A 114,454-nucleotide genomic window follows, 5' to 3' on the forward strand; every position below is an offset into this window, starting at 1 on the left:
TTTTTGTTTGGGCTGTTTTTCCGGGCTCGTCCTCCCTCTTCTTTGGGGGTTTGGGGGGGGGGGGGGGCCCCCCCCACCCCCCCCCCCCCCCCGGCCCCGAGAGGATCAGACGCGGTCGACGAGATCCGCGATCGAGTCGACGACCGTGGTCGGCCGATACGGGTAGCGGTGGATGTCGCCACGGCCCGTAAGGCCCGTGAGGACGAGGAAGGTCTCCATGCCGGCTTCCAGCCCCGCGAGAACGTCCGTGTCCATGCGGTCACCGATCATCGCGCTGGTCTCCGAGTGCGCGCCGATGGCGTTCAGGCCGGTGCGCATCATCAGCGGGTTGGGCTTGCCGACGAAGTACGGGTCCTTGCCCGTCGCCTTCGTGATGAGCGCGGCCACCGCGCCGGTAGCCGGGAGCGCTCCCTCGGCGGACGGGCCGGTCTCATCGGGGTTCGTGGCGATGAATCGGGCGCCCGCGTTGATCAGGCGGACAGCCTTCGTCATCGCTTCGAAGGAGTAGGTGCGCGTTTCGCCCAAGATCACGAAGTCGGGCTCGTGGTCGGTCAGGATGTAGCCGATGTCGTGCAGGGCGGTGGTCAGCCCGGCCTCGCCTATGACGTACGCCGTGCCGCCCGGAGCCTGGTCATGGAGGAACTGAGCGGTTGCCAGGGCTGACGTCCAGATGTTCTCTTCCGGCACTTCCAGGCCGATGCGGGTCAGCCGGGCGTGCAGGTCCCGCGCGGTGTAGATGGAGTTGTTGGTCAGCACCAGGAAGGGCTTGCCCGACCCGCGGAGCTTCGTGATGAAGGCATCTGCGCCAGGAATGGGTACGCCCTCGTGCATGAGGACGCCGTCCATGTCCGTGAGCCAAGATTCGATCGGCTTGCGCTCTGCCACTGATGTCTCCGCTCTGCGGGGCCGCCCCCGGCCTGCGGGGCTCTGGTCTGTACCACCCTATCGGGGACGGCTCGTGAACGCGGTCGGCGTCCACAGCCCGGACAAGCCGTCGACCTCGTCTGAGGCGTACGGCCGACAGGGCGTACCGCGTTCGGGGTGTACGGCTGACACGTACGGCGCCGTTCCGGATGCGGAGCGGCGTGCCGCGCGTGAATCTCCTTGTCGAGGAGGTTCACCATGCGCAGTGTTCCGATCGCTGTCCGGGTCACCGGTGTGGCCGTCGCCCTGACGGCATTCTCCGCGCTGACCGCGCCCCCCGCACTAGCGGGCGAGGAGGACCGCGGCGGCCGCGGCGACCGCGGCAGCATCACGGTCGACCCGGATCCGGCCCACCCCGGAGCGCAGGTCAAGCTGCGCGTCCAGGGGTGCGACGGCACCCGGGGAGTGGCCAAGTCCTCCGTCTTCGTGGCGAACGCCGACCTCTACGGTCGCGACGGCGGCCGCGGCACGCTCTACGGCGACGCGGTGATCAATTCGCACGCCTCGCCCGGCTGGCACTCCGTCCGGGTGATGTGCGACGGCCACGAGAAGGTCAGCGGCTCCCTCCAGATCTCCCACTCCCACCACCGTCCCTCCCACCACGCCTCGCCGGTCCGGCCGGTCCACGCGGGCGGCGGCGGCATGGCCGCCGAGCTCGCGGAGGCGGGCAAGCCGGTCGCCGCGGCGAAGAAGGAGCACGGCGGTGACGGCCCGGGGCTGCCGCACACGCTGATCGGCGCCGTCCTCGCCGCCGTGGCCACGCTGGCCGTCGCGGGCCGGGCGCTGGCCCTGCGCCGCCGCCGCAGCGGTGAATGAAGGCCGGGGCGGGTGAACGAAGGCAGGGGCGGGTGAATGAAGGCCGGGGCGGATGAACGAAGGCAGGGGCGGATGAGTGAGGGCAAGTCCTCCGCCGGCGGCCGGCTGCTGACCTTCGCCGCCTGGGCGGTGCTGGTGCTCGGCCTGTGGCTGTGGGGCCGCCAGCTCACCACGGTGGCGACCCCGCTCACCGGCCACGCGGGCGGGGCGGTGGGCCCGGTACTGCCGGCCGCGCACGCCCCCCTCGCCGGAGCCCTGCCCCAGCGCGTCGACGTGCCCTCCATAGGCATCCAGGCCGCGGTGATCCCCCGGGGCCTGGACAAGGACGGCGCGATCGAGCCGCCCCCGTACGACAGGCCGGGTACGGTCGGCTGGTGGAGCAAGGGTGCCCAGCCGGGGACGGCCGGGACCGCGCTGATGGTGGGCCACGTGGACACCCGGTCCAAGCCGGCGGTGTTCTACGGCCTGAGCTCGGCGCAGCCGGGTGACAAGGTGCGGGTGGTACGGGCGGACGGTTCGGTCGCCGAGTTCACGATCGAGGACGTACGGGTCTACGAGCGCGCCGCCTTCGACGCGCACAAGGTGTACGGCCCGCGGGTCAGGGGTCGCGCGGAGCTGAGGCTGGTGACCTGCGGGGGTACCTACGACAAGGTGGCCAAGGAGTACACGGCGAACGTGGTGGTCTCCGCCTATCTGACGGGCGTGGGAGTCCGCCCGGGCACGGCGGTCTAGACACCCCCTGGCGCCGGCCGTACGGCCGTACGGCCGGGAACGAGGAAGCCCCTCGCAGCTTTCGCTGCGAGGGGCTTCCTCCGTCTGTGCGCCGCCAGGGACTCGAACCCCGGACCCGCTGATTAAGAGTCAGCTGCTCTAACCAACTGAGCTAGCGGCGCTTGCTGACAGGAAAACTCTACCCCACCTCTGAAGGTGCTCGTGACCAGCCACGCCCGCCTTGTCCGATTAGCTCACGTTTGAGCAGTTTATCGTGCACGATATGTCTGGCCGTGCCGAAGCTGATGCTTTATCAGATCCGGCTCCGGTCGACCAGTGGACGAGCAGTAGACGAGCAGTGGACGAGCAGGGACGAGCAGGGGAGTGGACGGAACCGCATGACGATGCAGCCTCCGGCGCACGTGCAGATGCCGATGCCCGCTTTCGAGGAGTACGAGCCCGCGGGCGACTGTGTCTGCCGGGGATGCGCCCAGCGCCGCCGGGACCTCGCCCGCGCGCGGGCCATACCGCTGCGTGACGGGGGTCACCCGGCCGCGTACGGGGCCCGCCGGGCCCTGGTCCTGGCCACCGCCGCGGGAGTGGTTCTGAGCGGTGGCGGCGCGGCCGCGGTGGCCGTCACCGTCCCGGTCCCCGGTCCGGTGGCCCTGGACGACCCCAGCTCCCCGCAGGGCGACCGGAGCCCCCTGCACGGCCCGAAGGGCGGGCCGGTCGGGCAGCCCGGCGCCCCGGGCAAGCCCGGCGCCGTGAAGCGGATCGACCGCACGACGATCATCAACAGGGCGAAGCTGTGGCTGGCGGCGAAGGTCCCGTACAGCATGTCCGAGTACTGGACGGACGGCTACCGGCAGGACTGCTCGGGCTACGTCTCTATGGCCTGGAACCTCGGCACGAACGAGTGGACCGGCAGTCTCGATAAATTCGCCACCAAGATCACCAAGGAGCAGCTGCTGCCGGGGGACATGCTGCTCTTCCACAACCCGGCGGACCCCAACAACGGCTCGCACGTGGTCATCTTCGGCGGCTGGGTCGACGAGACGCGGACGCACTACGTCGCCTACGAGCAGACGCGCCCGACGACGCGGAAGCTGGCCACGCCCTACGGCTACTGGAACAACGCGACGAAGTACGTCCCGTACAGGTTCAACGGGGTGACGAGCGGGGCCGCCGCCCCGGTGACCCCGCCCGCCACCCCGCCCGTTGCCCCGCCGGCTCCGGGCGTCGTACCCCCGGCCCCGCCTGCCACCCCGCCCGTAGCACCGCCTGCCCCGGGGGTCGAGCCGCCCGCGCCCGGTCCGAAGCCGGTGGACGCGAAGGCCTTCCCGGGCGCGGACAAGTTCGGCCCGGGCGCCTCGAACGACCACGTGGCCCAACTGGGCCGGATGCTGATCGAGCGCGGCGCGTACCGCTTCTACCCGAAGGGCCAGGCCAGCCGTACGTGGACCGACGCCGACCGGCTGGCCACCGAGGCCTTCCAGCGCGCACAGGGCTGGACGGGTGCGGACGCGGACGGCCTGCCGGGCGCGGAGACCTGGCGGCTGCTGGTCGAGCACCGGGGCAAGGACATCCCGCCGACGGAGGAGGCCGCGCCGGAACCGGGCGGCGTACGGGAGTACCCGGGCGCCTCGGTGTTCCGCCCGGGCCGGTCGCACGCGGCCATCGCCGACCTGGGCCGCCAACTGGTGAAGAAGGGCTTCGGCAAGTACTACACATCCGCTCCGGGATCCCGCTGGGGTGAGGCCGACCGCCGCAGCGTCGAGGCGTTCCAGCGCGCGCAGGGCTGGCGCGGCGCCTCGGCCAGCGGTTACCCGGGCCCGGAAACCTGGCGCCGGCTGTTCGCATGACGGAGGTAACGATGTTCCCCACGCACACCACCTGGACGACGGGCACCCTCCACGTGCCCCCACTACCGACCCCCCCGAAGGCGCCCCGCCCACCGGACGCGCCCCACCCGGCTGCCCGGACGGCGGAGCCCGCCCCCCACCCGGTTGCCCGGGTGGCGGAGCCCGCGTCCGCGCCCGCACCCCGCCCGGAGCGATGGAGGGCGGAGCCTGTGTCCGCACCCGCACCCCACCGGGCGCCGCAGGCGGCGGACCCCGCCCCCCACCCGGCTGCCCGGGTGGCGGAGGCCGTGCCCGCACCCCACCCGGCTACCCGTGTGCCGGAGGCCGTGTCCGGGCCCCACCCGGTTGCCCGGGTGGCGGAGGCCGTGCCCGCACCCCACCCGGCTACCCGTGTGCCGGAGGCCGTGTCCGGGCCCCACCCGGTTGCCCGGGTGGCGGAGCCCGCGTCCGCACCCCACCCGGTTGCCCGGGTGGCGGAGGCCGCGCCTGCGTCCCACCCGGTTGCCCGGGTGACCGAGGCCGTGCCCGCGCCCCATCCGGCTGCCCGTGTGCCGGAGCCCGCGCCCGCGCCTCACCCGGCTGCCCGGGTGCCGGAGGCCGCGCCCGCGCCCCACCTGGCTGCCCAGGTGGCGGAGGCCGCTCCCGCCGCCCACCCGTCGGTCCGGACGGCGGAGCCCGCGCTCGCGCCCGCACCCCACCCGGAGCGATGGAGGGCGGAGCGTGTTTCCGCACCCGCACTCGCACCCGCACTCACACCCCACCGGGCGCCGCAGGCGGCGGAACCCGCGGCGCACCCGGCTGCCCGGGGGGCGGGGTCCGCACCCGCGCCGCACCCGGTGGCCCGGACGGCGGAGCCCGGACACGGGCCCCACCCGGCGGCCCGGACGGCGGAGTCCGCTCCCGCCACCCACCCGGCGGCCCGGACGGCGGAGTCCGCTCCCGCCACCCACCCGGCGGAGTCCGCGCCCCACCCGTCGGCCCGGGTGCCGGAGGCCGTTTCCGGGCCCGACCCGGCGCCGCGGGCGGCGGGGTTCGCGCCTGGGCCCCACCCGGTTGACCGGACGGCGGAGGCGGCGCCCGCGCCCCACCCGGCGCGCCGGGTGGGCCAGGTGGATCCGCGCGAGCGCCCGGCGTGGGGGGCGGAGCCGGAGCCTGCGGTGCTTGCCGTTGCCGCGCCGCGCGAGGCGGACCCGCCGGCGCTCGTGGGCGCCCCCGCAGCGCCGGACCACGCGGTCGCCGCCGAGACCTCGTTCGGCTGGGCCGCCGCGCGCCCGGCCCAGGCTCCGCCCCGGGCCGAGGGGCGGCGGGAGGTACCGGCGGCCCGGGCCGAGGCCGAGCCCGAGCCGGTGCCCGCCTCGGCCGGTTCCGTCCCGCACCCGCAGGACGAGGCGGCCCACGCCGGGGTGGCGACCCTGCGCCTGCGGACCGCCGACGCCGAGGCCACCGCGAAGCCGGAGCCCGCCGAGCCCGAGCCCGCCGAGCCCGAGGCCGTCGTCGAAGCCGAGCCCGAGCCAGGGCCCGAGCCCGAAGAGGGACCCGAGCCCGTAGCCGCGCGCTCCGGGGTGCCCGGCCCCGGCGTGGCCGAGATCGTCGCCCAGGCCGTGTCCCGCGGTCTGGACAAGCTGATTGAAACGGAAGCCGTGCCCCACCGCAGCACCGCGGTCACCGAGGTGCCGGTGCACCTGCCCTTCCGCGGGAAGCCGAACCGAACGCCCGCCCCCGCCCCCGCCCAGCGGGCCGCAAGCCGCCCCGCAGACCGCCCCACCCCCGGCCGCCCCACCCCCGGCCGCCGGGTCCCCCGCGGTGACGACCGGCTCCGGGAGCACCGCGGCCCGGTGCTGCCCGGCTGGCTCGGCGTGACCGTCGGCGGGATCGCCCTCGCGGGCTGCATGGCCGTGCTCTGGCGGGCCGGGGCCGTCCCCGCCCCCTTCCTGGCCGCCTTCGGCGCGGCCCCCCGCGCCTACCGGGGCCTGCACGCCGTCCACTGGCCGCCGCTCGCCTTCCTCGGCATCGTCGCCCTCATCGCCCTCGGCGGCCTCGGCCGGGCCCGCTCCGGCCACGCCTGGGTGCTCACCCTCTTCGGCCGCTACCGCGGCACGGTCCGCCGTACCGGCCTGACCTGGGTCAGCCCCCTCCTGCTGCGCCGCCGGGTCGACGTACGCCTGCGCCACTGGCGCAGCGAGCCCATGCCCGCCGTCGACTCCGGCGGCCTCGCCCTCCAGGTCGTCGTCCAGGTCGTCTGGCAGGTCAGGGACACGGCCCGGGCCACCCTCGCCGTCGCGGACCACACGGCGTACCTCGCCGAGCAGGTCGAGTCGGCCATGGCCCGCGTACTGTCCCAGCTCCCCGCCGACGCCTTCCACGAGGACGCCCCGACCCTGCGCGACGCCGAGGCCGTCGGCGACGCGCTGACCCGGATGCTGGCGGACGAGACGGAGGCGGTCGGTATCGAGGTGTTCTCGGCCCAGCCGACCCGGATCGAGTACGCCCCCGAGGTCGCCGCGGCCATGCGCCGCCGCCGGGTCGCGGCGATCGACGCCAAGCACCGGGACACCGTGCTGACCTCGGTCGTGGACGCCGTGGACGACACGGTCCACCGGCTGACCTCGCGCGGACTCGTCGAGCTCGACGACTACGAACGCAAGGCGCTGGTGAAGGACCTCACGGTCGCCTTCTACACCGGCCGCTCCGAGTAGCGGCGGCGAGGACGACACGGGAACGGGTGGCCGGAAAGAACCGGACCACCCGTTCTCCATTGGTATGGACATGGCCAACTCCCGTCAATAATCTGGAACTTGGTCTAGACCTGAAATCCCCACACGCACACACCAGCGCGCGCGCTCTCGTCGAACTCCCCCCACGTTCAAGGAGCATCATGCGTAACGTCCGCATGCCCGGACGGGCCGGCGTCGCCGCGCTCGGCCTCGGCCTCGTCGCCGGAATCACCCTGCTCGGCGCCCCCACCGCCAGCAGCCACGGCTACACCGACACCCCCATCAGCCGCCAGAAGCTCTGCGCCAACAAGGCCGTCCCCGACTGTGGCGCGATCCAGTGGGAGCCGCAGAGCGTCGAGGGCTACAAGGGCTTCCCGGCCGCCGGCCCCGCCGACGGCAAGATATGTTCCGCCGGCCTCTCGCAGTTCGCCGAGCTCGACAATCCGCGCGGCGGCGCCTGGCCCACCACCAGGGTGACCAGCGGCCAGAGCTACGGCTTCCGGTGGCAGTTCACCGCCAACCACTCCACCACCGACTTCAAGTACTACGTCACCAAGAACGGCTGGACCGGCACCCGCGCCCTCACCCGCGCCGACCTCGATCCCCAGCCCTTCCTCACCGTCGCCTACAACGGCGCCCGCCCCGCCATGACCACCGTCCACCAGGGAGCCATGCCGAGCGGCAAGACGGGCCGGCACCTGATCCTGGCCGTCTGGACCGTCAACGACACCCCGATGGCCTTCTACGCCTGCTCCGACGTTCAATTCTGACGGAACGTCAGCTACCCTCCGGCGGCATGCGGACGACGACTCCACCCGGCACCGTCGCGGAGCTCATAGCGCGCCAATGGGGCGACCACCGGCCCGGGCTGAAGCACGAGGAAGGCATCCTCACCCACCACCGGACCGCCCAGGAGGCCGCCGCGCGCGCCGCGCTCCTCGTCGACCTCATGCCTCCGGGGGCCGAGCCACACCTCGGGATCCTGCTCGACAACACCCCCGAGTTCCCCTTCTGGCTCGGCGCGGCGGCCCTCGCCGGGGCCGCCGTAGCCGGGATCAACCCCACCCGGCGCGGCCCGGAGCTGGCGCGCGACATCCTGCACACCGACTGCCGGATCCTGATCACCGAGCGCGCCCACCTGCCCCTGCTGCGCGGCCTCGACCTGCCGGGCGTACGGATCCTGGTCACCGGCACCGAGGAGTACGAGGCCCTGCTCGCCCCCTACGCGGCCGCCAAGCCGGGCGAAGCGGTGCTCACCCTCCCCGGACCCGCCTCCCGGCTCCTCCTCTACTTCACCTCCGGCTCCACCGGCGCCCCCAAGGCCGCGATCTGCACCCAGGGCCGGCTCGCGGGCGCCGGTTCCGCGCTGGCCCGCCGCTTCCGCGTGACCCCGGACGACGTCCACTACGTCTGCATGCCGCTCTTCCACGGCAACGCCGTCATCGCCGACTGGCTCCCGGCGCTCGCCGGCGGGGCCGCGGTGGCGCTGCGCCGGCGCTTCTCGGCCTCCGCGTTCCTGGAGGACGTACGGGCGTACGGGGCCACGTACTTCACCTACGTCGGGCGGGCGATCCAGTACCTCCTGGCCACCGAGCCCCGGCCCGACGACCGCGCGCACACCCTGCGGCTCGGCTTCGGCACCGAGGCCGGGGCGGTGGACGCGGCGCGCTTCGCCGAGCGGTTCGGGGTCCGGCTGGTGGAGGGCTACGGGGCCACCGAGGGCGGCGCCTCGGTCCAGCGGACGGCGGACACCCCGCCGGGGGCCCTGGGCCGGGCGGGCGCGGGGGACGACCTGGCCGTGATCGACCCCGAGACGGGCAGGGAATGCCCGGCAGCGGTGCTCGACGGGGACGGCCGGCTGCTCAACGGCTCCGCCGCGATCGGCGAACTGGTCAACCGAGGCCGAAGCCTCTTCGAGGGCTACTGGCGCAACCCCGAGGCGGAGGCCGAGCGGACCCGGGACGGCTGGTACTGGACGGGAGACCTCTTCTTCCGCGACGCGGAGGGCTTCCTCTACTTCGCGGGCCGTACGGACGACCGGCTCCGGGTCGACAGCGAGAACCTCGCCGCGGCGGTGATCGAGAACATCCTGGCCCGGTGGGCGGACGCGGCGGCGGTGGCGGTGTACGCGGTGCCGGACGAGGTGGCGGGGGACCAGGTCATGGCCGCGCTGGCCCTCCGGGAGGGCGTGGACTTCTCCCCTCCCTCATTCGAGGCGTTCCTGGCCGCGCAGCCGGACCTGGGCACGAAGATGGCCCCGCGGTACGTCCGGATCGTCCCGGCGATGCCGGTCACCGCGACGAACAAGGTCCACCGCGCCTCCCTCCGCCGCGCCGCCTTCCGCTGCCCGGACCCGGTCTGGCACCGCTCCCCGACCGGGCACTACCACCGCCTGGACCCACCCGCACTATCCGCCCTGCTCGCCCAGTACGAGACCCACGGCCGCCGCCCCCTCCTGGACCGCTAACGATCACGCGGCGCCGGGCACTATCCAGCCGTGCCGGGCACACTTCAGCCGTGCCGGGCACACTTCAGCCCCGCCGGCGTTTGAGGCGCGGGGTCTGGGGCGGAGCCCCAGGTCTTTGAGCCGCAGGCGGCACATTCGGCCCCGCCCGGGCCATCCAGCTGTGCCGGGCACACTTCAGCCCCGCCGGCGTTTGAGGCGCGGGGTCTGGGGCGGAGCCCCAGGGGGTTGAGCCGCGCCGGCGCGGGTTCGGGCAGGCCCGGGGGTGGGGGCAGGCATACCCGTCGACGCCCCCTGGGGGCATGGTCCAGGCGGGCCGCCCCCGGCTAGCTTGGCCGGATGGACGACCCCGCCCGCACCCTCTGGCAGGCCCTGGCCCGCGGCCACTACCTCCGCTCCGCCTGGCCCTGGCGCGCCGCCGGCTACCTCGCCGGCAGCGCCCTCACCGGGCTCCCGCTCCTGCTCGCCCTCACGCTCCTCGCCGGCGTCGGCGCCACCCTCAGCCTCGCCCTCGTCGGCCTGCCCCTCCTCGCCCTGCTCGGCCTCGCCGGACTCCCCACCGGCGCCATCGAGCGCCGCCGCCTGCGCCTCGTCGACCTCGACCCCGCCCCCGGACCCACCGCCACCCCCCACCGCACGCCCGCCGAGCCCGGCCTCCTCGCCTGGGCCCGCCTGCGCTACCGCGAGCAGGCCACCTGGCGGGAGCTCGCCTACGCCGTCCTGCACGGCTTCCTCCTCTGGTGGATCGACCTCACCGTCCTCGCCACCCTCCTCGGCGTCCCCCTCCTCCTGCTCACCACCCCCCTCCAACTCGCGCTCGCCGGTGACGGCGAGGTCAAGGTGGTCAAGCTCTGGCTGGTCACCTCCTATCCGGTCGCCTTCGCCGTCTCCGCCGCCGGGGCGGTTCTCCTGCCCGTCCTCCTCTACCCGCTCGGCGCCCTCGCCGGGGCCCGCGCCGCCCTCACCCGCGCCCTCCTCGCCCCCCGCGAGCGCGAGCTCCAGGGCCTGCTCGCCGAGGTCACCCGCTCCCGCGCCCGTCTCGTCGACGCCTTCGAGGCCGAGCGCCGCCGGATCGAGCGCGACCTCCACGACGGCGCCCAGCAGCGGCTCGTCGCCCTCACCATGACCCTCGGCCTCGCCCGCCTCGACGCACCCCCCGGCCCGCTCGCCGACCAGCTCGCCACCGCCCACGACGAAGCCGCCAAGGTGCTCACGGAACTGCGCGAGCTGATCCACGGCATCCACCCCCAGGTACTCACCGACTACGGCCTCACCGGCGCCCTCGCCGACATCGCCGAGCGCTCCGCCGTCCCCGTCGACATCGACCTCGGCACCGACCTCGGCACCGGCCTGCCCCGCCTCCCGGAGTCCGTCGAGGCCGCCGCCTACTTCGGCGTCTGCGAGGCCCTCGCCAACATCGGCAAGCACAGCGACGCCACCCGCGCCTCCGTCACCGCCCGGCACGCCGGCGCCGCGCTGCTGATCGACGTACGGGACGACGGACGCGGCGGCGCCGACCCGGCGGCCGGATCCGGGCTGACCGGACTGACCGACCGGATCGCGGTCCTCGATGGCACACTGACGATCACCAGCCCGCCCGGCGGGCCGACCGTCCTGAGCCTGGAGATCCCGTGCCCGGTGAGCCGTCCCGTGAGCCGTCCCGCGAGCAGCCCCTGAAGATCGTCCTGGCCGAGGACGGAGTCCTGCTCCGCGAAGGACTGGTCGGTCTGCTGACGCGTTTCGGCCACCGGGTGGAGGCCGCCGTCGCCGACGCGGACGAGCTCCGCACCGCCGTCGCCGCCCACGACCCGGACATCGTCGTCACCGACGTACGGATGCCGCCCGGCTTCACCGACGAGGGGCTGCGGGCCGCCGTCGAGCTCCGGGCCGCCCGTCCGAGCCTGCCGGTGCTGGTGCTCAGCCAGTACGTGCAGCGCTCGTACGCCGCCGACCTGCTGGACTCCGGCGACGGCAGCGGCGTCGGCTACCTCCTGAAGGACCGGGTCGGGCAGGTGCAGCAGTTCCTCGACGCGGTGGTCACGGTGGCCGGCGGGGGCACGGTGGTGGACCCGGAGGTCGTACGCCAGCTCCTGCGCCGGCGGCGCGATCCCCTCGCCGCGCTGACCCCGCGCGAGCGGGAGGTGCTGGGCCTGGTGGCGGAGGGGAGGTCCAACGGGGCCATCGCCCGGGAGCTGGTGGTGTCCGAGGCGGCCGTCGGCAAACACATCGGGAACATCCTGGGAAAGCTGGACCTGCCGCCCGCCGAGGAGACCCACCGCCGGGTGCTGGCGGTCCTCGCGTACCTCCGCGGGTAATGGTTTTGAGCACCCCGGAGGACCAGGTAGTATTTTCTCTGTCAGCAGGCGCCGCTAGCTCAGTTGGTTAGAGCAGCTGACTCTTAATCAGCGGGTCCGGGGTTCGAGTCCCTGGCGGCGCACCTGTCCTTCGGGCGGTTTCCGGTTCACCGGGAACCGCCCGAAGTGTTTTCCGGCCCGCATCAGGCCCTCGTCCGGTCCGCATCAGGCCCGCAGCCGGCCTGCAACCGGATCAGAGCGTGAGCGACAGCAGCAGCGGCGCCGCCTTCCGGTTCAAGGTGTCCGCCGCGGCCCGCAGCCGGTGCGCGTGCTCGACCGGCATCGACAGGGCCAGGCAGCCCACCGAGGCCCCCGCCGTGATCGGAACCGCCGCGCACACCGTGCCCACGGCGTACTCCTGGAGGTCGAGCACCGGCACGGTGGCGGGCTGGGCGTCCAGCTTCGAGAACAGGATCCGCTCGTTCACGATCGTCTTCGACGTGAGCCGCGCGATCTTGTGCCGGGACAGGTGGTCGCGCCGCCCGTTCAGGTCGAGCTGCGTCAGCAGGCACTTGCCGACCGCGCTGGCGTGCGCGGCGGAGCGGAAATCGACCCACTCGTGCACCTTCGGGGTGCGGGGGCTGTCCGCGAACTGTGTGATCCTGACCTCGCCGTCCACGTACCGGCTGATGTAGACGGCCGCGCCGACCGAGTCGCGCAGCCGGTCCAGCGTCTCCTGGAGCTTGTCCGTCAGGGCCTGCTGGCGGTCGATGCCGGACCCGAGCAGGACGAGGGAATCCCCTATGGCGTAGGCGCCGTCGGACACCTGCAGGACATAGCCCTCCCGGCGCAGCATGAGCAGCATCGGGGCGAGATGGACTGCGGGCAGGCCGGTCTCACGCGCGATCTGCACGTCGGTCACACCGCCGGTGTGCCGCGCGATCGTTTCGAGTACGCGCAGTGCGTACTGCACCGAGTGGAACGGCGCGGTCGGCTCGGGCTTCAGCGCCACGGTTTCCCCCTACCAGGTTGTTACCGCTTGCCCTACCACGATAGCCATCAAGCGGCCCATGTGGAGCGCCTGTTGAGGAGATTGATGGCTCAATCATGTCTCCCCGCCTGGATCTACTCCGTTGGCATATGCCATGGTCACGCGCACCGCCCCCGCGGTGCCGGGAATGCCCGACGTCCGCCCACGGTTCGAGTTCTTCGTACGGATGAACGAACGAAACGAACGAGACGGGAGCGACGATGAGTGACACCGGGGACGCACATCGACCGGGAGGCGGGGCAGCCCCGGGAGGCGGGAACGGGATCCGCGGCGCCGCGCGGGGCCGGGCGCCCGTGCCGCTCTCGGTCCTGGACCTCGTCACCGTCGGCGCCGGCAGCACCGCCCACGACTCCCTGCGCACCAGCGTGTCCCTCGCCCGGCTGGCCGAATCCCGCGGTTACCACCGCCACTGGGTCGCCGAGCACCACTCCATGCCCGGCGTCGCCAGCTCCTCGCCGGCCGTGATCCTGGCCCACCTCGCCGCGCACACCTCCCGCATCCGGCTCGGTTCGGGCGGGGTCATGCTGCCCAACCACGCCCCGCTCGCCGTCGCCGAGCAGTTCGGCACCCTGGAGGCGCTCGCCCCGGGGCGGATCGACCTCGGGCTCGGCCGGGCCCCGGGCACCGATGGCCGCACGGCCGCCGCGCTGCGCGGGCCCGGACGGCTCGACGAGGCCGCGGACGAGTTCCCCAAGCGGCTCGTGGAGCTCACCCGCTTCCTCGACGACGACTTCCCCGACGGGCACCCGTACGCCCGCGTGCACGCCGTACCGGGTCCGGTGCAAGGTCCCGCCGGACGGCCGCCGCTGTGGCTGCTCGGCTCCTCCGGCTTCAGCGCCCGGCTCGCCGGTGAACTCGGCCTGCCCTTCGCCTACGCCCACCACTTCTCGGCGGCCGGCACCCTGCCCGCGCTCGACCTCTACCGGCAGAGCTTCCGCCCCTCGGCCGTCCTGGACGCCCCCTACGCCGCCATCGGGGTCTCGGCGCTCGCCGCCGACACCGACGAGGAGGCTCGCGCCCAAGTGCTCACGGGCGCACTGTCGATGCTGCGGCTGCGCAGCGGGCGGCCCGGGCTGGTCCCGACGCCCCGGGAGGCGGCGGCGTACCCCTTCTCCCCGCCGGAGCGGGAGTTCGTGGACGGCTGGCTCGCGAACATCGTCCACGGCACCCCCGACGAGGTCCGCACCGGACTCGACGACCTCGCGAAGCGGACCGGCGCGGACGAGCTGATGCTGACCGCCAACGCCCACAGCGGGGCGGCCCGGTTGCGTTCGTACGGGCTCGTCGCAGATGCGTACGGCATGCCGGTGGAGGCACCCGCCGCTGATTGACCGCACGTGAACCGGGTTCGGCTGGTTCGTTGCGGAAACCGTGCGAGGGGCTGCCTGAAGGCAGCCTTAAACCGCTCGTCACCCGGGGTGGCGAGCGGTTTCTGATGTGCGCTCAGGTCTCTGACGAGGGCATTTGTGTCGAGAGTGGTCTAGTCCTTCTTTGGTCCGAACCATTGACGCGGAGCTGCGGTGATCGCTATCACTGCTCTCACCCGAACTCTTGCTCTCTCCTCCCACCCCACCGGAGGCAGTTCATGCACATCCGTAAACCCCTCATCGCTGCCGCCGCCACGGCCGCGCTGGCAGCCGGAGCGCTTGCCTCCTTCGCGGGACTCGGCACGGCCCAGGCCGCGCCCGCCGCGCCCGCCGCCGCGGCGGGCGGCGTCCGCATCGCCTACTACGACCAGTGGAGCGTGTACGGGAACGCCTTCTACCCCAAGCACCTCGACACCCGCGGCATAGCGGGCAAGCTGGACGTCATCAACTACTCGTTCGGCAACATCCACCCGACCGACCTCACCTGTTTCGAGGCGAACAAGGCGGCGGGCGACGACAACAACCCCAACGCCGGTGACGGCGCGGGGGACTCGTACGCCGACTACCAGAAGTCCTTCAGCGCGGCCGACAGCGTGGACGGCGTCGCCGACACGTGGAACCAGCCGATCGTGGGCGTCTTCAACCAGTTCAAGGAACTGAAGGCCAAGTACCCGCACCTCAAGATCAACATCTCGCTGGGCGGCTGGACCTACTCGAAGTACTTCCACGACGCCGCCAAGACCGACGCCTCCCGCAAGAAGTTCGTCGCCTCCTGCATCAAGCAGTACATCAAGGGCGACCTCCCGGTGGAGGGCGGCTTCGGCGGCCCCGGCACCGCGGCCGGCATCTTCGACGGCATCGACATCGACTGGGAGTACCCCGGCTCCTCCGGCGGCCACCTGGGCAACCACTACGGCCCCGAGGACAAGCAGAACTTCACCCTGCTGCTCCAGGAGTTCCGCAAGCAGCTCGACGCCGAGGGCGCGGCCAACGGCGGCAAGAAGTACCTGCTGACGGCGGCGCTCCCGGCCGGCCAGGACAAGATCAAGTACATCGAGACGGACAAGATCGGCGCGTACCTCGACTACGCGAACATCATGACGTACGACATGCACGGCGCCTGGGACGGCGACGGGCCCACCTACCACCAGTCCCCGCTCCAGCCCTCGGCGGCCGACCCGACCGACCCGATCGCCCCGGGCACCGAGAAGTACAGCATCGACAACGCCATCGACTCCTGGATCGACGGCAACGCGGCCTACGGCATCGCGGGCGGCTTCCCCGCCGACAAGCTGACCCTGGGCTACGAGTTCTACTACCGCGGCTGGAAGGGCGTCCCGGCGGGCACCACGGGCGGCCTCGCCCAGAGCGCCACCGGCGCCTCCGCCGCCCGGCCCACCAGCCAGCAGGCCGGCATCGCGCTCTACAAGGAGCTCGGCGGGATCGTCGACAACCCGGCGACCACCTTCTGGGACGACCGGGCCAAGGCCTCGTACTTCTACAAGGACGGCGAGTTCTTCACCGGCCTGAACCAGCGGTCCATCCAGGCCCGCGTCGACTACGGCAAGCAGCGCGGCCTCGCCGGCGCGATGATGTACTCCCTGCTCGGCCTGGACGCCAACACCACGCTGCTGAACCAGATCTCGGACGCCCTCGGCTCCACCACGCAGCCGCCGGTCACCACGCCGCCGACGACGACCCCGCCCACCACGACCCCGCCGACCACGACGCCGCCCACGGGCTGCGGTTCGACCCCGGCGTACGTCGCGGGGACGATCTACACCGCGGGCAACGAGGTCTCCCACAACGGCCGCAAGTGGAAGGCCCAGTGGTGGACGCAGAACGAGACACCGGGCACCACCGGTGAATGGGGTGTCTGGAAGGACCTCGGCGCCTGCTGATCGCCCCCCACCCCGCGCCGAGCGCACCCCGCCCCGCACCCCGGCATCCCCGGTGCGGGGCGGAGGTGTGTCACATGGTTGTGGGATTCCGGACACCGGTGCGTGTCGGGCCCGTTACGCTCGGCTACACGGCCGAATCCGGCTCCGACTCTGCCTCTGCTTGGGGGTGACCGTCCCATGGTCCAGGCCCGCGATCTCGATCCCAGCGCCTCACCGCTGGACTACTACGGCTACGAACTGCGTCGCCTGAGAGAGGCGGCGGGGCTGAAGCAGCAGCAGTTGGGCGACATCATCTACTGCACGGGCTCGCTGATCGGCCAGGTGGAGAACACGAAGCGGGTGCCGACCCGCGACTTCTCGGAGCGGGTGGACGCGGCGCTGGGCACGGACGGCACGTTCTCCCGTCTGGTGGGGCTGGTCCTGCGGAGCGTGCTGCCGAGCTGGTTCCAGGCGTACGCCGAGATGGAGGCCAGGGCCACATACATCTCCACGTTCCAGGCGCAGCTCGTGTATGGCCTGCTCCAAACCGAACCGTATGCCCGGGCGGTGCTCGGCGCATGGAATGAGAAAGATCTCGACGCGAGGGTGGCTGCCCGCATGGAGCGGCAGCGGATCCTAGACGGCGAGAACCCGCCACTGATGTGGGTGGTGCTGAGCGAGGCCGTGTTGCATCAGGAGATCGGCGGCCAGGAGGTCATGCGGAACCAACTCGCCCACTTGCTGGCCCTGCGGAGGCGGGAGTGGGTGAAGGTGCAGATCCTTCCCTTCGAGGCGGGCGCGCATGCGGGGCTGCCAGGCTCATTCACCATGCTGCGTTTCGATGGCGACCCGGACCTTGTCTATACCGAGGACTTTGTCCAGGGTCATATGACGGCCAATCCACAGGCTCTCAGGGAAGGTTCGCTCCGTTACGATCACATGCAGGCCGCCGCGCTCTCCGTGGAGGACTCGGCGGCACTCATCGCCCGCGTAATGGAGGAGCGCTATGGACACCAACCAGTACCTGACGGGCGCAAAGTGGCGTAAGTCCTCGTACAGCTCGGACACTGGCGGCGAATGTGTCGAGTGCGCCCCGCTCGGCACCGCCGCCTGGCGCAAGGCTTCGTACAGTGGCGACACCGGCGGCGATTGCGTCGAGGTCGCCTCCCAGCCCTGCCTGGTGGGCATCCGGGATTCCAAGAACCCGGAAGGTCCCGCCTTCACCGTGGCCCCGGAGGCGTTCACCACCTTCGTCCGCAGCCTCTGAGGCAGCAAAGGTGGGGGCGGGGAGCAGCTCCGCGCAGCGGCTCCCCGCCCCCACCACGCGGGCCGTCAGCGCGCCTTCGGGTCCCTGTGGCAGTAGGCCCACATCCCTGCCACGGCGATGACCGCCGTGTACAGGCAGAACACCACGGTCGCTGCCGAGGGCGACAGGTGAGAGCCGACGAGTGCCCGCACGAAGGACTGGTCGTCGCCGGAGTAGGCGGAGGCATCGGTGAGCATCGCCCGGCCGGCAGCGAAGGGCAGCCAGTTCCCCACACCGTCGAGGCCCGGCAGATGTCCGAGCAGTCCGCCGACGATTCGCTCGCCGATCAGCGGCCACAGGACCAGGACGAGGACGGGAACGACCCGGCTGCGCAGCAAGGCGATCAGAGCCATGCACAGCAGCGCCCAGCACCCCATCCAGAGGACGAACCGGCCGGCCGGCGCCAGGACCTGGGTCCAGGCCGGCTGTGAAATACCGGAGACGGCCAGAGTCGCCGCGTAGGACAGCGCTCCCAGCAGGGTGCTGGCGGCTGCCGCGGCGGACCCGACGGTGAAGCCGACCGCGCATTTCGCCGCGTAGGCGGTGCGGCGCCCGTTCACGGCCAGCCAGGTCGTCCGCGCGGCGCCGGTGACCAGGTCGGTGGAGACCGGACCCGTACCGAGGACGAGCATGAAGAAGCCCAGGGCCGGGATCTGGGTGGCGAGTGGTGCCCAGGTGATCGAGTCCGCCGCTGTCGCCGGGCTGGCAGCGCTCTGTGCGTCGAGGTCCAGGATGACGGTGAGGCCCGTCAGCAGACTGAGCAGGGTGACGACGCCGAGCAGGATCCAGGTCGAGCGCAGAGCGGCCAGGTGCCGCCATTCGTACCGGCAGGCCCTGGAGAACGCGAGGGCGGGTGCGACGGGCGCAGGGGTCTTCGTCGTGGCGGGTGTCACGAGATCTTGAACTCCTCTTCCGCGACTTCGAGGTAGAAGTCCTCCAAGGAGGGTTTCTCCTCGTGAAGCCAGTACAGGGGTACCCCCGCCTTCAGCGCGAGCTCGCCGATCCGTACGCGGTCCAGGCCGGTGATGGTGGCGTTCTGTCCGCCAGTGGGTTCGAGGTGCCCGCCGTGTGCCGCGATCACCGCGGACCACTCATATTCAGCCAAGAAGGGGATGCGGGGCGGGCCGGTCGGGCTGTGCGGCGGCCGAGGCCGTGGCCGCCACCTGGCGGCCGATCATGCCGGCGATCACGTCGGGGGCCACCGCGCGCGAGTAGAGCCAGCCCTGGCCGGTGTCACAGCCGACGCGCCGCAGCCGGGCCGCCTGCCCGGCCGTCTCCACGCACTCCGCGGTCACCGTCAGGCCGAGCCGGTGCGCGAGCTGGACCAGGGCCTCGACGATGGTCTCGTCGGCCGGATTCGGGTGCGTGCCCTCCTCGTAGCGGAAGCCCCGTACGAAGGAGCCGTCCAGCTTCAGTACTGAGACCGGCAGCCGGCTGAGGTAGGCGAGGTTCGAGTAGCCGGTGCCGAAGTCGTCGATGGCGATCCGCACCCCCATGTCGCTCAGCGCCTGGAGGGCCTGCAGCGGCCGGCCGGCCGAGCCCATCACCGCCGACTCGGTCAGCTCCAGCTGCAACAGCTGCGGCGCCAGGCCCGTCTCGGCCAGGATCTCCGCGACATCGCCCACCAGGTCCGAGTCCCACACCTGCCGCACGGCGACGTTGACCGACACGAAGACCGGCGCGTCGCTGGGCTGTTCGATCTGCCAGCGGCGGGCCTGCCGGCAGGCGGTCCGCAGCACCCACTGCCCCAACTGGACGATGGATCCGTCCTCTTCCGCAATTCCGATGAACCGATTCGGCGTCAGCGTGCCGAACTGCGGGTGGTTCCAGCGCACCAGGGCCTCGACCCCGCGCAGCGCACCGCTCTCCAGGTCCACCAGCGGCTGGTACTCCAGCGCGAACTCCCCCCGCTCCACGGCCGGCCGGAGCGTGGAGCTGAGCGCCTGCCTCGTCATGCGGTGCGCGTTGCGCTCCGGGTCGAAGAGGGTCCAGCGGGCCTTGCCGTCCGCCTTGGCCCAGTACAGGGTCGTGTCGGCGGCCTGCATCAGCCCGGTCGCCGAGGTGCCCTCGGCCGCCCGCTCCACCACCCCGATCGACGCGGAGACCGACAGCCGCTGCCCGGCCAGGTCGAAGGGCTCCTGAACGGCGGTCAGTACGCTGCGCGCCAGGTCCGCGAGCTGCTCGGTGCCGGTGGAGTCCTCGACCAGCAGGGCGAACTCGTCGCCGCCGAGCCGCGCGACCAGGTGCCCGCCGGTGCGCCCGTATCCGGACTGGTCGGCGCACTGGGTCAGGCGGGCGGCGACGGCGGTCAGCAGCCGGTCGCCGACCCGGTGGCCGAGGGTGTCGTTGACGGCCTTGAACCCGTCGAGGTCCAGGTAGCACAGCCCGATCCGGCCGGTGCCGCCGCCGTGGTCGTACGAGGAGGCCTCCAGGGCGGCGGAGAGCCGCTCGAAGAACAGCGCCCGGTTGGGCAGCCGGGTGACCGGGTCGTGCATCTGGAGGTGCCGCAGCCGGGCCTGGAGGTCGCGCCGGTCGCTGATGTCCGAGACGGACAACAGGACGTCCCCCGTCCCCGGTACGGGCCCGAGCGTGACCTCGGTCCACAGCGAGTGCCCGTCGGGGTGCTTGAGGCGGCGGGTGCAGCGCAGCCGGGCCTGCCGGCCCCGCAGCACCTCCTGGTACGCGGCCCAGGTGCGGGCCTCCGCGGCCAGGTCCACCAGGTCGGCGGCGCACCGGTGGACGAGCGCGTGCGGCTCGCTGCCCAGCAGCCCGGCGAAGGCCTGGTTGGCGGCGACCACGTAGCCGTCGCGGTCCACGACCGCCATGGCGAGGTGGGCCGCGTTGAAGGCGGCCCGGTAGTCGCGCAGCTCGGACTCGGTGGCGCGATAGGACGCCCCCGAATTGGCTGAAATGCCGGAGGTCGACGGCACTGCCGGCACTGCCGTGTGACGCTCCGTAATGGCCGATCGGATGCTGTCGGCCGCCGAACCGGTTCCTTCTGAGGTTCCGCTCACCGTTGGCTCCCGCAGTGTTCGTGAGTGTCCGTGCAGGAAAGTCTGCCGATCATAGAGGCTGCCGGGAGGCCCTATCCAGCGGCGTCGCCGCGCGGGACGCGGGAGTTCGGTGCGATGACGGATCGTCGGACCAAGATCGCTTGATCGTTTCTGCGCGGCTGTGAGCATGCGAAGGCCCCTGCTGATCTCGGGTGATCGGTCGTGACGTTCTGTAGGCAGGTGCGTGAAGTCCAGGGGTCACCGGCTTGCCGTATTGCTCACTCGTGTGGGGCAGCGGAACAGGGCATGAGTAAGACAAGCGCCTCAAGGTGGCTAAACAGGTACGAATCCACCACCGGAGGTCGATGTGGCGCGACAGCAGACACCCGGGGGAGTGGACCGCTCCCGCATCCGAAGTACCGCTGCGGCGCTCACCTCCCTCTCGGCGCTCGCCGCCATGTCGCTCGTCGCGGGGCCCGCGGTGGCCGATTCCGGAGCCGGACCCTGCGCGCTGACCCGTACGGCGGCGCACCACTCCCTGGGCCTGGACAGCTGGAACGGCGCCTACCCCAAGCCCGAGCGCACACTCAACGCGGTCATGGTCTTCCTCTCGTTCCCCGACCACCGCAGCGCCCTCACCCCCGAGGACATCGCCGGCGACTACTTCCCCGCCACCAGCGACTTCTTCGAGCAGGCCTCGTACGGGCGGTTCCGCCTGGCCCCGCACCCGCAGAAGCGGTGGATCCGGATGCCCAAGCCGTCCACCGCGTACGGGATAAGGCGTGACTGGGCCCCCGAGAACCGGGCGGCCTACCTGCGGGACGCGGTCGCCGTCGCCGACGCCGAAGTGGACTTCGGCGCGTACGACGTCGTCTACTTCGTCGCCGACCCGGACGCGCCCGGAGTGGACTCCGATGCCACGAAAGTCGTGAACTTCGACCGTCCGATCGTCGCGGACGGCGCGGAACTGCGCCGGATCGTCACCGTTTTCGAGCGCCACCCGCCGGACCACAACGTGCTGGCCCACGAGACCGGCCACGTCTTCGACCTCCCCGACCTCTACCACCGGCCCACGGACGGCAAGGGCGACTGGGACACGTACGTCGGGGACTGGGACGTCATGGGCAGCCAGTTCGGGATGGCCCCCGACCTCTTCGCCTGGCACAAGTGGAAGCTGGGCTGGCTGGACGCCTCCCAGGTGGACTGCGTGCAGTCGGGCTCCTCGCTGCACACCCTCCAGCCGCTGGCGCAGGCCCCGCCGAGCGGCGGCACGGGCGGGACCCGGCTCGCGGTGATCCGTACGGGCCCCGGCAGCGCGATCGCCGTCGAGGCGCGGGGCTCCGCCGGCAACGACGGGGACACCTGCACAGAAGGGGTCCTGGTGTACCGGGTGCGCAACGAGGCGGCGTCGGGCGGCGGCCCCATCGAGGTGCTGGACGGGCATCCGTCGACGGAGGCGTGCTGGGACCGCTCGGTGTACCCGCCGCTGGCGGACGCGCCGCTGGAGGTGGGCCAGACGTACACGGTGCCGGGGGAGCGGATCACCATCGAGGTGGCGGACCGGACCCGGTCCGGCGCGTACACGGTGAAGATCACGACATGAGCGCGGCATGCCCCGGCATGCCCCGGCATGCCCCGGCATGCCCCGGCATGCCCCGGCATGCCCCGGCATGACGAAGAAGGCCCCCACTCGCGTGGGGGCCTTCTTCCGTCTGTGCGCCGCCAGGGACTCGAACCCCGGACCCGCTGATTAAGAGTCAGCTGCTCTAACCAACTGAGCTAGCGGCGCCTGCTGACGTTGTAGACATTAGCAGGAGGATCCGCGGAACGAAAAATCGATATCCCCAGGTCCGGTCGGTGCGGGGCTGCGGGATGCCCGTACGAAGGCCCAGAGCAGGGCCTCCGGCCCGGGAAGCCACGGCTCGCGCGCGTCGGGGGCCACGAGCCACCGGGAGGGGCCGGGGGCGGCGGCCAGCGGCGGCACGGTGACGGCGTCGCCGCGGCCGTGGCACAGGGGTGCCGGGGCGGTACGGGAACCTCCCCACTCCTCCCACGCCAGCAGGGCGGGCAGCCGGTGGGCGCTGCCGGGGGCGGCGAAGATCAGCATCCGGCCGCGGTGCACGGCGACCGGGCCGGAGCCGGGGCCCTGCGCCCAGAGCAGGTCCAGGACGCGGCGCCCGAGGACGAGCGGGACGTTGACGACGTCGAAGGCGTTCCCGCAGGGCAGCGTGGCGGGCGCGGTGGGCCGTGCCTGCCATCGCGCGAGGGTGTTCTGCGGGTGGGCCGAGGCCGAGGCGAGCCAGGCGGCGCCCTGCGGGGTGACGTGGGTGGCGGGCGCGGTGCGCGGGGTGCGGGGGCAGCAGCCGGTCGTCGTCATATGCCAAGGTCTACCGCCCGTAGTGGTCCGCTCTCGACGAGTTACCGAAAACCGGGACGGGGCGGGGTGGGTTGCGTTATGTTGCCCCCCGCGCAAGGTGCGGCGCCGCTGCTGGGGCGCTGCCCCGGACCCCGCGCCTGAGGCGCGGGGCCCGGCCCGCCGTTACGGCGTGCCGATCTGGCGTTGGAGGGACTCGCCGAATTCGATCATCTTGCGGGCGTAGTCCTCGGTCCAGTCCGCCTGCTCGGCGATCACCGCGGGCGACAGCCGGTCGAAGCGCGACGGATCCGCCAGCTGGGCCGCCGCCAGGGCCTGGAACTCCACCGCCCGATCCTGCGCGGCCCGGAACGCCAGCGTCAGCTCGGTCGCACGGGCCAGCAGCTCCCGCGGGTCCTCGATCGACTCCAGGTCGAAGAAGTGCTCCGGATCCGCCGCGGCCTCCGAGGGCTCGAAGAGCAGCGGCGCCGGCCGTAGCCGCCGCTCGGTCCGCTCGGGCTCTGCCATCCGTGTCCTCCTGCTGCGCGTGCGAAATCCTCCCCGGCCACCGTCCATTGTCCAACGCCGCGCAAGACCGCACCGCCCTGGGTGCGAACATCCGTACGGCCGATGAGGCGCGAGAGCGGACCGGCGGGCCCCGTGGCGGAGGAGTCGCTCAGGCGATCGACCGGCGCGCTCCGCTCACGCCGTGACGGGCTCTGCGGCGCGCTGCTCGGCCAGCTCGGCCACGTCGTCCAGTACGCCGGCCAGCTCGGCCGCGAGCGCCTCCGGAGCCTGGAACCCCTCGGGGCCGACCAGCTTGGGGATGCCCGGGATCGCCACGGACCGCTCGGCGGGCAGCATGCCGAGCCGGGTGAGCACCGGCAGCAGCATCTCGGCGGCCGGGGCCCCGCCGGTGGGGCCGGCGCTGTAGCTGACGATGCCGACCGGCTTGCCCCGCCACTCGTTGTAGAGGAAGTCGATGGCGTTCTTGAAGGGGGCGGTGAAGCCGCCGTTGTACATCGGCAGGACGAAGAGGAAGGCGTCGGCGGAGTCGACCAGGGCGCTCCAGTCGCGGGTGTGCTGGTGGGCGTAGTTCCCGGTGGAGGCGTATTCGGGCTCGTCCAGGAACGGCAGCGCGATCTCGGCGAGGTCGACGGGGGTGACCTCGAAGCCGCCGCGCTCGCGGGCCCGCTCGGTGACCCAGCGGGCGAGGGGCCGGCCGGAGGAGGTGGGGCGGGTCGCGGCGGAGATGACGTGGAGACGGGTCATGCTGTGGACTCCCGGTCGGTGCGGTTGTTGATGTGTCACCTATCAAAGCCGAAATGTGGGTGACGTGTCAACCAGGTAGATGATGTGTCACCGATCTGGCTAGAGTGCAGATATGACCCCCGTCCCCGCACCCGAACCCCGCTGGCTCACGGAGCCCGAGCAGGACACCTGGTACGCGTGGCGGCGGATGTTCCCGCTGGTCAACGCGGAGATCGCGCGGGACCTCAGCCAGGACAGCGGGCTCTCGGAGGCCGATTACGACGTCCTGTCGGTGCTCGGCTCCACGGAGGGCCACCGGATGCGGATCAGCGCGCTGGCCGAGCTGATGCAGTGGTCGCGCAGCCGGCTGTCCCACCAGCTCACCCGCATGGAGCAGCGCGGCCTCGTCCGCCGCGAGGAGGTGGCCAGCGACGGCCGGGGCGCGGAGGTGGTCCTCACCCAGACCGGCGTGACGACGATCACCGAGGCGGCCCCGCTCCACGTCGAGTCGGTCCGCCGGCACCTGATCGACGTCCTGACGCCGGAGCAGCTGCGCACCCTGGCCGAGGTGGGCGAGGTGCTCCGCGCCCGGATGGGCGTCCAGCGGAAGGCGTGAGCCCGACGCGGCCTACGGACGCCAGCGCACCCGGTGTTCCGCCAGGTGGGCCAGGACCGAGTGGTTCGCCTCCCAGCCGTCCGGGCTGTATTCATCGGCCGCCTCCGGCGGCGTGCCGGACTCCGTCCGGCGATCGGGCGGGCGCGGGCCTCACGGACGCCAGCGCACCCGGTGTTCCGCCAGGTGGGCCAGGACCGAGTGGTTCGCCTCCCAGCCGTCCGGGAACTTCACCGTCACCCCCAGCTGCACCGGCTCCGTCGAGGGATGGTCGTCCAGCAGTTCGGCTATGCCCGCCCGGGCCACCACCACGCACGCGTGCCGGTGCCGGGAGGCCAGGACGCACAGCCGGCCCGTCTCCAGATGGAAGGCCGTCGCGTCCGGGCGCCCCGACAGCGGGTGGAGGACCACCGTGAGGTCGTACTCGCGGCCCTGGAGCCGGTTCGCGGTGTCCACCGTGACCCCCGCGACCCCGAGCGAGGCCAGCGCCGCGCGGACCGAGGCCGCCTGGTCGCGGTGGGCGGTGCCGACGGCGATCCGGTCGGCCGTCAGCGGGGACGGCCCCGAAGACTGCTCGTCGGAGGTCACCGCCCCGCGGTCCAGCGCGCGGCGGACCACCAGGGCCACCGCCCGAACCGCCTCCGGATCGGTGCGCGGGGTGTGCCGCGCCGGCAGCTCCAGCAGGCCCCAGCCCGCCTCGGCCGCCTCGTCGAGCACCCGGTCCGGACCCGATCCGTCCGAGGGGACCCCATACGACAGCCGCCGCTCGCCCGGTCCCGTACCGCTGCGGAACTGCGTGTACGGGTAGAACGCGCGGGACACCAGCGGCGCCGCCGTCGCCGGGAGCCGCCAGGACACCGGCAGCCGGTGCTGCGGCAGCCGCGGGTTGTGCGCGAGCAGGGTGCTCACCGCCGACGCGGACGGGTCGTAGGACAGGCCCGCCCACTGCTCCGCGCCGACCACGCTGAAGGGGTCCAGCTGCCCCGGGTCGCCCACGAACAGCGCCCGCTCGAACAGCCCGGCCACGGCCAGCAGCGCGTCCGAGCGCATCTGGTACGCCTCGTCGACGATGGCGTGCTGCCAGGGCTCGACGTCCTTGACGTAGGCCCACTTCGCCGCGGTGGAGAGGGTGATCGGCAGCTCCGCGAGGTCCCCCGGCTTGGCCGAGAGGGTGACCGAGGGCAGCTCCCGCAGCGCCGGATCGTACGCGTCCCCCTCACTGCTGTGCAGCCGGCCGACCCTCAGCTCCGGGTCCTTGTCGGCCAGGCGCAGCACCAGGTCGTCGACCTGCGCGTTGGTCTGCGCCACCACCATCAGCCGGCGCCCGGCCGCGGCCAGTTCCCGGGCCGCGCGGACCACGAGCGTGGACTTGCCGGCTCCGGGCGGGGAGTCGACGACCACGCCCCGCTCGGCCCCGTGCAGGGTGTCGTGCAGGATCGCGGCGGTCGCCCGCGCGGCCTCCGCGGCCGGGTCGAAGGAGGAGGCGGCGGAAGCGGCGGAGGCGGCGGCGGTCGCGTTCACAGCAAGTCCTCGTCGGTCACGGCGTCGGGCAGGGGGACGGCGCTCAGGTGCCCGGGCGGGCCGCCGTGGGTCCACGGGGTCTGCTCGGGATCGGGGAGCTTCGGGCCGCCGCGCGCGTCGTGCTCGAAGAGCGTCCAGCACACCCGGTCGCCCTTCTCCGGCACCGAGCCGGGCTCCGGGTCCCGGCCGCGGCCCATCTTGTCGAGGAGCCGCAGCACCAGCTGCCCGTCCTCCTCCCAGCGTACGAACCGGGCGCTCTGCGGCCGCCCGTCCAGCGAGCGGAACACCTTGCCGCCGCCCCCGTCCGCGAGCTGCGGCCGGTCCTCCGTCGCCACCGTCACCAGCGGGCGCGGGCTCGGCCGCTTCGACTCCGTCCACTCCATCACCACCTCGGTGACCTCCCCGGCGAAGGCCTCGCCCGCGAGGCGCCGGCCCGCCATCACCAGGGGGTCGTCCAGCGCCTCCTGGGCGTCGAGCCGCACCTGCTCGGTCTCCCGCGTGGCCAGCTTCTGGGCCGCCGTCACCGCGTCGTCGCGGCGCGGTTGCGGCGGCTCGCCCGCCCGTACGCGGTCCCGGTGGCCGGTGTACGACCAGCGGTCGCGCGTCCAGCGCTCCTCCGCGCGCTCGCCCGGCGGCAGGGCGCGCAGCAGGTCCAGCGACTGCCACACCGCCCGCCAGGTCGGCCGCATCTGGTCCAGGACGAGCTCGCGCACCACCCGCTCGGCGCGCTCCACGGCGCCCGGGTCGCCCGCCGAGCGCGCGGCGTCGTACCGGGACACGGCGGGGGCCAGCAGCTTGTTGTCGAAGGCCGGGTCGGTGGCCGGTCCGGCGGGCGGGACCAGCAGCCGGCCGTCGCGGTCCCGGCCCAGCTCGGCGCGCAGGGCGGCCTCCGCGCCCGACGCTCCGTCGGGCGGGCTGATCCAGGCGAGCAGCGCGCCCAGGTGCTGGTCCTCCAGGTTGCTCTGGCCGGTGGCCCAGTGCCGCGACAGCAGGTCCGTCGCCGACAGCAGCATCGAAGAACCCGGCACCCGCGAGCGCTCGGCGAGGTGCGTGAACCAGCGCCCCAGCATCGGCACGCGCGCGGGCGCCGGATACGGATTCTCCGGATCCTCCTCGGCCGTCCGCCGGAACCGCATCGAACGCCCCAGCAGCCGTACGTACTCGATGCCCGCCCGGCTCGGCACGATGAGCTGCGGTGCGTCCACGCACAGCTCGGTCTCGACCTTGACCCGCTTGCCGGTCTCCGGATCGGTCTCGCTGCGCTCGGCCGGCTCCACCTCGTCCGCGTACGCGTCGATGTGGGCCAGAACGTGGACCGCCAGGTCCGCGAGGAACGCCCAGCGCTGGTCCCGGTCGCGCGGCTGGGGTATCACGAAGACCCGCGGTTCGTGGCGGTCGGTCCCGACCAGGGCGCCCAGCGGAGCGCCGGTCTCGCCGGCCGTGGTGAGCGGCACGAAGACCATCGGGTTCTCGCTCAGGTGGCGGTGACGTACGGTCGCGAGCGGCTGGGCGCGGCCCGCGCGGACGGCCTCCAGCCGGGCCAGGGTGCTCAGCAGGGGCATTCGGGGGTCTCCAGGACGTGGTGCGGGGGACGGGCGGCGGCCAGCTCCAGGGCCTCGGCGCGCAGCCGGGCCGCGCGCCGCAGCGCGGCCGCGGTCGGGTCCTCGTCGCAGCCGGCCCCGGTGGCCGCCGCGAGGGCCTCCTCGACGGTGGTCAGCGCGCCCAGCTCACCCCGTACGGAACGGCCCAGCGCGGTCACCTCGTCGGCGGCGCGGGCCCGGTCCCGGCAGTGGAAGGCCAGCTCGCAGGCGGCCAGGCACTCGGGGGCGTAGGCGGCGTCCACCGCGGACACCGCCTCGGACAGTTCCTCGGGGGTGCGCGCCGGGTCGAAGCTGAGCCCCTCGGGCAGCGCCGCGGCCAGCTCCTCGACCCGGGTCAGCCGCTCCAGCTGGCGCCGGGTCACCGAGCGCTCGCGGCGGATGTCGACGGGCGAGGCGGTGGGCAGGTTGGAGAAGTCCTTGGGGCAGACCAGCAGCACGGTGTGCCCGACCTCGGCGCCGTCCAGCTTCTCGGCGGTCTTCTCCAGGGCCAGGACGTAGACGGCGGCCTGACGGGCGGCGGCGCCGACCTTCGCGGCGTCGGCCGCCCCGTCGATCATCGGGAACGACTTGATCTCCACCACGGTCCAGCGGCCGTCGGGATGTACGACGACGGCGTCCGGCTCCAGGTAGGCCGGGGAGCCCGCCACCTCCAGGGCCAGCATCGGGTGGTCCAGCAGGGTCCAGGCGCCGGTGTCGTGCCCGGCGGCGGTCGCCTCGCGCAGGGCGAGCGCCGTCCGGGCGGCGCGGCCCTCGGGCCCGGCGGCGGTGAGGTCGGGGACGCGGGCGCCCGGCCCGGGGGCCTCGGCGGCGGCGTCGAGGTGCCCGTGGACCAGCCGCAGGAGCTCGGCTCCGCCGTCGCCCTTGACCTTGGCCTCGAAGGAGTTCCCGCGGACTATGGCGAACTGCGACTGCCCGAAGGAGGCGGGGGAGCCGAGGGCCGCGGCGAGCGCGGTCTTGTCCACTCCGGCCCCGTCGAGCAGGGCGCGTCTGCCGCAGCCGGGATTGGCGGCGAGGGCCGCCAGCGCCCGGGCGTCGAGCGGACGGGGCGGCACGGCGGGGCCGCGCAGGCCGGCGAGCCGCTGGCGCAGTGTGGTCGGCTGCGCGGGGCTGCTGCTGGGCGGGTAGGAGCTCACCCGCGGAAGTGTCCCATCCGCCACTGACAACCGTGGACTTAGCGCGAAACGGTCCGGCAACCACGTCATGGATGATGGGGGCGAACGCCGGAACGCCGCAACGCCGGAACGACGGAACGACGAACATCGCACGGGAGAATCCCCATGGCCCCCCGCATCCTGCTGGCCCGCCACGGCCAGACGGCGTGGTCCGAGCTCGGCAAGCACACCGGACGCACGGACGTGCCCCTGCTGGAGGAGGGCAAGCGGGGTGCGAAGCTGCTCGGCGAGCGGCTGGCCCGCGACCCGTGGAAGGGCCTGCCCGGCATGGAGGTCCGCACCAGCCCGCTGGTCCGCGCGAGCGAGAGCTGCGACCTGGCGGGCTTCGGTGCCCAGGCGGATCCGTGGGACGCCCTGCTGGAGTGGGACTACGGCGACTACGAGGGCATGACCCCGGCCGAGATCCAGGCGGTCCGGCCCGGCTGGCTGATCTGGCGCGACGGCGTCCCGGGCGGCGAATCCGTCGCCGACGTCGCGGCGCGCGCGGACAAGGTGGTCGCCTGGGCCCGCTCGGCGGAGCGCGACGTCCTGGTCTTCGCCCACGGCCACATCCTGCGCACCCTGGCCGCCCGCTGGCTCGGCTTCGAAGCCTCCTTCGGCGCCCGCATCCGCCTGGAGCCCACCTCCCTCTCGGTCCTCGGCTGGGCCTACGGCGCCCCCGCCCTGGAACGCTGGAACGACACGGGCCACCTGGACGCGTAGCGCTGGCTTCGGCGGGTGGGCTCGCTTCGGCGGAGCCCGCCGGTGGGGGTCGGTCCGTGGGGCCGCGCCGGGGTGTCTCCTCGGCTCGCGCCTGCGGGCATGTCCCGGCTGTGCGGGGTGGTTGCGCGCTCGTCCTGCGGGGACACCCCGCCACGTCCCCACTCCCCTCCGCCCGGGACCCGCGAAGGGGCTCCCCCGCACGGTCGAAGTCGCCTGTGGGGCGGGGACACGCAGGAGGGTCCCCGCAGGACGAGCGCGCAACCCAGGCCGCACGACTGGACCACGGCCGCAGGCGCGAGCCGAGGAGACCCTCGTGCGGGGCCCCGCCCCACACCTGCGCACCGCCAAGTCCCGCAGGGGTCCGGCCCGAGCCGCACACCGCCGGGCAGCCCGCAGGGACACCGCGCGAGCCGAGGAGATCCTCGTGCGGGGCCCCGCCCCACACCCCGCACCGCCAAGTCCCGCAGGGGGCCGGCCCGAGCCGCACACCGCCGGGCAGCCCGCAGGGACACCGCGCGAGCCGGGGAGATCCTCGTGCGGGGCCCCGCCCCACACCTGCGCACCGCCAAGTCCCGCAGGGGTCCGGCCCGAGCCGTGTACCGCCGGGCAGCCCGCAGGGAAGCCGCGCGAGCCGAGGAGATCCTCGTGCGGGGCCCCGCCCCACCCGCACCGCCCGGCCCCGCGCGGGTTCGGCCCGTGGGGGGCGCCGTCAGACGGTCGCGTGTCGGGTCAGGAAGGCGCCCACGCGGGGAGAGCGCTGGTGCGGAACAAGCGCCTCGGCCGTCTGCGCGAGTTTGGACCGGATCCGGGTGGACTGGACCTCGGTCAGCAGGTCCAGCACCCGGCCCCCCGCCCAGGCGGCCTCGTCAGGGGCCCCCGCACGCGCCAGGTCACCGGCCAGTTCGGCGGTGTAGAGCGCCACGTTCCGGGCGAAGTGCGGATCCTGCAGGTCGGCCGCCCGCCGAGCGTGCCGGGCCGCGCGGGCGTGCTCCCCGAGCGCCGCCCAGCACCGCGCCTCCAGGGATTCCAGTTCCGCCTCGCCGAAGAAGGACATCCACTCGGGGTCGGCGTCCGCCCCGCCCCGGGAGAACTCCGTGTGGGCCCGCGCCAGCGACTCCTCGCAGGCCTTGCGGTCGGCCAGCCCCGCCCAGCCGCCGGCCTCCCGCAGCGCGAGCAGCGACAGCAGCCGCGGGGAACCGAGGGAGCGCGCGGCGCGGCGGCCCGCCTGTGCCGCCCGTACCGCCTCGCGGGAGCGCCCGCAGTCCCGGGCCAGGAAGGCCATGTTGCTGAAGGCGTGCGCCTCCAGGCCCGCGTCCCCCGAGACCCGGGCCGTCGCCAGGGCCTCCGCGTAGTGGGAGCGGGCGTCCTCGAAGCGGCCGGAGTCGTGGGCCAGCCAGCCGACCGAGACGGCCAGTTCGCCGGCGCCCGCGTGCAGCCGGTCCTCGGTGGACTGGCGGGTGGCCCCCGCGTCCAGCAGCGCGTAGGCCGTACGCAGGGGCTCCGCCGCCCTGCGGTAGAGGGAGTCGGCCCCGTGCCGGTCGTCCAGCAGCCGGATCTGGCGTACCGCGTCCTCGACGGCGGCGGCCTCGGCCTCGCCGGCGCGGGAGGGGAGCCGGCGGCTTTCGCCGAGCCGGGTGAGGCTGAGCGTCGCGGCCGCCACGGTCGCGGAGCCGCCCGCCATGAACGCGCGACGCAGCACGTCGCTCTCCTTGGCACTGGAAGGGGAACGGGGGGTGAGGACGGAGAAGGGCTCGCGCTGCGCCGCGCGGCCGCGGACGCTCTCGCGCGGGGAGAAGCCGAGGTCGGCCAGGGCCCGGCCGGGGAACATGTGGAGGAAGACCCGCTCGTACGCGTAGTTGGGGCAGCGGATCTCGCCGGACTCGACCCGGCCGATGTAGCGCGCGTCGCAGGAAACCGTTTCTCCGATCTCCTTCGCCGCCCGGCGCACCAGGGCCGCGAACTCGGCCGGGGAGTGCTGCCCGCGCAGCCGCCGGAAGGTGGAGTTGGGTGAGTGGGGGGACGCCGCCATGGACGTGACCTCTCTGGCAAGAAACCCAGCGCCGGCTGTGACAGATGAAGGTGGGATCCGGCGCGCTGAAGGTACCGCCAGCGAGGGGGTGTTCACGCGATGTTTGCCTACAAAAGGGATATCTCACCCGCGATCCGCCATGAACTGCCATCCTTTGCGGCGTCTTGCCGCCGCACCCGTTGACGTTCCCGTGCGTTGAACCCATGCGGATACGGATCGAGGAGGGGTTCCCTTGGTGGAGGGCGGCATGGAGAGCACTGGAACGAACACCGCGTCCGAGCCCGGCACGGCCCCGGATCTCGATCTGGTGACGGTGCCCACGCGGCAGGGTCTGGAGGCGGTGGACATCATCCGCCGCGCCGCCGGCCAGGCCAGCCCGGCCAGCCAGGCGGGCGGGGTCGGGCCCGTCCTGCACGACGGATCCGGCGACACCCTCGGCTTCCTCGTCCCGCCCGGCACCGCCGACGCCTGGGACCTCCCGGGCAGCGCGTGTACGCAGACCAACGGGCGCGGGATGCGCTTCGGCGACGCCGCCTCGCCCACCGCGGGCCCCACCGGGTGGCTCCTCCCGCCGGAAGCCGTCGGCCCGGTCACCGATCCCGAGGTGCTGCGCGCGGCGCTCGGCGAGGCGGCCCGGCTGATCGAGGCCGCCGACAACTGCCGCTGATCCGTCCGGGCCCCCGCCGCCCGTCACAATGGGGTGGTGGCAGGCAAGGACAGGAACAAAGGCAGCGACAAGGGCGGCAACAAGGCCAAGCAGCGCGGCCGCGGCAGCGCCGAGGCGATCGTCGGGCAGGTGGACGGCGGCCGGGCGGAGCTGGAGCCGGACCGCGAGCGCGCCGACGCCTGGACCCTGCTGATCGACGGGGCCCCGCAATCGCACGTGGACCTGGGCGATCCCGGATACCTGGACTTCGCCTACCAGCGGCGGATCGGCCACCTCATCGACCTCGTCGCGCCCGCCCGGCAGCCCCTGAACGTCGTACACCTGGGCGGCGGCGCCTTCACCCTCGCCCGCTACACCGCCGCCTCACGCCCCCGCTCCACCCAGCAGATCGTGGAGATCGACGCCGCCCTGGTGGCCTTCGTACGGGAACACCTGCCGCTGGACCCGCAGGCGCGGGTCCGGGTGCGTGCGGTGGACGCCCGGGCGGGCCTGGCCAAGGTGCCGGACGGCTGGGCGGACCTGGTGATCGCGGACGTGTTCAGCGGCGCGCGTACCCCGGCGCACCTGACGAGCGCCGAGTTCCTGGACGACGTACGCCGCGCCCTGGCGCCCACCGGGTGGTACGTGGCGAATCTCGCGGACGGTCCGCCGCTGACCCACCTGCGGAGCCAGATCGCGACGGCCGCGTCCCGGTTCACGCAGCTGGCGCTGGCCGCTGATCCGGTGGTGTGGCGGGGGAAACGTTTCGGCAATGCCGTCCTGGTGGCGGCCGACCGTGAGCTGCCCGTCGCGGAGTTCACCCGCCGGGTCGCGAGCGACCCGCACCCGGGCCGGGTCGAGCACGGCCGGGCGCTGGCGGACTTCGCGGGCGGCGCGGCCCCGGTCGCCGACGCCTCGGCGGTGGCCTCGCCGCAGCCGCCGCCCTCGGTCTTCCGGTAGCCGCGCCGGTTTCCCGGCAGGGTCCCGGCAGGGCCCCGGCAGGGTCCCGGTCCTCGCGGATGCAGATAAAGATCGGCCGGGTACTCCCGGTGGACGGCCGCCCTGCGTAGCCTGTGTATCCCTGGGAGGGCCGCCCCTTCTACGACGCGTTCAGGAGACGGCAAAAACGATGTCTGATTCCCCCGCAACGCCCGGTGCGCCGACGCCGGGCGCGCCCAGCACCGCCACCTCGGACTACACCCAGCGGCTCGCCCGCCTGGAGCAGTCCGGAATCAAGCGGCTGCTGCCCACGCAGGCGCCGTACCGGTGGAACCTGCAGCGGCTCCAGCTGGGCCGGGTCCTCGACGTCGGCTGCGGGCTGGGGCGCAACCTGCTCAACTGCGGCCCGGACAGCGTGGGAGTCGACCACAACCCGCACTCGGTGCAGACCTGCCGGGACCGCGGACTGAACGCCTACACCCCCGACGAGCTGGCTGCCGCCCCGGACTGCGGGCCCGGTTCCTTCGACAGCCTGCTGATCGCGCACGTGCTGGAGCACGTCGACGAGGAGCTCGCGGCCTCGCTGCTGGAGCAGTACCTGCCGCTGGTCAAGCCGGGCGGTTCGGTCGTCATGATCACCCCGCAGGAGCTCGGCTACCGCACCGACGCGACGCACGTCCGCTGGGTCGGCTTCGAGGAGCTGCGCGGCCACGCCGCCAAGGCCGGGATCGCGGTCCGGCGTACGTACTCCTTCCCCTTCCCCCGCACGATGGGCAAGGTCTTCCCGTACAACGAGTTCGTACTGGTGGGCACGGTCCCGGCCTAGCTAGGCCCTGTCCGGGCGTCCGGCGGATCATGGCCGGGCCATGATCCGCCGGTCCCGCGGTCCGCCGGACACCCCGGGCTACTGCTTGCGGGGCTGGTTGAAGCGCAGCATGTTGCCGGAGGGATCGCGGAAGGAGCAGTCGCGGACGCCGTACGGCTGGTCGACCGGCTCCTGCAGCACCTCGGCGCCCGCGGCGCGGATGCGCTCGAAGGTGGCGTCGCAGTCATCGGTGGAGAAGATGACACCGCGCAGCAGGCCCTTCGCGAGCAGTTCCGCCATGGCCTTCTTGTCGGCGGGCGAGGCGTTCGGGTCGGCGAGGGGCGGTTCGAGCACGATGTTCACATCGGGCTGCGACGGTGAGCCGACGGTCACCCAGCGCATCCCCTCGAAGCCGACGTCGTTGCGTACCTCCAGGCCGAGGACGTCCCGGTAGAAGGCGATCGCCTTGTCGTGGTCGTCGACGGCGATGAAGCACTGAGAGAGGTTGATGTCCATGCGCTCCACGCTATGAGCCGGGGGCCGCTTTCGCTTCTCCATTCCTGACCGGTCGCGTGTGGACCTTGGCGATGCAGGCCGGGATGGCCGCGCCCTCGTCGTGGCGGCGGGCCCGGTAGGCGCTCGGACTCTCGCCGACCAGCTCGGTGAACCGCGAGCTGAACGACCCCAGCGAGGTACAGCCGACCGCGAAGCAGACTTCCGTCACCGATAGGTCACCGCGCCGCAGCAGCGCCTTGGCCCGCTCGATCCGGCGCGTCATCAGGTAGCTGTACGGGGTCTCCCCGAAGGCGGCTCGGAAGCTGCGGGAGAAGTGGCCCGGGGACATGAGGGCGCCGCGCGCCAGAGCCGGAACGTCCAGCGGCTCCGCGTACTCGCGGTCCATTCGGTCACGGGCCCGGCGCAGCCGGACGAGGTCCTCCAACGTCACGCGACCACCATCCCACAGCCGTCCGACAGCGCCGGGCGGGATCCCGGGTCACGGGTCGACGATCTCGACCCGCGGCGGGTGGTCGTGCCACGTGCAGAACACCGACACCTCGCGGCCGTCCATGGTGAAGGTGACCCGGATCCAGAAGTCCTGCTTCCACACCTGCATCCGCCAGCCGGCCTCCGGGGTGGCCGAGACCAGCTCGGCCGAGGACGCCCCGAGGGAGAAGACGACCCGGCCGCCGGAGACCGGATAGGCCTGCACCTTCCCCGCATCCTGGCCCTCCGCCCGCTGGGAGGGGCGCGGGGTGGCCGAAGGCTTCTGGGACGACTTGCCGGGGGCGGCCCCGGTGGCCTGCGGCGCGGCCGGGGTGGAGGACCCGGAGGCCGACGACGACGGGGACGGGGACGCGGACTGCGGCGGCTGCGTGCGCTGCGTCGAGGAGGACAGCGGCTGAGTGGCCAGCGGCACCGCCAGCGGCGGATCGTAGGCCGTACCCGACATGACGGAGTGCACGCCCCACCACGACAGCGTCACCGCCGCCCCGGTCGCCAGCGTCCAAGCCATGGCATGAAGAAGTCCTCGTCGCATCAGGGCACATACTGCACCACCCGCCACAAGCGTGGCCCGACACCCCGCTGGGTCCTTCGGATGGACTACGGTGCGGGCCATGGCAAGTGTGCTCGTGGTCGAGGACGACCAGTTCGTACGTTCCGCCCTCATCCGGCACCTGACCGAGGCCTCGCACACCGTGCGGAGCGTCGGCACGGCCCTGGAGGCCCTGCGCGAGGTCGCGCACCACCGCTTCGACGTGGTCATCCTCGACCTCGGCCTGCCGGACCTGGACGGGTCGGAGGCGCTCAAGATGCTGCGCGGCATCACCGACGTGCCCGTGATCATCGCCACCGCGCGCGACGACGAGGCGGAGATCGTCCGGCTCCTCAACGACGGCGCCGACGACTACCTGACCAAACCCTTCTCCGTGGAGCACCTCTCCGCCCGCATGGCCGCCGTCCTGCGCCGCTCCCGGGCCGCGGCCGGGGCCGAACCTCCCTCGCGCGTCCTGCGCGTCGGCGGGCTCGCCATCGACCCGCTGCGCCGCCAGGCCGAGCTGGACGGGGCGGTACTGGACCTCACGCGGCGGGAGTTCGACCTGCTGGCCTTCCTCGCCGGGCGGCCCGGGGTGGTCGTGGCCCGGCGCGAGCTGCTCGCCGAGGTCTGGCAGCAGTCGTACGGGGACGACCAGACCATCGACGTCCACCTGTCCTGGCTGCGCCGCAAACTGGGCGAAACGGCCGCCCGGCCGCGCTACCTGCACACGCTGCGGGGGGTCGGGGTCAAGCTGGAGCCGCCGGCGTGAGGTGGGCGCTGGTCAAGGTGTGCCTCGCGGTCACGGCCATGGTGGTCGTGGCCTTCGCCGTACCGCTCGGGCTCGTCGTCCAGGAGATGGCCAGCGACCGGGCCTTCTCCAACGCCGAGCGGCAGGCCGCCACCATCGGTCCGACGCTGTCCATCACCACCGACCCGGTGCAGCTGCGCAAGGCGGTGGAGTCCACGCAGATGGGCGCGGCCCGGCGGATGGCCGTTCACGTGCCGGCGATGGGCGCCGACGCGCCCGTGCAGATCGGCGAGGGCTGGGCCGGCGAGCACGCCGTCGCGCAGACCCGGCGGATCGGGCGGGCCACGACGGCCTCGGTGGCGGGCGGCGGCTCGGCCCTGCTCCAGCCGACCGCGCTCGGGTCCGGGGACATCGCGGTGGTGGAGATCTTCGTACCGGAGAGCGAGGTCAGCAACGGCGTCGCGACCGCCTGGGTGGTGCTCGCGGGCGTCGGGCTGGCGCTGATCGTGGGCTCGGTGGGGGTCGCCGACCGGCTCGGCGCCCGGCTGGTCCGGCCGGCCGAGCGGCTCGCGGACGCCGCGCACCAGCTCGGGGAGGGAAAGCTCGGGGCGCGGGTGCCGGAGGACGGGCCGAAGGAACTGCGCTCGGCGGCCGTCGCGTTCAACGCGATGGCGGACCAGGTGGTGGAACTCCTCGCCAACGAGCGGGAGCTGGCCGCCGACCTGTCGCACCGGCTGCGGACGCCGCTGACGGTGCTGCGGCTCAACACGGCCTCGCTCGGGGACGGTCCCGCCGCCGAGCAGACCCGGGCGGCGGTGGAGCAGCTGGAGCGCGAGGTCGACACGATCATCCGTACGGCCCGGGAGCAGCGTCCGGCCACCGGCCTGGTCGGGGCGGGCGCGGGGTGCGACGCCTCCGAGGTGATCCGCGACCGGATGGCCTTCTGGTCGGCGCTGGCGGAGGACGAGGGCCGCGAGGTGCGGCTCGCGGGAGTGGACCGTACGGTACGGATCCCCGTGGCCCGGCCCGAACTCGCCGCCGCCGTCGACGCGATGCTCGGCAACGTCTTCCGGCACACCCCCGAGGGCACCCCCTTCGCGGTGGACGTCCACGACGCGTCCGACGCGGTCATCGTGCTCGTCTCGGACGCGGGCCCCGGCATCGCCGACCCGGCCGCCGCCCTGCGCCGGGGCAATGACGGCGGCCGCGACGGGTCGACGGGCCTCGGCCTGGACATCGTGCGCCGGGTCGCGGAATCGACCGGCGGCGACGTACGGCTGGGGCGCTCGGTGCTCGGCGGGACCGAGGTCCGGGTCTGGATCGGCCTGGACGGCCGAACCCTCGGCGGCCCCGACGGCGGCCGGACCCGCCGAGGCCGCCGCGGCAACCGGCGCAACCGCGGGCGCGCCTAGGGGGTGTCCGGCGGAGCATCGGCCGCGGCCGGCTCCGCCCGGCCGGTCCCGTCATGAACGCAGAGGATCCGGCGAAGGGCCTGGCAGCGATGGAGTCCTCGCCCCAGCGGGGCGGCGGCCCGCACCGATCCTTCCGCCGGCCCTCAGGGCCAGTACCGCGGAGGCGGTCACCGCGGCGCACGAGACGGCGAAGGCGGCCCGATGACCGTAGGCGCTCGCCAGTGGCCCCGAGACCGCCGCGGCGAACGCCTGGCCGAGGATCAGGCCGCTGCCGACCACCGTCATGGCCTCGCCCATCCGCTCCGCCGGGCCGGCCCGTTCCACCAGTGCGAACAGCGCGATCAGGTGCGGGGCCACGGCCAGCCCGATGCCCGCGACGGCGAAGGCGGCACCCCACAGCCCGGACACCGCCAGCAGCGGCAGGGTGAGAACCGCCTGGACGGCGATCGTCCACCGCAGCCGCACGGTCAGGTCCGCCGAACCGGGCCGGGCGACCGTGACGAAGCCGGCGATCGAGCTGGTCACGGCCATGGCGGCCCACACCAGCCCGGCCGCGCCCGGCTCGCCCCGTGACTCGGCGAGCGCGTTGACCCCGGTGTTGGCCCCGCTCCAGGCGGCTCCTTGCAACACGGCCATCGCGAACAGCAGGACCAGCGCGGGTGACCACAGCCGTACGCCGGCCCGCGCGCCCAGGATCGGAGAGCCCGGGGTCGGAGCGGTGGGGCCCGGTGCGGTCGGATGCACCGCGAAGAGGGTGCCGAACACCAGGATCAGCGCGGCGGCGAGGACGAGTGCCGAGGCGGGATGCACGGTGACGGCGAGGATGCCGGCCAGTGCGGGGCCGACCATGAATCCGACCTCGTCCAGGGTCGTGTCGAAGGACAGGGCGGATCCGAGCAGCTTCTCGTCCCCTTTGGCCAGCCGCGCCCAGCGGGCCCTGGCCAGCGGGCCGACCTGCGGGACGGTCAGACCGGCCGCGACGGCGAGCGCGAGGCGGGCGGCCAGCGGCAGCCCGCCGAGGACGGCCGCGACGAGGGCGAGGAGGACGGCGGCGTTGGCGCCGCAGGCGACGAGCAGGACGGGGCGGTGGCCGCGCCGGTCGGCGAACCGGCCGATGACGGGTCCGCCGATGGCCTGGCCGAGCCAGAGGGCCGCGGCGACGGCGCCGGCGTCGCCGATGCCGTCGCGTTCGTTGATGAGCAGGAGCGTGCCGATGGGGCACAGCGCGGCGGGGAGCCGCGCGAGGAACGCGTAGAGGGGGAGAGCGGTACCGCCGAGTGCGAACACCTCGCGGAAGCCCCCGGACGCGGGACGGGACACGGACAACCTCCATCCGCACGCCGACCCTCCCGTTTCTCCGGCGCGCGCCGTTGCCCGTTGAGCGGGACCGTACTCCCGGAACCTCTCGCTCGGAAGCCTCTGGTCAGCCGCCGGTCAGCCGCTTGGCCTGGGCCCGTCCTACCTCGGCGGCGCGGTGCAGGTAGTCGGCGATGACGGCGAGTTCGGTGTCGGAGTAGCTCGCGAGTACGGCGCCGAAGGCGCGGCCCGGGGTGTCCCACGCCTCGCTGATCCGCTTGCGGGCCTCGGGCGCGAGGGAGACGAGGGAGCGGCGGCGGTCGTTCGGGTCGGCGTGCCGCTCGACGATGCCCGCCTTGACCATCCGGTCGACGAGGCGGGTGGCGGAACCGGAGGTCAGGCCGGTGAGTCGGGCGATGTCGCCGGTGCTGACGGGGCCGGGCTCCATGTCGAGCAGGGCGACGCACTGCATGTCGGTGGGGTGCAGGCCGACGTGGTCGGCCATGGCCTGGTTGAGGAGGGAGTAGTCGGCATAGTGCCGCTGGCTCTCGGTGACGATGCGCGCGAGCAACTCGGCGCGGCTCCACTCCTCACCCGAACGGGGGGAATCGGTCGACATCGGATTCTCCATCTCCAAATTTACCTGTGTGACGCAGAGGGTGTGTCACACGGAATCTGTGTCACGTATGGATCCTACTGTCAGCCCGCCCACTCCAGAAGAGGAACCAGTGATGTTCGATCCTCCCCGATCACGCAGAAGGCCCCGGTCCGCTTTCGCGTACCGAGGCCTTCTCGCAGGGTGAGTGACGGGACTTGAACCCGCGGCCACCTGGACCACAACCAGGTGCTCTACCAACTGAGCTACACCCACCATGTCCGGTCGGAAAACCGACCGGCCGAAGAAAAGGGTACAGGGTCCGGGAGGGTGCTCGCTCCACCCTTTCCCCGCGCCCGTCTCCGGGAGGTGCTAGGCGCCCTGAGCGGTGTGCTTGGCGGCGATGCTCCGGGCCGTGTCCGAGTCGGGGCCGGGCTGCGGTACGAAGACCGCCTCCCGGTAGTAGCGCAGCTCGGTGATGGAGTCCTTGATGTCCGCCAGCGCCCGGTGGTTGCCGTTCTTCGGCGGGCTGTTGAAGTACGCCCGCGGGTACCAGCGGCGTGCGAGCTCCTTGACCGAGGACACGTCCACGATCCGGTAGTGCAGGTAGCTCTCCAGGGCGGCCATGTCGCGCAGCAGGAAGCCGCGGTCGGTGCCGACCGAGTTCCCGCAGAGGGGCGCCTTGCCCGGCTCCTTCACGTGCTCCCGTACGTAGGCCAGGACCTGCGCCTCGGCATCCGCGAGGGTGGTTCCGCCGGCCAGCTCGTCGAGCAGTCCGGAGGCGGTGTGCATCTCGCGCACTACCTCGGGCATGGTCTCCAGGGCCGCGTCCGGCGGGCGGATCACGATGTCCACGCCTTCGCCGAGCACGTTGAGCTCCGAGTCGGTGACCAGTGCGGCCACCTCGATAAGTGCGTCGTCCGTCAACGAGAGCCCGGTCATCTCGCAGTCGATCCACACCATGCGATCGTTCATGTGTCCCACCTTATGCGGTCCCCTGCTGGGCGGAACGCATATGCAGAAGGTCCCCCTCGGCGGTAACCGATGGGGGACCTTCTCCTGCCGTACCCGTGGTGGGGGTCAGGCGTGTTCTCGCAGGACCCGGCCCGGGGCGTACAGCTCCGTCACCGTGGGGCCCGCCGCGGCCAGGGCCGCCGCCGCCCGGTGGGGCTGCGGGGTGCGCTGGTGCGGCACTGGACCCGCCGTGATCTCGGCCACCTGCGCGACGTCGGCCTGCGGCCGCCGTGCCCGGTAGGCGGAGCGGTAGGCGGCCGGGGAGGACCCGAGCTGGCGCCGGAAGTGACCCCGCAGGGCCACCGGTGAACGGAACCCGCAGCGTCCGGCGACCTCGTCGACCGAGTAGTCGGAGGTCTCCAGCAGCCGCTGTGCCTGGAGCACCCGCTGGGTGATCAGCCACTGGAGCGGCGCGCTGCCGGTGAGCGAGCGGAACCGCCGGTCGAAGGTGCGCCTGCTCATGTAGGCGCGGGCGGCGAGGGTCTCCACGTCGAACTGCTCGTGGAGGTGCTCCAGTGCCCAGGCGACGACCTCGGCCAGCGGGTCGGCGCCGATCTCCTCCGGCAGCGACCGGTCGAGATAGCGCTCCTGGCCGCCCGTGCGGCGCGGCGGTACGACGAGCCTGCGGGCCAGGGCCCCGGCCGCCTCGCTGCCGTGATCCGTGCGCACGATGTGCAGGCACAGGTCGATTCCGGCCGCTGTGCCCGCGGACGTGAGCACATCGCCGTCGTCGACGAACAGTTCCCGCGGATCGACATGGACGGACGGGTACCGCTTGGCCAGCGTCGGCGCGTACATCCAGTGCGTCGTCGCGGGCCGGCCGTCCAGCAGACCTGCGGCGGCGAGCACGAAGGCTCCCGTGCACAGTCCGACGATCCGGGCCCCCTCCTCGTGCGCCAGACGCAGTGCGTCGAGCGCCTCCGGAGGCGGCGGTGATGTGATGGAGCGCCAGGCGGGAACGACGACCGTGCCTGCCCGGGCGATCGCCTCCAACCCGTATGGCGCGGTCAGTTCGAGTCCGCCGGTGGTCCTGAGCGGACCGTCCTCACCGGCGCACACGAGCAATCGATAGCGTGGAACTCCCGCGTCCTGCCGGTCAATGCCGAACACGGAAAGTGGAATGGAGCTCTCGAAGATCGGTCCGCCGCTGAAGAGCAGCACCGCGACGATCTCCCTGCGGCGACGCCCCGCGAGCTTCCGGCCGGCGTCTGTGACGACGGCGATGGAATCCTGGCTCATGGCGCTAAGCCCCCCTTGGGTGTCGCGACTCCTTGGTCTGGTCGCACCTGCACGTTTCCCCTCGGCCTTGCACGTGGATCCCCCGCCGTAAATACATGATCGAATCTACTGCGTCCCGTGGTGTCGGCGTGACAAGTTCAGCACGCAGCGCTATGTCGACTTCTCAACTTGGCGAAAAGCATTCGATCAGGAAGCGTTCCACTCCGCTACCCGAGTGGGAAGCCTGTCGCCCGTCCGTGGCCAGTACCCGTACGGCCAGGACGCCCCATGAACTCTGTCGTCGCTGGTGGTGGGGGGGTTGGGGGGACATTCCGGCAAGGAGGCCACCCTGCCGGGAAGTTGGCTGAAAACATGCGTGTGTGGGTGTGCGAACGAGTCAGTCGTGCGGGGACATCGAGCCGGAGCCGTGACAGCCACGGCGGTTACCGGCCCCGCCGCGCGAGTGCCGGCCGCGGTGGGCGTGCGGAAGCCGCTCCTCCGTCAGGCCGCGGCCCGCGGCCCGCTCCGTCTTCTCCGAGTAGCGCAGCAGGGCCCGGCACGCGGCCGTGACGGCGAGCAGGCCGAGGGTCGCGACGGCCGCCCCGCCGAAGGAGGTTCCGTAGACGACGAGGACCACGGGAACGAGCAGGCAGCTGAAGGCGGCCCAGCGCACGACGTCACCCGCGGGGTCGTCCTGGGAGTGCCCGGCGGGGTGCACGGACGAGTGAAGGGGAGAGCGAGGGGACGTAAGGGGCTGTGCCGGCTGAGCTGGCTGAGCTGGCTGGACGGGGTGGACCGGATGACCGGGCACGGCGTGCTCCCTGCGGGCTCTTCCTGGACGGTCGGACTCATGTCCAACGTCGCGCGGCGGGGCTCGGTCACTGCGCGCACGGGTGGCGGCACCCCGTCTCGTCACTGGCTGTAGGGGACAGCGGACATTGCCAAGGAGCGCTCGCTCCGGCATGCTCCGTGGGACGCTCTCCAAGGGCGGCAAGCCCTGTGCAGCACAGGAGTGTCGCCGTACCCTGGTGGGTATGGGCTTGGGAAGATGCTTCCCGGACAGAGCTCCGTCACACTGCGTCGCTGATTTCGCCCCTGTTGCTTCCTCCAAGGACCTCTTCGCCGAGACACCCATGGCCGGTCACGAATCCTCCGAACCCGCGGACCGCAAGCGCAAACGCCTCGCCGACCCCGCGTCGGCCGCCGATCTGCGCGCGGTGGAAGAGGCACGCCTTCCCTGCGATCCGGCCTTCCGGCACGGGGTCGTTGTGGGATTCGACGGATCCACTTCCAGTGAGCGCGCACTCGCGTACGCGATCGGTATGGCCCGGCGCTCCGGCTCCGGTCTGATCATCGTCCATGTCGCCAATCGGCTGCCCACCACCGTGTGGGCCGGCTGCGAGCCGCCCGTCTTCGTGGACGTGCCGGACCATCGCACCGAGGTGCTCGGGCTGGAGCTCGCCTGCGCGGACTATCTGGCCGAAGTGCCGTGGATCCTGGTCGAGCGGGGCGGTGACATCTGCCACGAGCTGGAGGAGGTCGGCCGGGAGTACTCGGCCGACGCCATCGTGGTCGGCTCCACGCACGGGATCGTGGGCCGGATCTTCGGATCGGTGGCCGGCCGGCTGGCCAAGCGCGCACAGCGACCGGTCGTTGTCATTCCGTGACCGTCTGTCAGGCCGATTGTGCGGTTGTGCACCCGTGTAAAGGGTAGATAAATGCTGCTGGGACGCAGCAAACAACTGCAGATCGAAGGGAGCCCGCCGTGGACAATGGTGTCTCTGCGGGAAGCACGGCCTCGACTTCGACCCTCGGGAACATCGCCCTGGGTCTGACCCTTCTCGCATTCGGTATCGGCCACACCGGTGTCATCGACGGCGTGTCCGCTGCCAGCTCCGTGTCGCTCGCGATGTACGTCGGCGGCGCCGCCCTCTTCCTCCTCGGGCTCCTCGAGTACCGCGGCGGCAACGGGTCCAACGGCACCGCGTTCGCGGGCCTCGGCATCTTCTGGTTCACGTGGGCCAAGGGCGCGGGGGGTTCGGTCTCCGACGAAGCCGCCGGAACGTTTCTTGTCCTGTTCGCGATGCTCGCGCTGACCCTCACGGTCGCCGCCGCGAGCGGTGTGTTCAGCCAGGGCGTCTACGCCCTGCTGACCCTGTCCCTCGTCCTGCTGGCCATAGCCTCCTTCATGGACAGCGGCGGGCTCGCCAAGGCGGGCGGCTGGGTCGCCGCCGTGTCCGGACTGCTGGCCTGGTACGGGGCCACCGCGGCCCTGGCCCACTGGCCCATGGCCTTCGGCAAGGCCCGGGGCGGCGCGGTCGCCGCGAGCTGAGCGGCACCGCGGGACAACACGACAACACGACAGCGGCAGCAAGAACGCAGAACCCCCGGGCGCGGTGCGCACGGGGGTTCTCCGCTGTCTTCCGGTGCCTTCAGGGCCGTCCGGTGACGGCCCGATCGCCTATTCGACCGTGACCGACTTCGCCAGGTTGCGCGGCTTGTCGATGTCCCGGCCCATGGCCAGGGCCGTGTGGTACGCCAGCAGCTGGAGCGGGATGCCCATCAGGATCGGGTCCAGCTCGTCCTCGTTCTTCGGCACCACGATGGTGTGGTCCGCCTTCTCCTGCTCGCGGTGGGCGACTGCCAGGATCCGGCCGCTGCGGGCCTTGATCTCCTCCAGCGCCGCCCGGTTCTTCTCCAGCAGGTCGTCGTCCGGGACGATCGCGACCGTCGGCAGCGAGGGCTCGATCAGCGCCAGCGGACCGTGCTTGAGCTCCGAGGCCGGGTAGGCCTCGGCGTGGATGTAGGAGATCTCCTTCAGCTTGAGGGAGGCCTCCAGGGCCACCGGGTAGCCGCGCACCCGGCCGATGAACATCATCGACTTGGCCTCGGCGTACTCGGCCGCAAGCTTCTTGATGTCCTCTTCGCCGTCGAGGATCTCCTGGATCTGCGCGGGCAGCTTGCGCAGACCCTCGATGATCCGCTTCCCGTCGGTGACCGAGAGGTCCCGGATGCGGCCGAGGTGCACGGCCAGCAGCGCGAAGGCCACGACCGTGTTGGTGAAGCACTTGGTGGAGACGACGCAGACCTCGGGCCCGGCGTGCACGTACACACCGCCGTCGGCCTCGCGGGCGATCGCCGAGCCAACCACGTTGACCACGCCGAGGACGCGGGCGCCCTTGCGCTTGAGCTCCTGCACGGCCGCGAGCACGTCGTACGTCTCACCGGACTGCGAGACCGCGATGTAGAGGGTGTCGGGGTCCACGACCGGGTTGCGGTAGCGGAACTCGGAGGCCGGCTCGGCGTCCGCCGGAATCCGGGCCATGCCCTCGATGAGGCCGGCGCCGATGAGCCCCGCGTGGTACGAGGTGCCGCAGCCGAGGATCTTGACCCGGCGGATGCCGCGCGCCTCGCGCGGGTCCAGGTTCAGGCCGCCCAGGTGCACGGTGTTGAAGCGGTCGTCGATCCGGCCGCGCAGCACGCGGTCGACCGCGTCGGGCTGCTCGGAGATCTCCTTGTGCATGTAGGTGTCGTGGCCGCCCATGTCGTAGGAGGCGGCCTCCCACTCCACGGTCTCCGGCGTGGCGGTCGTCGTCGTACCGCTCGTCGTGTAGGTGCGGAAGTCGTCCGCCTTCAGAGTGGCCATCTCGCCGTCGCCGAGGGTGACGACCTGACGGGTGTGGGCGACCAGCGCGGCGACGTCCGAGGCGACGAACATCTCCTTCTCGCCGATGCCCAGGACGACCGGGGAGCCATTGCGGGCGACGACGATGCGGTCGGCGAAGTCGGCGTGCATGACGGCGATGCCGTAGGTGCCCTCGACGACCTTGAGCGCCTCGCGGACCTTCTCCTCCAGGGAGTCGGCCTCGGAGCGGGCGATCAGGTGGACGAGCACCTCGGTGTCGGTCTCCGACACGAAGACGACGCCGTCGGCCTCCAGCTTGGCGCGCAGCTCGGAGGCATTGTCGACGATGCCGTTGTGCACGACGGCGACCTTGTTCTCGGCGTCGAGGTGCGGGTGCGAGTTGATGTCGCTCGGGGCGCCGTGCGTGGCCCAGCGGGTGTGGGCGATGCCGGTGGTGCCGGCGAAGCGCTTGGGGACGCGGGACTCCAGCTCGCGGACCCGGCCCTTGGCCTTGACGACCTTCAGGGCCGAGGCCTTCGGGCTGTTGACGACGATGCCCGCGGAGTCGTATCCGCGGTACTCCAGCCGCTGCAGGCCTTCCAGCAGCAGCGGTGCCACGTCACGCTTGCCGATGTAACCGACGATTCCGCACATACGGTTGAGCCCCTCCTGAAGTTCGGTTCGTGCACTCGACGGCAGCCGCACCCGCGGCCGCCGGTTCAGCCGTAGACGATGCGGCGCAGCTGCCGGAGCGACAGCTCCGGAGGCGCCACGGCGCGGTGCGGCAGCTCGGCCGCGATCCGCTCGAAGATCTCCGCGTTGACCGCTCCACCGGACTGCAGTTCCCGGTGGCGGCGGCGGACGAACTCCTCGGTCGTCTCGTCGAAATAGGCGAGCACGTCGAGTACCACCCGGGCGGCCTCGCCGCGCGGCAGCGCGGTGCTGCGCACCAGGTGGTCAACGAGGTCGTCATGCGACGGACGGCGATCGAGCACGCGTAGATACTGGCGGCTCATGGCGTCGAACGCAAAAATCCTGCCCGATTCCGGGCAGGATCTCCCTGGTCTGGACCAGGGAAGTGCTCCGTATGACCTCCTTCGGATGATTTCCGCCCGTCAGGGATTCCTTCTCCGGCCAGGACGGTCGCCTTGGCCTATACCTGTGCGCATGAGAGTCCTGCGACGCGCGCTCGGCGCCCTCCTCGTCCTCGGCGCGGCCCCGGCCCTGACCACGGCCTGCACCGCCGCCCGCGGTGACGACGCCCGTCCCGGCGACGACCCGCCCGCGGCCCTCGCCCCCTTCGAACGGCTCCTGCCCGCCCCGGCCGCCGCGCGCGCCGCCGGCCCCGGGTACTCCTTCGGGCCGGGCACGGTCATCCGTACGGGCCGGGGCGCGGGCGAGGAGGTCCGCCGGGTGGGCGAGCTCCTCGCGGAGCAGCTGCGCGGCCCGAGCGGGCTGCCGCTGCCGGTGGTCGACGGGGCGCAGGGGGACGGGATCCGGCTCGGCATCGACGAGCGGGCCGAAGGGCTGGGGGACGAGGGCTACCGGCTGGAGTCCGGCCCGAGCGGGATCACCCTCACCGCGCGCACACCGGCCGGGCTGTTCCGCGCGGGGCAGACGCTGCGGCAGCTGGTGCCCGTGACCGGTCCCGGCACGGTACCGGGCGGGACGGTCACCGACCGGCCGCGCTTCGCCTACCGGGGGGCCATGGTCGACATCGCGCGGCACTTCTTCACGGTGGAGCAGGTGAAGAGGTACGTGGACCAGCTCGCCCAGTACAAGGTCAACGCGCTGCACCTGCACCTGACCGACGACCAGGGGTGGCGCCTCGCGATCGACTCCTGGCCGCGGCTGGCGCAGTACGGGGGCGCCAGCGAGGTCGGCGGCGGCCCCGGCGGCCACTGGACCAAGGCGGACTACCGGGAGCTGGTGGCGTACGCGGCGGAGCGGTACGTGGACGTGGTCCCGGAGATCGACATGCCGGGCCACACGAACGCGGCGCTCGCCTCCTACGCGGAGCTGAACTGCGACGGGAAGGCCCCGCCGCGGTACACCGGGACCAAGGTGGGCTTCAGCTCGCTGTGCGTCGGCAAGGAGCGGACGTACGAGTTCATCGACGAGGTGCTCGGCGAGCTGGCGGAGCTGACGCCGGGCCGCTACCTGCACATCGGCGGCGACGAGGCGCACGTGACGCCGGCGGCGGACTACGCGGCCTTCATGGACCGGGCGCAGGCGGTGGTGGCACGGCACGGCAAGACGGTGGTGGCCTGGCACCAGCTGGCGGCGGCGCGGCCGGCGCGGGGGGCGGTGCTCCAGTACTGGGGCCACGACAAGACCTCGGCCGCGGACAAGGCGACCGTGGCGGCGGCGGCGAAGGCGGGGCACCCGGTGATCCTGTCGCCGGCGGACCGGCTGTACCTGGACATGAAGTACGACGCGAAGACGAAGCCGGGGCTGGGGTGGGCCGGCTTCGTCCCGGTGTCGCGGGCGTACTCCTGGGACCCGGGGGCCTATCTGGCCGGGGCCGGGGTCCCAGAGTCCTCCGTCCTGGGCGTGGAGGCGCCGCTGTGGACGGAGAACGTCGCGACGCGGGGCGACTGGGAGCTGATGGCGTTCCCGCGGGTCCTGGGCCTGGCGGAGCTCGGCTGGTCGCCGGCGGGCTCGCTCGACTGGGCCTCGTACAGCCGCCGCCTGGCCGCACAGGCGCCTCGGCTGGACGCCCAGGGCATCGGCTTCTTCCGCTCACCGGAGGTGCCGTGGTCTTAGACCGTGTCCTATGTGGTGAGGCGGTCGCTGAGTCGTTCATGGGGCGGGGTACGTGGAGTTGGTTCGCGGCGATCGTCTACGTGCTGGTCAGCGGGTGTGCCTGGCGGGCTCTGCCGCCGTGTTTCGGGATATCGAAGTCGACAGTTCCTCGACTCCGCCCACGTGAGGGCCGAAAAGGGGCGAACTCACAGGTCCGAGCCCTGTGGACCGGGGCAAGCCGGGTTCCAAGATGCACGTCCTGTCGGACGCGAACGGGCTGCCCCTCGTTGTCGGCCTCTCGGCCGCCAACACCCACGACAGCCAAGCCCTGAAGCGAGACACGACCCCCATCGCGGCCGCCACTCCAAGCCTCAACGCCTGCACGCCGACGAGGCCCACGATGTTCCCCACCTGCGGAAATGGCTCCGCGGCAAGCGGATCGGCGTCCGCATAGCCCGCATGACGAGCTCCTCCACCTGCACGGACTGGCGCAGCACGGCCACGTCTTCTTCGGCGACATAGCGTGCGCTGCTACAAGCCGTGCAGGCCAAAGGCGAGCAACTGGCACAGGAGGCCGACACCCTGGGCTGGAACTCCGATCTGAGTCGACGGCGCGGAGGCCATCCGTCCGGAACCGACGGTTCTTCCCAGGCCAGGGACGCGTACGCATGTCCGATCTGTGCGACCCCTTGACGTACGGAGCTCGAGTCGACACGCTCCGTGCTCGGACAACGGCGGAGCCGGGCACATCGGCGTGCCCGTCTCGCTGCTTGGATTCCTAGGGGGGAATCAATGAACGCGTTATCGACGCGTGTGCGCATACCCATGCATGTACGGGCTCTCCTGGCCGGACTCGCGGTCCTGGCCCTCGCCCTGACCAGCATGGTCGCCCTGGCGCCCAGCGCCTCGGCCGCGCCCGTGCCCGACGCCTCGGCCAGCCCCACGGCCGTCGCCCGGTACGGCACCTCCACCGTGAAGCTGAAACTCGACGGCGAGTCCAGCACCCAGTCGACACCGACCGACCTGGTCCTCGTGCTCGACGAGTCCGGCAGCATCGACGCCACCGAGTGGGGCCAGCTGAAGGACTTCGCCAAGAGCGTGGTCAACGGCGTGGCGGCCCACGGCCTGTTCACCAACGGCGGCAGGGTCGGCGTCGTCGGATTCGCCGACGGCGTGACACCGCCGGTCAGCGCGCTCAGCGGCGACCAGAACGCCGTCCTGAACGCCATCGACACCAACCCCAAGCAGAACACCGGCACGTGCATCGCCTGTGGCCTGGCCGAGGCCAACGTCGTCATGGGGGCGGACAACCCCGCCCGCAACCAGCTGGTGATCGTCATCACCGACGGCGAGGCGACCAGCGGCAACACGGCCGCCGAGGCCGCCGCCCTGCAGGGCAAGGCCACCGTCTTCGCCGTGGGCGTCGGCGGAGGGATCCAGCAGGCCACTCTGGAGGTCATCGCCAGCGGCCCCGGCTCCGACAACACCTTCTCGGCCGGTGACTTCGGCAACCTCGACACCCTCCTGAAGGCGATCGTCGAGGCGGTAGTGGTGCCCGGCGCCACCCACCCGTCCATCGCGGTCACGCTCGACGCGCCCTGGGAACTCGTGGCCGGCACCGTGACCGCGAACCTCGCCGGATCGGCCGTGAACAACGTCACCGCCGACGGATTCACCTGGTCCCGGGCCGATCTCGGGGACGAGAACCTGGAGATCACCTACCAGGTGAAGCACCGCGGCGCCCCCTGCGGGCCGCTGGACGTGAACAAGTCCGTCGTCTACCACGACGACCAGAACGCCGCCGTGGCCTTCCCGAAGGTCGTCGTCACCGTCAACTGCCTGCCGCCCGTCGCCGTCGCCGGCCCCGACAAGACCGTGGACGAGGGCTCTGCGGTGACGCTCGACGGCTCCGCCAGCCACGACCCGGACGGCACCGTCGTCTCGTACGCCTGGAGCGGTGCCGATGCCGGCGTCGGATCCCTGGCGAACGCCGGTGCGGCGGTGGCCACGTACAACGGTCTGGACGACGGCGGCGACGCCGTGACGCTCACCGTGACGGACGACAACGGCCTCACGGACGACGACTCCACCACCGTGACGGTCAAGAACGTCGCCCCGGACCTCACCCTGACCACCTGTCCCATCGACCCCCACGCGGTGAACACCGACGTCTCCTTCGCCGGTACGTTCACCGATCCGGGCACGCTCGACACCCACACGATGTCGGTCGCCTGGGGCGACGGGACCACCACCGAGGCGCCCGGCGTGAGCTCCCCCGTGGGCAGCACGCATCAGTACGCGGCCGCGGGCATCTACGACATCGCCGTCACCGTCACGGACGACGACGGCGGGTCCGACACCCAGCACTGCGGCTTCGTCGTCGTGTACGACCCCAACGGCGGCTTCGTGACCGGCGGCGGCTGGATCACCTCGCCGGCCGGCGCCTACCCGGCCGACCCGGGGGCCACCGGGCGCGCGAACTTCGGCTTCGTGTCGAAGTACAAGAAGGGTGCGACCGTACCCACCGGCAGCACCGAGTTCCAGTTCAAGGCCGGGAATCTCAACTTCCACTCCGCCGACTACCAGTGGCTGGTCGTCGCCGGTGACAAGGCCATCTTCAAGGGCACGGGTACGGTCAACGGCGCCGCCGGGTACTCGTTCATGCTCACCGCAACCGATGGCACGCCGGACACGTTCCGGATGAGGGTGTGGAAGACCGCGGACGACACCCTCGTCTATGACAACCAGATCGGCTCGGCGCCCGACGCCGACCCGACGACCGCCCTCGGGGGCGGATCGATCGTCATCCACAAGGGCTGACGCCCGCACGCCCTGCTGACGGCCCGCCCGAATGGGCGGGCCGTCGGTGCGGTCATGCCGGGTCATGACCGCTGCGCAGGAATGAGCGGCGCCTCACCGAACTCCGTGCCTGAACCGAAGCGAGCCGCCGCCCTCGGCCGCGCGCCCGCGGCGGGGTAGTTCCTCCCTACGCCGACACCCATCGGACGTCGCCCCGAAGGTGCCGAGATTCCCGTTTCGGCGCACCGGCCGCCCATCTGTCCATCGAAGTACGGATGAACGTGCTGACTGGGCCGGACTCATCAGGCGTATCCGGTGTTCCGCCACCCTGTGCCCGCACCTTCGACGGTGGGATCAACGGCTCAGCGATCTCGCCGGGGTTGGAGGCGCGGGTTCGGGGCGGAGCCCCGAGAGGCGGGGGGGGGCGGCCGAGGGACCGTATCGGCCGCCCGCCCCCCTCGTCACCGCCGCGCGGCGAACCGTGCGACGGGGTTCTTGAGGGTGCCGATCAGCTGGAGTGCGGCGGACGGGTCGGCGAGGTCGACCATCTGCTTGTTGTTCCGCAGCTGGAGGCGGTTCAGGCAGGACAGCTGGAACTCCTCCGCGAAGAGGTCGTACCGCTCGAAGCGCTCCGCGAGCTGCGGCATCGAGTCCTGGTAGGCGTGGGCGCAGTCGGCGACCGCCCGCCAGAAGGTGTCCTCCTCGCAGATGCCCTCCGCCGCCAGGATCGGGCCCAGGAAGCGGAAGAAGCAGTCGAAGACGTCCGTGAAGACCGACAGCAGCTTCATGTCCTCCGGAATGTCCGCCCGGACCCGCTCGACCGCGGGCGGCAGCACCGCGTCCGGGTCCATGACGACGATCTCCTCGGCGATGTCCTTGAAGATCGCCCGCTTCACCACGCCGCCCTCGATGACGAGGATGGTGTTCTCGCCGTGCGGCATGTACGCGAGGTCGTACTGGTAGAAGCAGTGCAGGAGGGGGACCAGGTAGGCCCGGAGGTAGTGGCGCAGCCACTCGGCCGGGGTCAGGCCGGACTCCTCGATCAGGGCGCCGACGAAGGACCTGCCCTCGGCGTCTACGTGCAGGAGCGCGGCCATGGTGGCCAGGCGCTCCTCGCCCCGGAGGGAGTTGACCGGGGACTCGCGCCACAGCGCGGCCAGCATCTTGCGGTACGGGGAGTACCGGTCCGTGGCGCGCTCGTACTGCCGGTGGCGGTAGCCGATCGCCGCCCGCTCGCGGATGATCGAGAAGTCGACGGACTTGAGCACGGGGTCCGACTCGATCAGCTGGTGGAGCCAGTCGTTGATGGCCGGGGTGGCCTCCATGTACGCGGCCGACAGGCCCCGCATGAAGCCCATGTTCAGCACCGAGATGGCCGTTTTGACGTAGTGCTTCCCGGGGGCACTGGTGTTGAAGAAGGTGCGGATCGACTGCTGCGCCAGGTACGCGTCCGTGCCTTCGCCCAGCAGGACCAGGCGGCGGTTGGCGATCTCGGCGGCGAAGGTGACCGTGGTCTTGTTCCACCACTGCCAGGGGTGGACCGGGAAGAGGTGGTAGTCCGCCAGGTCCAGGCCGAGAGCGGTCATCCTGGCGGAGAAGGCCGAGATCGTCCCGTCGCCCAGTTCGGCGCGCATGAAGGTGTCGTGGTCCAGGCCCGCGCCGGCGGTGAAGGTGGAGACGTCCTTGCGGGCCGCCACCCACACCAGGTGGACCGGACTCGCCGTCTCCGGCGCGTACGAGAGGTACTCGTGCACGCCGAAACCGAGGCGGCCGTTGTTCGCCACGAAGCAGGGGTGGCCCTCGGTCATGCCCGTCTCGATGTCCTGGAAGGAGGACTTCGCGAGGACGGCGGCGGGGACCTGCGGCTTGGTGTACTTGAAGCCCGAGCCGGCCAGGGTGGAGGAGATCTCCTCCAAGTAGACCGGCAGGACTTCGGCGCTCAGGCCCAGGGCCTGCTGGAGCTCGATGTGGAAGTCGAGCGCGTCCAGCGGCAGCTCGGCGCCGTCCTGGTGGCGGGTGATCGAGGCCTCGTCCACCGCCCAGTGGTCGAGGGCGTGCAGGACGGCCTCGAACCGGTACTCCACCGCACCGTCGTCACTGAGGACGCGGTAGCGGCCGGAGCCCAGCGGCTCCGGGGTCAGCAGGCGTTCGTGGGAGAACTCCGCGAGGGCCTTGCGGACCAGCGCGCGGTTCGCGCGGGCCCACAGCTCCGGGGAGAGGTGGGAGACGGCGTCGGCGAGGCTCATATCGAGAGCTCCTTCGTGATGCCGGTGGCCGCCTCGAAGCGGGCGCGGGTGCAGAAGCTCAGCAGGGCTTCCTTCTCCGGCTTCCGGATGGGGCGCTCGGGCACGAAGCCGACGGCCTCGTTCAGGGCGTGCACGGCGGTGTTGCGGACGTCCGGCTCCACCACGACGCGCTCGGTCGCCGGGTCGGCGAAGACGGCCGTCATGACGGTGGTGATGACCGCGCGGGTGAACCCGTGCACCGGCCGGTCGCTGGGCGCGACGAGGAAGTGCATGCCGACGTCGCCGGGCCGGGCCTCGTACAGGCCGACCAGTTCCAGCCGGCTCGGGTCGTACGTCTCCATCAGGAAGGCCGGGCGGCCCTCGTGCAGGCCGATGAAGGCCTGGTGGTGCTCGGCCGCGGCGATCCTCATGTACTCGCGTTCGACGTCCGGCAGCGAGGCGTCCTGCATCATCCAGAACGCGGCCTTGGGGTGCGTGACCCAGCCGTGGAGCAGCTCCGCGTCGGCGAAGGGGTCCAGGGGGCGGATCGAGAAGGTCCCGAGGGCCGCGTCGGTGCGGCTGTGGACGATCTCGGTGGTGGTGGTGCTCATACGTGCGTGCCTTCCGGGACTGCGAACTGCTGGAACGCGATGGACTTCTCGACCTTGTAGTACTGGCGGCCGAGGAGCTCACCGATGATGTACGCGTTGCGGTACGCGGCCATGCCCAGGTCGGGCGAGGTGAGGGAGTGGTTGTGGGTCGTGCCGTTCTGCAGGAAGACCCCGCGGCCGGTGGTGTCGACGGTGTAGTTGCGGGCGGCGTCCAGCCGTCCGTGCCCGTCGAAGTTCAGCCGGTCGCGCACGGGGGCGAGGAACTCGGGGAAGCGGTACTTGTAGCCGGTGGCCAGGACCAGCCCCTCGGTGGTGAGGGAGAAGTCCCGCTCCTGCTCCTCCTGGCGCAGCCCCAGGGTGTAGATGCCCGTGGTGGTGTCGTACGCCGAGCTGTTGAGCGAGGTGTTGGTCAGCAGAGTGGTCGGGACGGAGCCCGGCATGGTGATCTTCTTCTGGTAGAGCAGGTCGAAGATGGCGTTGATCAGGTCGCCGTCGATGCCCTTGAAGAGGTTCTTCTGCTGGGTCTCCAGCCGGTAGCGGGTGTCCTCGGGGAGGGCGTGGAAGTAGTCCACGTACTCGGGGGAGGTCATCTCCAGCGTCAGCTTCGTGTACTCCAGCGGGAAGAACCGCGCTGAGCGCGTGACCCAGTTCAGCTGGTAGCCGTGCACGTCGATCTCGGCGAGGAGGTCGTAGTAGATCTCGGCCGCGCTCTGGCCGGAGCCGACCAGCGTGATCGACTTCTTCTTCTGCAGCTCCGGCTTGTGCCGCATGTAGGAGGAGTTGTGCAGGAAGTCGCCGCCGAGTCCGGCGCAGGCCTCCGGGACGAAGGGCGGGGTGCCGGTGCCCAGGACCAGGCGGCGGGCCAGGTGGGTCTCGCCCTTGTCGGTGTGGACCTCGTAGAGCCCGGCCCGCTCGTCGTAGGTGACCTCGGTGACGGAGGTGGAGTACAGGACGTTGTCGAGCCGGTCGGCGGCCCAGCGGCAGTAGTCGTTGTACTCGGCCCGCAGCGGGTAGAAGTTCTCCCGGATGTAGAAGGGGTACAGGCGGTCCTGGTCCTTCAGGTAGTTCAGGAAGGAGAAGGGCGAGGTCGGGTCGGCGAGGGTGACCAGGTCCGACATGAACGGCGTCTGCAGGTGTGCGCCGTCGAGGAACATTCCGGCGTGCCACTCGAAGTGCGGCTTCGACTCGATGAAGAGCCCGTCGAGCTCGTCGATCGGTGCGGTCAGGCAGGCGAGTCCCAGATTGAAGGGACCCAGGCCGATGCCGATGAAGTCGTGGGGCTTAACGGTGGACGGCAAGGGATTCTCCCAGGAACTGCTCGGCGTGTGCGGCGAGAAGGTCGAGGACGGCGGTGATGTCGGCCGTCGTGGTCTGCGGGTTGAGGAGGGTGAACTTCAGGTACTGCCGGCCGTCCACCTTGGTGCCGGCGACGACGGCCTCACCGGAGGCGAACAGGGCCTTGCGGGCGTGCAGATTGGCCTCGTCGACCAGGTCCCCGCGGACGTCGCCTTCCGGCAGGTAGCGGAAGACGAGGGTGGAGATCTGGGGCCGGACGACGACCTCGAAGCGCGGGTCGGCGTCGATGATGTCCCAGCCGGCGGCGGCCAGGTCGATGACCTCGTCGAAGAGCGAGCCGAGGCCGTCGGCGCCCATGACGCGCAGGGTCATCCAGAGCTTGAGCGCGTCGAAGCGGCGCGTCGTCTGGATGGACTTGTCGACCTGGTTGGGGATGCGCTCCTCGGCCATCCGGCGCGGGTTGAGGTAGTCCGCGTGGTACGTGGCGTGCTTCAGCGTGTCGCGGTCGCGCACCAGCATCGCGCTGGAACTGACCGGCTGGAAGAAGGACTTGTGGTAGTCGACCGTGACCGAGTCGGCGTGCTCGATCCCGTCGAGGAGGTGCCGGCGGGTGGGGGAGACCAGCAGTCCGCAGCCGTACGCGGCGTCCACGTGCATCCACGCGGAGTGCTCGGAGGCCAGGCGGGCGATCGCGGGGAGCGGGTCGATGGACCCGAAGTCGGTGGTGCCGGCGGTGGCGACGACGGCCATCGGGAAGAGGCCCTCGGCGGCGCACTGCTCCAGTTCCAGGGCGAGCACCGCGGTGTCCATCCGGCGGTTGCGGTCGACCGGGACGGCGATGACGGCCTCGTAGCCGAGTCCGAGCATGGCGGCCGACTTCTTCACGCTGAAGTGGCTGGCCTCGGAGGTGAAGATGCGCAGCTTCGGGAGCAGTTCGGCCTTGGTGAGCGCGCGGCCCCGGTCCAGCTCCTTCTTCATCACGAGGCGGCAGGCCTCGTCACGGGCGAGGAGCAGCGCGTGGAAGTTGGACTGGCTGCCGCCGGAGGTGAAGATGCCGTCCGCGCCGGGGCCGAGGCCGATGCGCTGGGCGGTCCAGTCGATGAGGCGGCGCTCGATCAGCGTGCCGCCGATGGACTGGTCCCAGGTGTCGAGGGAGGAGTTGACGGCCGAGAGGACCGCCTCGCCCAGCACCGCCGGGATGACGACCGGGCAGTTGAGGTGCCCGAGGTAGCGCGGGTGGTGGAAGTACACGGCGTCGCGCAGGTAGACGTCCTCCAGCTCGTCCAGGACGGCGGCCGCGTCTTCGAGCGGCTTGTCCAGGTCGATCCCGTTGATGACCGGGGCGAGTTCGTCCACGGATATACCGGTGTGGGGCCGCTGCGTGGTCGCGAGTTTGGCGGCGACACGCTCGACGCCCTCGGTGACGGCACGCCGGTAGAGGTCCGCGGTCGTCTCGTTCAGCAGATGCGAGCGCATCAACTTTCCTCCGGGCAAGGGGAGCGGGGGCGGGGGGATGTAGTTAGGTTAGCCTAACCTAACTTGAACGCAAAACAGAGATGGGCCCCGGCTTGCCCGCCGGGGCCCATCTCTCAAATCGCTTAAATCGCTTATCTGCTGCGTCAGTTGACTACAGCTCGGAAGTGCATTCCTCACTGGGTGCCTGGCCCGCGTACGCCTCGGCGAGGAGCTGCTCCTCGCTCGCTCCGAGCCTCCAGTAGCCCGTGAAACGCACCGCGCGACGGTCGACGCCCCGTTCCCGCACGAAGTGGCGGCGCACCGCGCGCACGGTGCCCGCCTCGCCCGCCAGCCAGGCGTACGGGGCTTCGGGCGTGGCCGGTTCGGTCGAGCGCAACGCGCTCAGCACCTGCTCGGTCCGCTCCCGGCCCGCGCCCTCGCGCACGATCCAGGTGATGTCCGCGTCGGCGAGGGTCGTCAGCGCGAGCCGGTCGTCCGCGTGCGGGACCTCGAACCAGGCCCGGACCCGGGTCCCGGCGGCCAGCCGGTCCAGGATCGCGGCCGCGGCCGGCAGGGCGGTCTCGTCCGCGTACATCCAGATCGCGTCGGTGGCGGCCGGGGGCTGGAACCGTACGGACTTGTTCTGCGCGACGGCCGGACCGATCGCCAGGATCCGGCGGCCGGTGACCGCCCGACCCGCCCAGCGGGATGCGGGGGACGAGTCCCCGTGCAGGACGAAGTCGATGTCGACCTCGTCCGCGCCACCGGGCGTACGGCGCTGCTCGCGCACGGTGTAGGAGCGCATCACCGGCCGCTCCTCGTCCGGCATCCCGCGCCAGGCGGCGAACCAGGTGTCCTCGTCCGTGGACGGGAGCACGGTGTGCTCCCGGTCGGACGGGGGCAGGAAGAGCGACAGGCTCTGGTCGAAGCCGCCCGAGCGGAAGTCCGCGAGGGACTCACCGCCGAAGGTGACCCGCAGGAAGGAGTGGCCGAGGCGGCGCGTGCGGACCACTTCGAGCTCGAAGAACCGGAAGTGCGTGACGGCCGGGGTGTCGTCGGACGCGGTGTCGCCGGACCCGGTGTCGTCGGACCCGGTGTCGTCGGACCCGGTGTCCTCGGACGCGGTGACGGTCATGATCAGCCGAGCTTCTTGGCGCTCTGGATGGCCTTCGCGAGGTCCTCCAGGATCTGGGCGCACTTGTCGTACGAGTAGATCGGCTCGGTGACGCGCGGGGCGACCTGGCCGGCCTTGACCGCGGGGAGCTCGGCCCAGGTGGGCTTCTCCTTCTTCAGGGTCTCGGGCTGCAGGGCAGTGCTCCGGTTGTCGAGCAGGATGACGTCCGCCTTGTACTTGCCGGCGTTCTCCCAGCTGAGGCTCTCGTAGAAGCCGCCCTCGTCCAGCTTGTCCGGGGTGACGAACTCGACGCCGAGCTGCTTGAAGTACTTGAGGTCGGCCGAGGTGTCGGGGGTGGAGGCGTAGAAGACGTCCGGGTAGCCGGATCCGGCGAGCACCTTGACGCCCGGGTTGGCCTTGGTGGCCTCGCGCACCTTCGCGGCGGCGGCCTCGAAGCGGGCCTTGGAGTCGACGGTGGCCTTGGCGTTCATGTCGGCGCCCAGGGCCTTGGCGAGTTCCGCGGTGCGCTCCAGCGCCTTGTCCATGGTGACGTTGCCGCCCACACCGATCGCGGCGGCCGGGGCCAGCTTCAGGATCTTGTCCTTGGAGGCCTCCGGCACGTACCAGTAGCTGCCGTCCCAGGTGTTGGTGACGAGCAGTTCGGGCTGGAGGGCCGCGTACTTCTCGACGTTGAACTCGTCGTAGACGTTGCCGAGGATCTCGACCTTGGAGATGTCCATCGAACCGGCCTGGACGTCGGCCTTGCCGTCGGCGGTCCTGGTCGGGCCGAACACGCCCTTGACCGGGACCCCGTAGTCGTACAGCGCGGCGGCGGTGCCGGTGAAGGCGACGATGTTCTTCGGCTTGGACGGGAGGGTGATCGGGTCCTTGCCGAGGTCGTCCTTGAAGGTCCAGGAGCCGGAGGACGCGGCGCCCTTGTCCTTGCCGTCACCCTTCGCCGAGTCGGTGCCGCCGCACGCGGCGAGCGCCGCGACGAGGCCGAGGGCGCCGCCCGCCGCGATGAATCCGCGACGGGTGAGGGAGGAGGTTCGGGACTTGGGCATGTCGGTTTCCGTTTTCGTGCGTGCCGGGCGGCCACTGAGCCGTTCGGAAGGAAGGTTAGCCTAACCTTGGCTGGAAAAGGTAAGGGGGCCCTAAGTTCTTGGGCCCCCTCTGTCCCGCCGGCGTCCGTACGAGCCCTGCGGCTAGGCGGAGAAGCCCAGCTCACGGGCGATCAGCATGCGCTGGACCTCGCTGGTGCCCTCGCCGATCTCCAGGATCTTCGAATCCCGCCACATGCGCGCCACCGGGTACTCGTTCATGAACCCGTAGCCGCCGTGGATCTGGGTCGCCTCACGGGCGTTGTCGACGGCGACCGTGGAGGAGTACAGCTTGGCGATCGCCGCCTCCTTCTTGAACGGCTCCCCGAGGACCAGCCGGGAGGCCGCGTCGCGCCAGCCGATACGGGCCATGTGGGCGCGCATCTCCATGTCGGCCAGCTTGAACTGGATGGCCTGGTTGTCGCCGATCGCCTTGCCGAAGGCGTGCCGCTCCTTGGCGTACTTGACCGACTCGTCCACACAGCCCTGCGCCAGACCGGTCGCGAGCGCGGAGATCGCGATCCGGCCCTCGTCGAGGATCCGCAGGAACTGCGCGTAGCCGCGGCCCTCCTCGCCCACCAGGTTGGCCAGCGGGACCCGTACGCCGTCGAAGGACAGCTCACGGGTGTCCGAGGCGTTCCAGCCCACCTTCGAGTAGGGGGCGGCCACCGTGAAGCCCGGGGTGCCGGACGGGACGATGATCGAGGAGATCTCCGGGCGGCCGTCGGCCTTGCGCCCCGTCACGGCGGTGACCGTGACCAGACCGGTGATGTCCGTACCGGAGTTGGTGATGAAGCACTTCGAGCCGTTGATCACCCACTCGTCGCCCTCGCGGACCGCCGTGGTGCGCGTGCCGCCGGCGTCGGAGCCCGCGCCGGGCTCGGTCAGACCGAAGGCCCCGAGGATCTCGCCGGAGCACATCTTCGGCAGCCACTGACGCTTCTGCTCCTCGGAGCCGAAGAGGTAGATCGGCATGGCGCCGAGGGAGACCCCGGCCTCCAGGGTGATGGCGACCGAGGAGTCGACGCGGGCCAGCTCCTCCAGGGCGATGCCGAGGGCGAGGTAGTCGCCGCCCATGCCCCCGTACTCCTCCGGGAAGGGCAGGCCGAACAGGCCCATGCGGCCCATCTCGCGGACGATCTCGTACGGGAACTCGTGCCGCTCGTACAGGTCGCCGATCTTCGGCGCGATGACGTCGTGCGCGAACTCCTCGACGGTGCGGCGGAGTTCCTCGTGCTCGGGGGTGAGCCGGTGGTCGAGGGACATGGTGTGACTACTCCTTGTGGGAGAGGGCGCGGACGGTACGGGAGGGGCTGGGGCGTCCCAGCTGTTCGGCCATCCACACGCTCGTGGCGGTGAGGGCGGCCAGATCGACCCCGGTCTCGATGCCGAGGCCGTCGAGCATCCACACCAGGTCCTCGGTCGCGAGGTTGCCGGTGGCGCTCTTCGCGTACGGGCATCCGCCGAGGCCGCCTGCGGAGGCGTCGACGGTGGTGACCCCGTGCCGGAGTGCGGCGAGGGTGTTGGCGAGGGCCTGGCCGTAGGTGTCGTGGAAGTGCACGCCGATACGGTCGGTCGTGACGCCGGCCTCGTTCAGCTCGGTGAGCAGGGCCTGGACGTGGCCCGGGGTGGCGACGCCGATCGTGTCGCCGAGGCTCAGCTCGTCACAGCCGAGGTCGAGCAGCGCCCGGGCCACGGAGACCACCTGGGGGACCGGGACGGCGCCCTCCCAGGGGTCGCCGAAGCACATGGAGAGATAGCCGCGGACATGGGCCCCCTCCTGCTTGGCACGGGCCACGACCGGCTCGAACATGGCGAGGGACTCTGCGACCGTGCGGTTCAGGTTGCGGGAGGCGAAGGTCTCGGTGGCCGAGCCGAAGACGGCGATGCGGGTGGCCCCGAGGGCGAGCGCCCGGTCCAGGCCGCGCTCGTTGGGGACGAGGACCGGGAGCGCCGCATCGACGTCGGAGAGCAGCGGAAAGAGCTGTTCCGCGTCCGCCAGCTGGGGCACCCACTTGGGGTGGACGAAGCTGGTGGCCTCGATGGTGCTCAGCCCGGCGGCGGCGAGTCGGTGGACGAACTCGGCCTTGACGGCGGTCGGGACGGTGCCCTGCTCGTTCTGGAGCCCGTCGCGGGCGCCGACCTCGTGGATGCGGACCCGGGCCGGGAGGCCGGGGGCCGGGACGGTCATGGGCAGCCCGTTCATCCGGCCGCCTCCTCTTCCGGTTCCGGGGTGATGACGGCCAGGACCTGGTCCATGGCGACCGTGGTGCCGGGTGCGACGTCGAGTTCGGTGACGGTGCCGGCGTGCGGGGCGGAGATGACGTGCTCCATCTTCATGGCCTCGACGACGAGGAGGCTCTGCCCGGCCGTCACCTTGTCGCCGACTGCCACCTTCACGACGGTGACGGTGCCGGGCATGGGGGCGGCGAGGGTGTCGGCCCCGCCGCGTCCGGCGCCGCTGAGGTTCGCCTGGACCGGGTCGTGGGTCTGGACGTGCCAGGAGTCGCCGTCGCGGCCGAGCCAGATCCCCTCCGGGGAGGTGGCGTGGCTGAAGCGGTGGGTGACACCGTCGAGTTCTACGGTGACGGTGTCGGTGGTGCGGGCCGCGATCCGGCCGCGGGCCGGTGCGCTGGGGGCGCTGCCCCCAGACGCCCGCGCCTCAAACGCCGGCGAGGCTGGGTTTGCGCCGGCGGCGTCGGAAATGAGCAGCTCGGAGTCCGCGCCCAGGGGGCGCGTGCGGACCGCTACCGGGTCCTCGCCCGGCAGGCGGAAGTGGTGCACCGTCCACGCCGGCGTCCCGCCAAGGCGCCAGCCGTTGGGCACCCCGAAGGGGTCGACCCATCCCTCCCAGCCCGTCCGGCGACCCCGGACCGGGGTCCGGGGCAGAGCCCCGGTTCCCTGCGCCAGCAGGGCTGCCGCCGCGTACACCTCCGCTGGGACCCCCTCCGGCAGGAGTTCGGCCAGGTCGCGCTCGACCAGGCCCGTGTCCAGGTCGCCGGAGACGACATCCGGGTGGGCCAGCAGCCTCCGGAGGAAACCCGCGTTGGTCTGGACGCCCAGGATCACCGTGTCGGCGAGAGCCCCCCGCAGCATGCGCAGGGCCGCCGCGCGGTCGGGCCCGTGGACGATGACCTTCGACAGCATCGGGTCGTACGTCGAGCCCACCGGCACGCCCGCCGTCAGCCCGGAGTCCGTACGGACCGCCCCGCCCGACGGCTCCGACAGCGCGAGGACCGTACCGCCGGACGGCAGGAACCCCCGCGCCGGGTCCTCGGCGCAGACGCGCGCCTCGATCGCGTGCCCGGTCAGGGTGACGTCGGACTGGTCGAAACCCAGCCGTTCGCCGGCCGCGACCCGGAGCTGGAGCTCCACCAGGTCCAGCCCGGTGATCAGCTCCGTCACCGGGTGCTCGACCTGGAGGCGGGTGTTCATCTCCATGAAGTAGTACGAGGAGGGGTCCCCGCCCGGCACGATGAACTCCACCGTGCCCGCCCCGACGTACCCGCAGGAGCGGGCCGCGTCGACCGCCGCCGCGCCCATCGCCGCGCGGGTCTTCTCGTCGAGCAGGACCGACGGCGCCTCCTCGATCACCTTCTGGTGGCGGCGCTGCAGCGAGCACTCGCGCTCGCCGAGGTGGACCACGTTCCCGTGGGCGTCCGCCAGCACCTGGATCTCGATGTGCCGCGGCCGGTCCACCCACCGCTCGACCAGCAGGGTGTCGTCGCCGAAGGAGGACCGCGCCTCACGGCGGGCCGCGGCGATCTCCTCGGCCAGCACCGCCCCGTCGCGGACCAGCCGCATGCCCTTGCCGCCGCCGCCCGCCGAGGGCTTCAGCAGCACCGGCATGCCGATCTCGGCCGCGGCCGCGACCAGTTCCGCGTCCGACAGGCCGCTTCCCGAGGAGCCCGGCACCACGGGCACGCCCGCCGCCTTCACGGTCTCCTTGGCGCGGATCTTGTCTCCCATCAGGGAGATGGCGCTCGCCGGCGGCCCGATGAAGGCCAGTCCGGCGTCGGCGCAGGCCTGGGCGAAGGCCGCGTTCTCCGCGAGGAAGCCGTAGCCGGGGTGGACCGCCTCGGCGCCCGTCCGCCGGGCGGCGTCGAGCAGCCGCTCCACCGACAGGTAGCTCTCGGCGGCCGCCGCCGGGCCGATCCGGACGGCCGTGTCGGCCTCCCGTACGTGGCGGGCGTCCGCGTCCGCGTCGCTGAAGACGGCCACGGACCGCACGCCGAGCTGCCGCAGGGTGCGGATGACCCGTACCGCGATCTCGCCCCGGTTCGCGACCAGAACAGTGCTGAACATCAGTGAGGTCCTCACGTCACATACGGAAGATGCCGAAAGCGGAGTCGTGCAGCGGGGCGTTCGCGCACGCGGTCAGGGCCAGGCCCAGCACCTGCCGGGTCTCCAGCGGGTCGATGACCCCGTCGTCCCACAGCCGGGCCGTGGCGTAGTAGGCGTTGCCCTGCTCCTCGTACTGCGCGCGGACCGGGGCCTTGAAGGCCTCCTCGTCCTCGGCCGGCCACTCCTGGCCCGCGCCCTCGATCTGGTCGCGCTTGACCGTCGCGAGGACGGACGCGGCCTGCTCCCCGCCCATCACGGAGATCTTGGCGTTCGGCCACATCCACAGGAACCGGGGAGAGTACGCCCGCCCGCACATGGAGTAGTTGCCCGCGCCGTACGAGCCGCCGACCACCACCGTCAGCTTCGGCACCCGGGTGCAGGCCACGGCCGTCACCATCTTGGCGCCGTGCTTGGCGATGCCGCCGGCCTCGTAGTCGCGGCCGACCATGAAGCCCGAGATGTTCTGGAGGAAGAGGAGCGGGATGCCGCGCTGGTCGCACAGCTCGATGAAGTGGGCGCCCTTCTGGGCGGATTCGGAGAACAGGATGCCGTTGTTGGCGATGATCCCGACCGGGTGACCGTGGATCCGGGCGAAGCCGGTGACCAGCGTCTGCCCGAACTCCGCCTTGAACTCCTGGAAGCGGGACCCGTCCACGATCCGCGCGATGATCTCGCGGGCGTCGTACGGGGTGCGCGAGTCGACCGGAACCGCGCCGTACAGCCCGTACGGGTCCACCTTGGGCTCTTCCGGCGCCTCGACCGACCAGGGCAGGGCCGCGCGGTCCGGCAGGGTCGCCACGATGTTCCGTACGATCCGCAGCGCGTGCGCGTCGTCCTCCGCGAGGTGGTCGGTCACGCCGGAGGTCCGGGAGTGGACCTCGCCGCCGCCGAGCTCCTCGGCCGTGACCACCTCGCCGGTCGCGGCCTTCACCAGCGGCGGACCGCCGAGGAAGATCGTGCCCTGGCCGCGGACGATCACGGCCTCGTCGCTCATGGCCGGGACGTACGCCCCGCCCGCCGTGCAGGAGCCGAGGACGGCGGCGATCTGCGGGATGCCGGCGCCCGACATGCGCGCCTGGTTGTAGAAGATGCGGCCGAAGTGCTCCCGGTCGGGGAAGACCTCGTCCTGCATGGGGAGGAAGGCGCCGCCGGAGTCGACCAGGTAGAGGCAGGGGAGACGGTTCTCCAGGGCCACCTCCTGGGCGCGGAGGTGCTTCTTGACGGTCATCGGGTAGTACGTGCCGCCCTTGACGGTGGCGTCGTTCGCGACGATCACGCATTCGCGGCCGCTGACCCGGCCGATGCCCGCGATGACTCCGGCGGCCGGGGCCGCGCCCCCGTACATGCCCTCGGCGGCCAGGGGGGCCAGCTCCAGGAAGGGGGATCCGGGATCGAGGAGGGTGTCCACGCGGTCGCGCGGAAGGAGCTTCCCGCGGGCGGTGTGGCGGGCGCGGGCCTTCTCGCCGCCGCCGAGCCGGGCCGCGTCGAGCCGGGCGCGCAGGCCCTCGGTCAGCTCGCGGTGGGCGGCCTCGTTGGTCCGCCAGGCCTCGGACGCCGGGTCCGCGGCGCTCGTCAGCACTGGTGCCTGCTGCATCGGTCGAGCTCCCTTGCTCGTTCCACTTGCTCGGTACACGCTGTTAGTGAGCGTTAACGTGTTCTGGGGCTTAGGTTAACGACCGCTAACGGCCCTGTCTAGAATGGTTTCCCATGAGCACCAGAGCGGCCGCCCCCACCCGTCGCGAGCAGATCCTCAGTGAGGCCGCTCGTCTCTTCGCCGCGCGCGGCTTCCACGGCGTCGGCGTCGACGAGATAGGGGCCGCGGTGGGCATCAGCGGCCCCGGCCTGTACCGGCACTTCGCGGGCAAGGACGCCATGCTCGCCGAGCTGCTGGTCGGCATCAGCGAACGGCTGCTGACCGGCGGCCGTCACCGGGTGGCGCAGGCGGCGGGCGATCCGGCCCGGGTGCTGTCCTCCCTCATCGACGGGCACATCGACTTCGCGCTCGACGACCGGGCGCTGATCACCCTGCACGACCGGGAGCTCGACCGGCTGCGGGAGGCCGACCGCAAGCTCGTACGGCAGCTGCAGCGCCAGTACGTGGAGCTGTGGGTGGAGGTCGTACGGGAACTGCACCCGGAGGTGGTCGAGGCGGAGGTACGGGTCTCCGTGCACGCGGTCTTCGGCCTGCTCAACTCCACCCCGCACCTGGCGGCCCTGGGGCGGGAGGCGACGGAGTCGCTGCTGCGGCGGCTCGCGCACGGGGCCTTCGGGGCGCTGTCGGCGTGATCCGGCGCGCGCGGCGATCCGAATGGACGCGCCGCCTCCGCCCGGACGGCGGCAGAATGGCCCGTATGCCGAAGCCGATAGAGACGTCCGACCAGTCCGTTGGAGCGCTTGGGGCGCTGGGAGCGCTTGGAGCCCTTGGGGCGCCGAGCCGCGCCGAACTCATCGACCACCTGGTCCGCACGCGGATCGCGGGGCAGGTCGCGACCCCGCGCGAGAACAACCTCAGCCACTACCGCAAGCTCGCCAACGGCGACCGGCACTACTGGCTCGGCCTGGAGCTGGGCGACCGCTGGACGGACGAGCAGGACGTGCTCGCGGTGATGGCGGAGCGGTGCGGGGTCGTGGACGACCCCGGCTTCCGGTACGGCCAGGACACCATCGACCCGGAGCTGACCGTGGCCGGCCTGGACCGGCTGGCGGCGCGGCTGCGGAAGGCGGCGCTGGACCGGCAGAGCGTGCTGTTCGCCACCGGGCACCCGGGCGGGCTGCTGGACGTCCACCGGGCCACAGCGGCGGCCCTGCGCGCCGCCGGCTGCGAGATCGTCGTCATCCCCTCGGGCCTGACGGCCGACGAGGGCTCGGTGTGGCAGTTCGCGGACGTCGCGGTGCTGGAGCGGGGCGCGACCCTGTGGCACACCCACTCGCCGGAGCCGATGGCCGCCATCCTGGACGGGCTGACGGCTTCGAACCGCCCCCAGCCCGACCTGGTCGTAGCCGACCACGGCTGGGCGGGCTGCGCGGCGCAGCGTGGCCTGGACGCGGTGGGCTACGCCGACTGCAACGACCCGGCCCTCTTCCTCGGCGAAGCCGAAGGCACCCTCCAGGTGGCGATCCCCCTGGACGACCACGTCCGCGACCCGCGCTTCTACGACCCGCTGGTGGCGTACTTGCTGGCCGCGGCGGGGCTGCGCTGACGGCGTAACCAGGCGGACAGCGCAAAGAAGCCCCGGCCGGTGGTTCCGGCGGGGCTTCTCGTGGCGTGATGCCTGGGTCCCCGCTCTCACTCGAGCCGGGACCCAGGAAGAAATCAGTTGCTGAATTTACTGTTATTCGTTGTCTCGTTGAGCACAGAAACCCTGTCGTAATGCTCTGCCCCGGCGTCATCCTGACGGAGGTACATTCGACTGTAAGGTCGCACCCCCACCCAAATTGCGTATAGCGCGCAGGATGCCGGCCGCTCTTCCCCTGTCGCAAATTGGATGCGGACACCCGGATGTTCATCCGGGAGGGTATCGAATACCCATGTCCCGTCACCAGATTTACGAGGGGGAGACTTTCGGAGATTGGCCGGAACGCAATATGGATCCTGTGTCACGTTACTGAACGAGACCGATCCGTCATCCATGAACGTGATTCGGCCGCCTTTGTTGCTTTCCCAGGCTCCGGAAATGTCTTCCCGTGTGAGTGTTTCCGCATCCTTCCGGTCTGATCCGCATGAGGTGACGGTGAAGGCTGCCGCAAGTAAAAGAATGCAGGCCGCCGGGTGTCGAAAGAAGCGTTTCACGATTCCTCTCGAGGCTAGAAGGCGGATAGGTCGAAGTCGAAGTCGTCGTATCGCGCGATTTGATCGGAGGAGGCGAACTGCCTGGCCTTTGAGATGAGCGGCTGATATTTCTTCGATTCGAGCCACATAAACGGGAGTCGGCGCTCTTTCAGTGCCTGTTCCTTGATCTCCTCCCCGATCGCCCTACCGCGCACATTGTTGTAGAGATCGGCTATGTGATCGCGCTGCTCCGCGTACGGATAGTACGCCTCGTGAGCTTCAGCCCACATTTCAGCCTTCTTGGCGCCGAACTCTACCGTCATGCGCCCCTGCCAGAGGGCGTGTCGATAGGCGTTGTTGTCGATGTTCTCGTCCCCGAGCTCCGCGGCTGAAACGTCCCATGCCCACGACATCACCTCCTCCGCTTTTATGCATTGCAAAGGGCTCTCGGCGCACAGTGTCGTTTCTGCAAGATTCAGACGCATAGGGTCGGATCCCTCCGCGTCCGGATGTGCGGCCCACGGAGGCTGCCCTTGCTTGTGCCATGAATTCGGCCAGCGCGTGTTCAAAGTGAACTCGCGGTGCAAATCCTTCGAGAGTAGGATGATGTCTTCCTTGGGCAGCCAGCCGCCAGTCTTTGCGGTCTGGAGTGCTTTCTTGATTCGGCCGTGGTTCCAATTGGGTCGGTTCTCCCCGTAGCGACGGTACTTTGTGGCTGCACTGACGACGCTTTGGGGCGCCGACTGAAAGCCGCCGTCGCTGTCTCCCTCGAAGTACTTGAGGCCGTCGGGGTCGGAGAAGGTGAAGGGGTTGTTGGCAGAGTACGTGTAGCCGTGGAGCTGCTGGGCGTCCTTGAGGTCCATGATCGGGTCGACGGATATGAATCGGCCGATCAGGGGGTCGTACTCGCGGGCGCCGATGTGGGTCAGGCCGCTGTCGTTGTCCTTCGTGCCTCCGACGAAGGTCTTCTCGCCCGTCCAGGTCGTGGGCTGCGTGCCGCGCGCCTCGCCGAACAGGCCCGTCTTGCGCCGGGTGACGGTCTGGGTCGCGTCAGCGGTGATCTGGCTGGTGCCGGTCTTGTGGTGGTCGGCCAGGGTGAAGGTGAGCTTGCCACCCGTGCGCATCGCGACGTCGCCGTAGTAGCGGGTCCCGGTGATCGTGCCGGCCTTGTCGAGCTTCAGCTCGTTGCCCGCGGGCAGGTAGAGCGTGGTGGCGTCCTTCTCCTTGCGCAGCAGACGCTCACCCGTGGCCGTATAGACGAACGAGTTCGTGGTCGTGCCCTGCACGAGGGACTTGAGGTGTCCTTCGGCGTCCCAGTCGAGGTACTGGGTCTCGCCGGTGCCGCTCCTGCGGGTCTTGGTGTTGCCCGAGGCGTCGTAGGTGAAGGTTTCCTCGTGGGGGTTGGTGCCGGTCTGGGTGACCTTCGGCAGGTCGTGCTTGCCGGCCGTCGGCGCAGCGTAGGTGCGGACGGTGTCGGCGGCCGGGCCCGAGGCGGTCTTGTGCTTGGTCTCGGTCTTGCGGTTGCCGACCGAGTCGTAGGTGTACGTCGTCCAGTACGGGTCCTCGCCGCCGATGACGGAGGCCGACGGAGAAGCCGCGCAGGTCTCGCCCGTGTTGGTCCAGGCCTGGGTGATGCGGCGCAGGGCGTCCAGGTTGACGCACTGGGTGTCGGTGGTGCGGAGCGCGTCCTGGCCGTACGCCGTGGCGATCGAGGTCAGGTTGCCGACCGGGTCGGTCGTGTACTTGGTGTCCTCGATCCGCTGGGGTGCGACATCGCGGTCGGTGGACGCGCGGGTGAGGGCTCCGGTGTGCTCGTCGTACTCGCTCGATGTGTAGAGGCGCTGGCCCAGTGCTCCGAGCTCCTGCCGGATGGTGCGCCCGTAGTGGTCGTAGGTCATCGCCGACACGAGGCGGCTGGTGCCGGCGCCCATGCTGTTCAGCAGGCCGGAGACCGACTTGTAGGTGCTGCCGACCGTCTCGGCCGGCAGCCCGCCCATGGCGGGATGCTTGGTGGTGAGGGTCTGGCCCGTGATGTTGTAGGTGTTGGTCCACCTGTAGGTGCCCGCCATGGTCCCGGTCTCGGGCGTGGACGGGATGGTGACCTGGGTATCGAGCGGCTGGTAGAGGTGGTTGTAGGCCAGCACCTCGGACACGTAGGCCTTGCCGTCGACGAAACGCGTCGATGCCGTCAGCTGGCCCTTGGCGACGGTGTCGTACACCAGCGAGGTCAGCGTCGTCGTGCCCTGCTTGGTGGCGACGGGGCGGCCGAGCTCGTCGTAGTCCGTGTGCACGGTGATACCGCGGGCGTCGGTCACGTCGGTGACGCGGTCGCCGACGTCGTAGGCGGTCTTGGTGACGCCCTTGTCCGGGTCGTTCGATTCGACCTGGCGGCCGCGCACGTCGTAGGTGTACGTCCACTTCGCGTTGCCGGGGTCGGTGACCTGGGCGAGCCGGCCGAGCTTGTCGTAGGCGTACAGGGTTGAGTGCGAGGTGGTCCTGGCCGCGTCCGTGTACTGCTTCTGCTCGACCGGGCGACCCAGCGCGTCGGTGACCGTGGTCGTCACAGTGCCGCCCCGGGGCGGGACGACCGTCGTCGTGTCACCGGTGTAGCTGGTGGTGGCGCGCTTGGTCTCGGTGCCGAACTTCTTCGAGATCACCGCTGTCGCCCGGCCGGCGCCGTCGAAGACGGTATCGGTGGAGGACGGGTAGTTGAGTTCCTGCCCCGTGACCAGCTCGGGTGAGGGCAGACCGTCGGCGTAGTACGTGCCGGAGTTCCGCCAGGCCAGGCCACGGGTGTCGTAGAAGGTCTCCGTGAGCAGACGTCCCGCCAGGTCGGGCGACTGGGTCTGCGTCTGGCGCTCGCGCAGCAGGCCGTCCTGGATGCTGTGGACGATGGAGTACTTGTAGTCGTGCGTGAGCGACTTCGAGGTGACGACGTTGGGTCCGTCATTGCGGACGGTGTACTCGAAGACGCGGCTCGGCAGGTTCGGGTTGGCCTCGACCGTCCAGTTCGGGACCCAGACCTTCGTCACCCGGCCCAGCGCGTCGTACGCGGTCGTGACGACTTTGCCGTTGGGGTCGGTGACCTTCGTGGCCTGACCGCGCACCGGGTCGATCTGCGTGGTGACGACGTGGCCCAGCGGGTTCGTCGCCGTCATCGCGGTGGCGGGCTCGCCCGTGGCCGGCGTGTAGGCGGTGGTGGTCACCTTCCCGTAGGCGTCGGCGGCTGCCAGTACCCGGCCGTGCACGTCGTAGCAGAGCTCGTTCTTGGCCGGGCCGCAGGTGCTGGGCACGGACGACTGGGTGTCGTAGCCGTCGCCCTTGCCGTTGATCTTCTCTGTCTTGGTGATCAGACCCGGACCCGGAACGCTCCCGAGGGCGCCGTTGTCGAAGTAGCTGCGCGTGTCACTGATGACGTCGGCCGGGCCGCCGGCGGGCGATCCGCACGGCACCGCGACGGTCTCGACGCGGCTGTGCCGGTCCAGGATCCAGCTCGTGGTGTTGCGTGCGTAGGTGGTCGTGGTGCAGGACTCGTCGCCGGTCTTGGCGGTGTCGCCGGTGCTCGACTCCCAGTCGACCATGCCGTAGGCGTCGAAGTGACGGCTGATCTCGGTCGTACGGGTGCCGCCGGTGACGGTGGTGCGGGTCGACTCCTTCTCGGTGCCCGTCTTGTAGGAGACGAGATCGGGCAGGCCGGGGCGGGTCCGCTTCGCCACGAGGCCCGAGCGCCATGGGGTGCTGGACGAGGCGCTCACGAGCTTGCTCGTGTCATCGCCCTCGTACGTCGCGGATTCGCGGACCATGCCGGCGAACTCGGGCCGGTCGAGGACCGCAGTTCCCGTGCCGTCCTTTACCTCCTTGCCGTCGAGGCCCCGGAAGTAGCGGGTCTCCGACAGCGTCTTCGGGTCACTGGCGGCACCGGTGCGGGTCTGCACCAGTTCATAGCCGCGTGAGACCGAGTGCACGCGGTCCTCGGCCTTGGTGAACTCGCTCGTGTCCTTGTCCCAGGCCGCTCCGCCGACGTAGGTGTACGAGGTCACCTTGTCGGGCGTCGCAGCGAGGTTGTCGCCCTCCACGATCTGGGTGACGACGTAGGTGTTGAACCAGTCGAGCTTGGAGGTGTCGCCCTCCCACACCCATTTGACCGGGTAGCAGCGCTTGGTGTTCGTCGCGTCCGCGGCGGGAAGCGTGGTGGGAGCGCAGTCGGGCTGGGAGTAGGTGACACCGATGGTGCCGCCGGTCTCGGTGTTGACCTGGGACATCCGCAGCCGGATGTAGGGGGCCAGGCCGTCCCCGGTCGCGTCCACCCGGTTGGGGCGCTGTTCACCCGCGAAAGTGACCGGAGGCAGCGGGACGTCCGTGGCGGCGCCCGCCTTGGCGGTGCGGGTGATGGACTTCAGCCACATCGGGGTGGATATGCCGTCGCCCGCCGGCGGGAAGTTCTGGTCCAGGGTCCAGGAGTCGACGTCCTGGTACGCGCCGCCGGTGAGGACCTTGGTGTGGATCCCCGTGAGGCGCATCCGCGACCAGAACGTCGGCGAGTACTGGCCCTTGCACTCCGTGGACCCGTCCTTGCAGAACAGGTCGTACGGCGAGTCAGGCCAGTTCTTGGCGTTGGCCTCGTCGAAGGTGCCGCAGGCGGTGAGGCAGCGCTCGCTGACGCCGAACTGCACCTGGGCCATCGCCTTGCCGGTGTAGATGGCGTCGGAGCGCAGGCCGTAGTCGATGTGGTCGAGCCAGCCGCCGCGGATGTACCGCGTGACCGTGGCCGTGCCCGTGGTCTCCGAGACGTTGCGGCCGTAGTTGTTCGTCTCGGTCTTCCAGTAGTACGCCATCGCGTCGCCGCCGGGGGCGACGACGTAGTCGAGCTGCCAGCGCCAGGCCTGCTGGCACCAGGCGCTCGCGAACGAGGCGTTGTAGCAGGGCTCCCCCGCCTGATTACCGAAGACGGGCGCGGTCCAGGCCGAGTTCGTCGTCGGTGTGGACGCGTCCTTCCAGCCCGGCAGACGGTTCAGGCCGAAGAAGTACTGCGTACCGTCAGTCGTCGTGATCTTCCAGTGCTCACCGTTGTTGTCGCCGTTGACGGCGCCGGTGAGCTTCTCGACCTTCTCGCCCGAGTCTGTGGCCGGGTGCCAGCCCTTGCCCTGCTCGTAGACCAGCTCGGTCGACTTGCCGCCCAGCGACATCGTGGCGTTGTCGTTGAACCAGCACTGGTCGCCGACCTTGGTGGTGTTGGTGCCACCGGTCTTGTCGTCGTTGCAGGGCTTGTACTTGCGCTCGATGAAGCCGGGCTCCCAGTTCCAGCCGTCACCGATCCACGAGCCCTGGCTGTTGGACATGCCCGTGCGGCCATCGACGGACTGGGAGTTGTAGCCGAGCGAGATCTGCGGAGCCAGCCCCCCGGGCACGGAGGGCGTCGCGACTCCGTAGGACCAGGAGAAGCCACCGCTCGATCCGCCCGAGCTCCAGGAGCCCGAGGACTGGAGCGAGGTCGCCTTGTAGTCACCAGTCGGACCCGCGTCGCCCGCCGTCGCGGCCAGGACGGTCGCGCCGCCCGAAGCGGCGGGGGCCGACATGGCCGACACGCCTGCGGACTTGGCAGAGGGAGCCGTGGCCGCGCCCGGCGTCGTCACCTGGGCCGAGAGCTTCCCCGAGCGCGTGTCGTTGCGCGTCTCCAGCGGCTTCTGCGTACGGCACTCCGCGCGCTCGGGAGTCGTCAGCGCGCACGCCGGAAGCTCCACCAGCCTCAGCCGGGAGGCGTAGTCGCCGCCGTAGGCGCCGCGGAAGGAGTTGTAGTCCACCTCGACCTTCGCCGACGCGGACTGCGCGGCGCCGTCCGAGCGGCCCACCGACAGCAGGACACCGTCGACGCCCGCATTGCGCGCCGCGTCCTTCCCGGTGATGGAGACCTTCACCTTCGACGGCGCTTCGGCCGCCTTGCCCGGCGCGACGTAGACCGCGACCGGGAGCTTGCCCGCCTGCTGCGAGCCGGCGCCGACGGCCGGCCCCTGAGCGGCGCCCGTCAGGAATGACTTGGAGACCGGGCCTGGAGCCGGAGTCAGGTCCACCTCCGCCGAACCGGCCGCCGGCCAGGAGACCTTCGGCGCCTTCCACGGAGTCGCGGCCGCGTCATCGGCCTTCTTCGCCCCACCCGCGCGGACCGGCTTCACCGGCACCGCCTTCGGCTGCTTGAGCGCCGGCAACGACGGCCCGGATTTGCTGTCCGCTACGGCGACCGCGCCGGGCACCATACCTGAGAGGACCGCTGCGGCCAACGCCACAGAAAGCCCTCTCACACGAAATTTTCTCACACCCCACCCCATGCTTCTACAGAGATTATCGGCGCAGACTAACAGGCGGAATTCGCCAATCTGGCATCCCGGAACGAGCCTTAATTGGACCAAGTGGATCTAGTGGTTCAAATGGGGTGGCGCGCCTGTGATGCGCGTAAAAATCGCAGGTCAGCTGGGTTGATGTCGGCGATCCTGAGTAGAGTCGCCCATGGATATCAGACAGATGGAGTTTGCGTGAGAAGAGAAAAGGGCCTACCCGGCATGCTGGGTAGGCGGGGGATTTCACGGGTCATTTCCATGGCCCTGATAAGTGGAATAGTCGCTACCGGTTTGGCTGTAATGCAACCGCCGACGACCGCGGTCGCCGCCACCGATCCGGTCGCCGAGGGTTCGATGAGCGCGGCGGACTTCGCGCTCGCCAAGGCCAAAGAGACCGGTCAGCCCTACGAGTTGACGTCCGCCCGGACCGAGACTTCGGACACCTGGGCGCTACCGACGGGCAAGTGGTCGGTCAAGCGCCACGGGACGACGGTGCGCGTCCGGCGCGCGGGTGGCTGGATCGCGACCGACCCGACGCTGCAGTTCGCGGCGGACGGGAAGGTGACGCCGAAGGCCTCGGCCGTCGCGATCGCCTTCTCGGGCGGCGGCACCGGTCCGCTCCTGTCAGGGGTCAAGGACGGGCGCACCCTGTCGCTGACGTGGCCCACGGCGCTCCCGAAGCCGACGCTCGCCGCGAACGTGGCGACGTACCCGAACGTCCTGCCCGACGTGGACCTGCAGCTGAAGGCCGAGGTCGAGGGCTTCTCCCAGCTGCTGGTGGTCAAGACCGCAGCAGCGGCGAAGCATCCCGACCTCGCGACGTTGAAATTCAAGCTCGACACCGTGGGACTGAACGTCACCCGGGATGCGACGACGGGGCTGCTGACCGCGGTGAATCCGGCCGGTGAGGTGGTGTTCACCTCCCCGACCCCGGTGATGTGGGACTCCACCACCAGGGGCGCCGCTCCTCAAGTGGCCGCGGGTACGGGAGCGCTCAGCGCCGACTCGGGGACGGACACTGCCCCCTCGGATGCCTTCGTGACACCGTCCGGGGCCAACAGCGCCCAGATGCCCACCACCGTCACAGGCGGCACACTGGAGATCAAGCCCGACCAGGCCCTCCTCACGAGCACGGAGACGAAGTACCCCGTCTACATCGACCCGTCGGTGGCGTGGGGTGCGCGGCAGAACTGGTCGTGGGTGTACCGCAAGTGGAGGTCCAACTCCTACTGGAACACCAAGGAGGACGTGCGTGTCGGGTACGAGGCCGATACGAACGGGCTCTCGCGTGCCTACTTCCAGCTCGACACCTCAGGCGTCAAGGGCGCTCAGGTGTCGAAGGCGACGTTCCGGATCAAGGAGACGTGGTCCTGGTCCTGCACCAAGACCCCGGTGGAGCTGTGGAGCACCGGCCCCATCTCGCCCCAGACGACGTGGGACCGCCAGCCCGCCAAGGGCCGCCTGCAGCAGATAGTCACGGATGCCAAGGGACGCGCCGAGTGCGGGGCCGGCAACCTCGAGTTCAACGCCACTGACGCCGTGCAGGAGTCGGCGTCCAAGCACTGGTCGAGTGTGACGCTGGGCCTGTTCGCGTCGAACGAGACCGACGAGTTCCAGTGGAAGCGTTTCGACGCGAAGACGATGACGCTGGAGATCGAGTACAACAACCCGCCCAACACCCCGTCCCACCCGGGGACCTCACCCTGGGTGCCCTGCGACCAGGGCGGCTCGATCGGCAACACCACCATCGGTCTCAACGCGACGATCTCCGACCGCGACTCAGGGAACCTGAGCACCGAGTTCCAGATCTTCAAGGACGGCCAGAGCACCCCCGCCGTCAGCCAGTCCATCCCGGCCAACAACGGCAAGGTCGCCAGCTGGAACGTCCCCGACGCCTCCCTCCCCAACGGGAGCTACACCTGGAAGGCGCGGACCACCGACCAGGACGGTGCCCAGTCGGCCTGGTCCCAGACGTGCAAGTTCACCGTGGACCGCTCCCGGCCGACGGAGGCGCCGAAGATCACCTCCACCGTCTTCCCCGACGGGAGGAACGGCTGGCCCCAAGGCACCGGCAAGGCGCGCCAGGAAGGGGACTTCGTCCTCTCCGCCAACGGCGTCGCGGACGTCACCTGGTACGGCTACTACACCGACTGGGACCCGGAGGTGAAGAGCACCTCCGTCGCGGCGGGCGCTTCGTTCACCGCGAAACTCACCCCGCCCGGCGCCGGCCCGCACTTCGTCTACGCCTTCAGCCAGGACGCTGCCGGGAACCGTTCCGACACCACCGCCTACCAGTTCTACGCGGCACGCACGGCGGCGGTGGACGTACCCCACGACCTCAACGGCGACGGCTTCCGCGACATCTGGAGCAGCGACCTCTTCGGCAGCCTCCTGACCTACGCAGGCCAGGGCAACGGAAAGTTCTCCGCAACGGTCAGCTCCGCCGACTCCTTCGCCCGATCCCAGGTCGCGGCCCTGGGCGACTGGGACGATGACGGATACAACGACATGCTCACCCTGGAGCAGCGGGCCGATATGACCCGTAAGACGTTGTGGATCTACGGCAACAACGGCCGGGGCACCGTCGGCGCGCCCACCCAGGTGACCGCCGCGAACCCGCTTGAGGACGACCGGTGGTTCGATGCCGAGCAGATCATCGCCCCCGGCAACATCGGTGGCGACGAGCTCCCGGACATCCTCGTCAAGCAGGGAAACAAGCTCTGGGCGTACTACAACAACGTGTGGGGTGTCCTGGAAGCGCCCCGGCTCGTCGGTGGCACCGACTGGGACAAGTACACGGTCATCGCCCCGGGTGACCTCAACAAGGACGGCGTGCCCGACCTGTGGCTGAGGGACAACGCCACCGGCGACATTCTGCGCACGTACGGCAAGAAGAGCCTGGAAGAGGGCCAGACGGTGGACCTGGCCACCTGGGGCACTCAGACCCGCAGCAAGGTCGGTTCCGGTGTCACCCAGGCGGGGTATCCGCAGGTCAGCTCGGCTGGTGACCTCAACGGTGACGGCGTTCCCGACCTGTGGGCCCGCCAGGCCGACAACACCATGGTCGGCTGGCCGGGGAAGCTCTCCACCGACGGCACGACCGTAGGCTCGTTCGCCACCCGCTTCCAGATCGACGGCGTCCCCGGCGCGCGCATCCCGGCCGGTACCACGCTGGCATCGGGGCAGGAGTTCTCCAGCGGCAACTCCAAGCTGGTGATGCAGGCCGACGGCAACCTCGTGCTGTACAGCAAGGACAACAAGCCCCTCTGGGCCACCGGCACCAGCAAGAACCCGGGCGCCACGGCCCGCATGCAGAGCGACGGCAACTTCGTCGTCTACGCCGCCGACGGCAAGACCGCCCTGTGGAGCAGTAAGACCAGCACTCCGTCCTCGTACGCGGTACTCCAGCCCCGTGGCGTACTCGTCCTCTACAACGCCTCCGGGCAGAGCCTGTGGACCAGCGGCAGCCAGAGCCGACCGGACTACAACGGCGACGGCTACACCGACGTACTGGCCCGCGATCCCAACGGCGACATGTGGGTCTACCCGGGAACCGGCGGCACGGGCACCAGCACCCTGGGCGCCCGCTACTTCGTCGGCAACGGCTGGTGGCGCGACGAGTGGACCAACGCCTACACCGCAGACCTGAACAACGACGGCTACACCGACCTGGTGGGGCGCACTCGGGAAGGAAACCTCTACCTCTACCCCGGCACAGGCCGCACAGGCACGAACAGTTTCAGCACCCCTGTCCTGATGGGCAACGGCTGGGACTATCAGACCCTCGGCTTCGGAGACATCACCGGTGACGGCCGCACCGACGTCATCGCTCGCGACGCCAGTGGCAGTCTCTGGGTTTACCCGCACATCGGAGGCACCGGCACCCAGGCCCTCGGTGGCCGGGTCTTCATCGCCGACGGATGGTGGCCCGACGAGTGGACCACCCTGCGCTATGCCGATCTCAACGGTGACTACAAGATCGACATAGTCGGCCGCCACACCGACGGCGGCGCGCTCTACGTCTACCCCAACACCACCATTGACGGTCACATCAGCTTCGGCGCCCGCTACCTCTTGGGCACCGGTTGGTGGAACGCCGAATGGAACCCGTACGCCACCGACCTGGACAGCAACGGAGCAGCAGAACAGGTGGGAATCACCCACAAGGGAGAGCTCTGCGACTTCACCCCCGGCGGCACCTTGATCAGCACGGGCTGGAACGGTTACGACGTCATCCTCTGATGTGAGTCAGACGGGGGGTGAGGTCCTGATCCGGGGCCTCACCCCCAGACGGGGGCAGTCACTCCCGCGCGGAGAGGACCAGCTCGTTCTCCCTCGGCGGTGGCGTCGGTGCGGGCGTGCCGGTCGGCGGCGTCCCGGTCGCGCCCCGGGCCGACGACGCAGGCGCCTGGAGCGGGAATCGTCGTGCCACGGCCTTCAGCACGCGGCGGCCCAGGTTCTGGAAGGGCAGCTCCACCAGGCGGTAGCTGAGCCAGCTCACGCCCGCCAGGGCGGCCATGAACGCGGTGAACACCACGGCCCGGCCCGTCCAGCTCTCGATCGGGGCGCGTCCCTCCAGCATCCAGTTCATGCCGTGGATCAAGGGGTTGTGCAGCAGATAGAGCGAGAAGCTGATGGCGCCGAGCCAGCTGAGCCAGCGCGGGAAGCGGCGCTTGCGCAGCAGCATGCCCGCGACGAAGACCGCCCACGCGGCGATGTAGGCGAACGACCAGGCCATCCAGGACCCGCTGAAGGTCCGCCAGAGCGCCTCCCCGTGGTTGTACATGTAGCCCGTGAGGAAGCCGCAGACGATGACGAAGCCGCAGGACAGGAAGGCCTGGGTTCGTTCGATCTGGCCGTGCTCCCACCGGTACAGCACGGTGCCGGCGAACATCGTCGCGAAGATCATCATGGTTTCGAAGGCCGCGGCCCGGCTGTTGAGGGTGATCAGCACCAGCCCGAGGCCGCCGAGGAGCAGCCCGCCGCCCTTGGCCAGGGCCGGCTTGCCGGTCATGATGCAGGCCATCGCCATCACCACCACGGTGGCGCAGGCCAGGACCAGATGCCGGGTGCTCGCGTGGTTGACGGAGAGCGTGCCGAGAGCGATCCAGCCGCCCAGGACCAGCGCCACGGCCGCGAAGCCGACCGCGATGCCCGCACTCTTGCGGTGCCATCCGAGCGCGAACAGTGCCGTGACGAAGTAGTAGAAGACCATCTCGTAGGTGAGGGTCCACAACACCCCGATGCCGTTGGTGACGCCCATCACGTCCTGCAGCATGAGCCCGTTGCCCACGAGCGAGAGCAGCGGGTGCTCGAAGGCATAGCCCGCCACCACGGTGTGGCCGCGGGGCAGGATCAGCAGCGAGGCGACCACGGTCAGGATGACCGCCGGATAGATCCGGAAGGCACGTCCCACCCAGAACGCCCGTATGTCACCGCGCCGCTCCAGCGAGGCGGGGATGATGTAGCCGCTCACCAGGAAGAACAACAGGACGCCGAAGACGCCGGGGTCCAGGTAGTGCGGCACCCGGGTGCCGTGGGGCACCCAGTAGAACGGCAGCGCCAGGTGGTACACCGCGACGGACAGGGCCGCGATGCCGCGCAGAGCGTCCAGCCAGCCGAGCCGCGACGCGGTCGGGGTGGGACCGCTCTTCGCAGCGGCCCTCGCGGGACGGCGGTCCGCTATTCGATGGATCGATTTCACCAGTGGAGGCTACACGCGATGCTGGAGCGCAAGGCTCGACGGCAAGTGCCCCGGCCACGCCCCGTGGAAGCGCACGCCACCACGCCCGTCCAGCCCACTCCGGGCGCCGTGGCACACGTCACCGCGTGTGCGGCCGCAGACATCCGACGACTCCTGCCGGACCCGTCAGGCCCGCGGTACGCGGACGACGCCCTCCTGGATGACCGTCACGGCCAGTCGGCCGTCCTGGGTCCAGATGCGGGCCTGGCCCAGGCCCCGGCCGGCGGCCGCCGAGGGGGACTCCTGGTCGTACAGCAGCCACTCGTCCGCGCGGAACGGCCGGTGGAACCACATCGCGTGGTCCAGCGAGGCGCCGACCACGTCGCCCACCGCCCAGCCGCCCCGCCCGTGCGCGAGCAGGACGGAGTCCAGCAGGGTCATGTCGGAGACGTAGGTGGCCAGGCAGGTGTGCAGCAGGGGATCGGCGCTGTCCAGCTTGCCGGCGGTGCGGAACCAGACCTGCGAGCGCGGCTCCACCGGCTCGCCGATGCTGCCCCAGGGCGGGGTCGTGGCGTACCGCAGGTCCACCGCCTCCCGGGTCTCGATCAGCCGCTCCACCGTGCCCGGGTCGCGGAAGATCTCCCGGTACGCGGGCAGGGACTCGGCTGCGGTGGGCAGGGTCTCCGGATCGGGGGCCGACGGCATCGCGACCTGGTGGTCGAGGCCGTCCTCGTACGTCTGGAACGATGCGGAGAGGTGGAAGATCGGCTGCCCGTGCTGGACGGCGACGACCCGGCGCGTGGTGAAGGAGCGCCCGTCGCGGATCCGGTCCACCGAGTACACGATGGGCGCGCCCGTGTCCCCCGTGCGCAGGAAGTACGAGTGCAGCGAGTGCGCGGTGCGGTCCGCGGGAACGGTCCGCCCGGCCGCGACCAGTGCCTGGGCCGCGACCTGACCGCCGAACACGCGCGGTACCAGGGAAGGCCTGCTGGTACCGCGGAAGATGTTCTCCTCGATCTGCTCGAGGTCGAGCAGATCGAGGAGCGTCGTCAGTGCCTCGTTCATGGGTGAAGGCTAAGTGCCCCGGTTCCCACGTTCCTCAGAGGCCCATGGACTTGGCGATGATGGACTTCATGACCTCGCTGGTGCCGCCGTAGATGCGGTTCACGCGGTTGTCGGCGTACAGGCGGGCGATCGGGTACTCGTTCATGTAGCCGTAACCGCCGTGCAGCTGGAGGCACTTGTCGATGACGCGGTGCGCGACCTCGGTGGTGAACAGCTTCGCGGAGGCGGCCTCGGCGGCGGTCAGCTCACCGGCGTCCAGGGCCTCCAGGGCGCGGTCGGCGACGGCCTCGGCGGCGTCCACCTCGGCCTGGCAGGCGGCCAGCTCGAACTTGGTGTTCTGGAAGTGCGCGACCGGCTTGCCGAAGACGGTGCGCTCCTGCACGTACTGCTGGGCGAACCGGACGGCGGCCTTGGCCTGCGCGTACGCGCCGAAGGCGATGCCCCAGCGCTCGGAGGGCAGGTTCTGACCGAGGTAGTAGAAGCCCTTGTTCTCCTCGCCGAGCAGGTCCTCGACCGGGACCTTCACGTCGACGAACGCCAGCTCGGCGGTGTCGGAGGTGCGCAGGCCGAGCTTGTCCAGCTTGCGGCCGATGGAGTAGCCCTCGGACTTGGTGTCCACCGCGAAGAGGGAGATGCCGAAGCGGCGGTCGTCCTCGCGCGGGGCGGAGGTGCGGGCGCAGACGATCACGCGGTCGGCGTGGACGCCACCGGTGATGAAGGTCTTGGCGCCGTTGAGGACGTAGTGGGTGCCGTCCTCGGAGAGCTTGGCGGTGGTCTTCATGCCCGCGACGTCGGAGCCGGTGCCCGGCTCGGTCATGGCGAGCGCCCACATCTCCTCGCCGGTCACGAACTTCTCGAGGTAGCGCTTCTTCTGCTCGTCGTTGGCGAGCATCTTGATGTAGGGGAGGGCGAGCAGCACGTGCACGCCGGAGCCGCCGAAGTTCACGCCCGCGCGCGAGGTCTCCTCGTAGAGGACGGCCTCGAACTTGTGGGTGTCCAGGCCCGCGCCGCCGAACTCCTCGGGCACGTTGATGCCGAAGACGCCCAGCTCGCCGAGCTTGTAGTAGAACTCGCGGGGCGCCTGGCCGGCCTGGAACCACTCGTCGTAGACCGGGACGACCTCGGCCTCGATGAAGGCGCGAATGGTCTCGCGGAACGCCTCGTGGTCCTCGTTGAAAACGGTACGGCGCACGGGCCGGCCCTCCCTTTTGCGGCTGAACCGCCGCCGCTCTCGCGGAGGTGGTTATCACATGTCTAAGCGCTTGCTCAATTTAAGTTACCGGCGAGTTGTCCTTCGTGTCCAGGGAACGTAGTGCGAACCACAGTTCCATCCGCGTGTCCGGGTCGTCGAGGTCCCGGCCGAGGAGCGCCGCGCAACGGGCCACGCGCTGGCGGACGGTGTTGCGGTGGACGGCCAGCGCGCCGGCCGTGCGGTCCCAGCTGCCGTGATGCGCGAGCCACGCGCGCAGCGTCTCCCGGTGGGTCGACGCCAGCGGCGCCAGCAGGGCCTCGGCGTGCGCGCGGGCCTCCGCCGGGTCGACGAGGGCGTCCAGGCCGGCGCCGGTGTGGCGGACCAGGGAGGTGCGCGCGGCCTCGGCGCGGTCCAGGGCGCGCGCCGCCTGGGCGGCGGCGCTCTCCAGCTCCGCCGGGGCGGCCGGGGCGCTCACCCCGAGTCGCCACCCGGGCTGCGGGGCGGGCTGCCGGTCGGTGAGCAGGCGTACGTCGTCCCCGTGCGCGTCCAGCAGTACGGTGCCCAGCGCGGCCGCCAGCGCACGCGGATCACCGGAGCCGCGGGCGCGGACCACGTGCCAGGGCCCCGCGGGCAGGGCCTGCTCGGGGGAGCCGCCGAGCAGCAGCCGCGTCAGGGCGGCGGCCTCGTCCCCGGCGGGCCGGGACGCGGTGAGCAGGGTCAGCAGGACGGCGGCCACCGAGGCGATGGTGTGGTCGCCGGGGGCGCGGGCGGGAGTGGCGAGCGCGAGCACCTGGCCGCTGCCGGTGGCGTAGGCGGCCAGGTGCACCCCGCCCAGGGTGTCGGTGGCGGTCGCCGCGGAACCGGGAGCCACCCGCCGGGCCAGCCCGGCCACCGCGGCGAGCACGCCCTCGGCGGGCGCGGGCCCGGCGGCGCGGACGGGTACCGCGACGGGTACCGCGAGCGGTGCGGCCCGGTCCCCCTCCGCGCCCTCGACCTGGGCCGGTGCGAGCAGCGCGGCCCAGCCGCCCAGGCTCGCCGCGAGGCGGGACAGCACCGCCGGGACCGGGTCGGGGCGGGCGGCCGCGGCCGCGAGCGACTGCTGGGCCTCGGTCACCCGGCGCAGCTCGCGCGTCCGGGCCTCCGCCATCAGCCGCCAGACCGTACGGGCCACCGCGGTGAACGGGGTGCCCGGCGGCACCTCCAGCAGCGGCAGCCCGTACCGGTCGCACGCCTCGGCGAGCCCGGCCGGCACGGACTCGTGCACCGGCGCGACCCCGAAGCCGAGCGCCGCCACGCCCGCCCGGGCGAGCCGGGCCACGTAGTCGCCGGGATCGGCCCCGAGCCCCGCCCCGGCCGTCAGCAGCAGCTCTCCCCCCAGCAGGTACGGGGACGGGTCCGCCATCTCGGAGGCGTGCACCCCGTGCACGTCGGCCTCCGCGGGCCCGGCGAGCTGCCCCAGGTCCAGCTCCCGGTCGCGGAGCAGCGCGCCGAGGGGAACCGGTGGGGTGGGCGGGGCTTCCATGGATACTCCGTACATACGAATGACGCTCGATGGATAGAACGTACACTTCGCGCCCCGGAGGTGTCGGCTTACGCTCGAAGGACCGCACCAGCACGACCACCAGCACGACCACCAGGACGACCAGGACCACCGGGACCTCCCGGACCCCCCGGACGTCCTGGACCTCCCGGACCTCCAGAAGGGCACCCCCCATGAGCACGCAGCCGCGCGGACCCGTCGACTCCTCCCGCATCCCGCGCTACGCGGGCCCCGCGACCTTCGCCCGGCTGCCCCGCCTCGACGAGGTCGGCTCCGCGGACGTCGCCGTCGTCGGCGTGCCCTTCGACTCCGGCGTCTCCTACCGCCCCGGCGCCCGCTTCGGCGGCAACGCCATCCGCGAGGCCTCCCGCCTGCTGCGCCCGTACAACCCGGCGCAGGACGCCTCCCCCTTCGCCCTCGCGCAGGTCGCGGACGCCGGCGACATCGCCGTGAACCCCTTCAACATCAACGAGGCCGTCGAGACGGTCGAGGCCGCCGCCGACGAGCTGCTCGGCGCGGGCTCCCGCCTGATGACCCTCGGCGGCGACCACACGATCGCCCTCCCGCTGCTGCGTTCCGTCGCGAAGAAGCACGGCCCGGTCGCGCTGCTGCACTTCGACGCGCACCTGGACACCTGGGACACCTACTTCGGCGCCGAGTACACGCACGGCACGCCGTTCCGCCGGGCGGTGGAGGAGGGCATCCTCGACACCGAGGCGCTGTCCCACGTCGGCACGCGCGGCCCGCTGTACGGCAAGCAGGACCTGGACGACGACGCCAAGATGGGCTTCGGCATCGTCACCTCGGCGGACGTGTACCGGCGCGGCGCCGACGAGGTCGCCGACCAGCTGCGCCAGCGCATCGGCGACCGCCCGCTCTACATCTCGATCGACATCGACGTGCTGGACCCGGCGCACGCGCCCGGCACCGGCACCCCCGAGGCGGGCGGCATGACCTCCCGTGAGCTCCTGGAGATCATCCGCGGGCTGTCCTCCTGCAACCTCGTTTCCGCCGACGTGGTCGAGGTGGCCCCGGCGTACGATCACGCGGAGATCACCTCGGTCGCGGCCTCGCACACCGCGTACGAGCTGACCACGATCATGAGCCGGCAGATCGCGCAGTCGAAGGGCAAGTAACAGAAGTGACGCACGACCACGACCTGGTACTCCGTCCCACCGAGGCCCAGACGGCGGCCGCCCTCGCGCCGCCGCCGGGCCGGACGGGCGGGGACCTGGTCGTGGAGACGCTGCGCTCGCTGGGCGCCACCACCGTCTTCGGACTGCCGGGGCAGCACGCGCTCGGTCTCTTCGACGCGGTGGGGCGCTCCGATCTGCGCCTGATCACCCTGCGCGTGGAGAACAACGCGGGCTTCGCGGCGGACGCGTACGGCCGGATCACGGGCGAGGCGGTCCCCTTGTTGCTCTCCACGGGCCCGGGCGCCCTGACGGCCCTGCCGGCCCTGGCGGAGGCGGCGGCGGCCTCGGCCCCCGTCCTGGCGATCTCCTCCCAGGTCCCCGTCGCGGGGCTGGGCGGCGGCCGGCGCGGCCACCTGCACGAGCTGCGCGACCAGTCCGCGTCCTTCCGTGACGTGGTCAAGTCGGTCCACGAGGCCCGTACGCCCTCCCAGATCCCGTCGGTGATCGCGGAGGCCTGGGAGTCGGCGCTCACGGCTCCGCACGGACCGGTCTGGGTGGAGATCCCCGAGGACGTCCTGCGCGCCGAAACCCTGATCCCCCAGGTCACGGGCATGGACGCGACCCCGCACGAGCTGGCCCCGCGCCCGGAGCTGACGGCCGTGGCGGCTCACTGGCTCTCGCGGGCCTCCCGCCCGGTGATCATCGCGGGCGGCGGCGTCATCCGCTCGGACGCGGCGGGCAAGCTCAGGCAGCTGGCGGAGCGCCTGAGCGCGCCGGTGGTGACGACCTTCGGCGGCAAGGGCGCCTTCCCGTGGACCCACCCGCTCTCCCTCCAGTCCTGGCTGGAGGACCGCCACATGACGGACTTCCTGGAGGACGCGGACGTGCTGCTCGTCGTGGGCTCCGGCCTCGGCGAACTGTCCTCGAACTACCACACGTTCTTCCCGGCCGGCCGGGTCGTCCAGATCGAGGCGGACCTCGGCAAGCTGGAGTCCAACCACCCGGCCCTGGGCATCCACGCGGACGCCCGCCTCGCCCTCCAGGCACTCCTCGAAACGGTGCCCGTACGGGAGGACCCGCAGGCCCCCGAGCGCGTCCGCCTGGTCCTCGCGGACATCGCGGCCCGCCTCGCCACCCAGGACGTGACCCTGGAGCAGGACCTCCTCACCTCGATCCGCAAGGCCCTGCCGCCGCGCTCCCCGTCCTTCTGGGACATGACGATCCTGTCCTACTGGGCCTGGTCCGCCTTCGACCCCAAGCACCCCAACACCATGCACTCGGCCCAGGGCGCGGGCGGTCTCGGCTACGCCTTCCCGGCGGCCCTCGGCGCGTGCGTGGCGGAGCCGGACACCCCGGTCCTCGCGGTCTCCGGAGACGGCGGCGCGATGTACTCGATCGCGGAGCTGGCCACCGCGAAGCAGCACGACCTCGACGTCACCTGGCTGATCGTGGACGACGGCGGCTACGGCATCCTGCGCGCGTACGGCTGCGAGACCGGTACGGAGCTGATCGGCCCCGACTTCGTCGCCCTGGCGGAATCCTTCGCGGTCCCGGCCACCCTCACGACCCCGGATTCCCTGTCGGCGGACCTCAAGAAGGCCCTGTCCACCCCGGGCCCCTCGGTGGTCGTCCTCCCGGCCGCGCTCAGGATGTTCGCCCCGACCCACGTCTGATCGAGATATGCTTCATATGAAGCCGGGCTAGGAGGCATATGCGATGTCCAACCTCTACGTGGAAGTCGACGACGAAGCACTGGCAGAGGCCGCCGCGATACTGGGCACGAAGTCGAAGAAGGACACCGTCAACGCTGCCCTGCACGAGGTCGCGCGGCGCCGCCGGAGGCTGGGGGCTCTCGAAGAGCTCATGGAGATGGGTCAGCGCGGCGACTTCGACGTTCTCCTGGACAAGGCCAACTACCGCCGATGAGCCCGCTGACCCATTTGATCGACACGTCCGCAGTGGCCCGCATCATGACGAACGCGGATGTCGGCAAGGCCTGGAGCGACCACCTGGCCGAGGGCGTCATCGGCTTCTGCGAGGTCACGGAGTTGGAGATCCTCTTCTCCGCCCGTTCTCTCGCCGATCGCCTCAAGAAGGAAGAGCTCCTGGAGAGGCTCTTCAACTGGACCCCGGTGCCGGACGGGGTGTACGCGCGGGCGCGCGCTGTTCAGCGGCTACTCACCGGCAGAGGTGAACACCGCAGCGCGGGCCCGGTCGACCTCCTCGTCGCAGCAACCGCTGAACTCTCGGGGCTGACCCTGCTCCACTACGACGCCGACTTCGAGACCATCGCCCGTGCGACTGGCCAGCCGACGAAGTGGGTGGCGCCGCCCGGCACCGCGTAGCGACAGCGGACATCCGCACCGCGCGCTGGACGCGTCCCTTCGGGTGATGACGCTGTGTCACGGAGCCGGGCGGGGTCGGGGTGTGGGACGTTGACGGCGGGCCGGATCCCGAGTGGAGGTGGTGGTGCCGTGATGCGCGCAGTCGTCCGGGGTCTAGCCATGGCGGTGGTGGCCGGGGTGCTGGCCGGGGCCGCGGGGTGCCAGGGCGGGGGGTCGGGGCGGTCGGGCGACGGGTCGGAGTCGCCGCGCCCGCCGACGACGGGGACCGGGACCGGGACCGGGGAGAGCACACCCGACACCTCGGCCTCGGTGTTCCTGGGGAAGGGGGGCGACGAAGCCCTCCCTGATGTGAGCGTGCCGACCGGGCGGGTCGGCGAGCCCGCCGGCAAGCGCTTCAAGGTGGTCAACCTGAGCGACAGCGAACCCGAAACCGTCGAGGAATTCGCCGCCACCACCGACAGCGGCGAGACCTCGATCGTCGATGACACCTGCACGGGCGTCGAGCTGCCGCCGGGCGGTACCTGCGAGATCTGGGTGCAGCACATCGCGACGCAGGCCGGTCCCTACACCGGGGAGCTGACCGTGACGACCTCCGACGGCGAGGTCCGCACCGTCGGCATCTCCGGCGAGGCAGTGGGCGAGGCCACCCCCACCGAGGAGGACACCACCGGCACCGGGACGCCGTCGCCGTCGCCGACGCCGGAGCCGTCACCGACCGCCGAGACGGAGGCCCCCGAGCCCAGCCCCACCGACAGCTATCCGCCCGACCTCACGGGCTGATCTCGATCCTGACGGAGTCGTCGTCGGGCAGGACCACCAGCGTGCGCTCGCGCTGCCCCGGCAGGTAGGAGACGAGGTAGAGGCGGGCCGGCGTCTTCGCGAGGACACGGAAGCCGACGTACTGGTAGCGGTACGGGAGGCTCCCGCTGCCCAGGTCGTCGGACACGATGCCGGGCGCGTGGTGGGTCAGGGGCACCCGGGAGTAGACCACCACCCTCGGGCTCAAGACGTAGCCTCCCGCGTGGTCCTGCAGGGCGTCGGTGCGGCCCGCCGCGGCCACGTACCGGGCCATCCCGAAGAACAGGGCCATCGTCAGCACGCCGAGGAGCAGGGCGCCGGCCACCAGCCACAGCCGGTCGGCCGTGCGGTCGTCCCGGTCCTGCCCGCCCTGCCCGTCCGGGGCGCCGCCCAGGTGCAGCTGGACGCCGCAGAACGCCAGTGTGGCACCCAGGGCCACCGCCAGACACGGCACGAACTGGCGGAGCCAGCCCTCGGGGAGCTGCGGGAGCCGGTCCTCCCAGAAGAAGACCGGGAAACCCATGAGCACCAGGAACAGACCGGCCCCGAGCAGCCAGGCGGCCACCTTCTCGCGCCGGACCTTGTGCCCCGGCCGGGCCAGCAGCCGGCCCGCCCACCCCAGCGCCAGCAGCGCGGCCAGCCCGCAGAACAGCAGGAACCAGAGCGGGAAGAAGATCGCGCTCGGGCTCTTGACCAGATAGGCCTGGACGGAGAACTGGAGGTCGGCCGTCGGTACGCCGAAGGTGGCGTAGTACGCGTCGGTGTAGGTGCTGCCGAAGTAGTAGAGGAGGCCGAGGACGATGGTCCCCGGCGCCGCGATGTAGGCCACCTTCTCCAGGAACACCTGCGACGGGCCCGCCGCCCCGGGTCCGGCCGCCGGCGGCTGCTGCCGCGGGCCGGGCGGCGGCTGCTCCTGCGGCTCGGACATGCGATCAGTCTGTCCGCCGGTCCCCTGGCCCGCACCCGGGGCCGCGCCGCCCGGATGACCCGGCACGCCCACGGCCGCCCCCGGCCACTACCGCTCACTACCGGCCGCTCCCGGCGTGCGCCGGAGCCGCTCGGCGTACATGTTCGAATCGTGGCGGCGGGATGAAATCCGCCGGTCGGGGCGTTGGCGCTTCCGGCAGGACAGGACGAACGGGGAGGCACCACGTGACGGCGGCTGGGGACAAACAGGGCTGGGGCAAGCGGCTGGCCGCCTACACCTGGCGGTACAAGCTCAACGTCCTGCTCGCGCTCGGGTCCTCGCTGGCCGGCATGGCCGTCATGGCGCTCGTACCGCTGGTCACCAAGGTGATCATCGATGACGTCATCGGGGAACAGAGCAGGCCGATGGGGCCCTGGGCCGGGATGCTCATAGCCGCCGCCCTCCTCGTCTACGTGCTGACCTACATACGCCGGTACTACGGCGGGCGCCTCGCCCTCGACGTGCAGCACGACCTGCGAACCGAGATGTACGACACCATCGCCCGCCTCGACGGGCGCCGCCAGGACGAGCTGTCCACCGGTCAGGTCGTCGGCCGCGCGACCAGCGACCTCCAGCTGATCCAGGGCCTGCTCTTCATGCTGCCCATGACGATCGGGAACTTCCTCCTCTTCGGGATATCCCTCGGGATCATGCTGTGGCTCTCGCCGCTGCTGACCCTCGTCGCCCTGCTGATGGCCCCCGCCCTCTGGTTCATCGCCAAGCGCAGCCGCAAGAAGCTCTTCCCCGCCACCTGGTGGGCCCAGGGCCAGGCCGCCGCCGTCGCGGGCGTCGTCGACGGGGCCGTGACCGGCGTCCGCGTCGTCAAGGGCTTCGGCCAGGAGGAGCAGGAGACCGGCAAGCTGCGCGCCGCCGGCCGCCGGCTGTTCGCCGGTCGGATGCGGAGCATCCGGCTCAACTCGCGTTACACGCCCGCCCTCCAGGCCGTGCCCGCGCTCGGGCAGGTCGCCATGCTGGCCCTCGGCGGCTGGATGGCCACCAGGGGGCAGGTCACCCTCGGCACCTTCGTCGCCTTCTCCACCTACCTCGCCCAGCTCGTCGGACCCGTCCGCATGCTCGCCATGGTCCTCACCGTCGGACAGCAGGCCCGCGCCGGCGTGGAGCGGGTGTTCGAGCTCATCGACACCGAGCCCGTGATCCAGGAGGGCGCGCACGAGCTGCCCGCCGACGCGCCCGCCACCGTGGAGTTCGACGACGTCCGCTTCGGCTACGACCCCGAGCGGCCCGTCCTCGACGGGTTCTCGCTCTCCGTGGCGGAGGGGGAGACCGTCGCCCTGGTCGGATCCTCCGGCAGCGGCAAGTCCACCGTCTCGCTCCTCCTGCCGCGCTTCTACGACGCCGACGGCGGCACCGTCCGCGTCGGCGGGCACGACGTCCGCGAGCTGACGTACGCGTCCCTGCGCGGTGCGATCGGGCTCGTCCCCGAGGACTCCTTCCTCTTCTCCGACAGCATCCGCTCCAACATCGCCTACGGGCACCCCGGCGCCACCGACGAGCAGATCGAGGCGGCCGCCCGCGCCGCCCAGGCCGACGGGTTCGTCCGGGCCCTGCCCGCCGGGTACGACACCAAGGTCGGCGAGCAGGGGCTCACCCTCTCCGGCGGCCAGCGCCAGCGCATCGCCCTCGCCCGGGCCATCCTCACCGACCCCCGGCTGCTGCTCCTCGACGACGCCACCTCCGCCGTGGACGCCCGCGTCGAGCACGAGATCCACGAGGCCCTGCGCTCCGTCATGGCCGGCCGGACCACCCTGCTGATCGCCCACCGCCGCTCCACGCTGGCACTGGCCGACCGTATCGCCGTCATCGACCGCGGGCGGCTCGCCGACATCGGGACGCACGAGGAGCTGGAGAGCAGGTCGGCGCTCTACCGCAGGCTGCTCACCGACCCCGACGCGCTCGGCGCCGCCTCGCCGCGGACCCCGGACGCGCCCGCGATGACCGAGTTCGAGCGCGAACTCGACCGCAACCTCGAACGTGACATCGAACTCGAAGCCGAGATCGACTCCGAGCCCGTCAACGCCAAGCGCAGGGTCGCCGGCGGGGTCACCCCGGAGCTCTGGCGGCGCCAGGACGAGTCTGACAGCGCCTCCGCCGCCTCGGCCTCGACATCCTCGACCTCCGCCGCCGCCCCGGTCGCCGCCGGCGGCGCGCCCGGCGCCGGGCATTCCATGGCGGGGGCGGTCGCCGGAATGCCCGCCACCCCCGAACTGCTCGCGCAGGTGGCCGCGCTGCCGCCCGCCGACGACGAGCCCGATGTGGACGAGACCCGCGCCGCCTCCGCCGAGGAGAGCTACGGCCTGCGCCGCCTGCTCCGCGGCTTCTGGGCGCCGCTCGCCCTCAGCCTCGGACTGGTCGCCGTGGACGCGGGCTCCGGACTGCTCCTGCCCATCATGATCCGGCACGGCATCGACCAGGGTGTGGAGCAGGCCGCGCTCGGCGCCGTCTGGGTGGCCGCCGGGCTCGCCCTCGCCGTCGTCGTCGCACAGTGGGCCGCGCAGTTCGCCGAGACCCGCATGACGGGCCGTACCGGCGAGCGCGTGCTCTACGCCCTCCGCGTCAAGATCTTCGCCCAGCTCCAGCGCCTCGGCCTCGACTACTACGAGCGCGAGCTGACCGGCAAGATCATGACCCGGATGACCACCGACGTGGACTCGCTGAGCTCGTTCCTCCAGACCGGGCTCGTCACGGCCGTCGTCTCCGTCTTCACCTTCTTCGGCATCCTGATCGCCCTGCTCGTCCTCGACGTCGAACTCGCGCTGATCGTCTTCGCGACCCTGCCCGTCCTGGTCGTCGGCACGATCGTGTTCCGCCGCAAGTCCGTCGCCGCCTACGAGCTGGCCCGCGACCGGGTCAGCCTGGTCAACGCCGACCTCCAGGAGTCCGTCTCCGGCCTCCGCATCGTCCAGGCCTTCCGCCGCGAGGGCACCGGTGCCACCCGCTTCGCCGAGCGCAGCGCCGCGTACCGCGCGGCCCGGGTCCGCGGCCAGTGGCTGATATCCGTCTACTTCCCCTTCGTCCAGCTGCTGTCCTCGGGCGCCGCGGCCGCCGTGCTCATCGCCGGCGCGGGCCGGGTCGAGGCGGGGACGCTCACCACCGGCGCGCTGGTCGCGTACCTGCTCTACATCGACCTGTTCTTCGCCCCCGTCCAGCAGCTCTCCCAGGTCTTCGACGGCTACCAGCAGGCCACTGTCTCCCTCGGCCGCATCCAGGGGCTGCTGCGCGAGCCCACCACCACCCCGCGGCCGGAGCACCCGCGCGCACTGCCGTCGCTGCGCGGCGAGATCGCCTTCGAGGACGTCCACTTCCGGTACGGTACGGCGCAGGAGCGGGGCGAGGAGGGCGAGGCCCTGGCCGGCATCAGCCTGCGGATACCCGCCGGACAGACCGTCGCCTTCGTCGGCGAGACGGGAGCCGGAAAGTCCACGCTGGTCAAGATGGTGGCCCGGTTCTACGATCCGACCTCCGGCCGGATCACCGTCGACGGCGCCGACCTGCGGGAGCTCGACCTGACGGCGTACCGGCACCGCCTCGGCGTCGTCCCCCAGGAGTCCTACCTCTTCCCGGGGACCGTCCGCGACGCCATCGCCTACGGGCGCCCCGACGCGAGCGACGCCGAAGTGGAGGCCGCCGCCCGCGCGGTCGGCGCCCACGACATGATCGCCACCCTCGACGGCGGCTACCTTCACACCGTCGCCGAGCGCGGCCGCAACCTCTCCGCCGGTCAGCGCCAGCTGATCGCACTGGCCCGCGCCGAACTGGTCGACCCGGACGTACTGCTGCTCGACGAGGCCACCGCCGCACTCGACCTGGCCACCGAGGCCCAGGTCAACCAGGCGACGGACCGGCTCGCGGGCAAGCGCACCACCCTGGTGGTGGCGCACCGGCTGACCACCGCCGCGCGCGCGGACCGGGTCGTGGTCATGGACCGCGGCCGGGTGGTGGAGGACGGCACCCACGCCGAACTCCTGGCGCGCGGCGGCCGGTACGCCGAGCTGTGGCGCACCTTCGTCGGAGAGGACGAGCGCGCCGCCGCGGCCTAGTGCTGTGACCGGAAAGGTTCTCAGAGTTCGCCGAAGAGCAGGTTGCCCGGGGCGTCCTCGTCGGTGCTCGTGTAGTACTCACGGACGGCGGCGAGGAGCTCGTCCACGGTCAGGGTCCCGTCCCCGTCCGCGTCGATCCGCTGGAACAGCGCCTCGGTGTCGGCGGGGTTCAGCTTCGTGTCGAAGGCCTCCTGCGCCTTGTGGAACTCCTGCGGGCTGATGCGTCCGTCGCCGTCGGTGTCGACGATCGTGAGGAGCGCCTGCACCATCGGCCGGAACGAGCGGTCGTACGCGGGCCCGCCCTGCGCGTACAGCCGCGTCATGCCCAGCTTGTACTCCGCGGGCGTGACCTTGCCGTCGCGGTCCATGTCCAGCTCGGTGAACAGGTCCTGCCAGAAGTCGGCCAGCCCGCCCATCACCTGGGTCGCCTTGGGCGAGGTGGCCGGCTCCGCGAGGGCGGACAGCAGCCGGGATCCGAGCGCGATGATGTCGTCGGCGTCGACCACCCCGCTCCCGTCGGCGTCGAGGTGCGTGAAGGCGCGCTCCAGCTTGCGGTCGAGCAGGTCGTTCGTCATGTCGATGCCTTTCACGGCTACGGCGCGGGCTGCTGATCACCTAGCGTAATCTCCCCCATGATCGTGAACTCCCGTTCTCCCGCCAGAAGTTGCAGATGCACTCTTACGAGGTAGGGGTGGCCGGCACGGAGGAGCCCGGCGAGCCCCGTGCGCCGGGTCCTTGCTCACCGCAACCTTCCGGGAGGCCCGGGCGTCGTACGTGCGTGCGCACACCGTGCGTACGACCGATCGGGGGACAGGGTGTTGCAGGGGTGGAGGAGGCGCGGCCGACGGGCGGTGTCCGTGGGGGTCTTCACGGCGGCGCTGTGGCTCTGCGTGGGCGGCCTGTTCACGCCCCCGCCGGCGCAGGCGGCGACCGGCGGCTGCGGGGGCCGGCTGGCCAGGACGGTCGCCTTCGAGACGGGCGAGCTGCGCGTCTACAAGAGCCGCACCCGGGCCTGCGCCGTGACCGTGGCCCGAATCCCCGGCGCGCGGCGCCAGATGGCGGTGAGCATCCAGCCGCGCGGTGGCGCCCCGGTCCGCGACGCCGGACGTTTCACCCGGTATGCCGGGCCTGTCACCGTCGGTGCGATCGGCCGCTGCGTGTATGTAAAGGGGGGCGTGGGGGCCGGATCAGCCGACTCCGGCTGGATCCTGTGCTGAGGGACGGGCCCAACTAGGTCTGTTCAGCGGCGCATTGGCCCCGCTAGGTTCACGGCGACCGAAGTGAACTCAAGGGGAGGGCGAATGCGCAAGACGCTCGGATGGCTGCTGTCGCTCGTGGTGCTCATCGGCACCATGGGTGCGGCCGGCTCCACGGCGCAAGCGGCCACAGCCGCGGAGCCGACAGCCGCCACGGACATCAAGGACCAGATCCTCGGCATTCCCGGGATGAGCCTGATCGAGGAGAAGCCGTACCCCGGCTACCGCTTCTTCGTACTGAACTACGAGCAGCCGGTCGACCACCGGCAGCCGTGGAAGGGCACCTTCAAGCAGCGCCTGACCCTGCTGCACAAGGACGTCTCGCGGCCGTCGGTGTTCTTCACCTCCGGCTACAACGTCAACACCAACCCGCGCCGCAGCGAGCCGACGACCATCATCGACGGCAACCAGGTCTCCATGGAGTATCGATTCTTCACGCCCTCCCGGCCCGACCCGGCCAACTGGGCCCACCTGGACATCTGGCAGGCCGCCAGTGACCAGCACCGCATCTTCACCGCCCTGAAGAAGATCTACCCCAAGAACTGGCTGTCCACGGGCGGCAGCAAGGGCGGGATGACGGCCACGTACTACGAGCGGTTCTACCCGCGCGACATGGACGGCGTCGTCGCGTACGTCGCCCCCAACGACGTCGTCAACAACGAGGACTCGGCCTACGACCGGTTCTTCGCCAAGGTCGGCACCAAGGAGTGCCGCGACAAGCTGAACGCGGTGCAGCGCGAGGCGCTCGTCCGCCGCGAGCCGCTGGAGGCCAAGTACGCGGCGGCCGCGGCCGAGAACGGCTGGACCTTCACCACCGTCGGCAACCTCGACAAGGCCTACGAGGCCGTCGTGCTCGACTACGTGTGGGCCTTCTGGCAGTACAGCCTGCTCGCCGACTGCGCCTCCGTCCCCATGGCCGCCACCGCCTCCGACCAGGAGATCTGGGACACGATCGACGCGATCTCCGGCTTCTCGGCCTACGCCGACCAGGGCCTGCAGACGTACACCCCGTACTACTACCAGGCGGGTACCCAGCTCGGCTCCCCGGACATCAAGCAGCCGCACCTGGACGGCCTGAGCCGCTACGGCTACCAGCCCCCGCGCAATTTCGTGCCCCGCGACATCCCCATGACCTTCCAGCCGGCGGCCATGCGGGACGTGGACACCTGGGTCCGCAACAACGCCCACCAGATGCTCTTCGTGTACGGGCAGAACGACCCGTGGGGCGCCGAGCCGTTCCGCCTCGGGTACGGGGTGCGCGACAGCCACGTGATGACCGCCCCGGGCGCCAACCACGGGGCGAACGTCGCCAAGCTCCTGGACGGCGAGAGGGCCCTCGCGACCGCGAAGATCCTCCAGTGGGCCGGGGTGGCTCCGGCCGCCAACCTGTTCGGCACGGCGCGGACGACGCCGCTGGCGGCGCCGGACGCGCAGCTCGACCAGCAGGACCTGGAGCGCGAGGCCCAGCTGCGGCCGTAGCCGGTCCGTACGCCCCGGCCGCGGGCTGACACCTCTAGGAGGTCAGCCCGTGGCCCAGCGGGTAGCGGCCCGGGACCGGGACCGGGAGGCGGCCGGCGGGCCGCACCGCCCCGGTGAGCACCCGGGCCGCCGCCCGCATCTCCACGTCCGTCCAGGAGTACGTCGCCAGCTCGGCCGCGCAGGCCGGCAGCCGGGCCGGGTCGTACGGGTTGCGGACCGCCACCAGGATCACCGGGACGTCGGACGCGATCAGGTCCGCCACCAGCGTGCGCTGCGGACCGTCCTCCTCCGGCACGTTGTACGTGCACACCAGCACTGCCGCGTGACCGGCCGCCGCGGCGACCGCGCGGGCCGGGGGCACCGCCGTGGCCCGGCAGCCCAGGGCGGTCAGCTCCCGGGCCAGTACGGCGGTCGGGGGACCGGTGGTACCCGTGGGGGAGGCCTGGTCCGTGCCGGTGACCAGCAGCCGGGGCCCGGCCGTCGCGTCGATCGGCACCAGCCCGCGGGGATTGGCCAGCAGGGTCGTGGTGGCCGCCGCGATCTGGTCGGCGGCGTCGAGGTGCTCGCGGATGCCGACCGTGGCGTCGACCTCCGCGGCTGTGGTGTACGCCTCGTCGAACAGCCCCCGGCGGGACTTCAGTTCCAGGATCCGCAGCACCGACTCCTCGATCCGCTCCCGCGTCAGCTCGCCCGCCTCGACGGCCGCCAGCACACTGCGGTGCGCGAGCCGCAGGTCCGGCGGGTTCAGCAGCTGGTCGCAGCCCGCCCGCAGGGCCAGGACGGGGACGCGGTCGTCCCCGTACTTCTGGCGGACCCCGGCCATGTCGAGGGCGTCGGTCACCACCACCCCCTGGTAACCGAGGCGTTCGCGCAGCAGGCCGGTGACGATCGGCCGGGAGAGGGTCGCCGGGTCCCCCGAGGGGTCGAGCGCGGGGAAGACGATGTGCGCCGTCATGATCGCGTCCACACCCGCCTCCACCGCGGCCCGGAAGGGCGGCTCGTCCCACTCCTCCCAGGCGGCGCGGGTGTGCCGCATCACCGGCAGGCCGACATGGCTGTCGGTCTCCGTGTCCCCGTGGCCGGGGAAGTGCTTGGCGGTGGCGGCCACCCCGGCGCTCTGGTAGCCGCGGACCTGCGCGGCGACCAGCGTCGCCACGGCGTGCGGGTCCGAGCCGAAGGACCGTACGCCGATCACCGGATTGGCCGGATTGACGTTGACGTCGGCCACCGGCGCGTAGTCCTGCCGGATGCCCATGGCGGCCAGCTCGGAGCCCGCGATGCGCGCGGCCCGCCGGGCGTCGGCGGTGGAACCGGCCGCACCGAGCGCCATCGCCCCCGGGAACAGGGTCGCGGGCCGGCCGATCCGGGCGACGGCGCCGTGCTCCTGGTCGGTGGAGAGCAGCAGCGGGATCCGGGCGCCGGTGGTGAGGGCGGCCTGCTGGAGGCCGACCGAGAGCGCTGCGATCTGGTGCGGGGTACGGGTGTTGTGGGCCCAGGAGAAGTAGACGACCCCGCCGAGGTGGTAGCGGGAGACCAGCTCGGCGGCGGTGCGCACGCCGAACAGCGCCAGGTTCTTCTCGGCGTCCGCCGGGTCGGGTTCGGTCGCGGAATGCCCGTACGCCCGCGAGACGAAGAGCTGCCCGACCTTCTCGGCGAGGCTCATCCCGTCCACGAGGCGGCGCAGCCGCGCCCGGTCGGGACGGCGGCCCGGCCCCTCGGCGGAGCGCGGGTCGTCGGGGGTGTGGCGGGTTCCCACCGCGGCGGTCGCGGCCCCCGCGGCCGTGACGGCGACCAGGGCGGCCGCGGCGAGCAAGGACCGGCGGGAGGCTTGGTACGGCACGCGCCGGACCCTACCGGCTGCCGTCCGGTCCGGACCGGTCGTTGCGGGGCGTGTTGGGCAAGTACCACCGGTTGCGGCGATATCGCGTGCGAAGGCCTGCCGGCGGAAGGCTCCGGCACACCCGTCCCCGTAGGCACCGGCCGGGGTTCGGGGTCCTAACCGGCCGCCCAGTGCTCCTGGAGGGTCCGCACGGCCTCGGTGATGGCGGGGCGGCGCGCGGCCCCGGTCCGCCACAGGGCGTACAACCGGCGTACGGGGCCCGGCTCCAGGGGAACGGCCACCGCCCCGGACGGCAGGTCGCCGGTGCCCAGCCGGGGGACGACGGCCACCCCGAGCCCGGCAGCGACCAGGGCGACGATGGTGTGGTTCTCCTCCGCGACGTGTGCGATGTCCGGCTCGAAACCGGCGGTGCGCAGGGTCCGCATCAGCCAGTCGTGGCAGACCCGCCCGGGCGGCTGGCACACCCAGCGCTGGCCGCCGAGGTCGGAGCGCCGGATGACCTCACGCGTGGTGAACGCGTGCCCGGAGGGCACCACCAGGTCGCAGAGGTCGTCCCCGATCACCGCCTGCTCGATCCCCTCGGGCGCGGGGAGCGGGGCGATGTCCCAGTCGTGGGCCACCGCCAGATCGGTGACGCCGCGGGCCACCAGGTCCACCGACAGGTGCGGGTCCACCTCCGTGAGGCGTACGTCCAGCGCCGGATGCCGGCGGGCCAGATCGGCCAGCACCCCCGGCAGCAGCCCGCGCGCCGCCGAGGCGAACGCGGCCACCGTCAGCAGTCCGCTCGGCTGCCCGCGGCGCTCCTCCAGGGTGGTCTCGGCGCGCTCCACGATCGCCATCAACTCCTGGGCCGTATCGGCCAGATGCCGGGCCTCCTCGGTGAGGGCGACCCCGCGCCCGCGGCGCTCCAGCAGCGTGGTGCGGGTCTCCCGCTCCAGCTTGGAGATCTGCTGCGAGACCGCGGAGGGGGTGTAGCCGAGGGCGGCCGCCGCGCCGGCGACCGACCCGTGGACGGAGACGGCGTGCAGGGCGCGCAGCCGGGCGAGATCGAGCATGCCTCCATCGTGGCATCACCCACACGCGTAAGCAACGCTTCATCCGTCCCGGAAGAGATCCGCGCTGGTGCTACACGATGGGAGCGCCGATGCTCGGACCATGCGTCCCCTGCACACCACACTCGCCGTGCTCGTCGCCGCCGTCTGGGGCTTCAACTTCGTCGTCATCGAGATCGGACTCGACCACTTTCCGCCGCTGCTCCTGTCCGCCCTGCGCTTCCTCGTCGCCGCCCTGCCCGCCGTGTTCTTCGTCGGGCCCCCCAAGGTCTCCTGGAAGTGGATCCTCGGCGTCGGAGCCGCCCTCGGCATCGCCAAGTTCGGGCTGCTCTTCACCGGCATGGACGCCGGCATGCCCGCTGGGCTGTCCTCCCTCGTCCTGCAGGTCCAGGCCGTCTTCACCGCCGTCCTCGCCGCGGTCGTCCTGCGCGAGCGGCCGGGCCGGGTGCGCCTGCTCGGCATGGCCGTGGCGCTCGCCGGGATCGCGGTCGCCGCCGCCGACGGGGGGACCTCCGGGCCGGTGCTCGGCTTCACCCTGGTCGTGGCGGCCGCCGCCTGCTGGGGCGTCTCCAACGTCCTGACCCGCAAGGCCGCTCCGCCCGACGCCCTGAACTTCATGGTCTGGGTGTGCACCGTCCCGGTGCTGCCGCTGCTCGCGCTCTCGCTGCTGCTGGAGGGCCCCGAGCGGGACCTGGCCGCGCTGCGGGCCCTGGACTGGTCCGGGGCGGCCGTCATCGGCTACGTCGCCTGGGTGTCCACCGTCTTCGGCTTCGGCGCCTGGGGCTACCTGCTGCGCCGCTACCCGGCCTCCTCGGTGGCGCCGTTCTCGCTGCTCGTCCCGGTCTTCGGGATGTCCTCGGCGGCCCTGGTCCTCGGGGAGTCCGTCTCGGGACCGCGCTGGCTGGCGGCCGTCCTGCTCGTCGGCGGCGTGGCGCTGACCTCGCTGGCCCCCTCGCGGGCCGCGCTCAGCGCGGCCGGTCCTCCTGGAGCGGGAGCCGCCAGTCCTGCCCCGTCAGGCTCACTCCGTACGAGCGGTGCGGCCGCTCCGCGATCAGGGTGAACCCGGCCCGCAGGTAGAGCTCGCGGGCCTCCGTCAGCACGTCGTTGGTCCACAGCACCAGTTCGCGGTAGCCGACGGAGCGGGCGAAGGCGACGACCGTGTCGACCAACAGGGTGCCGACGCCGCGGCCGCGCCCCTCCGGCTCGACCAGGAGCAGCCGCAGCCGGGCGGTGCCGGGCGCGCCGTCCTCCCGTACGCACATCACCGAGCCGACGGGGCGGCCGTCCAGCTCGGCGACCCACACCCGTTCGAGGTACGGGTCGTGGTCCAGGGCGAAGTCCGCGACGATCCGGGCCACCAGCCCCTCGAACTCCGCGTTCCAGCCGTACTCGGCGGCGTACAGCGCGCCGTGGCGCTGCACGATCCACCCCAGGTCCCCGGGCTCCGGGTCCCGCAGCCGCACGCTTTCAGCCATGGGCCAACTCTAGGGGCGGCTGTGGGGCCGCGGGCCCTCGAACGGGCTACTGAAACGCTCCGTCTGTGCCGATTCGCCGGTACCTCTGGTAGGCGTTGGGTAACGGAAACGTAAATCTCCCCTTCCGGATGCAACCCTCCGGGCCCATGGCGGGTCGTATGGTGCGTCGGCACTTCCGGGGAGGGATCTGGGGGGATCGGGAAGTCCGACACGGGAGGGGTAACCGTGAGGGGGTCCGGCCGCGAGGCGGGACCCCCTTCGCGCTGTCCCGCACTCGTCCACAGGCCTGACGCGCTGTCGGCGCCGACCGGTAGCTTCGGGTCATGGCAACGGACGGGGCGGCACGGGTCGTGCAACTGGCGGTGGTCGAGGGAGTGCTCGAGCGCATCACCTACGCCAACGAGGAGAGCGGTTACACGGTCGCCCGCGTCGACACCGGACGGGGCGGCGGTGACCTCCTCACCGTGGTCGGCTCGCTGCTGGGCGCGCAGCCCGGCGAATCGCTGCGCATGGAGGGCCGCTGGGGCTCCCACCCGCAGTACGGCAAGCAGTTCACCGTGGAGAACTACCGGACCGTGCTCCCGGCGACCATCCAGGGCATCCGCCGCTACCTCGGCTCCGGCCTGATCAAGGGCATCGGCCCGAGGATCGCCGAGCGGATCGTGGACCACTTCGGCACCGACACCCTGGACGTCATCGAGGACGAGCCCGAGCGGCTGATCGAGGTGCCCGGCCTCGGCCCCAAGCGGACGAAGCTGATCGGCGCCGCCTGGGAGGAGCAGAAGGCCATCAAGGAGGTCATGGTCTTCCTCCAGGGAGTGGGCGTCTCCACCTCCATCGCCGTGCGCATCTACAAGAAGTACGCCGACGCCTCCATCTCCGTGGTCAAGAACCAGCCCTACCGGCTCGCCGCCGACGTGTGGGGCATCGGCTTCCTCACCGCCGACCGCATCGCCCAGGCCGTCGGCATCCCGCACGACAGCCCCGAGCGGGTCAAGGCCGGACTCCAGTACGCCCTGTCCCAGTCCACCGACCAGGGGCACTGCTTCCTGCCGGAGGACCGGCTCATCGCCGACGGGGTCAAGCTGCTCCAGGTGGACACCGGGCTGGTGATCGACTGCCTGGCCGAGCTCGCCGCCGACCCGGAAGGGGTCGTACGGGAGTCCGTGCCGGATCCGCAGGGCGGGCCGGACCCGCTGACCGCCGTGTACCTGGTGCCCTTCCACCGGGCCGAGCTGTCGCTGGTGGGGCAGGTGCGCCGGCTCCTGCACGCCGAGGACGACCGGATGCCGGGCTTCCAGGACGTGGACTGGGACAGGGCCCTGGGCTGGCTCGCCGGGCGGACGGGGGCCACGCTCGCCCCCGAGCAGCGGGACGCGGTCAAGCTGGCGCTGACCCGCCGGGTCGCCGTCCTCACGGGCGGCCCGGGCTGCGGGAAGTCCTTCACCGTACGCTCGATCGTCGAGCTGGCCCGGGCCAAGAAGGCCAAGGTGGTGCTGGCCGCGCCCACCGGCAGGGCGGCGAAGCGGCTGGCCGAGCTCACCGGGGCCGAGGCCTCTACGGTGCACCGGCTGCTGGAGCTCAAACCGGGCGGCGACGCGGCGTACGACCGGGAGCGGCCGCTGGACGCGGACCTGGTCGTGGTCGACGAGGCCTCGATGCTGGACCTGCTGCTGGCCAACAAGCTGGTCAAGGCCGTGGCGCCGGGGGCGCACCTGCTGCTGGTCGGCGATGTGGACCAGCTGCCCTCGGTCGGCGCCGGTGAGGTGCTGCGGGACCTGCTGGCCGAGGGCGGCCCGGTGCCGGCGGTCCGCCTCACCCGGATCTTCCGCCAGGCCCAGCAGTCCGGCGTGGTCACCAACGCCCACCGGATCAACACCGGGTTGCCGCCGATCACGGACGGGCTGCCGGACTTCTTCCTCTTTCCCGAGGAGGACACCGAGGCGGCCGGGGTGCTCGCCGTGGACGTGGCGGCCCGGAGGATTCCCGCCAGGTTCGGGCTCGACCCGCGGCGGGACGTCCAGGTGCTCGCGCCCATGCACCGCGGTCCGGCCGGCGCGGGGAACCTCAACGGGCTGCTCCAGCAGGCCATGACGCCGGCCCGGCCGGACCTGCCGGAGAAGCGGTTCGGCGGCCGGGTCTTCCGGGTCGGCGACAAGGTGACCCAGATCCGGAACAACTACGACAAGGGCGCGAACGGCGTCTTCAACGGCACGGTCGGCGTGGTCACCGGCCTCGACCTGGACGAACAGCGCCTGACGGTACGGACGGAGGAGGACGAGGAGATCGGCTACGAGTTCGCGGAGCTCGACGAGCTGGCCCACGCGTACGCCGTCACCATTCACCGCTCCCAGGGGAGTGAATATCCGGCGGTGGTGATCCCGGTCACCACCGGCGCTTGGATGATGCTCCAGCGCAACTTGCTCTACACGGCGGTGACCAGGGCGAAGAAACTGGTCGTCCTCGTCGGGTCCCGCAAGGCCCTCGGGCAGGCGGTGCGTACCGTTTCCGCAGGCAGGAGGTACACGGCGGTCGCTCCCAGACTGTCCGGCCGGATACCGGTGGGAAACATCACCTAGATGATCGATCATTTGGGGTTCCGGCAACCGGCACGGAGGGGCAGGATGAGCAGGTTGGCGGCACTCAGTGCCGTCAGAAGCACCAAAGGCCGACCCCGAGTGCACTCTCCTGCGCCAAATGGGGGAAGGTAGAGGCAGTCAGGGCACCTCGAAGAAGAGGCACTACGTCGGTGAGGGATGACGTGAGCGACAACTCTGTAGTACTCCGGTACGCGGACGGTGAATACACCTACCCAGTGGTCGAGAGCACCGTCGGTGACCAGGGCTTCGACATCTCGAAGCTGCGGGCCCAGACCGGGCTCGTCACCTTGGACAGCGGCTACGGCAACACCGCGGCCTACAAGTCCGCGATTACCTACCTCGACGGTGAGCAGGGCATCCTGCGCTACCGCGGCTACCCGATCGAGCAGCTGGCCGAGCGTTCGACCTTCATCGAGGTCGCGTACCTGCTGATCAACGGTGAGCTGCCGACCGTCGACCAGCTCGCGTCGTTCCGCAACGAGATCACCCAGCACACGCTGCTGCACGAGGACGTGAAGCGCTTCTACGACGGCTTCCCGCGTGACGCGCACCCGATGGCGATGCTGTCCTCCGTGGTCAGCGCGCTGTCGACGTTCTACCAGGACAGCCACAACCCGTTCGACGAGAAGCAGCGCCACCTCTCGACGATCCGGCTGCTGGCCAAGCTCCCGACGATCGCCGCGTACGCGTACAAGAAGTCGGTCGGCCACCCGGTGGTCTACCCGCGCAACGACCTCGGCTACGTCGAGAACTTCCTGCGCATGACCTTCTCCGTGCCGGCCCAGGAGTACGACCTCGACCCGGTCGTGGTCTCGGCGCTCGACAAGCTGCTGATCCTGCACGCGGACCACGAGCAGAACTGCTCCACCTCCACCGTGCGTCTGGTCGGCTCCTCGCAGGCGAACATGTTCGCCTCGATCTCCGCCGGCATCTCGGCCCTGTGGGGTCCGCTGCACGGTGGCGCCAACCAGTCGGTCCTGGAGATGCTCGAGGGCATCAAGAACGACGGCGGCGACGTCGACGCCTTCATCCGCAAGGTGAAGAACAAGGAAGACGGCGTCCGCCTGATGGGCTTCGGGCACCGCGTCTACAAGAGCTTCGACCCCCGGGCGAAGATCATCAAGGCGGCGGCGCACGACGTCCTCTCGGCGCTCGGCAAGAGCGACGAGCTGCTCGACATCGCGCTCAAGCTGGAAGAGCACGCGCTGGCCGACGAGTACTTCGTCGAGCGCAACCTCTACCCGAACGTGGACTTCTACACCGGCCTGATCTACCGGGCCATGGGCTTCCCGACCGAGATGTTCACCGTGCTCTTCGCGCTCGGCCGGCTCCCCGGCTGGATCGCCCAGTGGCACGAGATGATCAAGGAGCCGGGATCCCGCATCGGCCGCCCGCGCCAGATCTACACGGGCGAGGTCCTGCGCGACTTCGTGCCCGTCGAGGCCCGCTGACCCGAGGCTCTCCGCCGCGCGGCGTGCGGCCGCGCGGCGTGCGGCAGCACCGCGGGTAACCCCAGGCATACGAGAAGCGCCCCGCCGTCGATCCCCCCACGGGTCGACGGTCGGGGCGCTTCCCTTTTCCCCGAAACGGATTCCCCCCACGGGACCCGAGTCGGGGCGTCGTTGTGCCGGGACCCGTTCAGGTCGGGAGGGCCGCTCAAAGCCTCCCGCGGCCACGTGTCCCGGCCGGCGGATGCCGCGGAAAACCCCCAAGGTTTCCGTGGAACGTCCCCCAAGACGTTCCTGGCATCGCCCCATTAGACCCGTGACGACCCCGGATGGTTACGTTGTGGTCACTGTGATCTGCGTCTCCTGTGAAGGAACTGTGGGCAGGATGCGAAGGCGAACCACTACCGGAAGGACCGCAACCGCAGGCTGTTGGTCACCACGAAGACCGAGGAGAAGGCCATGGCGGCTCCCGCGATCATCGGGTTGAGCAGACCGGCGGCCGCCAGCGGCAGGGCCGCCACGTTGTAGCCGAAGGCCCAGAACAGGTTGCCCTTGATGGTGGACAGGGTCCGGCGGGAGAGCCGGATCGCGTCCGCCGCCACCCGCAGGTCGCCCCGTACGAGCGTCAGGTCCCCCGCCTCGATGGCCGCGTCGGTGCCGGTGCCCATGGCCAGCCCCAGGTCGGCCTGGGCCAGCGCGGCCGCGTCGTTGACCCCGTCGCCGACCATGGCGACCGTACGGCCCTGCGCCTGCAGGCGGCGTACGACGTCCACCTTGTCCTGCGGGAGCACCTCGGCGATCACCTCGTCGATGCCCACCTGGCGGGCCACCGTCTCGGCGACGGCCTGGTTGTCGCCGGTCAGCAGGACCGGGGCGAGGCCCAGCTCCCGCAGCCGCAGGACCGCCTCGGCGCTGGTCTCCTTGACCGCGTCGGCCACGGTCAGGACCCCGCGCGCCTCGCCGTCCCAGGCCACCAGGACGGCGGTGCCGCCCGCGGCCTCGGCGGCCGCCTTGGCCTCGGCCAGACCGGCCGGCAGGGTGATCGCCCACTCGGCCAGCAGTCGCTCGCGGCCCACCAGGACCGCGTGTCCGTCGACCACGCCCTGGACCCCGAGCCCGGCGAGGTTCTCGAAGCCCTGTGGCACCGGCAGCGGGCCCGCGGCCTCGGCGGCGCCCGTGGCGATGGCCCGGGCGATCGGGTGCTCGGAGGCGTGCTCCAGGGACCCCGCGAGCCGCAGCAGCTGCTTCTCGTCCACGCCCTCGGCGGGGTGCACGGCGGCCAGGCTCATCCGGCCGGTGGTGACGGTGCCGGTCTTGTCCAGGACGACGGTGTCCACGCGGCGGGTGGATTCCAGCACCTCGGGACCCTTGATCAGGATGCCGAGCTGTGCGCCGCGCCCGGTGCCGACCATCAGCGCGGTCGGCGTGGCGAGGCCCAGGGCGCACGGGCAGGCGATGATCAGGACGGCGACGGCGGCCGTGAAGGCGGCGGCGGGGTCGTCGGTGATCAGCAGCCAGCTCACCCAGGTGCCGAGGGCGAGCACCAGCACGACGGGCACGAAGATCCCGGAGATCCGGTCGGCGAGGCGCTGCACCTCGGCCTTGCCGTTCTGCGCGTCCTCCACCAGCCGGGCCATCCGGGCGAGCTGGGTGTCGGCGCCGACCCGGGTGGCCTCGACGACCAGGCGCCCGGAGGCGTTGACGGTGGCGCCGGTGACCGAGTCGCCGACGCCGACCTCGACCGGTACGGACTCGCCGGTCAGCATGGAGGCGTCCACGGCGGAGCTGCCCTCGACGACCGTGCCGTCCGTGGCGATCTTCTCGCCGGGCCGGACGACGAACCGGTCGCCGACCGCGAGGGCGCTCACCGGGATGCGGACCTCCTTGCCCGCGCGCAGCACGACGACGTCCTTGGCACCCAGTTCCATGAGGGCCTTGAGGGCCGCGCCCGCCTTCCGCTTGGAGCGGGCCTCCAGGTAGCGGCCGAGCAGGATGAAGGAGACGACGCCCGCCGCGACCTCCAGGTAGATGGCGGAGGAGCCGTCCGTGCGGGCGACTGCGAGGTCGAAGCCGTGCCGCATGCCCGGCATCCCCGCGTGGCCGAAGAACAGGGCCCACAGCGACCAGACGAAGGCGGCCAGCGTGCCGACCGAGACCAGGGTGTCCATGGTGGCGGCGCCGTGCCGGGCGTTGGTCCAGGCCGCCTTGTGGAAGGGAAGGCCGCCCCAGACGACCACGGGGGCGGCGAGGGTCAGCGAGAGCCACTGCCAGTTGTCGAACTGCAGGGCGGGGACCATCGCGAGCAGCACGACGGGCAGCGCGAGCACGGCGGAGACCAGCAGCCGCTGCCGCAGCGCGGCCAGCACCGGATCGGGGGCCTCGGCCGGCGCCTCTTCCGCGGCGGCCGGGGTGAGCGGGGCGGGCGGGGCGGGCGGCGGGGGCTCCTCGGCGGTGTAGCCGGTCTTGACGACGGTCGCGATCAGGTCCGCGACCCGGATGTCACCGCTGTAGGAGACGTGCGCCTTCTCGGTGGCGTAGTTCACCGTGGCCTCGACGCCGTCCATCCGGTTGAGCTTCTTCTCGATGCGGGCCGCGCAGGAGGCGCAGGTCATCCCGCCGATCGAGAGTTCGACCGCCGTTATCGGTCCGTCGTGCACTGTGCTGGTCATTCCGGCTCCAGGGGGAGGGCCGAGCCGTACGGAACCAGTATGAGCTGGCCGGTACGGCCCGGCGGGGTACCGCGGGGTGCCGCGGGGTGCTTCCGAAGGTGGGAGGTGCCGTTTTCAGACCCGTCCGGCGAACTCGTAGCCGGCCTCGTCCACGGCGGCGCGGACGTCCTCGTCCGCCAGCGGGGCGGTGGAGACCACGGTGACCTCGCCGGTCGCGGCGACGGCCTTGACCGTGCTGACGCCCGGGAGGGCGGAGATCTCGTTGGCCACCGCGCCCTCGCAGTGTCCGCAGGTCATGCCGGTCACCCGGTAGACGGTGGTGGTCTGGGTGTCCGTCTCGGCGGTCATGTCGTTCTCCTCTTCAGGGGTGTGTCCGGGCACCGGGAGGGGCGGCGGATGACTCCACCGTCCTCCCGACACTTCGAGACTATACCCCTGGGGGGTATAAAGCGAGTACCGGCCGCACTCTTTCGCGCGCTCCCTCCCCTCCACGCGTCAGTCCTCGCGGCGGCCCCGGTTCCCGGGCCGTCGCGCCACCCATGCGCGCACGGTCTCGGCGTACCAGTAGGGCTTGCCGCCCTCCACATGGTCGGGAGGCGGGAGGAGCCCGTGTTTCCGGTAGGAGCGCACGGTGTCCGCCTGGACCCGGATATGGGCAGCGATCTCCTTGTACGACCACAGCTGTCGGTCGCTCATGTGGGACACCTCCTTGTCCACGCCGCGGGGCCGGCCGGGAGGCCGTCGGGGGATCCGGCGCGTGGGCATGACGATCACTCGGGTTGTGCCCGGGGAACGACGCGAGGCGAGGGCAGGGGAGGGGCTGTCGACCGGCTGTGACGGAAAACCCGCGTCATGCGGATATACGTGACACAAGGGCGACCCCTGTGACAGATGCGGCACAGGGGTACAGGGGCATCAGGCGTATCAGGTGTGTCCGCGGTATCAGCGGTGTCAGCGGTACAGGGGCGGCCGGTCCGCCAGTTCCACGAGGGTCCGTACGCCGCTTCGCGCGGCCGCGAGGCCCGCCTCCGAGACGGCGGCCGCCGCGTAGCCGTCCCACGCGTCGGGCCCCGCCACCCGGCCGCGCACGGCCGCGGCGACCCAGCGCCGCAACTGCCGGTCGTAGGCATCGGCGAAGCGCACCGTGAAGTCCTGGACGATCTCACCGCCCCACCGGCCCGCCGACTGCACCACCATCGCGTGGCCGTCGCCGATCCGGGCGCTGCCCGACTCGCCGACCGCCTCGCACTGCACCTGGTAACCGAAACCGCAGTTGACGAAGATCTCCACGTCGACGACGGCCCCGCCGGAGGTCTCCAGCAGCACCAGCCGGGGATCGCTCAGCCCCTCCGGGGCGGCCGCGGAGGGGCTGGGGGAGAGCACGGTGACCGCGGTGATCTCCTGCCCCAGCAACCACCGGGCCGCGTCCACCTCGTGCACCACGGAGTCACTGATCAGCATGTCGCTGGTGAAGAAGGACGGCGAGGCGGCGTTGCGGTGCCGGCAGTGCAGGAAGAGCGGGCGCCCGATCCCGCCCGCGTCCAGCAGCTCCTTCAGCTGCTCGTACTCGGCGTCGTACCGGCGCATGAATCCCACCTGCACCAACCGCCGCCCCAGCCGCTGTTCGGCCTCCATCACGCGCAGCGCCCCCGCCGGGTCCGGGGTCAGCGGCTTCTCGCACAGCACCGGCAGCTCCCGCTCCAGGGCGTGCAGGATCGCCTCCTCGTGGGCGGGCCCGGGGGAGGCGATCAGCACGGCCTGGACCCCGGGCGCGGCTATCGCGGCCGCCGGGTCGGTGTGTGCGCTCGCCCCGTCCAGGGCGCCCGCCACCTCCTTGACCCGGTCGCCGTCCGGATCGGCCACGGCCACCACCCGGGCCCCGCCGACGGTCCGCCCGATCCGGCGCACGTGGTCGGCGCCCATCTTTCCCGTGCCGATGACGGCGATGCCGAGCGTGCTCATGTCGTGATTCCTTTCCGGAGGGTCAGCGGGCGCCGCAGGAGCGCAGGTAGGCGCGGGTGCGGCGGGCGATCGGCAGCGGCCGGTCGGGCGGACAGGGGTACATGTCCTGCTCCACGATGGCGAAGAGGTCCACGCCGAGCCGCTGGGCCGCCGCCAGTACGGGTTCCAGCGCGGGCACCCCCGACGGCGGTTCGCACATCACCCCGCGGCCCACGGCCGGCCCGAAGGGCAGCTCCCGCGCGACGACTTCGGCGAGGATCCGCGGGTCCACCTGCTTGAGGTGGAGGTAGCCGATCCGCTCGGCGAAGGTCTCGACGGCCTGGACGCTGTCGCCGCCGCAGTACGCGTAGTGCCCGGTGTCAAGGCAGAGGGAGACGAGCCCAGGATCGGTGGCGTCCAGGAAGCGGGCCACGTTCTGCGGGGTGTCGATGTGGGTGTCGGCGTGCGGGTGGACGACGATCCGCAGCCCGTACCGGTCCTGGACCTCCCGGCCGAGGCGCTCGGTCTGCGAGGCCAGTTCACGCCACTGGGCCGGGGTGAGGGTGCGGTCCTCCAGCACCTCGCCGGTCCTGTCGTCCCGCCAGAAGGAGGGGATCACGACGAGATGGGCCGCGCCCATCGCCTGGGTGAGCGCCGCGATCCGCGACACGTGCTCCCAGGTGTCCTCCCATACGGCGGGCCCGTGATGGAGTCCGGTGAAGACGGTTCCGGCCGAAACCCGCAGCCCGCGCTTGGCCGTTTCCTCGGCGAGCCGCACGGGATCGGTGGGCAGGTAGCCGTAGGGGCCGAGCTCGATCCACTCGTACCCGGCGTCGGCCACCTCGTCGAGGAACCGCTCCCAGGGGGTCTGCCGGGGGTCGTCGGGAAACCAGACACCCCAGGAGTCCGGAGCCGAACCGACGCGGATACGGGTCAACGCGGGCGGGGAGGACGTCATAGCGGCCACCTTAGGGTGGAAGAGGAGTGGGAGGACTGACTGTGACCGGCACCGGCGATCCGTTCGCGTTCGACCTGATCACGATGGGCCGGATCGGGGTGGATCTCTACCCGTTGACGACCGGCGTACCACTGGCCGAGGCGGAGACCTTCGGTAAATTCCTGGGCGGCTCCCCGGCCAACGTGGCCGTCGCGGCGGCCCGGCTGGGGCGGCGGGTGGCGCTGATCACCCGGACCGGCGCGGACCCCTTCGGCGGGTATCTGCGCTCCGAGTTGCGGGGGTTCGGCGTGGACGACCGGTGGGCGACCGAGGTCGACGGCCTTCCCACGCCGATCACCTTCTGCGAGATCTTCCCGCCGGACCGCTTCCCGCTTTACTTCTACCGGCTGCCGAAGGCCCCGGACCTGGAGATCGAGGCGGACGAGGTCGACCTGGAGGCGGTACGGGCGGCCCGCGTGTTCTGGATGACGGGAACGGGCCTGAGCGAGGAGCCCTCGCGCGCCGCGACGCTGGCGGCGCTGGAGGCCCGCGGCCGGTCGGGGACGACGGTGTTCGACCTGGACTGGCGGCCGATGCTGTGGCGGGAGAAACCGGGGCCGCACTACGAACGGGCCCTGGCGTGGGCGACGGTGGCCGTCGGGAACGCCGAGGAGTGCGAGATCGCCACGGGGGAGTCCGAACCGTACGCGGCGGCGCGGGCGCTGCTCGCCGCCGGCGTGGAACTGGCGGTGGTCAAGCGGGGCCCGCAGGGCGTGCTGGCGGTCCACCGCGACGGGACGGTGGCGGAGGCGGCGCCGGTTCCCGTCCGGGTGGTGAACGGGCTCGGGGCGGGGGACGCGTTCGGGGGTGCGCTGTGCCACGGGCTGCTCGCGGGGTGGGACTTGGGGCGTGTCGTGCGGTACGCGAACGCGGCGGGGGCGATCGTGGCTTCGCGGCTGGCGTGCTCGTCGGCGATGCCGTTCTCTCACGAGGTGGAGGAGGTGCTGGGGCGTGCCGGTGGTGTCTGAGCGGGGGATGGAGTGGACGAGGCTGATCGTCCTCGACCTTGCTCCGGGGGAGGTGTACGCGCACGCGTGCGGGGGGTCGGAGTGGATCGTGCTGCCGCTGTCGGGCGGCTGCCGGGTCCGCTGCTGGGGCGCTGTCCCAGACCCCGCGCCTCAAACTCCGGCGGGGCTGAATGACCGGGGCTCCGCCCCGCACGCCGCGCCTCAAACGCCGGCGGGGCTGAAAGACCGGGGCGGCGCCCCCGGCAGCGGACCGGAAGTCTTCGAACTGCGGGGGCGGACGGGGGTGTTCCAGGCCGTGACCGACTTCGCGTACCTGCCCCGGGACGGACACGCGGAGGTCACCTCGGCCAGAGGAGGGCGCTTCGCCCTCGCAGGCGCCCGGTGTGAGCGGCAGCTCCCCGCGCGGTACGGCCCCGCCGCAGACGTGCCCGTCGAGCTGCGGGGCGCCGGTCAGTGCTCTCGGCAGGTCAACAACTTCGCCGCCGCCGGCCCGGGCGGCTTCGACTGCGACCGGCTGATCGCCGTCGAGGTGCTCACCCCCGGCGGGAACTGGTCCTCCTACCCGCCCCACAAACACGACGAGGACCACCCAGGCGAGGAGTCCCGCCTGGAGGAGATCTACTACTTCGAGATCGCCCCGCACGGCGACACCCCCGGCTTCGGCTACCAGCGCGTCAGCCCCTCCCCGGCCGGGAAGACCGACATCCTCACCGAGGTGCGCACCGGGGACGCCGTGCTGATCCCCGACGGCTGGCACGGGCCGTCCATCGCCGCCCCCGGGCACGACATGTACTACCTGAACGTGATGGCCGGACCGGGCGGGACCCGGGAGTGGCTGATCCGGGACCACCCCGACCACGGCTGGATCCGCGGCAGCTGGGCCGGCCAGGACATCGACCCGCGGCTGCCCTTCTCCCGAGCGGAGGACCCCCGGTGAGACTCACCGTCGCCCAGGCACTCGTACGCTTCCTCTCCCGCCAGTACGCCGAGCGCGACGGGCAGCGCCACCGGCTGATCGCCGCCACCTGGGGGATCTTCGGGCACGGGAACGTGGCGGGCCTCGGCCAGGCCCTCCTGGAGACCGGGCCGGACGACATGCCCTTCCTCCAGGGCCGCAACGAGCAGGCCATGGTGCACGCCGCCGTCGGGTACGCCCGCCAGCGCGGCCGGCTCTCCACCCACGCCGTCACCACCTCCATCGGACCCGGCGCCACCAACCTCGTCACCGGCGCCGCCCTCGCCACCATCAACCGGATCCCGGTGCTCCTGCTGCCCGGGGACACCTTCGCCGCCCGGCCCGCCGATCCCGTGCTCCAGCAGCTGGAGGTCCCGTACGCCGGCGACCTCTCCGTCAACGACACCCTGCGGCCCGTCTCCCGCTACTTCGACCGGATCACCCGCCCCGAGGCCCTGATCCCGGCCGCCCTCCAGGCCGTGCGGGTGCTCACCGACCCCGTGCGGACCGGCGCCGTCACCCTCGCGCTGCCCCAGGACGTCCAGGCGCAGGCGTACGACTGGCCCGAGGAGTTCTTCGCCGAGCGCGTCTGGCGGGTGCGGCGCCCCCGGCCGGACCGGGGTGAGCTCGCCGCGGCCGCCGAGGCCGTACGGGCCTGCGCGCGCCCCCTGCTCGTCGCCGGCGGCGGGATCCGGCACAGCGGGGCACAGGCCGCCCTGGCCGCCTTCGCCGAGGCCACCGGGATCCCGGTCGCCGTCACGCAGGCGGGCAAGGGCGCCCTCCCGTACGACCACCCCGCCGACGTGGGCGGGATCGGCCATACCGGGACGGCCACCGCCGACGACATTGCCCGGGAGGCCGACCTCGTCATCGCCGCCGGGACGCGGCTGACCGACTTCACCACCGCCTCCGCGACCCTCTTCCAGAATCCGCAGGTCCGGTTCATCGGCCTCAACCTCGACCCGTACGACGCCCACAAGCTCGCCGCCCTCCCCCTGGTCGCCGATGCGCGGGAGGGGCTCGACGAGCTTCGGGAGGCGGTCTCCGGCCACCGGGTGGATTCCGCGTACGAGACGGTGTACCAGCACCGCAAGAGCCGCTGGGAGACCCGCGTCGACCAGGCCTTCGCCGCTCCCGACGAGGACGCCGTACCCACCCAGGCCCAGGTGCTCGGGCTGCTCGACCGGCTCGTCGACGGCACCGACATCCTGGTCAACGCGGCCGGCTCGCTCCCCGGCGACCTGCACAAGCTGTGGCGGGCCCGGTCGGCGGACCAGTACCACCTGGAGTACGGATACTCCTGCATGGGCTACGAGATCCCGGCCGCCATCGGGGTGGCGCTGGCCGCGCCCGGCCGCCCGGTGTGGGCGCTGGTCGGCGACGGGACCTACCTCATGAATCCCACCGAGATCGTCACGGCCGTCCAGGAGGGCGTCCCGATCAAGGTGGTGATCCTCGACAACCACGGCTACGCCTCCATCGGCGGCCTGTCGGGGGCCGTGGGCGGCGAGGGCTTCGGCACCGGCTACCGCTTCCGGGCGCCCGACGCCTCGTACACGGGGGACCCCCTGCCGGTGGACCTCGCGGCCAACGCGGCCTCCCTCGGGATGGCCGTGATCCGCGCCCGCACCGTACGTGACCTGCGCGAAGCCCTCGCCGAGGCCCGCTCGGCGACGCGTCCCACATGTGTCTACGTACAGACCCGAACGCCCGACACTGTGTCGGGCCCACCCCCGGCACAGGCGTGGTGGGATGTTCCTGTGGCCGAGACGGCGACCCGCAAGGCGGCGTCCCGGGCCCGTGAAGAGTACGACCGGCAAGCCGCGCAGCGACGTCGCCATCTGTGAAGGAGCAAGGCACATGAAGACCGTCAACCACTGGATCGGTGGCAAGACCGTCGAGGGCGCGTCGGGCAACTACGGCCCGGTCACCGACCCGGCCACCGGCGAGGTCACCACGCAGGTCGCGCTCGCCTCGGCCGAAGAGGTCGACGCCGCGGTACGGGTCGCGAAGGAGGCCTACCTGTCCTGGGGCCAGTCCTCGCTGGCCGCCCGCACCAAGGTGCTCTTCGCCTACCGCGCCCTGCTCGACGCCCACCGCGACGCCATCGCCGAGCTGATCACCGCGGAGCACGGCAAGGTCCACTCGGACGCGCTGGGCGAGGTCGCGCGCGGCCTGGAGATCGTCGAGCTGGCCTGCGGGATCACCACGCAGCTCAAGGGCGAGCTGTCGACGTCGGTCTCCAGCCGCGTGGACGTCTCCTCCATCCGCCAGCCGCTGGGCGTGGTCGCCGGCATCACCCCCTTCAACTTCCCGGCGATGGTGCCGATGTGGATGTTCCCGCTGGCCGTGGCCTGCGGCAACACCTTCATCCTCAAGCCGAGCGAGAAGGACCCGTCGGCCGCCAACAAGCTGGCCGAGCTGGCTACCGAGGCCGGTCTGCCGGCGGGCGTCCTGAACGTGGTCCACGGCGACAAGGTGGCCGTCGACGCGCTGCTGGCCCACCCCGACGTCGCGGCCGTCTCCTTCGTCGGCTCGACCCCGATCGCCCGCCACATCCACACCACCGCCTCCGCCAACGGCAAGCGCGTGCAGGCGCTGGGCGGCGCCAAGAACCACATGCTGGTGCTGCCCGACGCGGACCTGGACGCGGCCGCCGACGCGGCGGTCTCCGCCGCCTACGGCTCGGCCGGCGAGCGCTGCATGGCGATCTCCGCCGTCGTGGCCGTCGGCTCCATCGCCGACACGCTGGTCGACAAGATCCGCGAGCGCGCCGAGAAGATCAAGATCGGCCCCGGCGACGACCCGACCTCCGAGATGGGCCCGCTGATCACGGCCGCCCACCGCGACAAGGTCGCCTCGTACGTGAAGGGCGCGGCCGCCCAGGGCGCCGACGTGGTCCTGGACGGCACGGGCTACACGGTGGAGGGCAGGGAGAACGGCCACTGGATCGGGCTGTCCCTGCTCGACCACGTCCGGACCGACTCCGACGCCTACCGCGACGAGATCTTCGGCCCGGTGCTGTGCGTCCTGCGCACGGAGACCTACGAGGAGGGCGTGGCCCTCATCAACGCCTCGCCGTTCGGCAACGGCACCGCGATCTTCACCCGCGACGGCGGCGCCGCCCGCCGCTTCCAGCTGGAGATCGAGGCCGGCATGGTCGGCGTCAACGTGCCGATCCCGGTGCCGGTGGGCTACCACTCCTTCGGTGGCTGGAAGGACTCGCTCTTCGGCGACCACCACATCTACGGCAACGACGGCATCCACTTCTACACCCGCGGCAAGGTCGTCACGACCCGCTGGCCGGACCCCGCGGACGCCCCGGCCGGTGTGGACCTGGGCTTCCCCCGCAACCACTGATGGGGCAACCGCTGAGCGCGCGCAACCGCCGAGCGCGCGCAACCGCCGAGCGCGCGTACGCCCCGTAGGGCCGGCCCGCCCCCGCAACCCTCACCGCGGGGGGCGGGTTCCGTTCCAGAACCTCGACACCGGGACCAGCTCCGGTGCGGATTCCACCGGTGCGGATTCCACCGGTTCGTGGTCCGCGCGGCGCCGGCGGCGCAGCGCCCACACGGTCACCCCCGCGCCCGCCAGCACCAGGAGCAGGCCCACGGCCGGCCAGGGAACGGCGATGAACTCCGTCTCGGACGCCGGGGCCAGATCGGGGTGGGCCGCCGCCCCCGCGGTGATCCGCACGGTCACCCGGTCCGACTGGGGGGCGTCCGGCCACCGCTCGGTCAG

General features: G+C 71.7%; 88 protein-coding genes, 4 tRNA genes and 3 pseudogenes (1 of these 95 cut by a window edge). 44 read left to right on the plus strand and 51 right to left on the minus strand.

Going from position 1 to position 114,454, the window contains the following annotated elements; all coding sequences use genetic code 11:
* Window positions 1-105 precede the first annotated feature (105 nt).
* On the minus strand, window positions 106-885 hold the full coding sequence (locus ACZ4TV_RS17510; RefSeq protein ID WP_468135526.1) for an HAD-IIA family hydrolase: 780 nt from the start codon (window positions 883-885) through the stop codon (window positions 106-108).
* Window positions 886-1,122: 237 nt separating this feature from the next.
* Between ACZ4TV_RS17510 and ACZ4TV_RS17515 the strand changes: the two genes are divergently transcribed.
* A complete protein-coding gene (locus ACZ4TV_RS17515) occupies window positions 1,123-1,740 on the plus strand; it encodes a hypothetical protein (RefSeq protein WP_468135528.1) in 618 nt (205 codons plus the stop codon).
* Between the two features lie 72 nt (window positions 1,741-1,812).
* A complete protein-coding gene (locus ACZ4TV_RS17520; RefSeq protein WP_468135530.1) occupies window positions 1,813-2,472 on the plus strand; it encodes a class F sortase in 660 nt (219 codons plus the stop codon).
* A gap of 87 nt (window positions 2,473-2,559) precedes the next feature.
* Here the strand turns inward: ACZ4TV_RS17520 and ACZ4TV_RS17525 are convergent.
* Window positions 2,560-2,633, minus strand: a tRNA-Lys gene (locus ACZ4TV_RS17525).
* A gap of 246 nt (window positions 2,634-2,879) precedes the next feature.
* Between ACZ4TV_RS17525 and ACZ4TV_RS17530 the strand changes: the two genes are divergently transcribed.
* From ACZ4TV_RS17530 to ACZ4TV_RS17560, 7 genes are all read left to right on the plus strand, one after another.
* Window positions 2,880-4,313 (plus strand): peptidoglycan-binding protein, encoded by a 1,434-nt coding sequence (locus tag ACZ4TV_RS17530; RefSeq protein ID WP_468135686.1) that lies wholly within the window; start codon window positions 2,880-2,882, stop codon window positions 4,311-4,313.
* A gap of 1,157 nt (window positions 4,314-5,470) precedes the next feature.
* Window positions 5,471-7,009, plus strand: a complete 1,539-nt coding sequence (locus ACZ4TV_RS17535) for an SPFH domain-containing protein (RefSeq protein ID WP_468135532.1) — start codon at window positions 5,471-5,473, stop codon at window positions 7,007-7,009.
* Window positions 7,010-7,203: 194 nt separating this feature from the next.
* A complete protein-coding gene (locus tag ACZ4TV_RS17540; protein WP_468135687.1) occupies window positions 7,204-7,797 on the plus strand; it encodes a lytic polysaccharide monooxygenase auxiliary activity family 9 protein in 594 nt (197 codons plus the stop codon).
* A 26-nt stretch (window positions 7,798-7,823) separates the two neighbouring features.
* On the plus strand, window positions 7,824-9,494 hold the full coding sequence (locus tag ACZ4TV_RS17545) for an AMP-binding protein (RefSeq protein ID WP_468135534.1): 1,671 nt from the start codon (window positions 7,824-7,826) through the stop codon (window positions 9,492-9,494).
* Window positions 9,495-9,830: 336 nt separating this feature from the next.
* Window positions 9,831-11,168: a sensor histidine kinase gene (locus ACZ4TV_RS17550; protein ID WP_468135535.1), complete on the plus strand. Its 1,338-nt coding sequence runs from the start codon at window positions 9,831-9,833 to the stop codon at window positions 11,166-11,168.
* The gene (locus ACZ4TV_RS17555) at window positions 11,123-11,806 is read left to right on the plus strand and encodes a response regulator (RefSeq protein ID WP_468135537.1); all 684 of its coding nucleotides are present in this window, start codon (window positions 11,123-11,125) and stop codon (window positions 11,804-11,806) included. The genes ACZ4TV_RS17550 and ACZ4TV_RS17555 overlap by 46 nt, the downstream gene beginning before the upstream one ends.
* Before the next feature lie 48 nt (window positions 11,807-11,854).
* A tRNA-Lys gene (locus ACZ4TV_RS17560) sits at window positions 11,855-11,928 on the plus strand.
* Between the two features lie 110 nt (window positions 11,929-12,038).
* On the opposite strand, the gene ACZ4TV_RS17565 is transcribed toward ACZ4TV_RS17560, so the two are convergent.
* Window positions 12,039-12,797: an IclR family transcriptional regulator gene (locus ACZ4TV_RS17565; protein WP_030388591.1), complete on the minus strand. Its 759-nt coding sequence runs from the start codon at window positions 12,795-12,797 to the stop codon at window positions 12,039-12,041.
* A 239-nt stretch (window positions 12,798-13,036) separates the two neighbouring features.
* Between ACZ4TV_RS17565 and ACZ4TV_RS17570 the strand changes: the two genes are divergently transcribed.
* The 4 genes from ACZ4TV_RS17570 (at window position 13,037) to ACZ4TV_RS17585 (ending at window position 17,350) form a co-directional block, all read left to right on the plus strand.
* Window positions 13,037-14,167, plus strand: a complete 1,131-nt coding sequence (locus ACZ4TV_RS17570; protein ID WP_468135539.1) for an LLM class flavin-dependent oxidoreductase — start codon at window positions 13,037-13,039, stop codon at window positions 14,165-14,167.
* 254 nt (window positions 14,168-14,421) lie between these two features.
* A complete protein-coding gene (locus tag ACZ4TV_RS17575; protein WP_468135541.1) occupies window positions 14,422-16,104 on the plus strand; it encodes a glycosyl hydrolase family 18 protein in 1,683 nt (560 codons plus the stop codon).
* Between the two features lie 177 nt (window positions 16,105-16,281).
* Window positions 16,282-17,130, plus strand: a complete 849-nt coding sequence (locus ACZ4TV_RS17580) for a helix-turn-helix domain-containing protein (protein WP_468135543.1) — start codon at window positions 16,282-16,284, stop codon at window positions 17,128-17,130.
* Complete coding sequence (locus ACZ4TV_RS17585) at window positions 17,090-17,350, plus strand: DUF397 domain-containing protein (protein WP_468135545.1); 261 nt, start codon at window positions 17,090-17,092, stop codon at window positions 17,348-17,350. Before ACZ4TV_RS17580 ends, ACZ4TV_RS17585 begins: the two co-directional genes overlap by 41 nt.
* A gap of 65 nt (window positions 17,351-17,415) precedes the next feature.
* Here the strand turns inward: ACZ4TV_RS17585 and ACZ4TV_RS17590 are convergent, their stop codons facing one another.
* The 3 genes from ACZ4TV_RS17590 to ACZ4TV_RS17600 are packed head-to-tail and all read right to left on the minus strand — an operon-like array spanning window position 17,416 to window position 20,301.
* Window positions 17,416-18,282 carry a hypothetical protein gene (locus ACZ4TV_RS17590; protein ID WP_468135547.1) on the minus strand — a complete coding sequence of 289 codons (867 nt, stop codon included), beginning with the start codon at window positions 18,280-18,282 and terminating at the stop codon, window positions 17,416-17,418.
* The gene (locus ACZ4TV_RS17595) at window positions 18,279-18,494 is read right to left on the minus strand and encodes a hypothetical protein (RefSeq protein WP_468135549.1); all 216 of its coding nucleotides are present in this window, start codon (window positions 18,492-18,494) and stop codon (window positions 18,279-18,281) included. Before ACZ4TV_RS17595 ends, ACZ4TV_RS17590 begins: the two co-directional genes overlap by 4 nt.
* Window positions 18,487-20,301: a putative bifunctional diguanylate cyclase/phosphodiesterase gene (locus tag ACZ4TV_RS17600; RefSeq protein WP_468135688.1), complete on the minus strand. Its 1,815-nt coding sequence runs from the start codon at window positions 20,299-20,301 to the stop codon at window positions 18,487-18,489. The genes ACZ4TV_RS17595 and ACZ4TV_RS17600 overlap by 8 nt, the downstream gene beginning before the upstream one ends.
* Window positions 20,302-20,749: 448 nt before the next feature.
* On the opposite strand from ACZ4TV_RS17600, the gene ACZ4TV_RS17605 reads away from it, so the two are divergent.
* Window positions 20,750-21,985, plus strand: coding sequence for a M6 family metalloprotease domain-containing protein (locus ACZ4TV_RS17605; protein WP_468135551.1), 1,236 nt, complete (start codon window positions 20,750-20,752; stop codon window positions 21,983-21,985).
* Window positions 21,986-22,097: 112 nt separating this feature from the next.
* Here the strand turns inward: ACZ4TV_RS17605 and ACZ4TV_RS17610 are convergent.
* From ACZ4TV_RS17610 to ACZ4TV_RS17625, 4 genes and pseudogenes are all read right to left on the minus strand, one after another.
* Window positions 22,098-22,171 (minus strand) — tRNA-Lys (locus tag ACZ4TV_RS17610).
* Window positions 22,162-22,759: pseudogene (locus ACZ4TV_RS17615) on the minus strand (bifunctional DNA primase/polymerase). The gene ACZ4TV_RS17610 and the pseudogene ACZ4TV_RS17615 overlap by 10 nt, the downstream one beginning before the upstream one ends.
* A gap of 162 nt (window positions 22,760-22,921) precedes the next feature.
* Window positions 22,922-23,263: a hypothetical protein gene (locus tag ACZ4TV_RS17620; protein ID WP_468135553.1), complete on the minus strand. Its 342-nt coding sequence runs from the start codon at window positions 23,261-23,263 to the stop codon at window positions 22,922-22,924.
* Between the two features lie 174 nt (window positions 23,264-23,437).
* The gene (locus ACZ4TV_RS17625) at window positions 23,438-24,007 is read right to left on the minus strand and encodes an NADPH-dependent FMN reductase (protein WP_468135555.1); all 570 of its coding nucleotides are present in this window, start codon (window positions 24,005-24,007) and stop codon (window positions 23,438-23,440) included.
* 112 nt (window positions 24,008-24,119) lie between these two features.
* Here ACZ4TV_RS17625 and ACZ4TV_RS17630 point away from each other — a divergent pair, with 112 nt between their 5' ends.
* Complete coding sequence (locus ACZ4TV_RS17630) at window positions 24,120-24,602, plus strand: MarR family winged helix-turn-helix transcriptional regulator (protein WP_468135557.1); 483 nt, start codon at window positions 24,120-24,122, stop codon at window positions 24,600-24,602.
* Between the two features lie 150 nt (window positions 24,603-24,752).
* Here the strand turns inward: ACZ4TV_RS17630 and ACZ4TV_RS17635 are convergent, their stop codons facing one another.
* The 3 genes from ACZ4TV_RS17635 to ACZ4TV_RS17645 are packed head-to-tail and all read right to left on the minus strand — an operon-like array spanning window position 24,753 to window position 28,854.
* Window positions 24,753-26,120 carry an AAA domain-containing protein gene (locus ACZ4TV_RS17635; protein WP_468135559.1) on the minus strand — a complete coding sequence of 456 codons (1,368 nt, stop codon included), beginning with the start codon at window positions 26,118-26,120 and terminating at the stop codon, window positions 24,753-24,755.
* Window positions 26,117-27,682, minus strand: a complete 1,566-nt coding sequence (locus ACZ4TV_RS17640) for a hypothetical protein (protein WP_468135561.1) — start codon at window positions 27,680-27,682, stop codon at window positions 26,117-26,119. Before ACZ4TV_RS17640 ends, ACZ4TV_RS17635 begins: the two co-directional genes overlap by 4 nt.
* The gene (locus ACZ4TV_RS17645) at window positions 27,670-28,854 is read right to left on the minus strand and encodes a hypothetical protein (protein ID WP_468135563.1); all 1,185 of its coding nucleotides are present in this window, start codon (window positions 28,852-28,854) and stop codon (window positions 27,670-27,672) included. The genes ACZ4TV_RS17640 and ACZ4TV_RS17645 overlap by 13 nt, the downstream gene beginning before the upstream one ends.
* A gap of 144 nt (window positions 28,855-28,998) precedes the next feature.
* Between ACZ4TV_RS17645 and ACZ4TV_RS17650 the strand changes: the two genes are divergently transcribed.
* Window positions 28,999-29,595: a histidine phosphatase family protein gene (locus ACZ4TV_RS17650; protein ID WP_468135565.1), complete on the plus strand. Its 597-nt coding sequence runs from the start codon at window positions 28,999-29,001 to the stop codon at window positions 29,593-29,595.
* A 709-nt stretch (window positions 29,596-30,304) separates the two neighbouring features.
* Here ACZ4TV_RS17650 and ACZ4TV_RS17655 read toward each other — a convergent pair.
* On the minus strand, window positions 30,305-31,624 hold the full coding sequence (locus ACZ4TV_RS17655) for a tetratricopeptide repeat protein (RefSeq protein ID WP_468135567.1): 1,320 nt from the start codon (window positions 31,622-31,624) through the stop codon (window positions 30,305-30,307).
* A 247-nt stretch (window positions 31,625-31,871) separates the two neighbouring features.
* Here ACZ4TV_RS17655 and ACZ4TV_RS17660 point away from each other — a divergent pair, with 247 nt between their 5' ends.
* From ACZ4TV_RS17660 to ACZ4TV_RS17670, 3 genes are all read left to right on the plus strand, one after another.
* Window positions 31,872-32,291 carry a hypothetical protein gene (locus ACZ4TV_RS17660; RefSeq protein ID WP_468135569.1) on the plus strand — a complete coding sequence of 140 codons (420 nt, stop codon included), beginning with the start codon at window positions 31,872-31,874 and terminating at the stop codon, window positions 32,289-32,291.
* Between the two features lie 36 nt (window positions 32,292-32,327).
* Complete coding sequence (locus ACZ4TV_RS17665) at window positions 32,328-33,230, plus strand: spermidine synthase (RefSeq protein WP_468135570.1); 903 nt, start codon at window positions 32,328-32,330, stop codon at window positions 33,228-33,230.
* A 169-nt stretch (window positions 33,231-33,399) separates the two neighbouring features.
* Window positions 33,400-34,035 (plus strand): class I SAM-dependent methyltransferase, encoded by a 636-nt coding sequence (locus ACZ4TV_RS17670; RefSeq protein WP_468135571.1) that lies wholly within the window; start codon window positions 33,400-33,402, stop codon window positions 34,033-34,035.
* A 78-nt stretch (window positions 34,036-34,113) separates the two neighbouring features.
* On the opposite strand, the gene ACZ4TV_RS17675 is transcribed toward ACZ4TV_RS17670, so the two are convergent.
* Genes ACZ4TV_RS17675 through ACZ4TV_RS17685 form a run of 3 tightly spaced genes read right to left on the minus strand, consistent with a single transcriptional unit; the run spans window position 34,114 to window position 35,551 of the window.
* Window positions 34,114-34,530, minus strand: a complete 417-nt coding sequence (locus tag ACZ4TV_RS17675; protein ID WP_468135572.1) for a VOC family protein — start codon at window positions 34,528-34,530, stop codon at window positions 34,114-34,116.
* A gap of 10 nt (window positions 34,531-34,540) precedes the next feature.
* Complete coding sequence (locus ACZ4TV_RS17680) at window positions 34,541-34,960, minus strand: helix-turn-helix domain-containing protein (protein ID WP_468135573.1); 420 nt, start codon at window positions 34,958-34,960, stop codon at window positions 34,541-34,543.
* A 48-nt stretch (window positions 34,961-35,008) separates the two neighbouring features.
* On the minus strand, window positions 35,009-35,551 hold the full coding sequence (locus tag ACZ4TV_RS17685) for a hypothetical protein (RefSeq protein WP_468135574.1): 543 nt from the start codon (window positions 35,549-35,551) through the stop codon (window positions 35,009-35,011).
* Between the two features lie 79 nt (window positions 35,552-35,630).
* Here ACZ4TV_RS17685 and ACZ4TV_RS17690 point away from each other — a divergent pair, with 79 nt between their 5' ends.
* Window positions 35,631-36,320 (plus strand): response regulator transcription factor, encoded by a 690-nt coding sequence (locus ACZ4TV_RS17690; RefSeq protein WP_468135575.1) that lies wholly within the window; start codon window positions 35,631-35,633, stop codon window positions 36,318-36,320.
* The gene (locus tag ACZ4TV_RS17695; protein WP_468135576.1) at window positions 36,317-37,711 is read left to right on the plus strand and encodes a HAMP domain-containing sensor histidine kinase; all 1,395 of its coding nucleotides are present in this window, start codon (window positions 36,317-36,319) and stop codon (window positions 37,709-37,711) included. The genes ACZ4TV_RS17690 and ACZ4TV_RS17695 overlap by 4 nt, the downstream gene beginning before the upstream one ends.
* A 51-nt stretch (window positions 37,712-37,762) precedes the next feature.
* Here ACZ4TV_RS17695 and ACZ4TV_RS17700 read toward each other — a convergent pair whose 3' ends face one another.
* The 6 genes from ACZ4TV_RS17700 to ACZ4TV_RS17725 form a co-directional block, all read right to left on the minus strand.
* Complete coding sequence (locus ACZ4TV_RS17700) at window positions 37,763-39,031, minus strand: MFS transporter (RefSeq protein WP_468135577.1); 1,269 nt, start codon at window positions 39,029-39,031, stop codon at window positions 37,763-37,765.
* Window positions 39,032-39,134: 103 nt separating this feature from the next.
* Window positions 39,135-39,626 carry a MarR family winged helix-turn-helix transcriptional regulator gene (locus ACZ4TV_RS17705; RefSeq protein WP_468135578.1) on the minus strand — a complete coding sequence of 164 codons (492 nt, stop codon included), beginning with the start codon at window positions 39,624-39,626 and terminating at the stop codon, window positions 39,135-39,137.
* A 179-nt stretch (window positions 39,627-39,805) separates the two neighbouring features.
* A tRNA-His gene (locus ACZ4TV_RS17710) sits at window positions 39,806-39,878 on the minus strand.
* 96 nt (window positions 39,879-39,974) lie between these two features.
* Complete coding sequence (orn, locus tag ACZ4TV_RS17715) at window positions 39,975-40,577, minus strand: oligoribonuclease (protein ID WP_468135579.1); 603 nt, start codon at window positions 40,575-40,577, stop codon at window positions 39,975-39,977.
* A gap of 105 nt (window positions 40,578-40,682) precedes the next feature.
* Window positions 40,683-41,855: a helix-turn-helix domain-containing protein gene (locus ACZ4TV_RS17720; protein WP_468135580.1), complete on the minus strand. Its 1,173-nt coding sequence runs from the start codon at window positions 41,853-41,855 to the stop codon at window positions 40,683-40,685.
* 376 nt (window positions 41,856-42,231) lie between these two features.
* Window positions 42,232-42,552 (minus strand): hypothetical protein, encoded by a 321-nt coding sequence (locus ACZ4TV_RS17725; RefSeq protein WP_468135581.1) that lies wholly within the window; start codon window positions 42,550-42,552, stop codon window positions 42,232-42,234.
* 415 nt (window positions 42,553-42,967) lie between these two features.
* Here ACZ4TV_RS17725 and ACZ4TV_RS17730 point away from each other — a divergent pair, with 415 nt between their 5' ends.
* Entirely contained in the window at window positions 42,968-43,501 is a 534-nt protein-coding gene (locus ACZ4TV_RS17730; RefSeq protein ID WP_468135582.1) for a universal stress protein, read from the plus strand.
* A gap of 98 nt (window positions 43,502-43,599) precedes the next feature.
* Window positions 43,600-44,166: a GPR1/FUN34/YaaH family transporter gene (locus tag ACZ4TV_RS17735; RefSeq protein WP_468135583.1), complete on the plus strand. Its 567-nt coding sequence runs from the start codon at window positions 43,600-43,602 to the stop codon at window positions 44,164-44,166.
* 129 nt (window positions 44,167-44,295) lie between these two features.
* Here ACZ4TV_RS17735 and glmS read toward each other — a convergent pair whose 3' ends face one another.
* Both glmS and ACZ4TV_RS17745 read right to left on the minus strand, forming a co-directional pair.
* Window positions 44,296-46,113, minus strand: a complete 1,818-nt coding sequence (gene glmS, locus ACZ4TV_RS17740) for a glutamine--fructose-6-phosphate transaminase (isomerizing) (RefSeq protein ID WP_468135584.1) — start codon at window positions 46,111-46,113, stop codon at window positions 44,296-44,298.
* Window positions 46,114-46,178: 65 nt separating this feature from the next.
* A complete protein-coding gene (locus ACZ4TV_RS17745) occupies window positions 46,179-46,454 on the minus strand; it encodes a hypothetical protein (protein WP_468135585.1) in 276 nt (91 codons plus the stop codon).
* Window positions 46,455-46,626: 172 nt separating this feature from the next.
* Between ACZ4TV_RS17745 and ACZ4TV_RS17750 the strand changes: the two genes are divergently transcribed.
* The 3 genes and pseudogenes from ACZ4TV_RS17750 to ACZ4TV_RS17760 all read left to right on the plus strand — a co-directional run bounded on the left by ACZ4TV_RS17750 (window position 46,627) and on the right by ACZ4TV_RS17760 (window position 51,024).
* Entirely contained in the window at window positions 46,627-48,225 is a 1,599-nt protein-coding gene (locus ACZ4TV_RS17750) for a beta-N-acetylhexosaminidase (protein ID WP_468135586.1), read from the plus strand.
* Window positions 48,226-48,263: 38 nt separating this feature from the next.
* Window positions 48,264-48,663: pseudogene (locus ACZ4TV_RS17755) on the plus strand (transposase); the annotation flags it as partial.
* Window positions 48,664-49,029: 366 nt separating this feature from the next.
* The gene (locus tag ACZ4TV_RS17760) at window positions 49,030-51,024 is read left to right on the plus strand and encodes a VWA domain-containing protein (RefSeq protein WP_468135587.1); all 1,995 of its coding nucleotides are present in this window, start codon (window positions 49,030-49,032) and stop codon (window positions 51,022-51,024) included.
* A gap of 440 nt (window positions 51,025-51,464) precedes the next feature.
* On the opposite strand, the gene ACZ4TV_RS17765 is transcribed toward ACZ4TV_RS17760, so the two are convergent.
* The 10 genes from ACZ4TV_RS17765 to ACZ4TV_RS17810 all read right to left on the minus strand — a co-directional run bounded on the left by ACZ4TV_RS17765 (window position 51,465) and on the right by ACZ4TV_RS17810 (window position 64,742).
* The gene (locus tag ACZ4TV_RS17765; protein WP_468135588.1) at window positions 51,465-53,249 is read right to left on the minus strand and encodes an IucA/IucC family protein; all 1,785 of its coding nucleotides are present in this window, start codon (window positions 53,247-53,249) and stop codon (window positions 51,465-51,467) included.
* Complete coding sequence (locus tag ACZ4TV_RS17770) at window positions 53,246-53,839, minus strand: GNAT family N-acetyltransferase (RefSeq protein WP_468135589.1); 594 nt, start codon at window positions 53,837-53,839, stop codon at window positions 53,246-53,248. The genes ACZ4TV_RS17765 and ACZ4TV_RS17770 overlap by 4 nt, the downstream gene beginning before the upstream one ends.
* Entirely contained in the window at window positions 53,836-55,137 is a 1,302-nt protein-coding gene (locus ACZ4TV_RS17775) for a lysine N(6)-hydroxylase/L-ornithine N(5)-oxygenase family protein (RefSeq protein WP_468135590.1), read from the minus strand. The genes ACZ4TV_RS17770 and ACZ4TV_RS17775 overlap by 4 nt, the downstream gene beginning before the upstream one ends.
* Window positions 55,121-56,611 (minus strand): pyridoxal phosphate-dependent decarboxylase family protein, encoded by a 1,491-nt coding sequence (locus ACZ4TV_RS17780; RefSeq protein WP_468135591.1) that lies wholly within the window; start codon window positions 56,609-56,611, stop codon window positions 55,121-55,123. The genes ACZ4TV_RS17775 and ACZ4TV_RS17780 overlap by 17 nt, the downstream gene beginning before the upstream one ends.
* Before the next feature lie 151 nt (window positions 56,612-56,762).
* Entirely contained in the window at window positions 56,763-57,725 is a 963-nt protein-coding gene (locus ACZ4TV_RS17785; RefSeq protein ID WP_468135592.1) for a siderophore-interacting protein, read from the minus strand.
* Window positions 57,726-57,727: 2 nt separating this feature from the next.
* Window positions 57,728-58,768, minus strand: a complete 1,041-nt coding sequence (locus ACZ4TV_RS17790; RefSeq protein ID WP_468135593.1) for an ABC transporter substrate-binding protein — start codon at window positions 58,766-58,768, stop codon at window positions 57,728-57,730.
* A gap of 141 nt (window positions 58,769-58,909) precedes the next feature.
* The gene (locus ACZ4TV_RS17795) at window positions 58,910-60,070 is read right to left on the minus strand and encodes an acyl-CoA dehydrogenase family protein (RefSeq protein WP_468135594.1); all 1,161 of its coding nucleotides are present in this window, start codon (window positions 60,068-60,070) and stop codon (window positions 58,910-58,912) included.
* 7 nt (window positions 60,071-60,077) lie between these two features.
* On the minus strand, window positions 60,078-61,010 hold the full coding sequence (locus ACZ4TV_RS17800) for a hydroxymethylglutaryl-CoA lyase (protein ID WP_468135595.1): 933 nt from the start codon (window positions 61,008-61,010) through the stop codon (window positions 60,078-60,080).
* A complete protein-coding gene (locus ACZ4TV_RS17805) occupies window positions 61,007-63,109 on the minus strand; it encodes an acetyl/propionyl/methylcrotonyl-CoA carboxylase subunit alpha (protein WP_468135596.1) in 2,103 nt (700 codons plus the stop codon). The genes ACZ4TV_RS17800 and ACZ4TV_RS17805 overlap by 4 nt, the downstream gene beginning before the upstream one ends.
* A gap of 16 nt (window positions 63,110-63,125) precedes the next feature.
* Complete coding sequence (locus ACZ4TV_RS17810; protein ID WP_468135597.1) at window positions 63,126-64,742, minus strand: carboxyl transferase domain-containing protein; 1,617 nt, start codon at window positions 64,740-64,742, stop codon at window positions 63,126-63,128.
* A gap of 113 nt (window positions 64,743-64,855) precedes the next feature.
* Between ACZ4TV_RS17810 and ACZ4TV_RS17815 the strand changes: the two genes are divergently transcribed.
* Entirely contained in the window at window positions 64,856-65,434 is a 579-nt protein-coding gene (locus ACZ4TV_RS17815; RefSeq protein WP_468135598.1) for an SACE_7040 family transcriptional regulator, read from the plus strand.
* A 56-nt stretch (window positions 65,435-65,490) separates the two neighbouring features.
* Window positions 65,491-66,348, plus strand: a complete 858-nt coding sequence (locus ACZ4TV_RS17820) for a phosphatase (RefSeq protein WP_468135599.1) — start codon at window positions 65,491-65,493, stop codon at window positions 66,346-66,348.
* A gap of 604 nt (window positions 66,349-66,952) precedes the next feature.
* Here ACZ4TV_RS17820 and ACZ4TV_RS17825 read toward each other — a convergent pair.
* Entirely contained in the window at window positions 66,953-73,087 is a 6,135-nt protein-coding gene (locus ACZ4TV_RS17825) for an RHS repeat domain-containing protein (RefSeq protein WP_468135600.1), read from the minus strand.
* A gap of 462 nt (window positions 73,088-73,549) precedes the next feature.
* On the opposite strand from ACZ4TV_RS17825, the gene ACZ4TV_RS17830 reads away from it, so the two are divergent.
* Window positions 73,550-77,491, plus strand: coding sequence for an FG-GAP-like repeat-containing protein (locus ACZ4TV_RS17830; RefSeq protein ID WP_468135601.1), 3,942 nt, complete (start codon window positions 73,550-73,552; stop codon window positions 77,489-77,491).
* Window positions 77,492-77,549: 58 nt separating this feature from the next.
* Here the strand turns inward: ACZ4TV_RS17830 and ACZ4TV_RS17835 are convergent, their stop codons facing one another.
* From ACZ4TV_RS17835 to ACZ4TV_RS17850, 4 genes are all read right to left on the minus strand, one after another.
* Window positions 77,550-78,953 carry an acyltransferase family protein gene (locus tag ACZ4TV_RS17835; protein ID WP_468135602.1) on the minus strand — a complete coding sequence of 468 codons (1,404 nt, stop codon included), beginning with the start codon at window positions 78,951-78,953 and terminating at the stop codon, window positions 77,550-77,552.
* A gap of 165 nt (window positions 78,954-79,118) precedes the next feature.
* Window positions 79,119-79,997, minus strand: coding sequence for an acyl-CoA thioesterase (locus ACZ4TV_RS17840; RefSeq protein ID WP_468135603.1), 879 nt, complete (start codon window positions 79,995-79,997; stop codon window positions 79,119-79,121).
* 34 nt (window positions 79,998-80,031) lie between these two features.
* Window positions 80,032-81,189 (minus strand): acyl-CoA dehydrogenase family protein, encoded by a 1,158-nt coding sequence (locus ACZ4TV_RS17845; RefSeq protein WP_468135604.1) that lies wholly within the window; start codon window positions 81,187-81,189, stop codon window positions 80,032-80,034.
* A gap of 79 nt (window positions 81,190-81,268) precedes the next feature.
* Window positions 81,269-82,711 carry a PucR family transcriptional regulator ligand-binding domain-containing protein gene (locus tag ACZ4TV_RS17850; RefSeq protein WP_468135605.1) on the minus strand — a complete coding sequence of 481 codons (1,443 nt, stop codon included), beginning with the start codon at window positions 82,709-82,711 and terminating at the stop codon, window positions 81,269-81,271.
* Between the two features lie 191 nt (window positions 82,712-82,902).
* On the opposite strand from ACZ4TV_RS17850, the gene speB reads away from it, so the two are divergent.
* The 5 genes from speB (at window position 82,903) to ACZ4TV_RS17875 (ending at window position 86,990) form a co-directional block, all read left to right on the plus strand.
* Window positions 82,903-83,865 carry an agmatinase gene (gene speB, locus ACZ4TV_RS17855; protein WP_361713502.1) on the plus strand — a complete coding sequence of 321 codons (963 nt, stop codon included), beginning with the start codon at window positions 82,903-82,905 and terminating at the stop codon, window positions 83,863-83,865.
* Between the two features lie 5 nt (window positions 83,866-83,870).
* Window positions 83,871-85,538, plus strand: coding sequence for a thiamine pyrophosphate-binding protein (locus ACZ4TV_RS17860; protein ID WP_468135606.1), 1,668 nt, complete (start codon window positions 83,871-83,873; stop codon window positions 85,536-85,538).
* A 43-nt stretch (window positions 85,539-85,581) separates the two neighbouring features.
* On the plus strand, window positions 85,582-85,791 hold the full coding sequence (locus tag ACZ4TV_RS17865) for a type II toxin-antitoxin system VapB family antitoxin (RefSeq protein WP_468135607.1): 210 nt from the start codon (window positions 85,582-85,584) through the stop codon (window positions 85,789-85,791).
* Window positions 85,788-86,210: a PIN domain-containing protein gene (locus ACZ4TV_RS17870; protein WP_468135608.1), complete on the plus strand. Its 423-nt coding sequence runs from the start codon at window positions 85,788-85,790 to the stop codon at window positions 86,208-86,210. The genes ACZ4TV_RS17865 and ACZ4TV_RS17870 overlap by 4 nt, the downstream gene beginning before the upstream one ends.
* A 132-nt stretch (window positions 86,211-86,342) precedes the next feature.
* Entirely contained in the window at window positions 86,343-86,990 is a 648-nt protein-coding gene (locus ACZ4TV_RS17875; RefSeq protein ID WP_468135609.1) for a hypothetical protein, read from the plus strand.
* Here the strand turns inward: ACZ4TV_RS17875 and ACZ4TV_RS17880 are convergent.
* Window positions 86,980-87,936, minus strand: a complete 957-nt coding sequence (locus ACZ4TV_RS17880; protein WP_468135610.1) for a hypothetical protein — start codon at window positions 87,934-87,936, stop codon at window positions 86,980-86,982. The two genes, ACZ4TV_RS17875 and ACZ4TV_RS17880, sit on opposite strands and share 11 nt — an antisense overlap.
* Window positions 87,937-88,097: 161 nt before the next feature.
* Between ACZ4TV_RS17880 and ACZ4TV_RS17885 the strand changes: the two genes are divergently transcribed.
* On the plus strand, window positions 88,098-92,033 hold the full coding sequence (locus ACZ4TV_RS17885) for an ABC transporter ATP-binding protein (RefSeq protein ID WP_468135611.1): 3,936 nt from the start codon (window positions 88,098-88,100) through the stop codon (window positions 92,031-92,033).
* 20 nt (window positions 92,034-92,053) lie between these two features.
* Here the strand turns inward: ACZ4TV_RS17885 and ACZ4TV_RS17890 are convergent, their stop codons facing one another.
* Complete coding sequence (locus ACZ4TV_RS17890) at window positions 92,054-92,608, minus strand: EF-hand domain-containing protein (RefSeq protein WP_468135612.1); 555 nt, start codon at window positions 92,606-92,608, stop codon at window positions 92,054-92,056.
* 282 nt (window positions 92,609-92,890) lie between these two features.
* Between ACZ4TV_RS17890 and ACZ4TV_RS17895 the strand changes: the two genes are divergently transcribed.
* Window positions 92,891-93,250, plus strand: coding sequence for a hypothetical protein (locus ACZ4TV_RS17895; protein ID WP_468135613.1), 360 nt, complete (start codon window positions 92,891-92,893; stop codon window positions 93,248-93,250).
* Window positions 93,251-93,334: 84 nt separating this feature from the next.
* On the plus strand, window positions 93,335-94,768 hold the full coding sequence (locus ACZ4TV_RS17900) for an aminopeptidase (protein WP_468135614.1): 1,434 nt from the start codon (window positions 93,335-93,337) through the stop codon (window positions 94,766-94,768).
* A gap of 34 nt (window positions 94,769-94,802) precedes the next feature.
* Here the strand turns inward: ACZ4TV_RS17900 and ACZ4TV_RS17905 are convergent, their stop codons facing one another.
* The gene (locus ACZ4TV_RS17905) at window positions 94,803-96,608 is read right to left on the minus strand and encodes a glycoside hydrolase family 3 protein (protein WP_468135615.1); all 1,806 of its coding nucleotides are present in this window, start codon (window positions 96,606-96,608) and stop codon (window positions 94,803-94,805) included.
* Window positions 96,609-96,763: 155 nt separating this feature from the next.
* On the minus strand, window positions 96,764-97,663 hold the full coding sequence (locus ACZ4TV_RS17910; protein WP_468135616.1) for a LysR substrate-binding domain-containing protein: 900 nt from the start codon (window positions 97,661-97,663) through the stop codon (window positions 96,764-96,766).
* Between the two features lie 100 nt (window positions 97,664-97,763).
* Between ACZ4TV_RS17910 and ACZ4TV_RS17915 the strand changes: the two genes are divergently transcribed.
* Window positions 97,764-98,720, plus strand: coding sequence for an EamA family transporter (locus tag ACZ4TV_RS17915; protein ID WP_468135617.1), 957 nt, complete (start codon window positions 97,764-97,766; stop codon window positions 98,718-98,720).
* Here the strand turns inward: ACZ4TV_RS17915 and ACZ4TV_RS17920 are convergent.
* Window positions 98,626-99,138 (minus strand): annotated as a pseudogene (locus ACZ4TV_RS17920) (GNAT family N-acetyltransferase); the annotation flags it as partial. The gene ACZ4TV_RS17915 and the pseudogene ACZ4TV_RS17920 sit on opposite strands and share 95 nt — an antisense overlap.
* 320 nt (window positions 99,139-99,458) lie before the next feature.
* On the opposite strand from ACZ4TV_RS17920, the gene recD2 reads away from it, so the two are divergent.
* Together recD2 and ACZ4TV_RS17930 are read left to right on the plus strand one after the other, a co-directional pair.
* Entirely contained in the window at window positions 99,459-101,714 is a 2,256-nt protein-coding gene (gene recD2 / locus ACZ4TV_RS17925; RefSeq protein ID WP_468135618.1) for an SF1B family DNA helicase RecD2, read from the plus strand.
* Window positions 101,715-101,896: 182 nt separating this feature from the next.
* Window positions 101,897-103,186: a citrate synthase gene (locus ACZ4TV_RS17930; protein ID WP_048479416.1), complete on the plus strand. Its 1,290-nt coding sequence runs from the start codon at window positions 101,897-101,899 to the stop codon at window positions 103,184-103,186.
* Window positions 103,187-103,584: 398 nt separating this feature from the next.
* On the opposite strand, the gene ACZ4TV_RS17935 is transcribed toward ACZ4TV_RS17930, so the two are convergent.
* From ACZ4TV_RS17935 to ACZ4TV_RS17955, 5 genes are all read right to left on the minus strand, one after another.
* A complete protein-coding gene (locus tag ACZ4TV_RS17935) occupies window positions 103,585-105,852 on the minus strand; it encodes a heavy metal translocating P-type ATPase (RefSeq protein WP_468135619.1) in 2,268 nt (755 codons plus the stop codon).
* Between the two features lie 114 nt (window positions 105,853-105,966).
* Window positions 105,967-106,200 carry a heavy-metal-associated domain-containing protein gene (locus ACZ4TV_RS17940; RefSeq protein WP_468135620.1) on the minus strand — a complete coding sequence of 78 codons (234 nt, stop codon included), beginning with the start codon at window positions 106,198-106,200 and terminating at the stop codon, window positions 105,967-105,969.
* 147 nt (window positions 106,201-106,347) lie between these two features.
* A complete protein-coding gene (locus tag ACZ4TV_RS17945; RefSeq protein WP_468135621.1) occupies window positions 106,348-106,548 on the minus strand; it encodes a helix-turn-helix transcriptional regulator in 201 nt (66 codons plus the stop codon).
* 255 nt (window positions 106,549-106,803) lie between these two features.
* Complete coding sequence (locus ACZ4TV_RS17950) at window positions 106,804-107,814, minus strand: Gfo/Idh/MocA family protein (RefSeq protein WP_468135622.1); 1,011 nt, start codon at window positions 107,812-107,814, stop codon at window positions 106,804-106,806.
* Between the two features lie 22 nt (window positions 107,815-107,836).
* Window positions 107,837-108,751 (minus strand): sugar phosphate isomerase/epimerase family protein, encoded by a 915-nt coding sequence (locus ACZ4TV_RS17955; protein ID WP_468135623.1) that lies wholly within the window; start codon window positions 108,749-108,751, stop codon window positions 107,837-107,839.
* 26 nt (window positions 108,752-108,777) lie between these two features.
* On the opposite strand from ACZ4TV_RS17955, the gene iolC reads away from it, so the two are divergent.
* Genes iolC through ACZ4TV_RS17975 form a run of 4 tightly spaced genes read left to right on the plus strand, consistent with a single transcriptional unit; the run spans window position 108,778 to window position 114,073 of the window.
* Complete coding sequence (gene iolC / locus ACZ4TV_RS17960) at window positions 108,778-109,758, plus strand: 5-dehydro-2-deoxygluconokinase (protein WP_468135624.1); 981 nt, start codon at window positions 108,778-108,780, stop codon at window positions 109,756-109,758.
* Window positions 109,742-110,695, plus strand: a complete 954-nt coding sequence (iolB, locus tag ACZ4TV_RS17965; RefSeq protein ID WP_468135625.1) for a 5-deoxy-glucuronate isomerase — start codon at window positions 109,742-109,744, stop codon at window positions 110,693-110,695. The genes iolC and iolB overlap by 17 nt, the downstream gene beginning before the upstream one ends.
* A complete protein-coding gene (gene iolD, locus ACZ4TV_RS17970; protein ID WP_468135626.1) occupies window positions 110,692-112,560 on the plus strand; it encodes a 3D-(3,5/4)-trihydroxycyclohexane-1,2-dione acylhydrolase (decyclizing) in 1,869 nt (622 codons plus the stop codon). Before iolB ends, iolD begins: the two co-directional genes overlap by 4 nt.
* A 13-nt stretch (window positions 112,561-112,573) precedes the next feature.
* Window positions 112,574-114,073 (plus strand): CoA-acylating methylmalonate-semialdehyde dehydrogenase, encoded by a 1,500-nt coding sequence (locus ACZ4TV_RS17975; protein ID WP_468135627.1) that lies wholly within the window; start codon window positions 112,574-112,576, stop codon window positions 114,071-114,073.
* Between the two features lie 90 nt (window positions 114,074-114,163).
* On the opposite strand, the gene ACZ4TV_RS17980 is transcribed toward ACZ4TV_RS17975, so the two are convergent.
* Window positions 114,164-114,454, minus strand: the end of a protein-coding gene (locus ACZ4TV_RS17980; RefSeq protein WP_468135628.1) for a WxL protein peptidoglycan domain-containing protein. Its footprint extends 798 nt past the window's final position; 291 of the gene's 1,089 nt are visible here — the last part of the coding sequence; its start codon lies off the right edge, out of view; the stop codon is at window positions 114,164-114,166.

It is taken from the genome of Streptomyces sp. NPDC028910, assembly GCF_055564955.1.

Excerpts from the sequence above, each read along its gene's own strand:
- ACZ4TV_RS17515 (WP_468135528.1), top strand. The coding sequence starts at position 1,123 with ATGCGCAGTGTTCCGATCGCTGTCCGGGTCACCGGTGTGGCCGTCGCC.
- ACZ4TV_RS17520 (WP_468135530.1), top strand. The coding sequence starts at position 1,813 with ATGAGTGAGGGCAAGTCCTCCGCCGGCGGCCGGCTGCTGACCTTCGCC.
- ACZ4TV_RS17530 (WP_468135686.1), top strand. The coding sequence starts at position 2,880 with ATGCCGATGCCCGCTTTCGAGGAGTACGAGCCCGCGGGCGACTGTGTC.
- ACZ4TV_RS17540 (WP_468135687.1), top strand. The coding sequence starts at position 7,204 with ATGCCCGGACGGGCCGGCGTCGCCGCGCTCGGCCTCGGCCTCGTCGCC.
- ACZ4TV_RS17545 (WP_468135534.1), top strand. The coding sequence starts at position 7,824 with ATGCGGACGACGACTCCACCCGGCACCGTCGCGGAGCTCATAGCGCGC.
- ACZ4TV_RS17550 (WP_468135535.1), top strand. The coding sequence starts at position 9,831 with ATGGACGACCCCGCCCGCACCCTCTGGCAGGCCCTGGCCCGCGGCCAC.
- ACZ4TV_RS17570 (WP_468135539.1), top strand. The coding sequence starts at position 13,037 with ATGAGTGACACCGGGGACGCACATCGACCGGGAGGCGGGGCAGCCCCG.
- ACZ4TV_RS17575 (WP_468135541.1), top strand. The coding sequence starts at position 14,422 with ATGCACATCCGTAAACCCCTCATCGCTGCCGCCGCCACGGCCGCGCTG.
- ACZ4TV_RS17580 (WP_468135543.1), top strand. The coding sequence starts at position 16,282 with ATGGTCCAGGCCCGCGATCTCGATCCCAGCGCCTCACCGCTGGACTAC.
- ACZ4TV_RS17585 (WP_468135545.1), top strand. The coding sequence starts at position 17,090 with ATGGACACCAACCAGTACCTGACGGGCGCAAAGTGGCGTAAGTCCTCG.
- ACZ4TV_RS17620 (WP_468135553.1), bottom strand. The coding sequence starts at position 23,263 with ATGGCAGAGCCCGAGCGGACCGAGCGGCGGCTACGGCCGGCGCCGCTG.
- ACZ4TV_RS17625 (WP_468135555.1), bottom strand. The coding sequence starts at position 24,007 with ATGACCCGTCTCCACGTCATCTCCGCCGCGACCCGCCCCACCTCCTCC.
- ACZ4TV_RS17630 (WP_468135557.1), top strand. The coding sequence starts at position 24,120 with ATGACCCCCGTCCCCGCACCCGAACCCCGCTGGCTCACGGAGCCCGAG.
- ACZ4TV_RS17640 (WP_468135561.1), bottom strand. The coding sequence starts at position 27,682 with ATGCCCCTGCTGAGCACCCTGGCCCGGCTGGAGGCCGTCCGCGCGGGC.
- ACZ4TV_RS17650 (WP_468135565.1), top strand. The coding sequence starts at position 28,999 with ATGGCCCCCCGCATCCTGCTGGCCCGCCACGGCCAGACGGCGTGGTCC.
- ACZ4TV_RS17655 (WP_468135567.1), bottom strand. The coding sequence starts at position 31,624 with ATGGCGGCGTCCCCCCACTCACCCAACTCCACCTTCCGGCGGCTGCGC.
- ACZ4TV_RS17660 (WP_468135569.1), top strand. The coding sequence starts at position 31,872 with ATGGAGAGCACTGGAACGAACACCGCGTCCGAGCCCGGCACGGCCCCG.
- ACZ4TV_RS17670 (WP_468135571.1), top strand. The coding sequence starts at position 33,400 with ATGTCTGATTCCCCCGCAACGCCCGGTGCGCCGACGCCGGGCGCGCCC.
- ACZ4TV_RS17675 (WP_468135572.1), bottom strand. The coding sequence starts at position 34,530 with ATGGACATCAACCTCTCTCAGTGCTTCATCGCCGTCGACGACCACGAC.
- ACZ4TV_RS17685 (WP_468135574.1), bottom strand. The coding sequence starts at position 35,551 with ATGCGACGAGGACTTCTTCATGCCATGGCTTGGACGCTGGCGACCGGG.
- ACZ4TV_RS17690 (WP_468135575.1), top strand. The coding sequence starts at position 35,631 with ATGGCAAGTGTGCTCGTGGTCGAGGACGACCAGTTCGTACGTTCCGCC.
- ACZ4TV_RS17705 (WP_468135578.1), bottom strand. The coding sequence starts at position 39,626 with ATGTCGACCGATTCCCCCCGTTCGGGTGAGGAGTGGAGCCGCGCCGAG.
- orn (WP_468135579.1), bottom strand. The coding sequence starts at position 40,577 with ATGAACGATCGCATGGTGTGGATCGACTGCGAGATGACCGGGCTCTCG.
- ACZ4TV_RS17720 (WP_468135580.1), bottom strand. The coding sequence starts at position 41,855 with ATGAGCCAGGATTCCATCGCCGTCGTCACAGACGCCGGCCGGAAGCTC.
- ACZ4TV_RS17730 (WP_468135582.1), top strand. The coding sequence starts at position 42,968 with ATGGCCGGTCACGAATCCTCCGAACCCGCGGACCGCAAGCGCAAACGC.
- glmS (WP_468135584.1), bottom strand. The coding sequence starts at position 46,113 with ATGTGCGGAATCGTCGGTTACATCGGCAAGCGTGACGTGGCACCGCTG.
- ACZ4TV_RS17750 (WP_468135586.1), top strand. The coding sequence starts at position 46,627 with ATGAGAGTCCTGCGACGCGCGCTCGGCGCCCTCCTCGTCCTCGGCGCG.
- ACZ4TV_RS17760 (WP_468135587.1), top strand. The coding sequence starts at position 49,030 with ATGCATGTACGGGCTCTCCTGGCCGGACTCGCGGTCCTGGCCCTCGCC.
- ACZ4TV_RS17765 (WP_468135588.1), bottom strand. The coding sequence starts at position 53,249 with ATGAGCCTCGCCGACGCCGTCTCCCACCTCTCCCCGGAGCTGTGGGCC.
- ACZ4TV_RS17770 (WP_468135589.1), bottom strand. The coding sequence starts at position 53,839 with ATGAGCACCACCACCACCGAGATCGTCCACAGCCGCACCGACGCGGCC.
- ACZ4TV_RS17780 (WP_468135591.1), bottom strand. The coding sequence starts at position 56,611 with ATGCGCTCGCATCTGCTGAACGAGACGACCGCGGACCTCTACCGGCGT.
- ACZ4TV_RS17785 (WP_468135592.1), bottom strand. The coding sequence starts at position 57,725 with ATGACCGTCACCGCGTCCGAGGACACCGGGTCCGACGACACCGGGTCC.
- ACZ4TV_RS17790 (WP_468135593.1), bottom strand. The coding sequence starts at position 58,768 with ATGCCCAAGTCCCGAACCTCCTCCCTCACCCGTCGCGGATTCATCGCG.
- ACZ4TV_RS17795 (WP_468135594.1), bottom strand. The coding sequence starts at position 60,070 with ATGTCCCTCGACCACCGGCTCACCCCCGAGCACGAGGAACTCCGCCGC.
- ACZ4TV_RS17800 (WP_468135595.1), bottom strand. The coding sequence starts at position 61,010 with ATGAACGGGCTGCCCATGACCGTCCCGGCCCCCGGCCTCCCGGCCCGG.
- ACZ4TV_RS17805 (WP_468135596.1), bottom strand. The coding sequence starts at position 63,109 with ATGTTCAGCACTGTTCTGGTCGCGAACCGGGGCGAGATCGCGGTACGG.
- ACZ4TV_RS17810 (WP_468135597.1), bottom strand. The coding sequence starts at position 64,742 with ATGCAGCAGGCACCAGTGCTGACGAGCGCCGCGGACCCGGCGTCCGAG.
- ACZ4TV_RS17815 (WP_468135598.1), top strand. The coding sequence starts at position 64,856 with ATGAGCACCAGAGCGGCCGCCCCCACCCGTCGCGAGCAGATCCTCAGT.
- ACZ4TV_RS17820 (WP_468135599.1), top strand. The coding sequence starts at position 65,491 with ATGGCCCGTATGCCGAAGCCGATAGAGACGTCCGACCAGTCCGTTGGA.
- ACZ4TV_RS17830 (WP_468135601.1), top strand. The coding sequence starts at position 73,550 with ATGCAACCGCCGACGACCGCGGTCGCCGCCACCGATCCGGTCGCCGAG.
- ACZ4TV_RS17840 (WP_468135603.1), bottom strand. The coding sequence starts at position 79,997 with ATGAACGAGGCACTGACGACGCTCCTCGATCTGCTCGACCTCGAGCAG.
- ACZ4TV_RS17850 (WP_468135605.1), bottom strand. The coding sequence starts at position 82,711 with ATGGAAGCCCCGCCCACCCCACCGGTTCCCCTCGGCGCGCTGCTCCGC.
- speB (WP_361713502.1), top strand. The coding sequence starts at position 82,903 with ATGAGCACGCAGCCGCGCGGACCCGTCGACTCCTCCCGCATCCCGCGC.
- ACZ4TV_RS17865 (WP_468135607.1), top strand. The coding sequence starts at position 85,582 with ATGTCCAACCTCTACGTGGAAGTCGACGACGAAGCACTGGCAGAGGCC.
- ACZ4TV_RS17870 (WP_468135608.1), top strand. The coding sequence starts at position 85,788 with ATGAGCCCGCTGACCCATTTGATCGACACGTCCGCAGTGGCCCGCATC.
- ACZ4TV_RS17875 (WP_468135609.1), top strand. The coding sequence starts at position 86,343 with ATGCGCGCAGTCGTCCGGGGTCTAGCCATGGCGGTGGTGGCCGGGGTG.
- ACZ4TV_RS17880 (WP_468135610.1), bottom strand. The coding sequence starts at position 87,936 with ATGTCCGAGCCGCAGGAGCAGCCGCCGCCCGGCCCGCGGCAGCAGCCG.
- ACZ4TV_RS17885 (WP_468135611.1), top strand. The coding sequence starts at position 88,098 with ATGAAATCCGCCGGTCGGGGCGTTGGCGCTTCCGGCAGGACAGGACGA.
- ACZ4TV_RS17890 (WP_468135612.1), bottom strand. The coding sequence starts at position 92,608 with ATGACGAACGACCTGCTCGACCGCAAGCTGGAGCGCGCCTTCACGCAC.
- ACZ4TV_RS17900 (WP_468135614.1), top strand. The coding sequence starts at position 93,335 with ATGCGCAAGACGCTCGGATGGCTGCTGTCGCTCGTGGTGCTCATCGGC.
- ACZ4TV_RS17910 (WP_468135616.1), bottom strand. The coding sequence starts at position 97,663 with ATGCTCGATCTCGCCCGGCTGCGCGCCCTGCACGCCGTCTCCGTCCAC.
- ACZ4TV_RS17915 (WP_468135617.1), top strand. The coding sequence starts at position 97,764 with ATGCGTCCCCTGCACACCACACTCGCCGTGCTCGTCGCCGCCGTCTGG.
- recD2 (WP_468135618.1), top strand. The coding sequence starts at position 99,459 with ATGGCAACGGACGGGGCGGCACGGGTCGTGCAACTGGCGGTGGTCGAG.
- ACZ4TV_RS17935 (WP_468135619.1), bottom strand. The coding sequence starts at position 105,852 with ATGACCAGCACAGTGCACGACGGACCGATAACGGCGGTCGAACTCTCG.
- ACZ4TV_RS17940 (WP_468135620.1), bottom strand. The coding sequence starts at position 106,200 with ATGACCGCCGAGACGGACACCCAGACCACCACCGTCTACCGGGTGACC.
- ACZ4TV_RS17945 (WP_468135621.1), bottom strand. The coding sequence starts at position 106,548 with ATGAGCGACCGACAGCTGTGGTCGTACAAGGAGATCGCTGCCCATATC.
- ACZ4TV_RS17950 (WP_468135622.1), bottom strand. The coding sequence starts at position 107,814 with ATGAGCACGCTCGGCATCGCCGTCATCGGCACGGGAAAGATGGGCGCC.
- ACZ4TV_RS17955 (WP_468135623.1), bottom strand. The coding sequence starts at position 108,751 with ATGACGTCCTCCCCGCCCGCGTTGACCCGTATCCGCGTCGGTTCGGCT.
- ACZ4TV_RS17975 (WP_468135627.1), top strand. The coding sequence starts at position 112,574 with ATGAAGACCGTCAACCACTGGATCGGTGGCAAGACCGTCGAGGGCGCG.